This is a genomic window from Saccharothrix sp. NRRL B-16348, assembly GCF_001280085.1.
Lineage (GTDB): Bacteria > Actinomycetota > Actinomycetes > Mycobacteriales > Pseudonocardiaceae > Actinosynnema.
The window spans coordinates 1-115,066 of the sequence record NZ_LGED01000035.1; the positions used below are offsets into that span (position 1 = coordinate 1).

The window sequence follows — 115,066 nt, forward strand, 5'->3', positions numbered from 1 at the left end:
GGTCAGGCGGTGGCGCGGGGGCGGGTGGGGAGGGAGGTGGTGAGGTCGGTGCGTTGGGTTGTGCCGTTCACGGTCACCGCGACGGTCACGCGGCCGGGGCGCAGGGCGGTGAGCGCGCCGGTTGTCGGGTCCAGCCACGCGACGTGCCACGGGCGCAGGCCGGAGATCGGGCCCACGTGCAGGTTCGGGGAGCCCGACCAGTCCGCGGACACCGGGTAGGCCACCGGGACCTGCCGCGAGCCCTGCGTGACGGAAGCCGTGACGCGGACCGGCGCGCCCAGCCAGACCTCGGCGGGCGCGGTCAGCGTCAGGCCGTCCACGTGCGGTCGGATCTCGGCGGCCAGCCACGCGTCGCCGCGGCGCGGGTCCACGCCCAGCATGGTCCAGCCGGTGAACCCAGCGCGACCCGCCTCACCGGCGGGAGCCTTGCCCGAGTTGCCGTTGATCAGGTACGGCACGCCGTCGACCCGCGAAGCGTGGAACAGCCCCACGTGCGCCCCGATGAACGCCGCGCCCTTGCCGGTGTCGCGCCGGAACGCCGCCAGCCAGTCCTCGACCACGTCGGCCTCCTGCCGGTCGGTCAGCTGGCTGCCCTTGGTCGGCGTCGGGTCGCGCGGCGGGTGGTGCTCCATCACCACGACCGAGTTCACCGAACCGTGGTCGCGCAACGCGTCGCGCAGCATCACGGCCTGGTCGAACCCACCGCCGCGCAACGTCCCGGTGGACGAGTCCAGCAGCACGACCCTCGTGCCCTTGTGGTCGAAGACCCGGCTGGTGGTCCCGAACTCGCGCCGGAAGTTGTCGATCGTGCCCGGCCCCATGATCTCGTGGTTGCCCGGCACGTAGTACCAGGGCAGCTCGTCGCCGAGCTCCTCGGTCAGCAACCGCCGCGCCAGCGCCAGGTCCGCGGGCGACGCCTCGTCCACGAAATCGCCGTTGACGACCACGAAGTCCGGCCGCTGCGCCTTGATCTCGCGCAACGTCCGCCGCGCCGCGCGCACCAGCTCGCTGTCCGGGTTGCGCGCCACGAACTGCGCGTCGGACATCACCGCGAACCGCCACGGCCGGTCGGCGACCGTGCCGTCCTGCACCACGAACCGGTCGGCGGGCTCGTCCACCACCGGCAGGTCCACGGCGGGCGGCACCTTGGCCACGATGTCGTCCACGATCACCTCACCGGTGTACTGCCGGTCCGCCTTGGTCTCGATCGTGTAGAACCTGTTCACCCGCAAGGGGAACGCGAGCCCGGACGGCACCGGCACCTCCAGGTAACGCCACCCCGTCCAGGTGATGTAAGGCCCGTAGAGCGAACGGCTCAACCCGGACGAGTCGGTCACGGTGAACGCGGTCCACTCGCCGCGGCCGTGCCCGTAGACCCACGCGCCCAACGCCAACGGCTGCCCCTGCACCTCGATCGGCCGCGGCGGGATCGCGTAGGCCGTCCGCGTGCCGGTGGACTTCGAGAAGTCGTACGACATCCGCAGCCCCGCCCCGGTGCGCCCCTCGGACACCGGGGCCACCGAGCCGGAGCCCCGCGCCGAGCCGAACGTCCACGCCGCGCCGTCGTCGAACCCGGCGATCAGCCGTTCCTCCAGCCCCACGGTCACGGGCACGCGCACCACGTGCGACCCGACCCGCGCCACGACGGTCGTCGCGCCGGGCTTCACCGCCGTCACCCGCAAATCGCCGTTGGCGCCGGGGACGATGTCGATCACCGAGCGGTCGTAGTCCAGCTCCACGTCCGCGGGCTCGACCGGCGCGGTGAACCCGTCGCCGTCCCGCCCGACCACGCCGAACCCGCTCGTGCCGCCCACCTCGGGCAGGCTCAGCCTGCTCGTGGTCGCGGACAGCCCGGCCAGCGCGCCGAGCACGGTCAGCTCCACCTCTCCGGTCACGCCGCCGCGTTGCGCCACGGCCTTCGTCGTGCCGGGGCGCGACGCGTGGAACACACCGTCGGCGTCCACCCGTCCCACGTCGGCACGCGCCGTCCGCCACCGGTGCGCGTCGTCCCGCGCCGGGCCGTACGTCTCGTCGTGCCCGTCGGCCACCAGCCGCCGGGTCAGGCCGGGGAACACGCGTTCCGGGTGACCGCCCGGCACGGTGTCCGACCCGGGCGCGCCCCGCGGGTCGATCGCGGTGCGCACCCAGAAGCCGGTCAGCGCGCCGCTGCCGGTCGGCGCGTAGAGCGCGAGCCCGTTCGGCACGGGCCGCTCACCGCCGTCGGACGGCGTGTTCTCCAGCGCCGCGGTCTCCGCGCCGGGCGTGCGGGCGAGCAGGGTGGACGAGCCGCCGCCGTCGAGGTTGAGCGCGTTGTGGGCGCCCATCTCCTTCAGGATCGCGGCCACGTCCTGGAGGTTCAGCCCGAGCAGGTACGCGCCCTGCCGGCCGTCCACGGTGAGCAGGAACATCTTCTTGCCGTCGGCCGAGAAGCCGACCGCCGTGCGCGGGTGCAGCGGATCGGTGGGCGCGACGATCTCGCCGTCCTTGAGCAGCAGTTGGTTCCCGCCGATCGCGGCACGCAAGGCGCTGCCGTCGTCGGCCTTCGTCGTGTGCTCGACGGCGACCCGCTCCCCCACGGCCAACGCGGCGAGCGCGTCGGCGCCCGCCTCGCGGCCGACGAGCACCTGGCCGTCGGCGGGGATCGGGTCGTCGCCCGCCCGGTCACGCCGTTCGGCCACCACGCCCGCGCGCACCACGACCTCGGTCACGCGGGACGCGCCCTGCACGGCCCGCGCCCGGCTGTAGGAACCCCAGATCGGGTCGAACAGGCCGACGCCGCCGGACTCGATGGCGGCGCTGTTGAGCTGGTGGAGCCGGATGGACGTGCCGTCCTCGCGGGTGATCTTCCCGTCGAAGAACACCTCCATCACCCGGCCGACGCCCGCCGCGTCCAAGCCGACCGCGCGGCGGTGGCCGGCGACGGGCGACTTGACCGTGCGGCCGTCCTGGACGCCGACGCCGCGTGGCGCGTTCGAGTTGTTGATGTCGAAGAAGTCGCCGTTGACGGCGGCGACCGCGCGGGTCCGGTTCGCCTGCACGGACAGCGGCTCGGCGGCGGCCACCTGACCGGGGTGCAGGTACTCGACCTTCGTGCCCGCGGTGAGGTCGACGGTGAGCGCGTCGCCGCGGATCCACCCGCCCGCGCCGCCCGGCTCGTACCAGTCGAACGAGCTCAGCGACACGCCCGGCGCGACCGGGCGGGTGGTGCGGGCGGTCTCGATGCGGCGGGCGGGGTCGACGGCGGGCGCGACCGCGACACCCGGCAGGTCGACGACGGACGGCGACGTGGCGGGCGGCGGGTCGGCATGTGCCGGGGGCGTGGTCGCCGACAGGGCGAAGACCAGCGCCGCGGCCAGGGCGGCGGAACGAGGGCGTGGGAACACGGGCACTCCCGCAGGGATGGGTGAGGAACTTACGCGATGTAAGTCCACCGTGTTGACGATTCGCCGGACACGGCCGTTCGGCCGCAGTCGACGACGCGATCGGCCGTCCGGCGAGGTCAGCTAACCCCGCCGCCGCGGTAGGTGCCAGGACTGGTGCCCGTCCACCTCTTGAACGCCCGGTGAAATGCGCTCGCCTCGGAGAAACCCAGCCGCAGCGCCAGTTCCTCCACCGACTCGCCGCTGCGCACCAGGCTCGCCACGGCCTGGTCGCGCAGCAGCTGCTCGCGCACCTCGCGGAACGACGTGCCCTCGGCCGCCAGCTTCCGCCGCAACGTCGGCGCGCTCATCCCCAGCCGCGCGGCCACGTTCTCCAGGCCCACCACGCCGCCGCCGAGCATCCGCCGCACCTGGCTGGACGCGTCCGCGCCGTAATCGCGCCGGGACAGCAACTCGGCGGGCGAATTCCGCAGGAACCGCCGCAATGCGGCTTCGTCCTGCACCACGGGCATGCGCAAAAAGCGCGCGTCGAAAGTCAACGTCGTCGTGGGTGCGGAAAACCGCAGCGGAGCGCCGAAGATCAGGTGGTATTCCGCGCCGTGCGGCGGTTCGGGATAGGCGAGGTCGACCCCGCGCAACGGGATCCGCCTGCCGATCAACCACGACGAGAACCGGTGCCAGAGCACCAGCAGCGACTCGACCAGGAACCGGTCCGGGTCGTCCACGCCCGCCGTCGACAGGGTGAACGCCGCCACGCCGTCGCGCTCGCCCAACGCCATCGCCGGCCGCACGTCGAACAGCTCGTAGAACGCCAGACCGCGCCGCAGGGCGTCCCCCAGTGACGCGCAGTGCACGGCGAGCAGGCACATGGTCGGGAACGTGCCGCGCTTGCTCGGCTTCGGCCCCAGGCCCATGAACTCGTCGTCCAGCGCGTCCCACAGTGCCTGGATGAGCTTGGTGTACTGGGCGGGGGTGACGCGGGCGCGCTCGTCGGAGAGCAGCGCCTCGCCGATGCCCGCGGTCGCCAGGAGCCGCGCGACGTCGTGACCGCGCCGCACCGCGCCACGCAGCGCGGCGTTGACGTAGTGGATGGCGATGGTCCTGGTGAGCATCACTCACAGTGTGCATCACGGTCGCCCACAGGCCGTGAGCGGCGGCGCGGAACGGGGAGAGAAAGCGCCGCGCCGCCGCCAACGGTTGGCCCACCCCAGTGAGCCGGCTCCTCGTCGGTGGGGCATCCGCCCGCCCACCAACGAGGGACGTTGTGGTGCTACTACTGTATGTGGTCTAGACCAGATACGTCAATACGGCGAAAAGGCTATAAGTGGCACAAGCCACCGCGCATTTGTTTCGCCTATGTGTCAGCCCTGTTCCAACGGCGCTACCCCGAAGCCCGCGGAAAACCTCTTGCACCAGATCACGACGCTGCGAACGGCGCTCAGGTCGGTGCCGGCGGGCACCGCGTAGACCTGGTTGCCCCGATTCGCCTTCAGTTCACCCAGGTTCGTGAAACCGGAGCCGAATGCCGTCTCGGGCGAGTCCGATGCCTTGTCCGACAGGTACACGTAGAGGTCCGGTCCGTCGCTGGTGTCCAACGCCTCGAACTGCACCGCGTGACCACCTTCGGGCAAGCGGACCAACGTCGCGCTCCCGGTCGTGGCGTGCTCCAGCGAGCGGAACGGCCCGGAGGCCAGCGCGACCGGGCCCGCGGGCGGAGCCGGGGTCGTGGTGGTGGTCGGCGCCGTCGTCGTCGGCCCGGGCGCCGCCGAGGTCGTGCTCGTCGTCGTGGCCGGCAGCAGCAACGCCTCGTCGGCCGTCCGGTCGGTGAACAGCCGCCACGGCTGGAACAGGTACAGCCCCACCACCAGGGCGACCACCAGCACGCCGGCCACCCCGATCACCACTACCCGCTTGGACATCTCACGCCTTCCGAAGTCGACACCCGCTACCGGACAACTCTGGCGAACCGGACGCCCGTTCGTGGGCGAAACCCGCTTACGAAGTTCTGACGTCTGCCCGGCCGGCGTTGTTAGGGTCGCCGGGTGGGTGAACGGGCCGGGTTGGCGATCGTGTGCGCGCTCATGGTGGGCTGCGCCGCGTTCGGCCCGTTCCCGCACCCGGTGCCGCTGCTGTTCCTGATCGCCGCGGTCGGCGCCGCCAACGCCGCGTTCCCGTTGATGCGCACGTTCGGGTCCGCGCTGCTCGGCGGGGTCGCGGCGGCCAGCATCGGGCTGGCTTCCGTGCCGTACGTGACCTGCTCCTCGGACAAGTTCACGGACGTGTTCACCTGCACGGGTGACGCGCCGACCTGGCACATGACCGGCGCGGTGCTCGTGGCCGGGCTGTCCGGCGCCGGTCTCGTGCTGGCCCGCGTGCTGGGCACGGCGATGCTGGAGCGCAGGCTCGCGGCCGGGCGGGAGCGGGGTGACCGCCGGTGAGCGTGACGTGGCGGCAGGTCGCGGCCTGGCGGACCCGCAGGCACGGCCTCGACGCCCGGCGACCGGCCGGCGAGGCGTTGGACGTGGTGTCGCGGCTGTGCGGGCTGCACGCGCAGCTCATGTCGTCGGCCGAGGCGACGTTGGCCGCCCGCGTCGACGGGCTGCCGGACGACGCCGTCGAACGGGCGCTGTGGACCGACCGGACGCTGGTCAAGACGTGGTCGATGCGCGGCACGCTGCACCTGCTGCCTGCCGCCGAGTACCCGCTCTGGCAGGCCGGGTTCGCCACCTACCGGCACTACCTCAAGCCGGTGTGGCTGCGGAACTTCCACCTCACCGCCGACGAGCTGACCGCGCTGGTAGACGCGGTGGGCGAGGCGTTGGCGGACCGGGTGCTGACCCGCGCCGAGCTGGCCGACGAGGTCGCCGCGCGCACGTCCGCGCACCTCGGCGAGAAGCTGCGGGAGAGCTGGGGCGCGTACCTCAAGCCCGCGTCGTTCCAGGGCAGGCTGGTGTTCGGGCCCGGGGAGGGCCAGTTCGTCCGGTTCACGGCGCCGCGCACGTGGCTCGGGGTCGACCCGACGCCGTGGGAGGGCGCGGTCGAGGAGGTCGCGCTGCGGTTCCTGGCCCAGCAGGGGCCCGCGACCAGGGAGGACTTCGCGCGGTGGTGGGGCGTGAGCCCGGCGGACGGCGGACGGGTGTTCAAGGCGTTGGGTGACCGGATCGAGCCCGTGGACGTCGAGGGCGCGGCTCATTGGGCGCGGGCGGAGGACGTCGAGAGTTTGCGCACGGCGGAGCCGGTGAAGACCGTGCGGCTGCTGCCCGCGTTCGACCAGTACGTCGTCGCGGCGACACGGCACGCCACGCACCTCCTCGATGGTGGGTCGCCCGAAAAGGTGTACCGACCGCAGGGATGGCTGTCCCCGGTACTCATGGTGAACGGGATGCTGGCCGGCGTCTGGTCGCAGGAGCGCAAGGGCGGCCGGGTGGCCGTCACCGTGGAGCCGTTCCGCTCGTTGTCCGCTGCGGCACGGAAAGCCGTGCTCAACGAGGTGGACCGGCTGACGGGCCCGACCGAGGTGCACTGGGTCGGTTGAGACCGGTCCGGCGGACGGTACTGTTCAGCCGCTCACCGTTGCGCCACAAGTACGTTCTGTTAGGAGGCTTGCTGTGCGGGTGCTGTGGGCCACGTGCGGTTTGGCCGTGGCGGCGTCGGCGCTGGTCGGTGTCCTCATCGGGGTGTACCTCGACGGGGTGAACGACGAGCAGCAGGCCGACACCCCCGCCTCGACGTGGATCACCGGTCGACCGTCGACGAGCAGCTCCACCACGCCACCGAGCTCCGTCACCACGGACGCCATCTCGTCGCCGCCCACCTCGACCACCACGGTCCGGACCACCACGACGACGCCGCCACCGGCCGCGCCGCCACCACCGCCGGACACCTCGACCCAGGCACCGACGACGACCACCACGACCACGACGGTGAAGAACACCGAGTGGCCGTGCAGCCCGCTCAACCCGCTGCCGCCGCCGCACTGCCGGGACTGAGCGCGCGGGGCCATCCCTCACGTCGCCGAAACGCCCACGTCCCCCCACCGCAACGTGAGCCGAGCAGCCTGGTCGCATGGACACCACACCGAAGACCTGGCGGCTTCGCGTCGAGTTGGACGACAGTCCCGGCGCCCTGGCGCGGGTGACCGTCCGGCTGGCGCACCAGGACTGCAACGTGCTGGCCCTGTCCGTGATGCCGGTGCCGGGCGGCGTCCTCGACGAGCTCGTGGTCCAGGCCGGGCCGGGCGTGCTGCCCGCGGACCTGGTCGACGCGGTGCGCGCCGAGGGCGGGCGGTGCGTCGGCATCACCGCCGCCGACGTGCGCGACCTGGTCGACGCGCCGACCGCGGCCCTGCGCGCCGCCGCCCGTGCCCTGCGCGACCCGAGCACGACCGCCGAGGCGCTGCGCACCGTCCTGGGCGCCGACTCGGTCACCATCGAACCGGACGACGCCGAACCGGTCGCGTCGGCCGTTCTCCAGACGACCTCGTCCGCGATCGGCGGAGCAGCGGCAATCAAACGGGGCTGGGCTCCGTTCACGCAGGTGGAGTTGGCCCGCGGGGAGGCGCTGATCGACCTGCTGTCCGCCGCGGGCGTGGCGGCGCCCCGGCCGACCGCGCTGCTGACCGACGACGGCATGGCGCTCGTGCTGCGGCCCGGCCGTGCGGGCGACGAAGAAGCAGTCGCCGAGCTGCACTCCCGATGCTCGATGGGCACCCTGTTCAACCGCTACCACTCGGGTATGCGGACCGTGCCGAGGCGGTGGCTGCACCGGCTGCTCAGCCCGCCGCGCGGCAGCACCGTGGTGGCGCAGTGCGCGGACCGGGTGGTCGCCATGGGCCAGCTCATCCCGATGTCCACTCCGGACAGCGCCGAGGTGTCGTTGCTGGTCGAGGACGGGTGGCAGGGTCGCGGGGTGGGCACCGCGCTGCTCGGCTCGCTGGCCGGCGCGGCCCGGGCGGCGGGGTACCGGGAGCTGGTCGGCTGGTGCCTGCCCGCGGAGACCGGGCTGGTCCGCACCGCGGCCCGAGCCGGGCTGCCGACCTCGGTGCGCCGCGAGGACGGGTTGCTGCGGGTCTCGATCGCCGCCGACGGCCCGCGCGTCACCGCTCCGGGTCCCGTTGAGAGCGCTTCCCGGCAGGTCGCCTCCGGCTAAGCTGGGTTGGTAGGCGATCGTCGAGGAGTGGTGCTCGTGTCGGTTCAATCGCACTCAGGCGCGCGGCCCACGCTGGAGGACGTGGCGGCCAAGGCCGGCGTCTCGCGTGCGACGGCGTCGCGGGTGCTCAACGCGTCGCCCAGGGTGAGCCCGGAGGCGCACGAGGCGGTCACGGCGGCGGTGATGGAGTTGGGCTACCAGCCGAACCAGGCCGCGCGGGCGCTCGTGACCAGGCGTTCCGGCGCGGTGGCGGTGGTGTTCTCCGAGCCCGAGCCGAAGATCTTCGACGACCCCCACTTCGCGTGGCTGATCCGCTCGGCGGCGCGGTCGCTGGCCGACGCGGACGTGCAGATGGTGCTCATGCTGGTGCACTCGACGCAGGACCAGGCCCGCGCCGAGCGGTTCCTGGCCGGCGGGCACGTGGACGGCGCGTTGTTGTTCGCGCCGCACAAGGGCGACCAGCTGCCGACGGTGGCGCGCAAGCTGCCGCTGCCGGTGGTGTACGCGGGCCGGCCGTGGGGCTCGCTGCGCGGGCTGCACACCGTCGACCACGACAACGAGGGCGGCGGGCTCCTGGCCACCGAGCACCTGATCTCGTTGGGGCGCAAGAAGGTCGTCTCGGTGACGGGCCCGTTGGACGAGCACTCGGCGATGGACCGGCTGGCCGGCTGGCGCACGGCGGTCGGCGCGGACGACGAGACCACGGCGTCGATGACGGCGGACGGCGGCTTCTCCCGCGAGGGCGGCAAGAAGGCGATGGAGGCGTTGCTGGCCCGCGTGCCTGATCTGGACGCGGTGTTCGTGGCGTCGGACCACATGGCCGCCGGGGTGCTGGACGCGTTGCGCGAGGCGGGCAAGCGGGTGCCGGAGGACGTGGCCGTCGTCGGGTTCGACGACCACCCGATGATCGCGCCGCACACCACGCCGTCGTTGACCAGCGTTCGGCAGGACACCAGCGCGCAGGTCCGGCACATGGTGACCCACCTGCTGCGGCTGCTGCGCGGCGAGACGATCCGGGCGCGGCGCGAGGTCCTGCCCACGATGCTGGTCCGCCGCGAGTCCGCTTAGTCCGAGTTGTCCGCTTGGCCGGCGTCGGGAGAGCGCCGGTCGGGGGCCGCCGCGGCGACATGCGGCCCCCGACCGACTGGTCACGGCAGGTCGTAGCCGGTGGCCGGGACGGCGTTGGCGCCGATCACCTCGGCCAGCGTCCTGCCGCTCCGCTTCACCGTGCGCACCTGGGTGTCGTAGTCCACGTGCACGATGCCGAACCGCTGGCTGTACCCCGCCGCCCACTCGAAGTTGTCCAGCAGCGACCACGCGAAGTACCCGCGCACGTCGACGCCCGCCGCGATGGCCTCGTGCACCGCGCGCAGGTGGTCGACCAGGTACCGGGTGCGGTCCTCGTCCACCACCTCGCCGTCCCGGACCACGTCCGGGAACGCCGACCCGTTCTCCGTGATCACGAGCGGCAGGCCCACGTCGCGCTGGAGGCGGGCCAGCAGGTCGGTGAGGCCGCGCGCGTCGACCTCCCAGCCGAACCCGGTCACCTCGCCGCGCGGCGGCAGGAACTCCACGCCGCGCAGGCCCGGGAACGGCCCGCCGCTCACCGCGAGCGGGTCGGCCGCAGCGGCGACGCGGGTCGGGCTGTAGTAGTTCACGCCCATCCAGTCGATCGGCGCGGCGATCACGTCCAGGTCGCCGTCGCGCACCACGGCCGTCCAGTCACCCAGCCACGCGGTGTCCTCGACGACGTCCCGCGGGTAGCCGCGACCGCCCAACGGGTCGAGGAACAGCCGGTTCTGCAGGCCGTCGACCTTGCGGGCCGCGTCCAGCTGCGAGTCGTCGTCCACCGCCAGCGCGCAGAAGTTCAGCACGATGGAGAGCTCGTGGTCGTCCGGCGCCTGGTCCCGCATCAGCTGCACGGCCAGGCCGTGCCCGAGCATGAGGTGGTGCGCGGCCTCCAGCGACGCCTTCGGGTCGACCACGCCCGGCGCGTGGATGCCGCTGGCGTACCCGAGGAACGCCGAGCACCACGGCTCGTTCAACGTGGTCCACTGCCGCACCCGGTCGCCCAGGTGCTCGTGCGACAGCGCCGCGTACTCGGCGAACCGGTAGGCCGTGTCACGGTTGCGCCAACCTCCGTTGTCCTCCAACGCCTGCGGCAGGTCCCAGTGGTACAGCGTGACCACCGGCTGGATGCCCCGGCCGAGCAGCTCGTCCACCAGCCGGTCGTAGAACGCCAGCCCCCTCGGCTCGACGCGGCCCGCGCCGACCGGCTGGATGCGCGGCCACGCCAGCGAGAACCGGTAGGCGCCCAGGCCGAGCTCCGCCATCAGCTCCACGTCGGCCGGGTAGCGGTGGTAGTGGTCGCACGCCGGGTCGCCGGTGTGGCCCTCGTGCACCGCGCCCGGTGTGGCCGCGAACGTGTCCCAAATGGACGGACCGCGACCGTCAACGCCGGTCGCGCCCTCGATCTGGAAGGACGCCGTCGCCGCTCCCCACAGGAAATCCGGTGGGAAGCGCAGCAGGTCCCGCCCGACCTCGGTGTCCGGGTCGGTTGTCGTCATCTCCGAGTTCACCCCTTCACAGCGCCCTGCATGATCCCGCCGACGATCTGCCGCGCCAGCAGGATGAAGATCCCCACGACCGGCAGCACCGCGAGCGACGCGCCGGAGAGCATGAGCGAGTAGTCCGTGTAGTAGCCGCTGGCCAGCGTCGACAATGCCACCTGGACCGTGGGGCTGTCGTTCGGGTCCAGCACGATCAGCGGCCAGAAGAAGTCGTTCCACGCGGTCATGAACGTGAACATGCCCATCACCGCCGCCTGCGGGCGCACCGCCGGGAACGCCACGTGCCAGAACGTCTTGAGCACCGAGCAGCCGTCCACCCGTGCCGCCTCGATCAGCTCGTACGGCACGGACTCCTCGCACGCCTGCCGCATCCAGAACACCGAGAACGCGCCGATCAACGCGGGCACGATCACCGCCTGGAGCGTGCCGTACCAGTCGAGGTCCGACATCAGCATGTACAGCGGGATGACGCCGAGCTGCGTGGGCACCATCGACGTGCCGACCACGATGAGGAACAGCGAGTTGCCGCCCCGGAACCGCAGCCGGGCGAACGCGAACCCCGCCAACGTGCCGAGCACGACGTTGCTGATCGCCACCGTGCCCGCGACCACCATCGAGTTCTGCATCGCGAGCCAGAAGTCGACGGTGTCGAACACCCTGGTCAGGTTGTCGATCAGGTTCCCGCCCGGGATCAGCGATGGCACCGCGTCGCCCAACGCGGAGTTGTCCTTGCTGGCGATGAGGAACGAGTAGTACAGCGGGAACACCGACGCGAGCAGGATCACCACCAGCACGGCGTAGGCGAGCGGCCCGGCCTTCGTGAAGCGCATGGCCCTCACCCCTTCGACGCGATGCGCCGCGCCACCGTGAAGTTGACGACCGCGACCACCAGGATCACCAGGAACAGCACCCACGCGATGGCCGACGAGTACCCCGCGTCGAACAACCGGAAGCCCTTCTCGTACAGGTACATCACCAGGGTCTGGAACTGCCGGTCGTCACCGCCGGTGCCGGTCGCCGTGCCGCCCGGGTCGAACAGCTGCGGCTCCACGAACAGCTGCATGCCGCCGATGGTCGACACGATGACGGTGAACAGGATCGTCGGCCGGATGCTCGGCACGGTGATCGACCAGAACACCCGCCAGCGGGACGCTCCGTCCAGCATCGCCGACTCGTACATGTCCTTGGGCACGGACTGCATCGCGGCCAGGTAGATCAGCGCGTTGTAGCCGGTCCACCGCCACATCACCATCGAGCTGATCGCCAGGTGCGAGGCCCACGTCGAAGCGCGCCAGTCGACCGGGTCGACGCCGACGAAGCCGAGCAGGGCGTTGACGATGCCGAAGTCGCGGCCGTACAGCTGCGCGAACACGAGCGCCACCGCGGCCACCGAGATCACGTTCGGCAGCAGCACGCCCGCGCGCCAGAACGCCCGGCCGCGCAGGCCGCGGTCGAGCAGGGCGGCCAGCCCGAGCGCGGCGAACAGCTGCGGGATCGTGGAGAGCAGGAACAGGCTGACCGTGTTGCCCAGCGCGTTCCAGAAGTTCTTGTCCGACAGCAGTTCGGTGTAGTTGGCCAGGCCGGTGAAGCCCTGGTCGCCGTCGATGAGCTGCCACTCGTGCAGCGACACCCACGCGGTGTACAGCAGCGGGTAGAGGCCGAAGATCCCGAACACCACGAAGAACGGCGCGACGATGACGTACGGCGTGTACTTCGTGTCGAGCCGGCCGAGCTTGTCCCGCCACGACAGGCGCTGCGCCGGCGGCGGGAGGGGCGTCGTGCCCCGTCCCGCCGCCCGTTCCGGTGCGACCGTCACTTGGCGGCGTCCCGCGCTTCCTGGACGGCCTGGTCGAACGCGTCCGAAGTGGACTGCTTGCCCGTCTCCACGCGCGAGAGGGCGTTGTTGAAGACCGGCGTCACCTTGGAGTCCTTGGTGCCGCGGTACGTGGGCTTCAGGTTCTCCGCGGAGTTGCCGAAGATCTGGCCGACGGGCGCGGAGTTGAAGTACTCGTTCTTGGTCGAGGTGACCTCGGGGTCCTGGTACGCGGCGGGCTCGCTGGGCAGGTTGCCGGTCTCCTTGAAGATCCGCTTCTGCTGCTCGGGCGCGGTCAGCCACTTGGCCAGCTCGTAGGCTTCCTTGGGGTGCTTGCCCTGCTTGGGCACGGCCAGGAACGAGCCGCCCCAGTTGCCGCCGCCACCGGGCGCGGCGGCCACGTCCCACTTGCCCGCGGCCTCGTCGCCCGCGCCGGCCTTGATCAGGGCGAGCGCCCAGGCCGGGCAGGTGGTGGTGGCGAAGGACGCCTGCTTGAGCGCGACGTTCCAGTCCTGGCTGAACGGGGCCAGCGCGCCGGTCTGCTTCTTCTCGCCCAGGCTCGCGGCGAGCGTGAAGGCCTGCTTGACCTTGTCGTTGCGGTCGCCGATGAACGAGTCGTCGGCCTTGGCGAAGTAGCCCTCCTCGGTCTGGTCGAGGATCGCCTTGTAGACGTTCTGGGCGGTGTCGACGAACTTCACGTTCGGCGTCTTCCGGGTGAAGGTGTCCGCGACCTTCAGGTAGTCCTGCCAGGTCGGCCACAGCTTGCCGACGTCCTCGCGGTCGGTGGGCAGGCCGGCGGCCTCGAACAGGTCACGCCGGTAGCAGAGCGCGAGGCTGCCCATGTCGGTGCCGAGGCCGAGCACGAAGTTCCCGCCGTCGGTGGTGCCCTGGTTCCACTTCCAGGCCGCCCACTGGCCCTCAAGCTCCTTGGCGCCGTGGTCCGCGAGGTTGACGAACTTGTCCTTGGACTGGCGGAACTGCGTGATGTTGCCTTCCTCGATCGCCACGATGTCGGCGGCGCCCCGACCACCCGCGAGCTGCGTGGCGAGCTGCGTGTGGTGCTGCTCCATCTTGACCGTGCGCTGCTCGATCTCGATGTCCGGGTGCGCGGCCTGGTACTCCTTGATCAGGTTGGTGTAGCCGAAGTCGGAGAAGATCCCGATCGACAGCTTGATCTTGCCGTCGCCCGCGTCACCTCCCCCGCCACCACACCCGGCCACCAGGGCGGCGGCCAACGCCACCGCGGTGATCGACGTCGTCCGGCCGACCAGAGTCCTGCTCATCCGTCCTCCTCGACGCGCTCGCCGGGCTCGGACCCGACGTCATGAGAGCGCTCTCACAGTCGTGAGTCACGGTCCGCGCTGTCAACCCGGGAAGGACCGGTCGACACCGTTCCGCAACATTCTGAAGCGCTCTCGTGCGCCGACCGTGACAGTCGCGCGACGTTCCGTGAGCCCGGCGGCGGGTCGTTCGAAGCCGGGTGGCCCGGCCCTCGCCCGGGCCACCCCGCACCCTGTTAGAGGGGATTCGACGTCGGATGTGACGCGCTCTCGAAAGAATTCCTGTGACCCGCGTCGCACTGCTACGTTGCGTGAGTGGTCCACACGCATGAACTCGTGATGTCGGAATCCGAGCTGGTCAAGCGCTACTCGTCGTGGGACCGGCGCGAACACGAACGGGAGTGGGCGGTGCTGACGGCCTTGCACCAACGCGCGCCCGGCTCTTCGCCGGTTCCGCTGAGCGCCGACCTCGCCGCGACGCCGCCGTGGGTCCGGATGAGCCGCCTGCCGGGAACACCCCTGGGCGGCACGCTGACCGGCGACGAACTGGACGCCTTGGAGTCCGCGTTGCGCGCTCTGTGGGCCGTGCCGACCGACGGCCTGCCACCACGCCGCTTCCACCCCGACGAAGCCTGGCGGGTGACCGGGGAGAAGTTCGCCACCGCACGCCGGCCGCCCGGGATCATCGGCGACGCGTTCGACCGCGCGGTGGACCTGCTGTCCGGCCCTCCCCCGGCCGAGGCGTCCGATCCGGTGCTCGGGCACGGCGACCCGAACGTGGCCAACTACCTGTGGGACGGCCAACGGATCCGGCTCGCAACCGCCCGACCGATGCCTCACCCAACCGCCTCACATCGGACCCGGCGCACCCCCATCTAGGCCCGATTTGACATGGGTTCGGGTGCTTTAGGCTGGTCGAAGCCGGCAGGCCCGGCGGGACGCTTTACCCCGCCGGGCCTGCCGGCTTTGGCCTGCCTGGAGTGCCCGTAAGGGCCCCATGTCAAATCGAGCCGAACAGCACCACCGACCCGGTGGCCCGCTCCTCCCCCGAAGAAGAGCGGGCCACCGGGTCTTTCACGCCTCGGCCATCCCCGCGACGACCGAGGTCCGGGCGGCACGCCGGGCGGGCAGCGCGGCGGCCAGGATCGCCGCCACCACGGCGCCGGCGAGCATCACGCCGATCTGCCCGAACGGCACCACGAGATCCACCGAGATGGTGTCGTTCGACAACGCCTCGGTGAGCACCCAGCCGAAGCCGATGCCGAGCAGCAGCCCGATCGCCGCGCCCATCAACGCCATCAGCACCGACTCGACCACCAGCATCAGCCGCAGCTGGCCGCGCGTCAGCCCCAACGCCCGCAGCAACGCCGACTCCCGCGTCCGCTCCAGCACCGACAGCGTCAACGTGTTGGCGATGCCGAACAACGCGATCACCACGGCCAACCCGATCAGCGCCCAGATGAACGCGAGCACCTGGTTGAGCTGCTGGTTGAGCTGCTCCTTGGTCTCCGCCGCACTGTCCAGCAGCGCCAACGGCGACGGGTCGGTGACCTTCTCGACGGCCGCGCGACCGTTCACGGCGCCGTCCTTGAGCTTGACCAGGATGCTGTCGTAGCCTGCGGCGGCCTGCTCGAACCGCAACGACGTCTCCATCGTCATGATCCCGTCGGACAGCCGCTGGCCCTCGACCACCGCGACCACCTTGAGCTCCTGCGCCTCGCCCTTGCCCGGCTTGATCGACAGCACCGAGCCGACGGACACGTTGGCGCGCTTGGCGTAGTCGGCGTTCACCGCGATCGTGCCGTCACCGAGGTCGTCGAGCGACCCGCTGGTCACCGTCGGCCGGAACAGGTTGCCGATCGCGTCACGCGGCACACCGGTGAAGTACCCGCGCTCCCCGAAGACGACGGTGGTCGGCGCGACCTTCGCCACCTCCGGCACGGCGGCCAGCTGCTCGGCCAGCTCCTTGGGCAGTGGCCGGTCGTAGACCGCGGACGTCACCGTGTAGTCGGCGGGCATCCGCTCGTCGATCTCGGCGTTCGCGGTCTCCTTGGCGCTGTTGGCGACCACGGTCACCAGCGACACGATCGTCACGCCGATCATCAACGCCGCGGTGGTCGCGGCGGTGCGCTTCGGGTTGCGGCCGGCGTTGGCCGACGCGAGCTTGGCGGGCACGCCGAGCAGCGCCCGGGGCAGCGCGCCGAGGACCCGGTTGACCGGGCCGACCAGCAGCGGACCCAGCACGAGCACCGCGCCGAGCAACGCCATCGTGCCCGCGCCGCTGGTGAACATGGCCGCTTCCTCGTCGTCCATGCCCATGCCGAACACCACCGCGCCGACACCGATCACGCCCAGCAGCACGGCGGTCAGCACGCGGACCACGCCGGTGCGGGAGACCTCCTCGCCGCTGTCGGGCTGGCTGCGCAGCGCGGCCACCGGCGCGACCCGGGTCGCCTTGCGGGCGGGCAGCACCGCGGCGAGCACGGTCACCAGCGTGCCGACCGCGAACGCGGCGACCACGGTCGTGACCGTCAGGGGCAGCGTCACCGTGCCCTCGCCGTCGTTGAACGAGAACATCACCCGTTGCAGCAGGGCGGACACGCCGATCCCGCCGAGCAGGCCGATCACCGACGCGGTCAGGCCCATCACCAGCGCCTCGGCCAGCACGCTCCGGAACACCTGGCCGCGGCTCGCGCCGACGCAGCGCATCAGCGCCAGCTCACGGGTGCGCTGGGCCACCAGGATGGTGAACGTGTTGTAGATGACCATGGCCGCCACGACCAGCGCGATGATCGCGAACGCCAGCAGCAGCGTGGTGAACTCGCCCGACCGGGCCTCGACCCGTTCCAGCGTCTCCTTGGTCAGCTCCTCGCCGCTCTGGATCCGGAAACCGTTGTCGCCGATGGCCTTGCGGACGTTGTCCACCACCTGCTGCTGCGTGAAACCGGGCGCGGCGGTGGCGACCACCTGGTACGGCGGGCGTTCCGGCTCCAGCGCCTGGAACGCGTCGGGCGTCAGTCCGATGTGGTCGAAGCCCCCCAGCGACAGCTGGTTCGTGCCCTGCTGGTACGTGCCGACGAGCGTGTAGGTGTGCCGCTGGTCCTCCTTGCCCAGCAGCACGACCGGCTGCCCGATCGTCAGCTTGGCGGTGGCGGCGGTGCGCTTGTCGACGGCGATCTCGTCGGCCTTGGTCGGGTAGCGACCCTCGGCCAGGTCGAACTCGCGCAGCTTCTCGGTGCTCGCCAGCGGAACGGCAAACGCGGGCTTCGCCTTGCCGTTGGCGGCGACCAGCGGCACGGTCTGCGAGTCGCGCGGGTCGGCGCCCGCCACGCCCGGCGCCTGCCGGATCTTCGCCAGCGTCTCCGGGGTGATGCCGGGGATCTCGGTGGACTCTTCGGACGACCCGCCGTCCACGGTGACCGAGACGTCGACGTTGCGCGCGTCCTTGGCGAACTCGTCGCGCAGGCTCGCGTTCATGGCGTCGCCGAGGACGAGCGTGCCGGTCACGAAGGCGACGCCGAGGGCGATCGCCACCGAGGACAGCACGAGCCGCGCGGTGCGGGCTTTGAGGCCCGCGATGATCGTGCGCAGCATCAGGTCACGCCCCCAGGTGCTTGAGGGCGGACAGCACGGAGTCGGCGGTCGGGCTGTCGATCTCGCCGGCGAGCCGGCCGTCGGCCATCAGGACCACGCGGTCGGCGTAGGACGCGGCGACCGGGTCGTGCGTCACCATGATCACCGTCTGGCCGAGCTTGCGCACGGACATGCGCAGGAAGTCGAGCACCTCGGCGCCGGAGCGCGAGTCGAGGTTGCCGGTGGGCTCGTCGGCGAACACCACGTCGGGCCGGGCGACCAGGGCGCGGGCGCAGGCCACGCGCTGCTGCTGGCCGCCGGACAGCTCGGTCGGCTTGTGCTTGAGCCGGTCGCGCAGGCCCAGCACGTCCACGATGGTGTCGAACCACTCGCGGTCGGGCTTGCGGCCCGCAAGCTCCAGGCCGAGCAGGATGTTGGCCTCGGCGGTGAGCGTGGGCAGCAGGTTGAACGCCTGGAAGACGAACCCGACCCGGTCGCGGCGGAGCCTGGTCAGCTCCTTGTCGCCCAACGAGGTGATCTCCGTGCCGCCGATGTCCACGCTGCCGCCGTCGACGTTGTCCAGCCCGGCCAGGCAGTGCATGAGCGTGGACTTGCCGGACCCGGACGGCCCCATGATGGCGGTGAACCTGCCCGCCGCGAACGAGACGCTGACACCGTCGAGCGCCCGCACGGCGGTGTCGCCCTTGCCGTACACCTTCACCAGGTTCGCGGCGGCTACAGCGGTGCGGGTTCCGACGTCGGACACCAGTGCGGACATGCTCCCTCAATTCCTCGGGTCTCGCTGACGTCGAGAAAGCTATGGGGCACGCACGTCGGCAGGCGTCACCTCGACGGCGGAACCGTGGGTCAACCGGCGGGATGACCCCCAGTAGTCCCGAGGTCTGACTCCGAGAGTCCAACGCTCACGCCTCGAGAGTCCTACGTTCAGAGCACGTGAATTCAACGCTCACGAGAGGGCACGCTGTCCTGAGCGTTGAACTCAGGGTGCCTGAACGTAGGACTCTCGCGTTCTGGACGTAGGACTCACGCGACGCGAACGTAGGACTCTCGCGTTCTGGAGGTAGGACACGCGGGGTCAGGTGGGGTCGGGGAGGTCCAGCAGGCCGCGGTCGAAGGCGTTGGCGACGGCCTCGGCACGCCGGCTCGCGCCGAGCTTGGCCATGATCCGGCTCAGGTGCACGCTGACGGTTTTCTCCGAGATGTAGAGCTCCTCGCCGACCTGGCGGTTCGTGCGGCCCTGCGCGACCAGCTCCAGCACGGAACGCTCACGCGGCGTGAACGGGTCCACCCGGTCACGCGGCCCGACGTCGCGCAACGCCACCCGGGCCCGCCGGGCGACCAGGTCGAGCGCCTCGCGCAACGGCGCCGCGCCCAGCTCGTCGGCCACCGCGCTGGCCAGCCGCAACTCCGCCGCCGCCTCGTCACGCCGGTCCGCGCCCAGCAGCGCCTCGGCCAACCGCCACCGGCACACGGCCTGCTCGAACACCGACCCGAACCCGAAGGCGTCGACCACGCTCCGCCACCGCTCCGGGTCACCCGCTCCGGTCAACCGCGACTCCTCGGCCGCCACGCGCAGCAGCCACGCCTGGCCCTCAGGACCGAGCACGCCGGTGCGCGGCATGCCCATCTCGGCCGTCGTGCGCGCGTACTCCGCCAGCTCCCGGCCCTCCCGCACGGCCTGCTCCTCCGCCGCACGGTCCTTGCGCCGCCGGGCCCGCACGGCGATCTCCACGTGCCCCGCCACGCCGAGGGCGGCCAGCCGGATGCCGGCCAGCATCCACTCGCCGTCCTTGCGCGACCAGCTGATCGCGTCCGCGACCCGGTCCACGGCCAGCTCCGGCTGACCGCGCCACAACGCCAGCTCCGCGCCCGTGCCGCCGGTGATCAAAGCGATCTGGAGGTCGCGGTGCCAGTCCGCGCGCAGCTCCCGGATCATCCGCTCGGCCTGGTCGAACTCGCCCCGGCTGACCGCGACGTGCGTGCCCGCCGCGGCCAGCCGCGCCGACACCGTGCTGGAGACCCGCAGGCCGGGCGGTTCGGCGGCGGTCGCCGCGCCGTCCCACTCGCCGCGGTAGTACTTGGTCAGCACCTGGAGGATGCGCAGCTCCAAGCCGAACGAGCTCCACGTCAGGCCGGTCGCCTTGGCCCGCGCCACGCCCTCGTCGAACACCCGCCCGGCCTCGTCCAGCTCGCCGAGGTCGTAGTGGTGCAGGCCGAGGAAGTACCGGGCCCGCAGCTCGGTGCTGACCGCGTCGGCCTCCATCGCGCACGCCACCGCGTCCGTCAGGTGCTCGCGCGCCCGCGACACCTGCCCCTCGGGCTCGTCGAGCAGGCCCAACGTGGTCAACGCGTCCGCCACGGCCGACTCCGCGCGCACCGCACGGCCGTCCGCCACCGCCATCTCGGCGCGCTCCCGTGCCTCGACGTACTTGCGGTCGTGCCGCAGCGCCGCCGCCCACACCGCCAGCACCCACGCGCGGGCGGGGCTGGCGGGCCGGTCCCGGACGAGCCGCCACGCCTCCTCCACCGCGTGGTACTTCTCGTCCTCGGTGCCGTCGAGCACCTGCAACGCCTGCGCGAAGCGCCGCCACATCACGGCGGCCTCTTCGGGGTCGGACTCGTCCACGACGGTGGTGCCGGTGCGGGCGAACGCGATGGCCCGCTCGGGCTGGCCCGCCGTGCCCGCCGCCCAGGACGCGCTGCGCAGCAGCGACAGCTCGGTCAGGCCGGGTGGCCGCTGGTCGGCGGGCACCGCGTGCCACAGCTTCAGCGCCTGCTCCAGGTGCCGCAGCGACTCGGCGGGCGCGCCCGCGGCCTGCGCCTCCTGCCCCGCGTCGACCGACGCCCGCAGCGCACGGGCCAAGTCGTGGGACTCCAGGCTGTGGTGGGCCAGCGCGGCGGCGGCGCCCCGGTCGCCGGACGACGCGAGCCGGTCCGCGTACGCGGAGTGCAGCCGCACGCGTTCGCCGGGCAGCAGGTCGTTGTAGACGGCCTCGCGCAGCAACGCGTGCCGGAACGTGTACACCTCGGCGCCGTCGACCACCAGCACGTGGTGCTGCACGGCCTCCCGCAGCACGCCGTCGAGGCCGACGTCGTCCATCCCGGCCACGTCGCGCAGCAGGTCGTGGCGCACGGACCGGCCGCCGACCGACGCGACCCGCACCACGCGCTGCGCGTCCGGGGAGAGCCCTTCGATGCGGGCCAGCAGCACCTCGGCCAGCGTCCACGGCACCTCGCGGTCACCGCAGCAGGCGACCGCGATCAGCTCCTCGGCGAAGAACGGGTTGCCGTCCGAGCGCTCGGCGACCTCCAGCAGCACCTCGTCGGACAGGTCGTCGGACAGCGCCGCGACGAACGAGCGCGCGTCGATCGCGCTCAACGGGGTCAGGTCGAGCCGCTGCACGGCGGGCAGCCGCACCAGCTCGTTGAGCAGGGGGCGCAGCGGGTGGCTGCGGTGCAGGTCGTCGGACCGGTAGGTGCCGACCACGAGCAGCCGCTGCGCGCGCAGCCGGGAGAGCAGGAACGACAGCAGGTAGCGGGTGGAGGCGTCGGCCCAGTGCAGGTCCTCCAGCACCAGCAGCACGGGCCGTTCCGCGGCCAGCTCGCCGAGCAGGCCGTGCACCGCGTCGAACAGCTGGAGCTGGCCGACGTCCTGCTCGGGACGGCGGCCCACCAGGTGCGACGGCAGGCCGGAGACGGACGTGCTGCCGTCGTGGCCCGCGGGCAGCGCCAGTTCGGGCAGCAGCAGGCCCAGCGCGGGCCGGGCCGCGACGTCGAGCAGACCGGCCTGCCGCACCTGACCCAACGCCTCGGTGAAGGGCAGGTACGGCAGGCCGGTCTCGCCGACGTCCAGGCAGCGGCCGTTGAGCACGAGCGCGTCACCCGCCGTGGCGGACAGCTCGTCCACCAGCCGGGTCTTGCCGACGCCCGCGTCGCCGGCGAGCAGGATCGCGCCCGCCTGGCCGCGCGCGGCGTCGTCGAGGGCGGCGCGCAGCCTGGTCATCTCCCGGCTACGCGCCACCAAGGGGATTCCGGAACCGAGGCGTGCCACACCAGGCATGCTGTCACACCTCAGGCCGCGTCGCGGTGGCCATTCCCCGCACCGGGCACGTCCGGACCGGGACGGTGGCCGAGCCGCCGCCACCACGACCGCCGCGCCGGGTGCGCCTGCCGGCCGACGCGGTAGTGCGCCGCGTCCGCGCGCAGCGCGGCCTGCCGGTAGTCGATCTCCGCCTTCAAGGACTCGGGCGTCCACTCCATGACTTGCTCCTCGTGTCGTTTCGCTTCTCTCTGGTGACACGAAGAGTCGTCCTGAGGCGGAGGCGCGGGCATCCGTCGTTCACGTGGGTTGCGGCGTTGGTCCCCTTACCCGCCGCCGTAAGGGGTGGCAGACGGCGGGTAAGGGATGCCTCAGGCGCACGTCAGAGCACGTCAGGCGCCCCTCAGCAGGCGCCCAGGTCGCGCCAGACGCCCCACTCGCCGGTCGTGCCCGGCTCCTCGCCCTGCGTCCACCACTTGGCCTGCCAGCGCTTGCCCCGGTGGGAGACCTCGTTGCCGCCGTTGTAGACCTTCGCGCGGTCCCACGCGGGCACGGTGCAGCTCGGCTGGTCGGTCGTCGTGGTCGTCGTGGTGGTCGTGGTGGTGCTGGTGGTCGTGCCCGTGTCGCCGCCACCGCGCGGGTGGTCGGAGGCGATGGCGTAGGACTGGCCGCCGAACGTGAGCTTGACGTTGGACGGCGACGCGATCGGCAGCTGGTAGCTCAGCGCGACGTCCACCGACGCGCCGGGCGCGAGCGACTGCCAGGTCGGCAACGTCAGCTCGACGTGCTGGAAGTCGCCCTTGAGGCCGCCGACGTTGCTGCCGGAATGGCCCTTGGCGGTGACCCGGAGCCCGAAGCCGGACTGGTCGGCCATGCTGCCCGGCGCGCTGGTGCCGTAGTCGAACTCGATCTTCGTGCCGCCCGGCAGGGTGGTGGTCGAGTTGTTGGTCAGCTTCAGCTTGGGCGTAATCGGGTAGTTGCTGTCGCCGAGCGCGAACCCGGAGACGGTGGCGCTCACGTTCAGCACCTGGCTCGGCGTGGTGCCGGAGGCCTTGCGCGCACCGTACGGCGCGGCGCCGCGCAGCCCCTCGTTGATCTTGGTGAGCAGGGTGTCGCCGACGGTGTACTGGCCCTTGGCGCTGTCGAAGCGGTAGTCGCCCGCCAGCTCCCAGATCATGATGCCGCCGATGCCCTTGTCCGCCACGTACTTCGCCTTGGCGGCGATCGACTGCTCGTCCTCAGTGGACAGGAACACCTTCTTGTCGGCGTTCCACAGCCACGGCGAGGTGAGCGTGCTGTCGTAGAACCTGTTGTAGGAGCCGGAGATCCGGTCGGTCGGGTCGTTGGCCGGGTCGAGGCCGTGCTGAGCCAGGTAGTCCGGCGTGATCTCGTTCTCCAGGTTCTTGGCGTGCCACATCGGGTTCACGCCGGAAGGCACCTCGGCGCCACCGGCGGTGGAGTCGTGCCACAGGTTGTCGATGCCGACCGCGCCGTTGCCGCACGGGGTGGTCGAGCCGACGCTCGAACCCGTGCCGGGCGGGCACTTCGTCTGGTCCGGCAACGCGGCCCGGCCCCACAGCCCGTTCGTGCCGCCGGTGACGCCCTGCCAGCCGCGGCTGTAGAACGGGACGCCGAGGTTGATCCGGCCGGCCTGCATCGCGCCGCGGTAGTAGTGGTAGGCCCAGTCGGTGTTCAGGTAGCCCATGCCCTCGTACTGCGGCGCGGTGTAGACGCCGCCGGCTGCAAGTTCGCCGTCCTTGCCGTCGTCGTAGAGCGCGGCGTTCGGGCCGACGAAGTGGTTCCACGACCCGTGCAGGTCGTAGCTCATCACGTTCAGGTAGTCGACGTAGCGGGTGACCTGGTAGGCCTCCTGCCCGCGCAGCAGCCAGCCCGAGGCGGGCACGGCGGCGGTGAGCAGGTAGTGCCTGCCGTCCTGCGCCGAGGCGCGGTCCAGCTTCTCCCGCAACGTCTTCATGATCTTCTCGTAGCCGGCCCACAGCGTGCCGCGGTTGGCGTTGGCGATCCAGAAGTCGTCCGGGTTGCCCGCGTGGTTGTTCGACGTGGCGTACTCGTAGTCGATGTCGACGCCGTTGAAGCCGTACTTCCGGATGAAGTCCACGGCGGAGTCGGCGAAGGCGTCCACGGTGGCCTGCGGCTGCGCGCCGAGTTTGTAGAACCCGCCGGACGCGTTGCGCGTGCCGTCCGCGTTGAAGAAGCCCCCGGTCTCCGCCCAGCCGCCGACCGAGATCATCGTCTTCACGTTCGGGTGCTGCTTCTTGTACTTGTTCAGCAGGTTGAAGTGGCCCTTGTACGGCAGGGACGGGTCCGGTTCGACGCCCGGCCACGTCATGCCGGTGGAGGGGTTGTCCGGCCCGTCGGGGCCGACCGAGACCCGGTTCTGCGCGTCGATGTGCGCGAACGCGTAGTTGAGGTGCGTGACCTTGGTCCACGGGATGTCGGACGCCAGGTAGGCGGGCGCGCCGTCGCGGCCCGTGCGCCAACTGGTGAAGTAGCCGATGACCCGCCGGGAGTGGTTGTCGCCCAACGACTCCCGGCCTTCGGTGTCGTAGGTGGAGCAGTACGGCACGGCGACGCCGGGTGTCTGGTAGAGGCCGTCGGGACGGCACTCCTCCCCCGCGGCGGCGGCACTGGGTGGCGTCGGGGACACGACGGCGACGACGAGTCCGGCCACCGCGGCGAACAACGCCACGAGCGGCGACAACCTGGTTCTCTTGGGCACGACCGGCACACCTCCTGCACGAGGCGGCGGCCACGACGCAGCGCCCGAACCGTAAATAGGTCTAGACCTCTCTGTCAATAGGTCCAGACCATCTAGGGGTACGGCTCGCGGTCAGACGGTGGTCGTGGCGCGGGCGCGGGCCAGGCGTTCCCGCACCTGGTCCGACTCGGGGGTGCCCAGCTCGGTGAACAGCGCCAGCGCCCGCTGCCAGTGCGCCACCGCGCCGGGCAGCCCCTGCCGGTCGAACACCGTGGCCAGCCGGTCGTGCGCCACCGCCTGGTGGTACGGGCTCGCCGCGGCCGACGCGACCGACAGCGCCGTGCGCGCCGACGTGACGGCCTCCGCGCCCTCGCCCGACTCCAGCAGCACCATCGCGAGGTCCGTGTGGCAGGTCGACTCACCGCACTGCTCGCCGACCTCCCGGTACATCGTCACGGCCGCCCGCAGCCAGCCCTTCGCCTCGTCGTAGCGGCGCGACGCCAGGTGCAGCAGCCCGAGGTTGTGGTGCGCGTTCGCCTCGGCCCACCGCGAACCGGCCGCCCGGCTGACCTCCAGCGCCTCCCGGTACAGGGCCTCCGACTCGTCGACCCGGCCCCGGAACTGCAGCATGTCCGCGACCGTGGTCAGGGCTCTGGCCTGCGCGTTCACGTCGCCGGACGCCCGCGCCACCTCCAACGCCTCGCGATGCCGGGCCAGGGACTCGTCCGTCCGCTGGAACTGGGCCAGCGCGATGCCCAGGTTGAACAGCATCACGAACCTCGCCTCGGGGTCGCCGAGGGTGGTGGCCGCCTCCAGCGCGGCCTCCGTGGTGCGCAGCCACGTCGTCCGGTCCGCCCGCATCCAGAGGAACCGGGACAGCGTGTACGGCAGCTGCCAGGCGTGCACCAGCCACTTCGGGTCCGAACCGGGCGCGGCGGCCAGCTCGGCGGCGGCGATGATGTTGCCCTGCTCGGCGTCCAGCCAGGCGATCGCCTCCGGCGAGCCGGTCAGCTTCGGCACCTCCACCGGCACGTGCTCGGGCGCGACCCGCACGCTGCTGCCGCGCGTCACCGGCAGCCGGCCGTCGGCCAGGTCCGCGCAGTGCAGGTAGTAGTCGAGCATCCGGCTGGTCGCCTCGTGCCGCTCGGGCGCGGGCAGCTCGGCGGCCAGCGTCCGCATGTAGACGCGCACCAGGTCGTGCGCCCCGTACCGGCCGGGCTCGTTGACCGACAGCAGGTTCGCCGCCGTCAACGCGTCCAGCGCGCGCTGCGCGTCACCGACCCGCACCTGCGCCATGGCGGCCACCACGGACGCCGTCACGTCCGGGCCGGGGTGCAGGCCGAGCAGCGCCAGCAGGCGCGCGGGCAGCGGCGACAGGGCCCTCCGCGACGCGTCCAGCGCCGCGCGCACCGTCGAGTCCTCGTCCTCCAGGCCGAGGGCGGCCAGCCGGCCGTGCTCGTCGTCCAGCTCGGCGACGAGTTCGGCCACCCGCAACGTCGGCGCGACCGCCAGCCGGGCCGCCGCGATCCGCAGCGCCAAGGGCAGCCCGTCGCACAGCACGGCCAGCCTGCGCAGCGCGGCGGCCTCCGTGGCGTCCCGGCCGGCGACCCGGCTCACCACGGCCACCGAGGCGTCCGGGTCCAGCATGTCCAGCTCGACCAGCCGCGCCTCGGCGTGCGCGACCAGGCCGACCAACCGCCGGCGGGACGTCACCAGCACGCACGACGGCGGTCCGGGCAGCAGCGGCAGCAGCTCGGTCGAGCCGCGGGCGTTGTCCAGCATCACCACCATGCGGCGGTCCGCGATGAGCGTGCGGAACAGCGCCGACCGCTCCTCGACCGTGACCGGGATGTCCGGCGACGGCACGCCCAGCGTGCGCAGGAACCGGCTCAGCACCTCGCCCGCGCCCAGCGGCTCCTGGTTCGGGTCGTAGCCGTGCAGGTCGACGTACAGCTGGCCGTCCGGGAAGTCCTCGCGCACGCGTTGCGCCCAGTGCAGGGCCAGCGCGGTCTTGCCGACGCCGGCGGGGCCCGTGACGACGAGGACCAGCCCGCCCTCCGGGTAGGACGCCAGCAGGCCGTCCAGGCGCTTCAGCTCGTCGTCACGGCCGATCAGGGACGCCGAGACGCGCGGCAGCTGCGCGGGCGTGATGGCGGGCGAGGACTCGCCGACCGGGCGCACCGCCATCGGCCGGGTCGGGCGTTCGGGTTCCGGGTTCTCCCCCGCCAGCACGGCCTGCTGGAGCTTGCGCAGCTCCGGGCCCGGCTCGACGCCCAGCTCCTCCACCAGCACCCGGCGTGCCTCGCGGTAGACGGCCAGCGCCTCGGCCTGCCGTCCCGCCTGGCACAGCGCGCGCATCAGCAGGCCGTGCCCGCGTTCCCGGAGGGGGTGTTCGCCGACCAGGGTGGTCAGGGACGGCACCAGCTCCGCGCCGCGGCCGATCAGGAGCAGCAGCTCGGCCCGTTCCTCCAGCACCGCGAGCCTGCGTTCGACCAGCCGGCCGCGCTCCACCTCGGCGAACAGGCCCGCGACACCGCCGAGCGGCTCGCCGCGCCACAGGCCGAGCGCCTCGTCCAGCGCCGTGGCCGCCGCGATCAGGTCGCCGGACGCGCGCAGCCGGGCCGCCGACACCACGCCCCGCTCGAACTCGTCCAGGTCCACCTGCTGAGGGTCGACCCGGAGCAGGTAGCCGTCGCCGACCGAGGTCAGCAGCTCGGCCGGGGCGCGGCGGGCGCGGCTGGGCTCCAGCGCGCGGCGCAGCCCGGCCACGTAGGTCTGCACCAGGTTGACCGCGCTGGTCGGCGTGTTGTCGCCCCAGACGGCCTCGATGATCTGGTCGCGGCTGACCGGCGTGTTGCGGGCCAGCAGCAGCACCGCCAGCACGGCACGCTGCTTGGCGGCGCCGAGGTCGACCTCCCCGCCGCCGCGCACCGCCCGGAGCAGGCCGAGCACCTCGAACCGCAAGCGCTCCCCGCCGCCGTCTGCCACCGACCGATCCTTCACCGAACGTTGAGCCCCAGACGGAGCCTAGGAGATCACTTCAGTCCGGCTCCAGTCGTCCTGTAGCCGCATTCTTACGCTAAGCGTGTCCGATCAACCACACAGGGCGAACCCCGGTGGGACAGGTTGGACCAGACAGCGGAACATCCGCTGCTCTCCCTGAACGACGAGGGCAGGCCGGCGTGCAAGGGGCATCCAGCCCGCGGCGGCGGAACGCCGGCCCGCCCTCGTCCCCTTCTCCACCCGGAGACGGGTCATCCGGTAGGGGATGACCCACCTCCATTGCCCTCCCCCCAGTCGAAGGGGCCGCATCCGGGACCGAACCCCCGGACGCGGCCCCTTCGACTATGCGCGGGCCGAACGACGCGCGGACCAGGGATGTGCGGGCCGGTGGCAGGCGGCCGGCATCACGCCCAGCGGCCGGCCTCCGTCAAGCGACCGCACCAGGCCGAGCAACTGGTCTCGGCGCAGGCGGCCGGCGGGAGGCCGAGCAGCTGGTCTCGGCCCAGGCAGCCTGCGGGCGGCCGAGCGGTCAGTCCGCAGGCCGGTCCCGACCCCAGCGGCCAACCCGAGGCCAAGCGACCATTCCGCCGGCCGACCCCAGCGCCCAACGGCGATCAGAGGGCCGGTGACCGCGGCCGTCCCCAGTGCCTCCTGGCTAGGCGACCTCCTCCAGCTCACGCGGCTCGCCGGCCTTCGCCGCCTTGCGCCGCCGGCGCAGCACCACCACGACGCCGACCACGACCGCGATGCCCATCAAGCCCCACATCGCGCCGTTGAACACCGACTCGATGTACTTCGCCGACGCGCCCGCGGCCGAGCCGATGCCGATGTGCAGCGCCGACCAGCTCACCGCGCCCGCGATCGACGCGGGCAGGAACCGGCGGTACTCCAGCTTCGACGCGCCCGCCGACGCGGGCACCAGGGTCCGCACCACCGGCATGAACCGGGCGAAGAACACCGCCCACGCGCCACGCTTGCGCAGCAGCGCCCCCGCCTTGTCCCAGTGCTCCTGGCCGAGCTTGCGCACCACCTTGCTGTCCCGCAGCCGGTCGCCGTACCGGCGGCCGAGGAGGTAGCCGATGCTGTCGCCCGCCACCGCGCACACCGACACGACCAGCCACATGACCAGGAACCGGGGCACGCTGGTGACCGTCGTGGCGGCCAGCAGCAACGCGCTCTCGCCCGGCGCGATGAAGCCCACGCCCAGCGTGCACTCCGCCAACGTCAACCCGCCCGTCACCGCGAGCACTGCGGGCTGCGGCAGACCGGCGAGCCCCTCCAGGGCGTCGGTCAGCAAGGCCATGGTGTATCCCCCTGTGGATCATGACGAGCACTCGGAGTGCAGGCTAAGGGGAGTCCACCGCAAACACGCGGGCGGGCGCATCGGACCGGGGTCTGACCGGCCGCCAGACCATGGTCGTACGGGAAGGTGGTCGAAAGTCGGGGACGCGCCCTAAGGCACGTCCCCGAGGTGAACGGACCGGCGGTCAGAGGGCGTCGAATGCGCCGTTCTTCGCGGCGCCGACGAATCGGGACCACTGCGCGAAACCGAAGTCCAACCCGCCGCGCGCCCGGTCCTTCGAATCACGCACACCGGCCCCGTTCTGGTCGAGCGCGATTTCCACGCACTCCGGACCACCCGCGGACGACCGCGTGCTCTTGCGCCACTGGCGTTGCATGGCAGTTCACCTCGGATTCAGGCGAGCTCGCGCGCCACCCGCCCGATCAGCGCGGACGATGCATCCGGGTCGAGCGATTCGGCGCTGAGCCGTGCGAACATGTCGGCATACCTGGCGACGTCCGAAGGCTCTTCCCAATAGACGTCGCCCTTCGGACTTTCGATGTATACCACGGCCGGATCCGACTGATCGGGAAACGACAGGATGACGAACGGACCGTCCATCGCAGCGTGACCGCCCGCCTCGAAAGAGGCCACCTGGAGAGTGATATTCGGCAGTTTTCCGACCTCGTTGAGTCGCGCCAACTGCTCGGCCATCACCTCCGGGCCGCCTACCAACCTCCGCAAGGCTGCCTCGTCCACGACCACGTGCAGGCACAGCGGGTCGTCCGCCAGCAGCAGCGCCTGGCGCGCCTTGCGCAGCTCGACCCGGCGGTCCACCTCGGCCGGCGCGGCGTCCGGCAGCACGGCCCGGATCAACGCCCTGGTGTACGCCTCGGACTGGAGCAGCCCCGGCACCATGAGGCCCTGGTAGGTGCGCACCCACTCGGCGTCGGCCTCGAACCCGACGTAGCGGCCGGGCGCGATGTCGCCGAACTCGTCCCACCACGCCCGGCGCCGCGCGTCACGGGCCAGCTGCACGAGCCCTTCGGCCGTGGCCGGGTCGGCGCCGTAGGCCGACAGCATGTCGCGGACGTCGCGCGGTGTGACGCCGACGCGGCCGGTCTCGATGCGGCTGATCTTGGACGCCGAGCACTCCAGCCGCTCCGCGACGTCCTCGATGGTGAGGTCGGCCGCCTCGCGCAGCCTCCGCAGCTCGCTGACCAGCCGTCGCTTGCGCAGCGTCGGGCTGCTGCCCCGTGGCATCCGGACACCTTTCGTCGACGGCCCCGACCCGGGGGCCGCAGCCCAGTCTGTGGCCGGGCGCTGATGGAGCAAAGTGACGTCATCCATTCGTGTACTGCAACTTGCAGACGGCCGGACGCGGTAACAGGCTGCGTGGAGCACACCGCCCCAGGGAAGGAGCGCTGAAGGTGTCCACCACCGTCTTCAGCCAGCTCGACCGGTCCCTCCGAGAACACCTGGCCACGCTGGTCCGCCTCGCGTCGACCGGCGACGACGAGACGGCGGTCGAGCTGGCCCGCTGCGAACTGCCCAGGGTGGTGACCGCGGTCAAGGCGCTGCTGGACGAGCACACGCCCGACGAGCACGGCCGCTGCCCCACGTGCCGCACCCGCCGCTGGAGCCGCCGCCTGCCCTCGCCGTGCCGGGCGTACCTCGGCGCGCAGCTGGCGCTGACGGTGGGCGGCGACGAGCCGTCCGGCAACCACCGCAAGCACCTGCGCAGCGTCGGTTAGCCCCAGCCCGGTCGGGCGACGCGCCTCCCCCGCAATCGAGCCCCACCAGCGCCGCCCGACCCGATCCGAGCCGATGGAGAACCGGCCCCGCGCCCCCGACCGGGACCGGTTCGGCGTCGAGGCTCGGCACGGGGTGGTCGGTCCGGTGAGGGGGCCGACCACCCTGTGGTGAACTCAGACGCAGACGGGCTCGAGGCCGTCCCGCTCCGGGTCCACCAGGTACACGCGCGCCGCCGAGATGTCGAAGTACATGCCGACCAGGCGCAGCGACCGCGTGGCCACCGCCTCCCGCACGCTCGGGTACGCCATCAGGTTGTCCAACTGCTGCGCCACGTTCGCCACCGACAGCCGTTCCACCACCGGCAGGTCGGACTCGCCCGCGTGGAACCGGATCAGGCTCGGCTCGACCGCCTTGAGCCACGTGTGCAGCTGCGTGCCCGGCCGGGTCGAGCCGTGCACCACCGCCTTCATCGCGCCGCAGTCCGAGTGCCCGCACACCGCGATCGTCTCGACCGCCAGCACCTCCACCGCGTACTCGATCGCCGCGCCGATCGAGTCGTCGCCGTCCAGCGGCACCAGGTTGCCGATGTTGCGCACGCAGAACAGGTCGCCCGGACCGCTCGTGGTGATCAGGTTGGGCACCACGCGGGAGTCGGCACACGTGATGAACAGCTGGCGCGGGCGTTGGCCTCGCGCGGCCAGCTCCGCCAGGAACGGGCGGACCAACGGCGCGGTGCTGCGCTCGAACTCGCGCATGCCGCGGATCATCGGGTCGGCGTCCGCGCGCGGCCGGGGCACGGTGACGTGCCGGTGGCGCTGCCAGTGCGACCACGGCGCGAACCACCTCGGCAGCGGCGACAGCGGCGTCTTGCGCAGCGCGGGTATCCCCTTCATGGCCTTGCTGAACCAGGTGTCGTGCACCTCGTCCACCTCGACGTGGCCGCCCAGCCGCTCGTAGCCGACCCGCCAGTCGTCGATCACCTCGTACGCGGCGTGGTCGAGGAAGTCGATGTGCAGCTCCAGCACCACGCGCTGCCCCAACGGGATGGCGCGCAGCCCGCGCACCAGCCGCCCGGCGCCCAGGAACACCAGCGAGCCGCGGATCACCACGCGCACACCGTCCGGCTCCTGCTCGATCCGCACCGACGACCGGGTCAGCCGGTGCAGCGACCGCAGCGCCGCCGCCGCGACACCCAGCAGCACGCCTTCCACCAGCCCGAGCGCCACCACGCCCACCGCGGTGACCGCGTACGCGGAGAACTCGCCGTGCCGCCACAACGCCCTCATCCGACGCACGCTGACCAGCCGCGCGCCCACCACCAGCAGCACGCCGCCCAACGCCGCCAACGGGATCAGCTCGAGCACCCAGCCGAGCGCGAGCACGAACACCGCGATCCACAAGCCGTGCAGCACGGTCGACGCACGGGTGCGCGCGCCCGCGGTGACGTTGGTCGAGCTGCGCACGATCACGCCGGTCACCGGCAGCCCGCCGAGCGCGCCCGCGACCGCGTTGGCCGTGCCCTGGGCGACCAGCTCGCGGTCGAGGTCGGCGCGCGGCCCGTCGTGCAGCTTGTCGACCGCCACCGCGGACAGCATCGACTCGACGCTCGCCACCACGGCCACGGTCAGCACCGCGAACACGACCGCGCCGAAACCGCCGGACGGGAACTGCGGCAGCACGACCTGGCCGAGCGGGTCGTCGGGCAGGTCGACCCGCGGCACGTCGAACCCGACCGTGGCGAGCGTCGCCACCAGCACGGCCACCAGCGGCGCGGGCACGACCGACGCGCGCGGCACCCGCGGCCACAGCACGAGCGCCGCCACGGCGAGCGCGCCGACCAGCAGGGCGGGCCACCGGACCTCGGTGGTGACCAGCCGGGCGAGGTTGTCGAACACGGACGTGGCCGCCGTGCCGCCGAGGACGACGGCGAGCTGCCCGATCGCGATGCTCAAGCCGATGCCGGCGAGCATCCCGTGCACCACGGCGGGCGAGAGGGACAGCGCGACCCGGCCGAGCCGGCACAGGCCGAACGCGATCTGCACGGCGCCCGCGGCGAGCGTGATGGCCGCCGTCGCGGCCCAGCCGTACTCGGCGATGAGGCCCGCGGTGATCACCACCATGCCCGCCGCGGGCCCGCTGACCTGCAACGGCGCGCCGGACAACGCGCCCGCCACGACACCGCCCACGACGGCGGAGATCAGGCCGGCCATCAGCGGCGCGCCGGTCGCGGCGGCGATGCCGAGCGAGAGCGGCACGGCGATCAGGAACACCACGACGGAGGCGGGCAGGTCGTGCCGCAGCACGGCCGCGAGTCCGCCCGGAGGGCCTGCCGTGGTGTGCTCGCCCGCGTGGGACTTGTTGGGGCGCGGTCGGTTCATGTCGGGTCCTTTCGAGCGCGAGAGGTCGTCGCCCCGCGCGGCGCGCGGGGTGTCGTCGATCGCAGAGGGGTGCCTAGCGCCGTGCTAAGGGCGGCAGCAGGCGCGGCCAGAAGGCGTCGAGTCGGAACTCGGCCCCGGCGCGGTGGTGAGGGTTCGCCACGGTGGCACCTCCGTGTCGGCACAGGGGAACGTGTCGGCACAGCCCGCGTCGCACAGGTCGCGTCCACACCATGATGACTGAGGAAGTGTCAGGTCTGACAGCGGTTCCACCCGGTCGTGTTGATCACGAGCGCGGTGGTCACCCCTGGTGACGGACCTACCGGCCGACCGCCGCGTAGGCGCGCCGGACCGCGACCGTGCCGCCGCACAGTCCGAAGAGGACGGCCGCGACCTGGCCCACCGCGGCGAACTCGGGCGCCGCGCCGAACCACTCCGCGCTCGCCAACGGGTACGCCACGAGCAGCGCCGGCCACGGCACGCGCAGCACCACCGGCCCCAACACGGTGATGCCGCCCGCCGCGGCGAACGCCACGTAACCGGGACCGACGTCGACCACGTGGGTCAGGTCGGTCGGGTAGACACCCGAAGAGATGACGAACGCCGTCACGAGCGTCGCGCCGACGTGTCCGAGGAGGACGACCGCCACCGCGCGCCAGGGCCCGGCCTCGCGTTCCAGCACGCCGAGGCAGACCGCCACGCCGACGAGGGCCAGACCGGTGGCCACCAGGCCGTCGCCGGCGGGGTCGAGCACGAACGCGCTGCCCAGCAACGCGTTGACCGGGTGGTCGGCGAGGTTGGCCGCGTTCGTGCTCAGCGATTCCCGCACCTGCGCCGACATCCCGTCGGCGAACACGAACCGCGTCAACAGCGCGAGCACCGCCACGGCCGACAGGTAGCCGGCCGTGACGGGGTTGCGGCGGAAGCGTTCACGCACCCGGCCATGATCGGGCCGGTGGTCTCAGGCGTCCACTTGAGACCTGTCACCCGACCAGAGGGTGTGGAAGCTGCCCTCGCGGTCGGTGCGGCGGTAGGTGTGCGCGCCGAAGAAGTCGCGCAGGCCCTGGATCAGCGACGCGGGCAGCCGCTCGGAGCGCAGCCCGTCGTAGTACGCCAGCGCGGACACGAAGCCGGGCGCGGGCACGCCCGCGGTCACCGCCTTCACCGCGACCCGCCGCCACGCCGCCTCGGCCGACTTCACCGCGTCGCGGAAGTAGTCGTCCACGAGCAGCGACGCCAGCTCCGGCGCCTTGTCGTAGGCCTCGCGGATGCGGTCGAGGAACCGGGCCCGGATGATGCAGCCGCCGCGCCAGATCGTGGCCATCGCGCCCAGGTCGAGGTCCCAGCCGTACTCGGCGCTCGCCGCCCGCATCTGGTCGAAGCCCTGCGCGTACGCCACGACCTTGGACGCGTACAGCGCCTGCCGCACGTCCTCGACCAGCGAGTCGTCCGCGCCGCCCGCGACCTCGGCGGGCCCGAACGCCTCCCGCACCGCCTGCCGCTGGCCCGCCCGACCGGACAGCGACCGCGCGAACACCGCCTCGGCGATGCCGGTCACCGGCACGCCCAGCTCCAGCGCCTCCTGCACGGTCCAGCGGCCGGTGCCCTTCTGCTCGGCCTCGTCCGCGATCACGTCCACCAGGGCGGCGCCGGACTCGACGTCCACGTGGCCGAGCACCTCGGCGGTGATCTCCACCAGGTAGGACTCCAGGTCGCCGGTGTTCCAGCCGCGGAACACCTCGGCCACGTCGGCGGGCGCCAGGCCGCCGACCCGGTGCAGCAGGTCGTAGGCCTCGGCGATGAGCTGCATGTCGGCGTACTCGATGCCGTTGTGCACCATCTTCACGAAGTGCCCGGCGCCGTCCGGCCCGACGTGCACGCAGCACGGCACGCCGTCGACCTTGGCCGCGATGTCCTCCAGCACCGGCCCGAGGTGCTGGTAGGACTCCTTCGACCCGCCCGGCATGATCGACGGGCCGTTGAGCGCGCCCTCCTCGCCGCCGGAGATGCCCGCGCCGACGAAGTGCAGCCCGGCCTCCTTCAGCGCGGTCTCGCGGCGGCGCGTGTCGGCGTAGTGGGCGTTGCCGCCGTCGATCACCATGTCGCCGGGCTCCAGCAGGGGCACCAGCTCGTCGATGACGGCGTCGGTGGGGCCGCCCGCCTTGACCATGATGATGATCTGGCGTGGCGTCTGGAGGCTCGCGACGAGCTCTTCCAGCGTCTCGGCGGGCACGAAGTCGCCTTCGTGGCCGTGGTCGGCGATCAGCGCTTTGGTGCGGGCGTGGCTGCGGTTGTGCACGGCGACGCGGTAGCCGTGCCGGGCGAGGTTGCGCGCCAGGTTGCTGCCCATGACGGCGAGCCCGGTGACGGCGATCCGCGCGGGTGCCTCGGAGGTGGTCATCTGCACAGCCTGCCGAAATCCGCGCCCGCGCGCACCTGTCCGGCACCCCTGGGCGCCCGTTGCGCACTGCGGCGTCGATCACCCCTGTAACATCGTGAAACAGCAGTGGAACGGGGGGCGCGGATGGCCAGGGCGACGGTGCGGGACGTGGCGCGGGCGACCGGGCTTTCCATCGCCACGGTGTCGCGCGTGCTCAACGGCCAGGCCAACGTCGCCGAGCACACCCGCGAGCTGGTGCTGCGAGCCGTGGCCGGGTTGGGCGCGGAGGCGCCGCGGGCGCGGGGCGCGAAGCCCGCCGGCCCGATCTACGTGCGCTGCCCGTACCTGCTCACCGACTACTTCGGGCTGATCGTCTCCAGCGTCGCCGAGACGCTGGCGCTGCACCACCGCCAGGTCGTGCTGAGCGCGGGCGTGTCGGCGCGGCGGGAGACGGTGCTGCCGGGGCTCGCGGCCCGCTCGGACGTGGGCGGCGCGATCCTGATCCTGCCGCCGGAGCCGGCCGAGGAGCTGGTCCGGCTGCGGGACCGCCGGTTCCCGTTCGTGGTGGTCGACCCGCGCACCGAGCTGCCGCGCGACGTGGCGTCGGTGTCGGCGGCGCACTTCGCGGGCGCGCGGCGGCTCATGGCGCACCTGGTGGAGCTGGGCCACCGGCGGATCGGGATCATCGGCGGTCCCGGCGACTGGCTGGCGAGCGACGGCAGGCTCGCCGGGTACGCGGCGGCGTTGTCCGACGTCGGCGTGCTGCCGTCGGCGGAGCTGCTGCGGCACGTGGACGAGCCGACCGAGGAGAACGGCCACCTGGTCGCCCGTGACCTGCTCGGCCTCGCGGACCGGCCGACGGCGCTGGTCGCGTTCAACGACAAGATGGCGGTCGGCGCGTTGCGCGCGGCCCGCGAGCTGGGCCTCGACGTGCCGCGCGACGTGTCGGTCGCCGGTTTCGACGACCTCGACCTGAGCCGCGCGACGCGGCCGGAACTGACCACCGTGCGGCAGCCGTTGCAGGAAATGGGCCGGCTGGCCGTGACCCTGCTGATGCGCCTGCTCGACCGGCACGAGCTGGAGGCGCTGCACGTCGAGCTGGCCACGGAACTCGTGGTCAGGGCGTCCACCGGGCCCGCGCCGCGCGCCTGAGGCTCCCGCGTTTCACGGTATTTACCGGTATTCACCGGTCTGAATGCACGACCTTGACACGGGTTCGGCAGCATTGTTTCCTTTCACCTGCGGACAAGTTCCACAAATGTTCCAGTTTGTTTCAGACTGTCGACCCCTGCCCACAACGTCGTGAAAGGAGTCCGGGGTGCCCTCTTCCCACCGTCGGGCTTTCGTCAGCGCCGGCATAGCCGTGATCACCGTCGCAGCCGCCCTCGCCGCCTCGCAACCGGCCGCGGCCGCCGGCGAGACGGTCAACGTGTACCTGACCACCACCTCCGACAGCGGCGGGCGCACGGTCACCCGCGGCCTCCAGCAGCAGCCGTCGATCGCGTTCAACTCCAACGGCGGCAGCGCGAACCACACCATCACCGTCAACGAGGGCACGACCTACCAGCAGTTCGAGGGCGGCGGCGCGTCGATCACCGACACCACCGCCTACCTGCTGCGCGGCGGTCCCGTCTCGACCGCGACCCGGGACGCGGTGATGCGCAAGCTGTTCCACCCGGTCGACGGCATCGGCCTCTCGTTCGTGCGCAACCCGATCGGCGCGTCCGACCTGTCCCGCCCGGGCCACGTCTCGCTCGACGACACGTGCTGCGACCTCAACGACTGGGGCGCGAACGGCTACGACACCAACGTGCGGCTGCTGACGCAGCAGGCCAAGCAGCTCAACCCGCAACTGCGGGTGAAGGGCGTGCCGTGGAGCGCGCCGGGCTGGATGAAGGACAACGGCCGGATGGACCAGATGGGCTGGCTCAAGTGGGAGTACGCCCCCATGTACGCCCAGTACTTCGTGAAGTACGTCCAGGCTTATCAAGCGGCGGGCATCCCGGTCGACTACGTGTCCGTGCAGAACGAGCCGAACTGCTGCCAGGCCTCCAACCCGACCGCGATGAACTACCCCGGCATGAGCTGGAACCCGGCGGGCCTGGTCGAGTTCACCAAGAACAACCTCTACCCGGCGTTCCGCGCGGCGGGCATCAACACCAAGGTGCTGGTGCACGACTGGAACTACGGCGACTACGCCAACTTCGGCTCCGGCGTGCTCAACGACGCGGGCGTGCGCAACGACCCGCTGTTCGGCGGCATCGCGTGGCACGGCTACTTCGGCGACCCGGCGGTCGGCACGCAGGTGCGCAACCAGTACCCGAACGTGAAGCAGTTCAGCACCGAGCACTCCGGCGGCACGTGGATCTCGAACCAGCACAACGAGGACATGGCCGACATCGTCAACTACGCCCGCAACTGGAGCTCCAGCCTGGTGAAGTGGAGCCTCGCGCTGAACCAGGACATGGGGCCGCACAACGGCGGCTGCGGCACGTGCACCGGTCTGATCACCGTGCAGGAGGGTGGGTCGCGGGCCGGCCAGGTCGACTACACCGTCGAGTACTACACGACCGGTCACCTGACGAAGTTCGTCCGGCCGGGCGCTTACCGGATCGACTCGACCGCCAACGGCACCGTGCAGAACGTGGCCTACCGCAACCCGGACGGCTCCAAGGCCCTGATCGCGCACAACGGCGGCACGTCGTCCCAGTCCGTCCGGGTGAACTGGGGCAACCAGTCGTTCACCTACACCCTGCCCGCCCGCACCTCGGCGACGTTCACGTGGCAGGGCACGCCCGGCAACGGGGGCGGCACGGGCGGCGGCGCGATCACCGGCTTGGCGGGCAAGTGCGTCGACGTCGCCGGCGCGAGCAGCGCGGACGGCACGGCCGTGCAGCTGTACACGTGCAACGGCACCGCGGCGCAGCAGTGGTCGCGGCCCGGCGACGGCACGCTGCGTGCGCTCGGCAAGTGCCTCGACATCAAGGACCGCGGCACGGCCGACGGCGCGCAGTTGCAGCTGTGGAGCTGCGCGGGCGGCGCGAACCAGCAGTGGACCTACACCTCCGGCCGCGACCTGGTGAACCCGGCGACCGGCAAGTGCGTCGACGTCACGGGCAACACCAGCGCGGACGGCACCAGGCTCCAACTCTGGACCTGCACGGGCGCCGCCAACCAGAAGTGGACCCTCACCTAACCACCCGCGTGTCGAACGTTCAGAACGCGCGTGTCGAACCTTGCGGTCGCGCGTGTCCTACGTTCAGAACGCGCGTGTCCTACGTTCCGGTACCCCGAGTTCAACGCTCAGAACAGTCGCCCGTGTTCTGAGCGTTGAACACGGGTGTTCTGAACGTAGGACACGCGCGACGCGAACGTAGGACACGCGTGACCTGAGTGTTCGACACGCGCGACTTGAAGGTTCGACACGCGGGTGGGCGGGGCGGTTATGTGGCGAGTACGGAGGCGGCCATGCCGATCAGGGCGGTGCCGCACAGGCGCTCGAACACCGGCCGCACCTTCGGTCGGGACAGCAGCGCCGACAGCCGACCCGCCAACGGCACCACCACGGCCCAGAAGCACGCGAACACGCCCACCGCCACCGCCGAGAGCAGCGCGGCCTGCGGCAACGGCGGCGACGCCGGGTCCATGGCCTGCGGCACGAGGCTGAGGAACGTCAGCATCACCTTCGGGTTGAGCAGGTCGCACAGCACGCCGCGCAGGAACAGCGACCGGTCCGACTTGGGCGCCCGCCGGATCGGCCCACCGCGCCGCGCCGCCCGCAACGTGGCGATGCCCAGGTGCACCAGGTACAGCGCGCCCACCGCCTTGACCACGAACAACGCCGCCGGCGCCGCCGCGACCAGCGCGGACAGCCCCACCGTGGCCAGCAGGGCGTGCACCAGCAGCCCGGTGACCACGCCCGCCGCCGTCAACGCCCCGTACCGCACGCCGCGCACGGCGTTGCCGGTGACCAGCACGAAGTCCGGGCCGGGCACGACGGTGATCACGACGAGGGCGAGCAGGAACGAGGTCCAGGCGATGTGCACGGCCGCATCCTCGGCGATCCGTTCGGGTCCATTCCACCTGACGGTTACAGTGTTCGGTTGTGAGCGGAACAGCCGAACTGGATTCGGTCGACTGGCTGATCCTGGAGGCGTTGCAGAACGACGCGACGCTGCCGAACCGCAGCCTGGCCGAGGCGGTCGGCATCGCGCCGTCGACGTGCCTGCAGCGCGTGCGCCGGCTGCGCGACCTCGGCGTGATCACCGGGTTCCACGCCGTGGTCGACCCGCGGACCACCGGGCTGCCGCTGGAGGCCGTCGTCTCGGTCAACGTGCGGCCGCACACCAGGCCGGTGGTGGCGGCGTTCCGGCGGTTCGTGATGGCGCAGCCGGAGACGCGGTCGTTGTTCCACGTCAGCGGCCAGGCGGACTTCCTGGTGCACATCGCGGTCGCCGACAGCACGCACCTGCAGGCGTTCCTGATGGACAAGATCGCCTCGCGCACGGAGGTGCGGAACCTGACCAGCTCGGTGGTGCTGGAGCGGGTCGAGACGCGGGCCCTGACGCCGCCGGACGACCAGCGCCCGACCCACCGCAGGAGACGCGTCTAGTTGACGCGGATAGATTTCCCGCATGGACCCTGACGAGTTCCGCCGGATCGGCCACGAGGTGATCGACTGGATCGCCGACTACCGCTCGCGCGTCGAGGACTTCCCGGTCAGGTCGCCGGTCGAGCCCGGCTGGGTGCGGGGGCAGCTGGCCGGGCTGCCCGAGCGCGGCGAGGGGTTCGACGGCCTGCTCGCGGACCTGGACCGGGTCGTGCTGCCGGGCACGACGCACTGGCAGCACCCCGGCTTCTTCGCCTACTTCCCGTCGAACGCCTCCCTGCCGTCGGTGCTCGGCGACCTGCTGTCGTCCGGGCTGGGCGTGCAGGGCATGTTGTGGTCCACCTCGCCCGCCGCGACCGAGGTCGAGCAGCACCTGATGGACGAGCTGGTGGGCGCGCTGGGCCTGCCGTCGTCGTTCGTGGGTGGCGGTGTCATCCAGGACACCGCGTCGTCCGCCGCGCTGGTCGCGATGCTCGCCGCCCTGCACCGCTCGTCGGGCGGGAAGTGGCGGCAGTCCGGGGTCGACGGCGCCGAGACGGTGTACGTGTCGTCGCAGACGCACTCGTCGCTCGAACGGGCGGCGCGGATGGCGGGTCTCGGCGAGCAGGCCGTGCGGGCGATCGAGGTCGACTCACGGCTGGCGATGAGCGTCGACGCGCTGGCGTCACGCATCCGGTCCGACGTGGAGGCGGGTCGGCGGCCGGTGATGGTGTGCGCGACCGTCGGCACCACGGGCACGGGCGCGGTCGACCCGGTGCGCGAGATCGCCGCGTTGTGCGCCGAGCACGGGATCTGGCTGCACGTGGACGCGGCGTGGGCGGGCCCGGCGGCGCTGTGCCCGGAGTTCCGGGACCTGTTCGACGGCGTGGACCAGGCCGACTCGTTCACCGCGAACGCCCACAAGTGGATGCTGACGGCGTTCGACGTGTCCCTGTTCTGGACGTCCCACCCGGACGTGCTGGTCGACGCCCTGACGATCCTCCCGGAGTACCTGCGCAACACGGCGACCGAGTCGGGGGCCGTGGTGGACTACCGCGACTGGCAGATCCCGCTGGGCCGCCGGTTCCGGGCGCTGAAGCTGTGGTCGGTGCTGCGCTGGTACGGCCTGGAGGGCGTGCGCGAACACCTGCGCGGCCACGTGGAGCTGGCGGCACTGCTCGAATCGTGGGTCGAGGCGTCCGACGACTGGGAACTCGTCGTCCCCCGCTCGCTCTCCCTGCTGACCATCGCCCACCGCGCCGGCGACGAGGCCACCCGCGAGGCGATGGACCGCGTCAACGCGGCCGGCGACGCCTTCATCACCCACACCGTCGTCAACGGCCGGTTCGCCGTCCGCGTGGCGATCGGCGCGGAGTCGACGAAGGAACACCACGTCCGCGCGCTGTGGGACGCGCTGCGGCTCAAGGGTTGATCAGCGTGGAGAGGTCGACGGTGATCGGGAAGGGCTCGGGAATCTCGACCTTTCCGATCCCCTGCGCGATCTGCTTGTACCTGCCGGCGACCAGGCTGTAAGCGATGAGCGTGGCCGGCTCGTCGAGCTCGACCACCCAGTAATGCGGGATACCGACCTTGGCGTACTCGATCGGCTTGAAGACGCGGTCTGTTCGGCCCGTTCCCGGCGACACGATCTCCACCGCCAGTCGCAGGTCATCGGGGTTGAACCGGCTCGGGTGCTCCCAATAGCGCTCGGCCGGCACCACTACGACGTCGGGTGCACGGAGCGAGAGCGGCGGCCCGGGGTCGATCACGACATCGACATCCTGGACCGCCACCATTCCCGAGGGCAATTGCTCCTTGAGGCAGCTCCGGAGGTTCGCCATCGCCACTTGGTGCTTCGGTGCCGGCCTTGGGGCCACCAGCAAGACTCCTTCGACCAGCTCATACCGATGCGACTTGTCCTCGGGGAGCGCGTCCCAATCCTCAAGGGTGAGCAAGCGGTCGGGCCAAGGCGAAACGCTCATCAGACCCACCTCCCATGACCTCTGTTGACTGCGCAGCGTAGCTGGTCGATTACAGGACCCGGAGAAGGCCCTCCTGGACCACGGTAGCCACCAGTTGGCCGTCGTGGCTGTAGAAACGGCCCGTGGCCAGCCCGCGCGCGCCCGAGGCCGAAGGGGAGGCGCAGTCGTAGAGGAACCACTCGTCGGCGCGGAACCGGCGGTGGAACCACATGGCGTGGTCCAGGCTCGCGCCCAGCACCTTGTCCGTGCCCCAGTACACGCCGTGCCGCACCAGCACCGAGTCCAGCAACGTCATGTCCGACGCGTACGCCAGCACGCACACGTGCAGCAGGTCGTCGTCCGGCAGCTTGCCGTCCGCCCTCATCCACACCCGGCTGCGCGCCTCGCCCGGTCCGTCCTCCCGCGCACGCCACGGCGGCTCGGTCACGTACCGGATGTCGATCGGCCGCGGCAGGCGGGCCATGCCGATCTTCTCCAGGTACCCCTCCGCCGACTCGGCGTACGTGGGCAGCGAGGACGGCGCCGGCACGACCGGCATCGGCTCCTGGTGGTCCAGGCCCGGCTCGTCCAGCTGGAACGACGCCGACAGGGTGAAGATCGCCTTGCCGTGCTGCACGGCGACGACGCGGCGGGTCGTGAAGGACCGCCCGTCGCGGACGCGGTCCACCTCGTACACGATCGGCACGCTCGGGTCGCCGCCGCGGATGAAGTACGAGTGCAGCGAGTGCACCCGGCGCTCGGGTGGCACGGTCCGCCCGGCGGCTACCAGCGCCTGGCCGGCCACCTGCCCGCCGAACACCCGGACGGGCGACTCGGCGGGTGAGACCCCGCGGAAGATGTTCTCCTCGATGCGCTCCAGGTCGAGCAGCGCGACGAGTCGGTCGAGCACGGGCTGCCCGTGGGGCACGCCGTCGGCGTCCAGTGGAACGTCCGAGAACTCGGCGGTCGCCGCGGCACGGGCAGCCTCGGTCACGTCATCTCCTAAGCGTGGTCGTCCTCCCCCAGGCGGTGCACCCGGATGAGGTTCGTCGAGCCGATGGTGCCAGGCGGCGAGCCTGCCACGACCACGACGAGGTCGCCCGGCTGGTACCGGCCGATGTCGATCATCGACAGGTCCACCTGGCGGACCATCTCGTCCGTCGAGTCCACCTTAGGCACCAGGAACGTCTCGGTGCCCCAGGTGAGAGAAAGCTGACTGCGCACGCTGGGCTCCGGCGTGAACGCCAGCAGCGGCAGCGGGGTGTGCAGGCGGGCCAGCCGCCGCACGGTGTCGCCGGACTGGGTGAACGCGACCAGCGCCTTCGCGTTCAGCCGCTCGCCGATGTCACGCGCCGCGTACGAGATCACGCCGCGCTTGGTGCGCGGGACGTGCGTCAGCGGCGGGACCGCGGTGGACTCGGTCTCCACGTGCTCGATGATGCGGGCCATCGTCTTGACCGTCTCGATGGCGTAGCGGCCGACCGACGTCTCGCCGGACAGCATCAGCGCGTCGGCGCCGTCGAGCACCGCGTTGGCCACGTCGGAGGTCTCGGCGCGGGTCGGCCGGGAGTTGGTGATCATCGAGTCGAGCATCTGGGTGGCCACGATGACCGGCTTGGCGTTCTCCCGCGCGATCTGGATCGCGCGCTTCTGCACCAGCGGCACGTACTCCAGCGGCAGCTCGACGCCCAGGTCGCCGCGGGCGACCATGACGCCGTCGAAGGCGAGCACGATCGCTTCGAGGTTGTCGACCGCCTCGGGCTTCTCGATCTTGGCGATGACCGGCCGGCGGCCGTGGCCCACGCGGTCCATGACCTGGTGGACCAGGTCGATGTCCGCGGGCGAGCGCACGAACGACAGGGCGATGAAGTCCACGCCCAGGTTGAGGGCGAACTCCAGGTCCTCGATGTCCTTCTCGGACAGCGCGGGCACGGACACGTCCATGCCGGGCAGCGAGAGGCCCTTGTTGTTGCTGACGGGACCGCCTTCGGTGACCTCGCAGACCACGTCCGGCCCGTCGATCTCGGTGACGGTCAGGCCCACCTTGCCGTCGTCCACCAGCAGCCGGTCGCCCGCCTTGGCGTCCTGCGCCAGCTGCTTGTAGGTGGTGGAGACCCGGTCGTGGGTGCCCTCGACGTCCTCGACGGTCACCCGGACGATGTCACCGGTGCGCCACTCGACGGGGCCGTGGGCGAACCGGCCGAGCCGGATCTTCGGTCCCTGGAGGTCGGCCAGGATGCCGACCGCGCGGCCCGACGCATCGGCCGCGTTGCGGACGAGGTCGTAGACCTGCTTGTGGTCGGCATGGCTGCCGTGGCTGAAGTTCATCCGGGCAACGTCCATACCGGCCGCCACCAGCTCGTTGACCTTGTCCTCGGTCGCGGTGGCAGGACCCATCGTACAGACGATCTTCGCGCGTCGACTCACGTCTAGTCAGAGTAGTCCCTGTCACTGGACCGATCAGGATGTACCGGGAAGTAATCTCCGCGAAACAGGCAGAATCGGCCCCGTGGGCCCCAGAATCCTTCCGTTCGTGGTCGCGGTGTTGCTCAGCGTCATCGTGCTGTTCACCCCGGCGTCAGGTGTGCCCACGGCGCCGCCGGGCACCGACAAGGTGGTGCACTTCCTGCTGTTCGCCCTGCTCATGGGCACCGGGAGGTACGCGCGGCTGCCCGCCGGGCCGCTGGCCGCGACCCTGATCGGTTACGCCGCGGTCTCGGAAGTGTTGCAGTGGCTCATCACCGTCCTGAACCGCGGCGGGGACCTGCTCGACGCCCTCGTGGATGTCGCCGGCGTCACTGCCGGCTACCTCGTCACGCGGCGCCGGGCGGTCAGCGGCGGAAGCCGACCTCGGTGATGCCGATGTGGTCGGCGCACCAGTCGACGAGCGTCGAGGCCTGGCGCCAGGCCTCCCGGACCCGGTCCAGGCAGCCCGGCTCGTGCAGCACGTCGTCGGGCGGCCACACCTTCGCCACGTAGAGGCGCTTGTGCTTGAGCAGCTCGATCCGGGGGTGCTCGGGGTCGAGGCCGCGCGGCGCGCGCTTGAGCTTGTCTCCACGCAGCTCCCAGCCGGCCTTGGTGAGCTTCGCCAGCACCTTCTCCAGCGCACGACCGCGCACGTCGTCCGAGACGGACTCGCGGTAGCGCGCGAGCTGGTCGGACGCCATGGCGAACGACCCGCCGGCCACGAACACGCCCTCGGTCCCGATCTGCACGTAGTGCGCGCCGCCGCCGCGGCCGAGTTCGACCACTCCGCCGCAGTGGTCTTTGTAGGGCGTCTTGTCCTTGCTGAACCGCACGTCCCGATAGGGCCGAAAGACCTTTCCCTTCCCGAACTCGGGCTCCAGCGCGGCGAGCAACGCCTCCATGGGCGCGCGGACATCACGCTGGTAGACGTGCTTGTGGTCGTCCCAGTAGGCCTTGGAGTTGTCGGCGACGAGTCCGTCGTAGAAGTCGATGGCGTGTTCGCCGAACCCGGTGAATTCCACGGCACACAGCTTACGTTCGTCCATTCGTGGCTCATTCGAACGCTCTATGACAGTGCATCACCGAGTGGTCACGTCCTGTGCATAATCGGCCGGGTGGGTAGGAAAACGGCGCTCGCCGGCTGGCTGCGCGAGCTCGACGCGGCGGAGATCCGGGGCATCTTGGCGTTGCGCAAGGACGCCGCCGACCGCAGACCCCACTCGCTGCGGGCGCTGGCGGACGAGTTGACCTCGACGGCGTCGCTGCGCGCGGCGGTCGACGGGCTCGACCAGGCGTGCCGGGACGTGCTGGACACCGTGCTGCGCCTGGGCGACGAGGCCGGTGTGGAGGTGCTGGCGGAACGGTTGCGCTGCAACGGGAAGGCGTCGCGGGCGGAGCTGAAGCGGGTGTTGGGCCAGTTGCGCGCGAGGGCGCTGGTCTGGCCGGCGGAGGGGCGGCTGGTGAGTTCGCCGGGGTTGCGGCTGCTGGAGGACGAGCCGCCGCGCCGCATCACGCCCGCGCCGCGCACGCCGCGTCGTGCGCCGCAGCACCGGGGTTTCGCCGACCGGGCCGCGATCACGCCCGCCGCGTCCACTGTGGACGGCGTGACGCGGCTGGTCGACCTGTGCGACGTCGAGCAGGTGGCGTGCCGCGGGGTGATGGGGTTGCGCGAGCTGCGGCGGCTCGCGGGCGCGCTGCGGGCGGACGAGAGCCGGACGCGGCTGTGGATGGGGTTGGCCCTCGAGGCGCGGTTGCTCGCGGTGGACGACGGCAGGCTGGTGCCGACAGTGGGCTCGGACCCGTGGCGGGCCGCGTCGCCCGCGGAGCGGCTGACCGCGTTGGCGGAGGCGTGGCCGCGGCTGACGTGGACGCCGGGCAAGCAGCGGTCCGCGTCGGACTCGGGCGAGCGGACCAGGCGCGGCCTGTTGGAGCGGTACGCGCGGCTGGACGAGGACGAGGCGTTCGAGCACCGGCACGAGGTGGTGGCCGACCTGGTGTGGGCGCGGCCCGCCGTGCACGGTCGGGCGGCGACCGAGGCGGCGTTGGTGGAGGCCGAGTCGGTGGGGCTGGTGGCGTTGGGTGCGGCGACCGCGTTGGGCCGCGCGGTGCTGGCGGGCGGGGTGGCCGAGGTGGCTGGCCGGTTCGTGCCGCCCGCCGCGGCCACCGCCCACCTGCGGCCGGACCTGAGCGCCGTGGTGGCCGGGCTGCCGTCACGGGAGCTGAGCGCGGTGCTGGACCTGGCGGCCGACGGCACGGCGCGCGGGTGGCGGTTCACCGGCGCGAGCGTGCGGCGGGCGTTGGACGCGGGGCACGAGCCGGACGCGTTGCTGGCGCGGTTGGCGTCGGTGGCCGAGCACGGCGTGCCGCCGACGTTGGCGCACCTGGTGCGCGAGGTGGCCCGGCAGCACGGGCGGATCACGGTGACGCCGGTGGCGTGCTGCGTGCGGACGGAGGACCCGGTGCTGTTGAGCGAGATCGCCGCGCACCGGTCGTTGGCGCAGCTTTCGTTACAGCCCTTGGGTCCGACGGTGCTGGCGTCGGCGAAGCCCGCCACGGAGACGTTGGCGTTGCTGCGGGCGGCCGGTTACGCGCCGACGACGTCGGCGGTGGACGGCACGGCGGTGGTGGAGCGGGTGCCGAAGCGTCGCGTCGAGCTGCCGCCGCCGCGTGCGGCGACGGGCGGGTGGCGTGCGCCGCTGACCGGGCAGGAGCTGGCGAAGCTGGCGGCGGCGCTGGTGGAGCGGGAGCGGCCGAGACCGAAGTTCGTGCTGCCGCCGGTGGAGTCGCAGCGGATCGGCACGGTGCGGCTGCTGCGCGACCAGTCGCTGGTGCTGCGCGATTCGGAGGTCGTGCTGCTGGCGGACGCGCTGGTGAGCCGCACGTCGGTGGAGATCGCCGTGGCGAACGGCCCGCGGAGCACGGTGAAGCACGTGATCACGCCCGTCGACCACGCGGCGGGCAACCTCAAGGCCAACTGCGCGCCCCGCGGCGAGCACCGCGAGTTCCTGGTCAGCCGCATCCGCTCGGTGCGCGCGGTGACCGGCGTCTGACGGGGCGGCGCGGTCAGAGGTCGCAGGGGATCCGGACGAAGGCGGGGTTCGGCATCCCGTGTTGCGGGCCGGCCGGTCGGGGAGAAGCAAGAGGCCGCCCCGACGTCGTTGTCGGGGCGGCCGGGTATCCAGCTAACGGCGGTCTATGGGGGTCACACCACGGCGAGCGGGAGCATGTTGGGGATCACCGGGGACGGCAGGTCGGACGAGCCGGTCAGGTAGCGGTCCACCGCGTTGGCCACCGAACGGCCCTCCGCGATCGCCCACACGACCAGCGAAGCGCCCCGGTGCGCGTCGCCGCAGACGAACACGCCGGGCGACTGGGTCTGCCAGTCCGAGCCGCACGAGATCGTGCCGCGCGAGGTGAGCTGGATGCCGAGCCCGTCGAGCAGCGGCATGTGCTCGACGCCCTCGAAGCCGATGGCCAGCAGCACCAGGTCCGCCGGCAGCACCTCGACCTCCTCGGACGTGGGCACGACCTGGCGGCGGCCCGAGGCGTCCTTCTCCACCCGCACCTTGCGCAGCTGGATGTGGCGCACGTGCCCGTCCTCGTCGCCGACGAACTTCTCGACCGCGACGGCGAACTTCCGCTCACCCGCCTCCTCGTGCGCGGGGTAGGTGCGCAGGATCCACGGCCACACCGGCCACGGCGACCTGTCGTTGTCCCGAGTGGACGGTGGCATCGGGTACTGGTCGAGCTGCAGCACGGAAGCCGCGCCCTGCCGGGACGCCGTGCCGTAGCAGTCCGCGCCGGTGTCGCCGCCGCCGATGATCACGACGTGCTTGCCCGCCGCGTCGATCTCCGGCGGCCCGTCGCCCTCGCACGCGCGGTTGGCGGGCACCAGGTGCTCCATCGCCAAGTGGATGCCCCGCAGCGAACGGCCGGGCGTCGTCGTGTCGTCACGGCCGCGCAGCGCGCCGACCGCGAGCACCACCGCGTCGAACTTCGACCGCAGCTCCTCGACGGTCAGGTCGACGCCGACCTCGCAGCCGGTGACGAACTTGGTGCCCTCCTTGCGCAGCTGCGCGAGCCGCCGGTCGAGGACCTTCTTCTCCATCTTGAACTCGGGGATGCCGTAGCGGAGCAGCCCGCCGAGCCGGTCGTCCCGCTCGAACACGGTGACCTCGTGGCCCGCCCGCGTGAGCTGCTGCGCCGCCGCCAACCCGGCCGGGCCGGAGCCGACGACCGCCACCCGGCGGCCCGACGACACCTGCGACTGCGTCGGCCGCACGAGCCCCTGGTCCCACGACACGTCCGCGATGGCCTGCTCGACCCGCTTGATCGCGACCGCGCCGCCCGCGTCGTGGCTGATCGACAGCACGCACGCCGCCTCGCACGGCGCGGGGCACAGCCGGCCGGTGAACTCGGGGAAGTTGTTCGTCGCGTGCAGCCGGTCCGACGCCGACTCCCAGTCGCCCCGGCGCACCAGGTCGTTCCACTCGGGGATCAGGTTGCCGAGCGGGCACCCGGCCGACCCGGAGTGGCAGAACGGGATGCCGCAGTCCATGCACCGCGTCGCCTGCGTCCGCACCTCCGCGTCGCGCTGCTCGGCGGGGACGTCGAGGTACACCTCGTCCCAGTCGGACAGCCGGTCGGCGGCGGGCCGCTTCTTCGGCTCGGAGCGGGAGTGCTTGAGGAAACCGTACGGGTCAGCCACGGGAGGCCTCCATGATCGCCTGGTCGACGTCCCTGCCTTCCGCGCGGGCGAGCCTCATCGCTTCGAGCACGCGCTGGTAGTCACCGGGCATGACCTTGGTGAACGACGCGGAACGCCGGGGCCAGTCGCCGAGCAGCGACGCGGCCACCGCCGAACCGGTGAGCTGGTGGTGGCGTTCCACCACTTCGCGCAGCCAGCGCAGGTCTTCCGCACCGGGCCGCTGCAGCTCGACCTGGGCGGTGTTGACCGCCGCCGGGTCGAGTTCCAGCACGTACGCGATGCCGCCGGACATGCCCGCGGCGAGGTTGCGGCCGGTCGGCCCGAGCACCACGGCCCGGCCGCCGGTCATGTACTCGAACGCGTGGTCGCCGACGCCCTCGGCCACGGCCAGCGCGCCCGAGTTGCGCACGCAGAACCGCTCGCCGACCCGTCCGCGCAGGAAGATCTCGCCGGACGTGGCGCCGTAGCCGATCACGTTGCCCGCGATGACCTGCCGTTCCGCGGCGAACGGCGCGTCGGGGTGCGGTCGCACGACGATCCGGCCGCCGGACAGGCCCTTGCCGACGTAGTCGTTGGCGTCGCCGATCATCTCCAGCGTGATGCCGCGCGGGATGAACGCGCCCAGCGACTGGCCGGCCGAGCCGGTGAACGTCACGTGGATCGTGTCGTCGGGCAGGCCGTCGCCGCCGAACCGGCGCGTGACCTCCGCGCCGAGCAGCGTGCCGACGGTGCGGTTGACGTTGCGCAGCGGCAGTTCCAGCCGCACCGGGCGGGCGTCGTTCAGCGCCGCGTCGGCGAGCTGGAGCAGCGTGCGGTCCAACGCCTGCGCCAGGCCGTGGTCCTGCTCGCGGACCTTGCGCTTGGCCGTGCGGTACGGCGTCTCGGGCACCTCGAACACCGGCGACAGGTCGAGGCCCGCCGCCTTCCAGTGCTCGATCGCCTCGTCGGTCTTCAGCAGCTCGGCGTGGCCGACGGCCTCGTCGATCGTGCGGAAACCGAGCGACGCCAACAGCTCCCGGACCTCCTCGGCCACGAAGTGGAAGAAGTTCACCACGTGGTCGACCTGGCCGGTGAAGCGCTTGCGCAGCTCCGGGTTCTGGGTGGCGATGCCGACCGGACAGGTGTCCAGGTGGCAGACCCGCATCATCACGCAGCCCTCGACGATCAGCGGCGCGGTCGCGAAGCCGAACTCCTCCGCGCCGAGCAGCGCGGCCACCACCACGTCGCGGCCGGTGCGCATCGCGCCGTCGACCTGCACGGTGATCCGGTCGCGCAAACCGTTGAGCAGCAACGTCTGCTGGGTCTCGGCGAGGCCGATCTCCCACGGCGTGCCCGCGTGCTTGAGCGAGTTCAGCGGCGACGCGCCGGTGCCGCCGTCGTGCCCGGAGATCAGCACCACGTCCGCGTGCGCCTTCGCCACGCCCGCCGCGACCGTGCCGACGCCGACCTCGCTGACCAGCTTCACGTGCACGCGGGCCTGCTCGTTGGCGTTCTTCAGGTCGTGGATCAGCTGCGCCAGGTCCTCGATCGAGTAGATGTCGTGGTGCGGCGGCGGCGAGATCAGGCCGACGCCCGGCGTGGAGTGCCGGGTCCGCGCGATCCACGGGTACACCTTGTAGCCGGGCAGCTGGCCGCCCTCGCCCGGCTTCGCGCCCTGCGCCATCTTGATCTGGATGTCGCTGGCGTTGACCAGGTACTCGCTGGTGACGCCGAACCGGCCGGACGCGACCTGCTTGACCGCGCTGCGCCGCTCCGGGTCGTACAGGCGCTCCGGGTCCTCGCCGCCCTCGCCGCTGTTGGACCGGCCGCCGAGCCGGTTCATCGCGATGGCCAGCGTCTCGTGCGCCTCGGCCGAGATCGACCCGTACGACATGGCGCCGGTGTTGAACCGCTTGACGATCGAGGAGACCGGCTCGACCTCGTCGATCGGGATCGGCGCGCGGCCCTCGGCGGCGAACGAGAACAGGCCGCGCAGCGTGCCGCCCTGCCGGGACAGCCGCTCCACCTCGTCGGTGTAGCGCCGGTACACGTCCCGCTTGCCGGTCTTCGTGGCGTGCTGGAGCAGGAACACCGTCTCCGGCGTGAACAGGTGCAGCTCGCCCTCGCGGCGGTAGGCGTACTCGCCGCCCACCTCGAGCCTGCGGTGCACCCGGTCGGTCGGGTTGTCCGGGTGGGCGCGGCGGTGGCGCAGCGCCACCTCCTCCGCCAGCACGTCCAGGCCCGCGCCGCCGAGCTTCGACACCGTGCCGGTGAAGTACTCGCCCAGCAGCTCCTCGGACAGGCCGACGGCCTCGAACACCTGCGCGGCCGTGTACGCGCCGACGGTCGAGATGCCCATCTTCGACATGATCTTCAACGTGCCCTTGACCAGCGCGGTCACGTAGTTCCGCACGGCCTTGCGCGGCTCGATCCCGGTCACCGCGCCGGTGCTGATCATGTCTTCGATCGTCTCGAACGCCAGGTACGGGTTCACCGCGGCGGCGCCGTAGCTCAGCAGCGCGGCGATGTGGTGCACCTCGCGGGCGTCACCGGTCTCCACGACCAGCGCCACGCGCAGCCGCTCCTTGGTGCGCACCAGGTGGTGGTGCACCGCGGAGACCAGCAGCAGCGACGGGATCGGCGCCATCCGGTGGTCGGAGTCGCGGTCGGACAGCACGAGCGTGCGGGCGCCGTTCGCGATCGCCTCGGACGCCTCCCGGCGCACCCGCTCGATCGCCGCCGCCAGCGCCGCGCCGCCACCGTCCACCTCGTACAGTCCGGACAGGACGGTGCACGCGAAGCCCGGCAGGTCGCCGTCGTCGTTGATGTGGATGAGCTTGGCCAGCTCGTCGTTGTCGATCACCGGGTAGGTCAGCTTGATGTGCCGGCAGCTGACCGGGCCGGGCTCCAGCAGGTTCTGCTCCGGGCCCATCACCCGCGACATGCTGGTGACGATCTCCTCGCGGATCGAGTCCAGCGGCGGGTTCGTGACCTGGGCGAAGTTCTGCACGAAGTAGTCGTAGAGCAGCCGGGAGCGCTGCGACAGCGCCGCCACCGGGGTGTCGGTGCCCATCGAGCCGAGCGGCTCCGCGCCGTTGGTGGACATCGGGGCGAGCAGGACGCGCAGCTCTTCCTCGGTGTAGCCGAACGTGAGCTGCCGCCGCACCACGGACTCGTGGCTCTGCACCACGTGCTCGCGGTCGGACAGGTCGGCCAGCTCCAGCAGACCCGCGTGCAGCCACTCGTCGTAGGGCAGCTCCTCGGCCAGCTTCGCCTTGACCTCGTCGTCCTCGACCAGGCGGCCCTCGACCGTGTCGACCAGGAACATCTTGCCGGGCTGGAGGCGACCCTTGGCCACCACCTGCTCCGGCGGGACGTCCAGCACACCGGTCTCCGACGCCAGCACCACGCGGCCGTCGGCGGTCTGCCACCAGCGGGCCGGGCGCAGGCCGTTGCGGTCGAGCACCGCGCCGACCAGCGAGCCGTCGGTGAACGTCACGCACGCCGGACCGTCCCACGGCTCCATCAGGCTCGCGTGGAACTCGTAGAACGCGCGGCGCTTCGGGTCCATCGAGGTGTGGTTCTCCCACGCCTCGGGGATCATCATCAGCACCGCGTGCGGCAGGCTCCGGCCGCCCAGGTGCAGCAGCTCCAGCACCTCGTCGAAGCTCGCCGAGTCCGAGCCCTCCGGGTGGCAGATCGGGAACAGCCTGGTCAGGTCGCCCGGGATCAGGTCGGAGGCCAGCAGCGCCTCACGCGCCCGCATCCGGTTCCGGTTGCCCCGCACCGTGTTGATCTCACCGTTGTGGGCGACGTACCGGAACGGGTGCGCCAGCGGCCACGACGGGAACGTGTTGGTGGAGAAGCGCGAGTGGACCAGGGCGATCGCGCTGGCCAGCCGCTCGTCGCGCAGGTCGGGGAAGAACGCGGGCAGCTGGCCCGTGGTCAGCATGCCCTTGTAGACGATCGTCCGGGACGACAGCGACGGGAAGTACGTGCCGACGTCCGCCGCCGCGCTCTCGTGCTCGACCCTCTTGCGCAGGGCGAACGTGAGGCGGTCCAGGGCGACGTCGCGCCGGTCGGTCGCGCCCTTGACGAGCAGCATCGCGAAGTGCGGCATCACCGACCGGGCGGTCGGGCCCACGCCCGCGTGCTCGGGCGCCGTGGGCACGTCGCGCCAGCCCAGGACGACCAGGCCCTCCTCGGCGGCGATCCGCTCGGTCAGCTCGACGGCCTTCGCGCGCGGCTCCTCGTCGAAGGGCAGGAACGCGATGCCCGCCGCGTACGCGCCCGGCTCCGGCAGCTCGAAGTCCAGCACCTGCCGCAGGAACGCGTCCGGCAGCTGCAGCAGGATCCCGGCGCCGTCGCCGCTGGTCGGCTCCGCGCCGGCGGCGCCTCGGTGCTCCAGGTTGGCCAGCGCGGTGAGCGCGTCGACGACGATGTCGTGCGAGCGCCGGCCCTTGATGTCGGCGACCATCGCCACACCACAAGCGTCACGTTCCGCGGCGGGGTCGTAGAGCCCCTGCGGGGACGGGATGGCGGAGAAGATCACTGCGCAGACCTCCTTCGTCGTCCTTGGTGAAAGAACGAGTCCTCGTGTCCAGGTCCTGGAATCCGGGTGCTGGGCACGGGACGACGATGGCCCGCGTGTTGACGAGACTTTAACAGTCGCGAAACGGATCCACACCATCCTTCGGGTGATCTCGATCGTCGACCGGTAACGATTCGGCCGGTTCGAACGATACCCGGGCCGGTCTTGTTACGCGTTGGTAAGCATAACGGAGGAGCGGTCGCCGCGCGCGTTGGTGAGAGCCAGCCGACACCGCCGGCCGCGCGCCGACTTCGGACGTAACCGCAGGTGAGCCCCCGTGCCGCCGGTTGAAGGCCGACGACTCGGGGGCTCACGGGCCTGCTTCAGCGGGTGACCGCGCCTACGGGCTCACGCTCCGTGACGTCATCGTCACCGTGCTGCTCTTCGAGCAGGGCGTCCACGTCGACCTGACCCGGGTTGTCCAGCACCTCGCGCAGCCGGTCGCGGTCCAACTGGCCCTGCCACCGTGCCACCACGAGGGTGCCGACACCGTTGCCGATGACGTTCGTGATCGCCCGCGCCTCGGACATGAACCGGTCGATGCCCACGATCAGCGCGATGCCGACCGCCGGGATCGCGCTGTTGCCCTCGAACGCGCTCAGCGACGCCGCCAGCGTGACCAGGCCCGCGCCCGTCACGCCCGCCGCGCCCTTGCTGGCCAGCAGCATGAACAGCAGCAGCCCGATCTGCGTGCCCAGGCCAACGTCCGTGCCCGTCGCCTGGGCGATGAAGATCGCGCCCATGGTCAGGTAGATGCACGTGCCGTCCAGGTTGAACGAGTAGCCGGTCGGGATCGTCAGGCCCACCACCGACTTGTCCGCGCCCGCCGCCTCCAGCTTCACCAGCATGCGCGGCAGCACCGTCTCCGAAGAGGACGTGCCGAGCACGATCAGCAGCTCGTCCTTGATGTACCGGAGGAACTTGAAGATCGAGAACCCCGCGTACAGCGCCACACCGCCCAGCACCACGAGGATGAACAGCAGGCACGTCGCGTAGAACGAGCCCATCAGCCACGCCAGCTTGCCCAGGATCGAGCCGCCGAACTTGCCGATGGTGTAGGCGATGCCGCCGAACGCGCCGATCGGCGCCGCGTACATGACGATCTTGATGACGCCGAACATCACCTTGGCCGTGGTGTCCAACGCGGACACCACCTTCTCGCCGCGCTTGCCCATGCCCGCCACGGCCACCGCGACCAGGATCGCGATCACCAGCACCTGGATCAGCTGACCGTCGGTGAACGCGCCGAGGAACGACTTCGGCACCAGGCCCAGGATGAAGCCCGTGACGCCGGTCTCGGCGGTCTTCGCGTCGGCCAGCGTCTTCTCCGCCGCGCCGTCGTTGATCGGGATGGACGCGCCGTGGTGGCCCGGCTGGACCAGGTTGACCACGATGAGGCCGATCGCCAGCGCGACCGTCGTCATCGCGGTGAAGTACAGGATGGTCCGCAGGGCCAGGCCGCCCGCCTTGGCGAGGTTGCCGAGGCCCGCGATGCCCACCACGACGGTGCAGAAGATCGTCGGCGCGATGACCACCTTGACCAGCGCGATGAAGAAGTCGGCCATCCACTTCATGCCCGACGCCTGCGCCGGGAACGCGTACCCGACGACCACGCCGAGCACGATCGACACCAGCACCCAGAAGTAGAGGTGCTTGTAGATCGGTTTGCGCTCACGTGCTTGCGCGCTGACCACGTCTCCTCCAAGGGGGACCATTGCCTGCCGGCGGTAGGGGGTTGGTTGGTGATCCTGAGCACAGGCCGCGGACACGACAAGGAGCACGCCGGAAACTTCAGATCCCTCTGACGTAACACTCCGTTCACCCGGTGGCGTGGGGTTAGTCTGCTGTTCGTGCAGGTGTCCCGGCGTTCGGTGCTGCGAGCCGCCCTGGTGGCGGGCGTGCCGGCGTGGCTGTCGGCCTGCACGTCGACCGGCCCGCCCGCTCTCGGCGAACTGGTCCTCGCGACCGGGCCGGACGGTGCGGTGTTCCGCGAGATCGGCGGCGCGCTGGCGGCGGCGCTGGCCGATGAGCTGCCCGCGACCCGGGTCGTCGAGCGCCACACGGGCGCGTCGGTGGAGAACGTCCGCTTGCTGCGCGAGGGTCAGGTCCACCTGGGACTGTCCTCTTTGGACCCGTTGGTGGAGGGCGCTTTGCTCAGCGCCGAGGATCCGGGCGGGATCAGTGCTGTTGGCCGGCTCTACGACAGCTTCATGCAGATCGCCGTGCCCGCCGACTCGCCGCTGCGGACGTTGTCGGACCTGGCCGGGCGGACGGTGTCGTTCGGGCCGTCGGAGTCGGGCACCGAGTTCACCGCGACGCGCCTGCTGTCGTTGCTGGGGATCGAGGTGGACGCGCGCCGGATGGCACACGCCGACGCGGCCGAGGAGCTGACCACCGGTTCGCTGGACGCGGTCCTGGCGTTGACCGGCATCCCGACCCCGGCGATCGCCGACACGCTCGACGCGTTCCCGCTGCGCTTGCTGGACCTGCCCGCGGAGGCCGAGAAACTGGCCGAGGCCTACCCGGGCCCGTACGTGCCTGCCACCATCCCGGCCACCACCTACGGCAACCTGGGCCCGTGCCACACGTTCGCCGTGCCGAACCTGCTGCTGGCGCGGACGGCGTTGGACGAGGACGTGGTCGAGGTCGTGACGCGGACCGTGTTCACTCAGTCGGCCCGGATCGCCGCGGGCCACTCGGAGGCCAGCCGCATCAACGTGCGCACGGGCATCGCCACGGGCCAGGTCCCACTGCACAAGGGCGCCGAACGCTGGTTCCGAGCCACCAAGCGCTGACCAGCCCATCCTTCATCCCCCACCACCTCCACCACCTCCCGCCGATCACCCAATGGTGGGAACCAACCATCAATGGCGAAACTTTCCGCAGACCATTGACGTTGCCGGGATAGAAGGAGGCGGCACCGTCGGCGAGCGCTACGCGACCAGGCAGGCTGATGGCGCAGTCAGACGGTCAGACGGTCAGGAGGAGGGTCGGGTAGGGCGGTCAGGCCGAGGTCCAGCCACCAGGCGGCCACCGGACGCGGGCTCGGCCGCAGCCGGGCGCACCCAGCGACTCGGACGCGGCGGGCTCAGGCGACTCTGGCACCGCAGGCTCTGGCACCGCGGGTTCGGGCACGTGGTGCGTGCGGCGGTCGTGGGGCGCGGCGGGTGCGGAGGTGGCGGACTCGGGCGCGTGGTGGGCGCAGGCGGGCCGCGGGCTCGGGGCGTGGGGCTCGTGGGGCGTGGCGGCGTCGGGCGCGACAGGTGCTCGTGGTGGGCTGAGGCGCGAGGCTGACTGGGGACGGGCGGCGGGCAGGCGGCTTAGACGGGGTTCGCGCGCCTCAGACGGGGGTTCGCGTGCCGAGGCGGATGACGGCGTCCAGGCCGTGCGGTTCGGCCGGCAGCAAGGTCAGTTCGCCGCCGGCCGACGCGATCAGCTCGGCGCAGATGGCGAGGCCCAGGCCGGTGCCAGGGATGTTCTGGTGGCGTGGCGCGCGCCAGAAACGGCTCAGGGCGGCGGCTCGCTCCTCGTCCGACAGGCCCGTGCCGTCGTCGGTCACGTGCAGTTCCACGTGGTCGTCCGAGGTTCGCCCCCAGACCTTCACCCGGGTGCCGCCGGAGAGGCGGATCGCGTTGCCGACGAGTTCGTCCAGCACGCTGCCCAGGCCGCCGGGTGGTTCCAGGGCGCGCAAACCGGGCGGGACGGTCACCTCCAGGCGCATCCCGCCCGCCAGGGCGCGCCAGCCGGGGACGTGCGTGGCCAGCAGGTTGTCCACGTCGACCGGTTCGGCGGCGGAGGCGCTGTCGAGGCGCGTGGCGGCCAGGAGGGTGTCCAGGACGCGGCCCATTTCCTCGGCCTCGTCCACGGCGATGCGTTGCGCCTCGCGGCCCGCGTCGTCGGTGACGTGGGGTCCCAGGTTGTCCACGGCCAGGCGGAGGCTCGCCAGCGGGTTGCGGAGTTGGTGGGAGGCGTCCGCCACGAACGCGCGTTGCCTGCGCAGGGCCCGGCCGACCACGTCGACCATCGCGTTGAAGCTCGCGGCCAGTCTGCGCAGCTCAGGGGGCCCGCCGAGTTCGTCCGCACGGGCGTCCAGCCGGCCACCCGCGACGGCGGCGGTGGCCTCGTCCAGTCTGCGGACCGGGCGGAGGACCCAGCGCGACATCGGCCACGCGACCGCCACCACGCCCAGCATGGGCACCAGGCCGATCAAGGCCAGCACACCCCACTGGCGGAGGATCGCGGACCTGAGGCCGTCGGTCGGGGAGATCGTCACCACGGCGGCCACCACTTCGCTGTCCCGGCCCACCGGCTCGACCACGACGAGGTTCACGCGTTCCCACGGCCACACCGACTGGTCGGTTTCGCCGCGGTATCCGCCGAAGGCCGCCTGCAACCCCACCTCGACGTGCGGGTCGTCCAAGGCGAACGGGCGGCGTGACGATTCCAGCACCGTGCCGTCGGTGCCGACGAGGGCGGCCGAGATGCCGTAGAGCTGGTCGTAGCGGACGAGTTCCTCGCGCAACGCGGTCAGCCGGTCCGACGCCAGGGCGTTCTCCGCCAACGACGCGAACCGGCTCGCGTCACCCAGGCGGTCGAGGTAGGTCTCCTGGCTCTCGCGCTGCACGACGGCGAACGCGAGCGGCACGCCGAGGGCCGCGACCAGGGCGACCAGCAGCGGCACGATGAGGACCAGCAAGCGGCGCAGCACGCGGAGGCAACCTCCCGGGGGTGACGTGCGTCATGTTGTCCGCGGGCTGTTCCGGCCCGACGAAGGGGGAATGAGCATGCTACGCAAGGTTGCGTTGTTACTCGCGGCGATGACCGCGTTCGCGGTGGTGGCGCCGGTGACGGCGTCCGCGGCGCCGACCGCCTGCACGCCGGTCGACTGGGGGTCGGGGCCGAAGTACGCGTCCCAGACCACGACCGGGCTGCTGGCGAACATCCGGGCCGGTCAGCAGGAGTGCTACGACCGGCTGGTGTTCGACTTCACCGGCGGCGAGAACGACGGCTACACGGTGCAGTACGTGCCCGAGGTGACCCACGAGGGTTCGGGCAAGCCGGTGCCGCTGCGCGGTGCCGGCAAGCTCCAGATCACGGTGAACTCGCCGTCGTACGACCAGGACGGCAACCCGACCTACACGTACCCGAACGGGTCCGAGCTGGTGGACGTCACGGGTTACCAGACGTTCCGGCAGGTCGCGTGGGCCGGGTCGTTCGAGGGGCAGACGACGGTGGGCCTGGGTGTGCGCGCCCTGCTGCCGTTCCGGGTGTTCACGCTCCCCGGCCGGGTCGTGGTGGACGTCGCCCACGTGTGGTGATCAGCGGTCCGGGGTGTTGGCCGCCACCCGGTAGCCCACACCCCGGATTGTCTCGATGCGCAACGCGTCGCCGAGCTTGCCGCGCAGGGCGGCGATGTGGGTGTCCAGCGTGCGTGACGGCGCCTCCCAGTGCGCCTGCCACACCTGGTCCACGATCAGGTTGCGGCTGACGACGGTGCCCGCGCGGCCGACGAGCAGCGCGAGCAGGTCGAACTCCTTGCGGGTCAACGGCACCGGTTCGCCGTTGATCCTGGCTTCACGGCCGGCCGGGTCCAGGGTGAGCGGGCCGAGCGTGATCTCGTGCTCGCGGGCGGCGGCACGGGCCGCGCGGGTGCGGCGGAGCACGGCCTCGATGCGGGCCAGCAGCTCGGCGGTGCCGAACGGCTTCACCACGTAGTCGTCCGCGCCCAGGCGCAGGCCGAGCACCCGTTCCCGCTCCTCGCCGCGCGCGGTGACGGTGATGATCGCGGTGCCGGTGCGGTGGCGCAGTTCGCGCAGCACGTCGAGGCCGTCGCCGTCGGGCAGGCCGAGGTCGAGCAGCACGACGTCCGCCGGCGGTGCGGTCAGCGCCGCGGCGGCCGTGCCGACCCGGTGGACTTCGTAGCCCGCGTGCCGGAGCGCGGTGAGCAGCCCGCGTGCCACCCGGTCGTCATCTTCGACGACGAGGATGCGCACGGCGGCCTACTGCTCCGGCTTGTCGCCGGTGTCCGCGGGCTTCTCGGGCGCGGTCTTCGTGTCGGGGACGGTCGTCGTCTCCTCGGCGTCCGCCGGCTTGTCCTCGTCCGTGCTCGCGTAGCCGGACTCGGGCGGTTCGGTGGCGGCGGGCTCCTCGCGCACGATGACCTCGCGGTCGCCCTTCTTCCCGGCGAGCACGAAGTAGACGATCGCGCCGAGGAACACCACGGCGGAGGTGATGACGTTGATCCGCACGCCGAACACCTCGGTGGCGTGGTCGGTGCGCATCAGCTCGATCCAGAACCGGCCGGCCGTGTAGCCCGCGACGTACAGCGCGAACACGCGGCCGTGGCCCAGCCGGAACTTCCGGTCGGCCCACACGATGACCAGCGCGACGCCGAGGCACCACAGCAGTTCGTAGAGGAACGTCGGGTGCACGATCTCGATCGGCGTGTGGTCGACCGCCACGCCGCCGAGGTCGTCCTCGAAGCCGGTCTCCGGGTCTTCCCGCTTGTAGATCTCCAGGCCCCACGGCAGCGTGGTGGGACCGCCGTAGAGCTCCTGGTTGAAGTAGTTGCCGAGGCGGCCGACGGCTTGCGCGGCGACGATGCCGGGCGCGAGCGCGTCCGCCATCGCGGGCAGCGGGATGCCCTTGCGCCGGCACGCGATCCACGCGCCCACACCACCGAGGGCGATGGCGCCCCAGATGCCGAGGCCGCCGTTCCAGATGGCCAGGGCTGTGAGCGGGTTCTTACCCTCCCCGAAGTACTTGTCGTAGTCCGTCGCCACGTGGTAAAGCCGCCCGCCGACCAGGCCGAACGGGACCGCGAAGACGGCGATGTCGGTGACCTCGCCCTTCAGCCCGCCGCGGGCCACCCAGCGGCGTTCACCCCACCAGATGGCCAGGATGATGCCGAGGATGATGCACAGCGCATAGGCGCGGAGCGGGATCGGTCCCAGTTGCCACACGCCCTGGTCGGGGCTGGGGATCGTCGCGAGGTAAGTCGTCACCACGGCCACCACCGTAGTGGGTGCGCCCGTTCGTCCTACCGCGACAGCTCGATTGTTACCGGGAAGGGTCGTTCGAGCTTCAAAAACCCACCCTCGCTGCGCGCGGTCTCCACGTACTCGACACCGTCGAGCTCGAACAGGGTCGCGACCGGGTCACCACCCTTCGGGTCGACGACCAGGTAGAACGGCACCCCGGCCTCGGCGTAGAGCTGCTTCTTCAGGGTGAGGTCCTGCACGCGAGTGCTGGGTGAGAGCACCTCGACCGTGAGCAGTAGCTCCTCGACCGGCAGCAGCAGTCCTTTTCGCCCGCGCACGACGACTGCGACGTCCGGGATCAGCATCCGGCCGCCGGACAACCCGACGTTGAGACCGGGAAACACCTCGTGGTCGGCGGGGCAGGCCATCCGGAGACCGGCGTACACATCGCCGATGAAGCGCTGGTGGTCGAGGTTGCCGAGAGGGCTCACGAGCAGCGCCCCGTCGACGAGTTCGACCCGCTGCGACCGGTCTTCGGGCAGTGCGAGGACTTCGTCGAGTGTCCACGGCCCGTCGTGGTGCACCCACGAGGTGCGACGTTCGAAGTCTTGTTCGTGGTCCGCCGGCAGAGCCATGCGTCATCACCTCCGGGGGCAGCCCGACGCACGCCAGTGTCGCACGTCGGGTCGTGGATGAGCTTGATCACGAGCCCAGGATGCCGACGCGCACCGACGATTTCGAGCCCTCGAAGCCGCCGAACGGTCTAGTTCACTCGAACGTGCGTGCTAAACGGCCGCCGGCGCTTGGCGCACCCCGTTGGCCAAGTCCGTCGTCAACGCCGCCACGGTGTCGTCCCGCACGGCCGACACGAACGCCGAGCCCACGATGACCCCGTCCGCGAACGCCGCCAGCTCCGCCGCCTGAGCGCCGTTGCGCACGCCCAACCCGACGCCGATCGGCATGTCGGTGTGCTCACGCACCCGCTTGACCAGCGCCGGAGCCGCCGACGACACCACGTCGCGCGCACCCGTCACGCCCATCACCGACGTCGCGTACAGGAACCCCCGCGACGACCGCGCGGTCAGGTCGATGCGCTCCTCCGTCGACGACGGGGCGACCAGGAAGATCCGGTCCAGGTCGTGCGCGTCCGTCGCCTCGATCCACGCAGCGCCCTCGTCCGGCACGAGGTCGGGCGTGATGACACCCAGCCCGCCCGCCGCCGCCAGGTCGCGCGCGAACCGGTCCACCCCGTACGCCAGCACCGGGTTCCAGTACGTCATCACGACCGCGCGCCCACCGGCCTCCGCGACCGACTCCACCACGCCGAACAGGTCCCGCACCCGGAACCCGCCGCGCAACGCCTGCTCGGCCGCGCGCTGGATGGTGACGCCGTCCATCACCGGGTCGGAGAACGGCAGGCCGACCTCCACCAGGTCGCACCCGGCCGACACCATCGTCCGCAGCACGTCCTTCGAGCCCTCGAGCGTGGGGTACCCGGCGGGCAGGTACCCGATCAGGGCCGCCCGCGCCTCCGCCCGACAAGCCGAGAAAACCGGTTCAAGCCTGCTCACGACTCCACCCCCAGCCCGAACCACTTGATCGCGGTGTCCATGTCCTTGTCGCCGCGCCCGGACAGGTTGACCAGGATCAACCCCTCCGGCCCCAGCTCACGGCCCAGCACCAGGGCGCCGGCCAGGGCGTGCGCCGACTCGACCGCCGGGATGATGCCCTCCTCCCGCGACAGCAGCGCGAACGCCTCCATCGCCTGGGCGTCGGTCACCGGCCGGTACTCGGCCCGGCCGCTGTCCTTCAGGAACGCGTGCTCGGGCCCGACGCCGGGGTAGTCCAGGCCGGCCGAGATGGAGTGCGCCTCGGCGATCTGCCCGTCGGAGTCCTGCAGCACGTACGACATGGCGCCGTGCAGCGATCCGGGCGTGCCCGCGGTGAGCGTGGCGCCGTGCCGGGAGGTCTCGATGCCGTCGCCGCCGGGCTCCAGGCCGACCAGCCGCACGGACGGGTCGTCGATGAAGCCGTGGAAGATGCCGATGGCGTTCGACCCGCCGCCGACGCACGCGGCCACCACGTCGGGCAGCCGACCGGCCTTCGCCAGGATCTGCTCGCGCGCCTCGATGCCGATGATCCGGTGGAAGTCGCGCACGAGCACCGGGAACGGGTGCGGCCCGGCGGCGGTGCCGAGCAGGTAGTGCGTGTCGTCGACGTTGGCGACCCAGTCGCGCAGCGCCTCGTTGATGGCGTCCTTCAGCGTGCGCGAGCCGGTCTTCACCGGGATCACCTTCGCGCCGAGCAGCCGCATCCGGGCCACGTTGAGCGCCTGCCGCTCGGTGTCGACCTCGCCCATGTAGACGACGCAGTCCAGGCCCATCAGGGCGCAGGCGGTGGCCGTGGCCACGCCGTGCTGGCCCGCGCCGGTCTCGGCGATGACCCGCTTCTTGCCCATCCGCTTGGTGAGCAGCGCCTGGCCCAGCACGTTGTTGATCTTGTGCGAGCCGGTGTGGTTGAGGTCCTCGCGCTTGAGGAACACCCGCGCGCCGCCCGCGTGGGCGGCGAACTTGGGCGCCTCGGTGAGCAGCGACGGCCGCCCGGCGAAGTCGCGCAGCAGCCGGGCGAACTCGTCGAGGAACTCGGGGTCGACCCGCGCCTTCTCGTAGAACGCGGCGAGCTCGTCCACCGCGGCGATGAGCGCTTCCGGCATGAACCGGCCGCCCCACGGCCCGAAGTGGCCCCGCTCGTCCGGGTCGTGGGGTGTCGGAGCCAACTGGCCGCGCGCCATGCGCTCTCCTCCTACGGGGGTCTTACCGGCTGGGCCGGGGACACGCCGGGTGCGACCCCGCCGTCACCAGCTTGTTCACCGCGACCTTGGGGTCGCCGCTCGTCACCAGGCTCTCGCCGACCAGCACCGCGTCGGCGCCCGCGCCCGCGTACGCCATCAGGTCGCCCGGCCCGGACACACCGGACTCGGCGATCTTGATGACGTCGAAGGGCAGGCCGGGCGCGATCCGCCCGAACACGTCCTTGTCCACTTCCAGGGTGTGCAGGTTGCGCGCGTTCACGCCGATGACGCTCGCACCGGCCTCCAGCGCGCGGTCGGCCTCCTCGGCCGTGTGCACCTCGACCAGGGCCGTCATGCCCAGCGACTCCACCCGGTCGAGCAGGGACACCAGCGCGTTCTGCTCCAACGCCGCCACGATCAGCAGCACGAGGTCCGCGCCGTGCAGGCGTGCCTCGTGCACCTGGTACGGGCTGACGATGAAGTCCTTGCGCAACAGGGGCACGCCCACCGCCGCGCGCACCGCGTCGAAGTCCTCCAGCGACCCGCCGAACCGGCGCCGCTCGGTCAGCACGCTGATCGCCCGCGCGCCGCCCAGCTCGTACTGCACGGCGAGGTCCGCGGGCTCCGGGATGTCGGCCAGCTGCCCCTTGGACGGGCTGCGCCGCTTGACCTCGGCGATGACGCCGACGCCGGGTCCGCGCAGGATCGACATCACGTCCTGCGGCGGCGGCACCTTCGTCGCCTTCTCCCTGAGCACGTCGAAGGGCAGTGCCGCCTCGCGCTCGGCGAGGTCCTCGCGGACGCCTTCGATGATCGACTCGAGCACGGTCATCCGCGCACCTCGCTCGACTCCGTCAGACCTTCCGGTTCAGTCGCAAGCTCCCGCACGTCATGCTCCCCTTCCCGCCACGAGGATGCTAACCCCGCAGCGAACCCCGTCCGGCCACCGGGGTGGCACCGTTCGCGCAGTTGACCAGCACCCTTGCGAACCGACGTGCGCAAACGTGCGGAGCCGGCGCGTCAGCCGGTCGTCAGCGCGACGTCAGTCCCGGTCCGTGGGATCGTCGCCGCGCTCCAGCGCGTTCCACAGGTCCCGCTCGGGATCGGCGGTCCGCTTGGCCGCGCCGGGCGTCTGGTAACCGCCGCCCAAGCGGGGCATGGCCGAACCGCGCACGACGAGCAGCACACCCGCCGCGACCGCGAGCGCCGCGCCGAGGAGCACGAGGCCGCGACCGGTCACAGGCCCGTCGGCGTCCACTCCTTGGAACGCCGCCGCCGCGCCCGCGAGCAGCACCACGACGCCGAGCACCCGCCGCACCCAGCCGCTCAACGCCACCACGGCGGCGATGGCGGCCAGGCACAGCAACGCCAACGGGGTCAGCGCGGGCACGACGTCGCCGCCGCTTCGGTCCGCCGAAGCGTCCCAGGACATGGCGGACGCGCCCCACAACGCCACCGCGCCGAGCAGCAGCAGCGCCACCACGATCCACAGTGGACGCCTGCCGGGCCGGGCGCCGGACGTCTCAGACACGGGCCGGGTCCACCGCCGGGGCCATGGTCTGCGCGGTCGCGATCGCCGAGAGCACCGCGCCCGCCTTGTTCAGGCACTCGTTGTCCTCGGCGACGGGGTCGGAGTCGGCCACGATGCCGCCGCCGGCCTGCACGTACGCCACGCCGTCGCGCACCAGGGCGGTGCGGATGGCGATCGCGGTGTCCGCGTCGCCCGCGAAGTCCAGGTAGCCGACGACGCCGCCGTACAGGCCGCGCCGGGTGGGCTCCAGCTCCTCGATCAGCTCCATCGCGCGCGGCTTGGGCGCGCCGGAGAGGGTGCCCGCCGGGAAGCACGCCGCGACCGCGTCGAACGCCGTCCTGCCCTCGGCCAACTCGCCGCTGACGGTGGACACGATGTGCATGACGTGGCTGTACCGCTCGACCTTGAAGAAGTCGACCACGGTCACCGAGCCCGGCTTGCACACCCGGCCCAGGTCGTTGCGGCCCAGGTCGACGAGCATCAGGTGCTCGGCGCGTTCCTTGTGGTCGGCCAGCAGGTCCTTCTCCAGCAGGGCGTCTTCCTCCTCGTCGACGCCCCTCCACCGGGTGCCCGCGATCGGGTGAGTGGTGGCCTTGCCGTCGCGCACGGTCACCAACGACTCCGGGCTGCAGCCGACGATGTCGAAGTCGTCCAGCCGCAGCAGGTACATGTACGGGCTGGGGTTGGACGTGCGCAGCACGCGGTAGATGTCGAGCGGGTCGGCGGTGGTGCGCATCTCGAACCGCTGCGACAGCACGACCTGGAACGCCTCGCCCGCCCGGATGGCCTCCTTGGCCTGCTCCACGACGGCGTAGTGCTCCTGCTGCGAGCGGCGGCGCACGAACTCCGGCTTGGGCCGGGCGAACACCGCGACCGTCGGCGGCGCGGGGCTCTGCAGGTCCTGCGTCATCGCGTCGAGCCTGGTCACCGCGTCGTCGTACGCCGCGTCGACGCGTGCCGGCGAGTCGTCCCAGTTGATGGCGTTCGCGATGAGCGTGACGGTGCCCTCGTGGTGGTCGAGCGCGGCCAGGTCGGTGGCCAGCAGCATCACCAGCTCCGGCACCTTCAGGTCGTCCTCGGCCAACGACGGCAGCCGCTCCAGCCGCCGCACGGCGTCGTAGCCGATGTAGCCGACCATCCCGCCGGTCAACGGCGGCAGGCCGGGCAGCGGGTCCGTGCGCAGCACCTCGATGGTCTCGCGCAGCGCCACCAGCGGGTCGCCGCCCTCGGGCAGGCCCACCGGGTGGGGGCCGAGCCAGAACGCCTCGCCGCCGGTCGCGGTCAACGCGCCCGCGCTGCGCGCGCCGACGAACGACCAGCGCGACCAGGAGCGGCCGTTCTCGGCCGACTCGAACAGGAACGTGCCCGGACGGTCCGCCGCGAGCTTGCGGTACAGCCCGACGGGCGTCTCCGCGTCCGCCAGCAGCCGCCGCACCACCGGGATGACCCGCCGTTGGGCGGCGAGCTCGCGGAACTCCTCGCGCGTCGGGCTGACCTCGCCCAGACCCGCACCTGCACCGATGACGCTCACCATGGCCGACATTGTGCCGGTCGGGCATATACGGATGTTCGGCCGGGCTCTATTTCAACGCGTGTTGAAAAACTGGGCGGCTTGCCGCATGATGATGGCGTGAACCCCGGCTCGGACCAAACCGAACCCAAGCGCCGCGGCCGACGGGCGGGCGGCGAGGACACCAAGGCCGCGCTGCTGGACGCCGCGCGCGAGGTGTTCGTCGAACGCGGCTACGAGGGCGCCACCGTCCGGTCCATCGCCGCGCGGGCCGGCGTGGACGCCGCGATGGTGAACCACTGGTTCGGCAGCAAGGAAGCCCTGTTCGCGAAGGCCGTGCTCCAGGTGCCGGTCGACCTCAACGTGCTGATCGAACGCATCCTCGACGGTCCGGACGAGGAGACCGGCGAACGGATCGTGCGCAACTTCATCGGCATCTGGGACCCCATCGGCGGCGGCCAGTTCGCCGCGATGGTGCGCAGCGTGACGGCGCACAGCCAGGTCGCCGAGGTGCTGCGCGGCTTCTTCGTGCAGACCCTGATCAAGCGGGTCGTCATGCACCTGGACGTCTCGGACGCCGAGCTGCGCGCGACGCTGGTCGCCAGCCAGATCTTCGGCATGGGCATGGTGCGGTACGTGGTGAAGTTCGAGCCGTTCGCCTCGGCCGACGTGGAGACGATGGTCAAGGCCATCGCGCCCAACCTGCAGCGCTACCTGACCGGCGACCTGGGCTGAGCGGCCGGACCAACCCGACCGGACCGAGCCGGCCAGGCCAAGTCGGTCGGCCCTGAGCCGGTCAGTCGGCCGGGCCGAGCAGCACGGTCGCGTCGAAGCAGGTCGCGTCACCGGTGTGGCACGCGCCGCCGACCTGGTCCACGACCAGCAGCAACGTGTCGCCGTCGCAGTCCAGCCGCACCTCGTGCACGTACTGCGTGTGCCCGGACGTCTCGCCCTTCACCCACAGCTGCTGCCGGCTGCGCGAGTAGTACGTGGCGCGACGGGTGGTGAGCGTGCGGTGCAGGGCCTCGTCGTCCATCCACGCCACCATCAACACCTCCCCGGTGCCGCGCCGCTGCGCCACGGCGCACACCAGGCCGTCGGCGGTGCGCTTGAGCCGTGAGGCGATGGACGGGTCGAGCGCGCTGGTCAACGCTGTCCTCCGAGGAAGTGGATCCGGGCGGGCTTGGTGTTGAGCATCACCACGGCGAAGATGTGCGCGGCGGACAGCAGGCCGGACACCACGCGGATCCACACCGGCCCCTGGTTGAGCACCGCGAGCAGGTGGATCAACGCGACCAGGCCGAAGACGAACGCCGCCGTCAGCCGGGCCGGGCGCAGGCGCGCCAGCAGGCCGCCCACCGACAGCAGCCCCAGCACGGCGACGATCACCGGGAACTTGATCCAGCTCGAGTCGTTCTCGACCTGCCACTGAACCAGGCCCATGAGCACGAACGCCAGGGCGCCCGCCGTGCCGATCAGGGTCGCGAGGAACACCTCGGTCGGCGCGTTGCGCGGGTTCAGCATCAGCGCACCTCCACGCCCGCGTCGCGCAGGCCCTGCTTCACGTCGCCGATGCGCAGCGTGCCGAAGTGGAACACGCTGGCCGCGAGCACGGCGTCCGCGCCCTCCGCCACGGCGGGCGGGAAGTGCTCGACCGAGCCCGCGCCGCCGCTGGCGATCAACGGCACGTCGACGACCTCGCGGGTGAGCCGGATCAGCTCCAGGTCGAACCCGGCCTTGGTGCCGTCGGCGTCCATGGAGTTCAGCAGGATCTCGCCGACGCCCAGCTCCTGGCCGCGCGCCGCCCACTCGACCGCGTCGATGCCGGTGCCCTTGCGGCCGCCGTGCGTGGTGACCTCGAACCCCGACGGGGTGGGCCGCTCGCCCTCCGGCACGCGGCGCGCGTCCACCGACAGCACGATGCACTGGGCGCCGAACCGGCGGGACAGCTCGCCGAGCAGCTCGGGCCGGGCGATCGCGGCCGTGTTCACGCTCACCTTGTCCGCGCCCGCGCGCAGCAGCTTGTCCACGTCGTCCGCGCTGCGCACGCCGCCGCCCACGGTCAGCGGGATGAACACCTGCTCCGCCGTGCGCCTGACCACGTCGAACGTGGTCTCGCGGTCGCTGGACGACGCAGTCACGTCGAGGAACGTCAGCTCGTCCGCGCCCTCCGCGTCGTAGGCCCGCGCCAGCTCGACCGGGTCGCCCGCGTCGACGAGGTTGGTGAAGTTCACACCCTTCACGACCCTGCCCCGGTCGACGTCCAGGCAGGGGATCACGCGCACCGCGACTGACATGGCCAAAAGCCTACGTGGACGCCCTGAGCGGCCCGCTCCGGCGTGCCTGAGCGTTCAACTCAGGGCTCCTGAACGTAGGACACACGCGACCTGAACGTAGGACTCACGCGTGCTGAACTTGGGACGTGCGCGACCCGAACGTGGGATTCGCGGCGTCTGGTGGGCGACGTGGCGGCCAAAGTGTGGTTCACTTGTGGAGGTCGCAAGTTTTGTGTTCGTGTCACCACGCTCGCGAAACATTGTTTGAGCGTGTGATTCCTCAGGGTCAGCGTTTGGACCGGCCCCAGCGGGTGCGTTCGCCCCGTTGGTAGCTGTATGAGGAGTTAAAGATGGCGCAGGGCACCGTGAAGTGGTTCAACTCGGAGAAGGGCTTCGGCTTCATCTCCCCCGAGGATGGCGGCGCGGACGTGTTCGTCCACTACTCGGAGATCCAGAGCGGCGGCTACCGCAGCCTGGAAGAGAACCAGCGGGTGAGCTTCGATGTCGGCCAGGGCGCCAAGGGCCCCCAGGCGACGAACGTGACGGTCATCTGACCTAGCGTTGCTCGTGAAGAGCCCCGTTCCCCTCGTGGGAGCGGGGCTCTTCCGCGTGTTCTCCGGCTAACGTTGCCGCCATGGACCTCGCAGCCGTCAAGTACCTGTTGTTGACCACCTTCCGCAAGGACGGCACCGCCGTGCCCACACCCGTCTGGGTCGCGGGCGGCGACGGCACGCTGTACGCGTGGTCCGCCGCCCAAGCGGGCAAGGTGAAGCGCATCCGCCGCAGCGGCGACGTCCTCGTCGGGCCGTGCGACCTGCGCGGCAAGCCCACCGGCGAGCAGGTCCCGGCCACCGCGCGGCTGCTCGACGGGCCCGGCACCGACCGGGTGCAGGCCCTCATCGCGAAGAAGTACGGCGTGGTGGGCAAGCTCTCAGTGCTCGGCAGCCGACTCCGCCGCGGGCGCAACGGCACGATCGGCATCGAGATCAAGACCGCCTAGCGTCAACCCGAAGTTGACGCACCACGCTGCGTCAACCTACAGTTGACGGGTGGTAGCACCGCCGGTCCAGCTCACGGACCTCATCGTCACCGTCGCGGCGGAGCACACCGACGTGCTGGGCAGGCTGGCCGCCGCCGTGCGGCTGAGCGGCCGGCTCGACGAGCTGGGCGACCACCTCATCGGCCACTTCGTCGACGAGGCACGCCGGGCGGGCGCGAGCTGGACCGAGATCGGCGAGAGCCTCGGCGTCACCAAGCAGGCCGCGCAGAAGCGGTTCGTGCCCAAGGAGTCACCGGACCTGAAGCCGAGCTTCGACCGCTACACCGACCGGGCGCGGCGGGTCGTCGTGCTGGCCCGCCACCACGCCCGGTTCAGCGAGCACATCGGCACCGAACACCTCCTGCTCGGCCTGCTCGACGAGTCCGGCGGCCTGGCCGCCAAGACGATCGCCGAGCTGGAAGCGGCGGAGGGCACCACGCGGATGGCGGTGCTCAACGAGCTGGACGGCACGGTCCGGCAGCGGCCCGAGCCGCAGCCGTTCACCACGCACTGCAAGAAGGCGCTGGAACTGGCCGTGCGGGCGTCGCTGCGCCAGGGCCACAGGTTCGTCGGCACCGAGCACCTGCTGCTCGGCCTGCTCGCCGAAGGGGAGGGCACCGCGGCCAAGGCCCTCGAACGCACCGGCGTCACCGAGGCGGCCGCGGAGGCCTACATCGTCCGCGAGATCGAGGACGCGATCAACCGCGCACAGCGGCCAGCGCCTCCGGGAGCGTGAACGCGCCCGCGTAGAGCGCCTTGCCCACGATCGCGCCCTCGACGCCGTCCCGGGACAACGCCGCCAGCGCCACCAGGTCGGCCACGCTCGACACGCCGCCGGACGCGATCACCGGCGCGTCGGTGCGCGCGCACAGCTCGCGCAGCAGGTCCACGTTCGGTCCCTGGAGCGTGCCGTCCTTGCCCACGTCGGTGACCACGTAGCGGGCGCAGCCGTCCCGGTCCAGCCGGTCCAGCACCTCCCACAGGTCGCCGCCGTCCTTCGTCCAGCCGCGCGCGGCCACCCGGTGGCCCTGCTCGGTGATCCGCACGTCCAGGCCAACCGCGATCTTCTCGCCGTGCTCGGCGACGACCTTCGCGCACCACACCGGGTCCTCCAGCGCGGCCGTGCCCAGGTTCACCCGCGCGCAGCCCGTCGCGAGCGCGGCGGCCAGCGACGCGTCGTCGCGGATGCCGCCGGACAGCTCGACCTGCACGTCCAGCTCGCCGACCACGCGGGCCAGCAGCTCGCGGTTGCTGCCGCGGCCGAACGCGGCGTCGAGGTCGACCAGGTGCACCCACTCGGCGCCGTCGCGCTGCCACGCGAGCGCGGCGTCCAGCGGGTCGCCGTAGTTGGTCTCGGTGCCGGCCTCGCCCTGCACGAGCCGAACGGCCAGGCCATCGGCCACGTCAACAGCCGGGAGCAGCGTGAAAGTCACGCGTTCAGCCTAGTTGACGCTCTTGAGCCAGTTCTCCAGCAGGTGCGCGCCCGCGTCGCCGGACTTCTCCGGGTGGAACTGGGTCGCCCACAGCGGCCCGTTCTCCACCGCCGCGACGAACTCGTCGCCGCCGTGCTCGGCCCACGTCACCAGCGGCGCGCGGAGCGTGCCGGACTCCTCCAGCTCCCACTTGCGCACGCCGTAGGAGTGCACGAAGTAGTACCGGGTGTCCGGGTCGAGACCGGCGAACAGTTGGGTGTCCTCGGGCGCGCGAACGGTGTTCCAGCCCATGTGGGGCACGACGGGCGCGTCCAGCCGCTCCACCGTGCCCGGCCACTCGCCGCAGCCCTCGGTGAGCACGCCGTGCTCGATGCCGCGCTCGAACAGGACCTGCATGCCGACGCAGATGCCGAGCACGGGCCGTCCGCCGGCGAGCCGCTGGCCGATGAGCCGGCCGCCCTTGATCGCGTCCAGGCCGGCCATGCACGCGGCGAACGCGCCGACACCGGGCACCACCAGGCCGTCCGCGTCGAGCGCGGCCCGATGGTCGGCGGTCACCTCCACGTCGGCGCCGACGCGCTGGAGCGCGCGCTCGGCGGAGCGGATGTTGCCGAATCCGTAGTCCAGCACGACGACCTTGGGCACCTGACCAGCCTAGTCGCCGCGCCGCCGGTCGTGAGCGTGCGGTCCGCCACGACCCTCAGGCCAACCCGCCTTGGGTGACCGGGACCACCGGCAGGACCGTGTTGATCGGCAGGCCCACCCGGTCCGGCAGGGCGGTCACCCACGTGTCGGCGCGGCCCTCGTCGACCAGGGACCGCACCTCGGCGACGTCGGCGGGCAGTGCCGCGGGCCGCGGTCGGGCGTCCAGCCGCCACCAGCGCAGCAGGCCGACCAGCCGTCGTGCCGAGCCCGTCGAACCCGCCTGCTCGCCGTCGGTCCACACCTCGGCGGTGGGAGACCAGCGCAGCAGCAGCGCCGCCGCGCCGGTCTCCCGGACCTGCTCGGCCAGCCGGAGCGCCGCCGGGAACCCGATCTGCCTGCGCGGCAGCAGCACCGTCCCGGACGCCACCGGGACGAGTGCCGCGGGCCCCGCGGCGGCGCGGTGCAGGTTCAGCTGCAGCTCCGCGGTCGGCGCGGGTGTCCAGATCAGGGTTCTCGGCACGCTCACAGGCAGAGATCATGCCGCAGCGGCCGGGTGGCCGAACATCCGACGCACGGCCGCGGCGACGCCGAGCACGTCGAGGTCGTGCGCCGAATCGTGGTCCTCGGCCGTGCCGTAGGCCCGCAGCTCGGAGTCCCGCCGCACGCCGAGCGACCGCAGCCGGTGCGGCACGTCGGCCAGCGCCTCGGCCGCCAGGTGCGCCGACGTGCCCTCCAGGTACGGCTCGACCAGCAGCACGTCGGCCCGGTCCGCCCGGCGCACCGCCGCTTGCAGCCCGGCCGCGTCGAACGGCCGCACGGTGGTCGCGTAGAGCACCGTCACGTCCGCGTCCCGGGTGGCCTCCAGCACGGTGTCGAGCATCGGCCCGACGGCCACCACCACGCCCTGCCTGCCGCGCCGCACCTCGGTGAACCCCTCGACCACCGGGTGCGGCGCCGCGTTCTGCCGCAGCGAGAGCCGGATGTAGACCCGGTCGTCGCGCTCCAGCGCGTCCCGCACGATCGGACCCACCTCGTCCGGGTGGCCCGGCACGCGCACCGTCCAGCCGGGCAGCGTGTCGAACAGCGCCACGTCACCCGGCGCCTGGTGCGTGCGGCCCCACACCGGGTCGTCGTAGGAACCGCCGATGCTGACCAGCACCCCGCCCAGGTCCTGGTGGCCGAAGTCCAGCTTGACCTGCTCGAACGGGCGCTCGACCAGGAACGGCGCGTAGGTGTGCACCACCGGCCGCAGGCCGCTCAACGCCAGCCCCGCGCCCACGCCGACCATGGCCTGCTCGCGGATGCCGACGTTGACCACCCGCTCGTTCGGCGTGAACGCGTCCCGCGAGATCTCCGCCAGCACGACCGCGACCCGCGGGTCGTGCCGCATCACGTCCTCGACGGTGTCCACGAACACCTCTCGCATCGACGTCATCGCCGCTCCCCCTTGCCGATCTCGGCCACCACGACCAGCGGACGGCCGGGGTGGTCCTGCGTGAACGCCTCGTGCAGCGCCTCGTGGTCCCGTCCGTCCACTGTGGACGTCTGCCAGCCCTCGACCTCGAACCGCTTCGCCACCCCGCCGGGCCAGCCGTGCGTGCCGGAAGCGTTGTCCACCACCACGGTCACCAGGCGGTCCAGGCCGAGCCGACCGGCCAGCGCGATCGCCTCGTGGTTGCTGCCCTCGTCCAGCTCCGCGTCGCCGACCAGCACGAACGTCCGCGCTCCCCGGCCCTGCAGGCGCAGGCCGAGCGCGGTGCCGACGGCGATCGGCAGGCCGTGCCCGAGCGAGCCGCTGCTGATCTCGACACCGTTCACCAGCACGCGGTCCGGGTGCTGGCCCAACGGCGAGTCCCACGCGGTCCACGTGTCCAGAGTGGACGGGTCGATGTACCCCTTCGCGGCCAGCACGGCGTAATACGCCATCGGGCCGTGCCCCTTCGACAGCAGGAACCGGTCGCGGTCCGGGTCGTCCACCCGGTCCGGTGACACGTCCAGCACCCGGTCGTAGAGCACCCACAGCACGTCCAGCGTGGACGCCGCCGCCCACTCGTGCTTCTCGTCCCCTGTCATCCGCCGGAACAACGCGGGGATGTCCGCGTAGCCCGACTTGTCCTTGACTGCCATGACTCCACGAAACAACTTCGACTTAGGTCGAGGTCAAGCCATAGGATGGGCACGTGAGCAAGTTGCCGGAGATGTTGACCATCGGTCAGGTGGCCGAACGCAGCGGCGTGCCGCACACCGCGTTGAGGTTCTACGAGGAAAGAGGGCTGATCACCTCCGAGCGCACGGCGGGCAACCAGCGCAGGTACCCGCGGCACGTGCTGCGGCGGCTGGCGTTCATCCGCACCGCGCAGCGGGTCGGGCTGTCGCTGGAGGACGTGCACGACGCGTTGGCGACCCTGCCGGACAACCGCACGCCGACCAAGACCGACTGGAGCAGGCTGTCGGCGAGCTGGCAGGTGGAGCTGGACGCCCGGATCGACGCGCTGCGGCGGCTGCGCGACCGGCTGACGTCGTGCATCGGGTGCGGGTGCCTGTCGCTGCGCAGCTGCTCCCTGCACAACTTCGACGACGAGCAGGCCGCCGACGGGCCCGGCGCGCCCAAGCTCAAGCCCGCCCTCGAAGGCGGCACGTGAAACCCGGTTGTGCCCGCGTGCTGCACTGGAAGTCGTGCAAGAGAAGAAGCAGATGGTCCGCTTGTCGAAGCGGATGTCCAAGGTCCTGCGCCACGAGCCGGAGCGGGTCGGGCTGACGCTCGACGCGGCCGGATGGGTGGACCTGGACGATTTCGTGCGCGCCCTGGGCGTGAGTCGGGCGCAGGTGCTGGAGGTGGTGGCGGACAACGACAAGCAGCGGTTCGCGATCGAGGACGGGCGCATCCGGGCCAACCAGGGGCACACCGTGGAGGTGTCGTTGGACCTGCCCGTCACCGAGCCGCCCGCCGAGCTGTACCACGGGACGGTGGGCCGGTCCCTGCCCGACATCTTCCGGTACGGGCTGCAGCCGATGGCGCGGCACGACGTGCACCTGTCCGCGACCGTGGAGACGGCCGTCCGGGTCGGGTCACGCCGGGGCAAGCCGGTGGTGCTGGTCGTCGACGCCGCGGCCATGGCCGCCGACGGCCACGAGTTCCGGGTGAGCGCCAACGGCGTGTGGCTGGCGGCCGCCGTGCCGCCTAACTACCTGAGAGAACACGTCTCGTGAGCCAGTCGAGGCCCGCGACCACCTCGTCCGGGCCGAGGCCGCGCACCTGTCTTTGGTACTGGTAGACCTCGGGGGCCAACGGCGCCATCAAGGCGTCCACCACGGCCGCCGGTGCGCCGTCCACGAGCGAGGCCACGTGCCGCCGCCAGAAGCCGTAGGCGCCCGCCCGGAACCGCGCCCGGCCCGTCTCCGCGCCGAGCACCAGGTGCAGGTGCCGTTCCAGCAGGCCGACCATGGTCCGGTAGAACGCGGCCAGCCGTTCGTCGGGCGACGCGCCCGGGCCCAGCGGCGGAGGGCCGGTGAGGATGCGGTCCTGGATCTCGGACTCGTGCTCGTCCAGCAGCGCCTGCGCGATGGACGTCGTGTCCGGATAACGCCGGTAGAGCGTCGCCCGGCCCACGCCCGCGGCCCGCGCGATGTCCTCCATCGTCACGCCGACCGCCCCGCCGGCGGCGGCGAACACCTCTTCCGCCGCGGCGAGCACGCGGGCCCGGTTGCGGGCGGCGTCAGCCCGTTCCCGAGGGCGACCGACGGTGATGGCGGCCTCAGCCGGTGACGACATGTGACCAACCATACGCAGACAGCCAAACCACCCGCGCCCGCCGTCCCGAACGTTCAACTCACGCGTTCCGAACGTAGGACTCTCGCGTTCTGAACGTAGGACACGCGCGACCTGAGTGTTCGACACGCGCGACGTGAAGGTTCGACACGCGCGCGTGTCCTACGTTCGGAACGCGCGTGTCCTACGTTCGGAACAGGTGAGTTGAACGCTCAGGCTCACAGGAGCCAGGTGATGGCGGCGCCCACGGCGACGACGGTCAGGACCAGCAGGACGATCGCCAGGCCCCGGGCCGTCTTCCACGTGCTGTAGACGCCGCCGCCCAGGAAGCCGGCCAGGGCGATCAGGCCGATGACCACGTATTCCTTCGGCATCTAGAGGACGCCCTTGGTCGACGGCACGCCGCCCACCCGCGGGTCCGGCTCGACGGCCGCCCGCAGCGCCCGCGCGATCGCCTTGAACTGCGCCTCGGCGATGTGGTGCGGGTCGCGCCCGTACTCCACCCGCACGTGCAGCGCGATGCCCGCGTGGAACGCCAGCGAGTCGAACACGTGCCGGTTCAGCACGAACGGGTAGTTCCCGCCGATGGTGAAGGTGTTGAACTGCTCCGGCTCGCCCACGTGCACGCAGTACGGCCGCCCCGACACGTCCACCGCCGCGTGCGCCAGCGTCTCGTCCATCGGGATCCACGCGTCGCCGAACCGGCGGATGCCCGCCTTGTCCCCCAACGCCTCCCGCAACGCCTGCCCGAGCACGATCGCCACGTCCTCCACGGTGTGGTGCGCGTCGATCTCCACGTCGCCGGTCGCCCGGACGACCAGGTCCAACGACCCGTGCACGCCCAGCGCGGTCAGCATGTGGTCGTAGAACGGCACGCCCGTGCTGATCTCGACCTGCCCGGTCCCGTCGAGGTCCACCTCGACGTGCACCGACGATTCCCTGGTGGTCCGCTCCACCTTGCCGACCCGGCTCACCGGCCAACCTCCTTGCTCGCCGCGAGGAACGCGTCGTTCTCCTCCGGAGTACCGACCGTCACCCGCAGATGTCCGACGATGCCGACGTCCCTGATCAGCACACCGCGTTCCAAATACGACCGCCACGTGGCGTGCGCGTCCTCGAACCACCCGAACAGCACGAAGTTCGCGTCGCTCGGCACCACCGAGAAGCCCAGGCCCGACAGCGAGTCCATCACCCGGTCGCGCTCGGCCGCCAGCTTGGCCACCGAGCCGAGCGTCTCCGCCGCGTGCCGCAACGACGCCCGCGCCGCCGCCTGCGTCAACGCCGACAGGTGGTACGGCAGCCGCACCAGCTGCAACGCGTCCACGACGGCGGGCGCGGCGGCGAGGTAGCCCAGCCGGCCGCCGGCGAAGGCGAACGCCTTGCTCATGGTCCGGCTGACGATCAGCTTCGCGGGGTAGTCGTCCAGCAGCTCGACCGCGCTGCGCCGCGACGAGAACTCCGCGTACGCCTCGTCCACCACGACCATGCCGGGCGCGGACTCGATCAGCACGCGCAGGTCGTCCACCGGCAGGCTCTGCCCGGTCGGGTTGTTCGGGCTGGTCACGAACACCACGTCGGGCGCGCGTTCGGCGACGATCTCGGCCGCCCGCGCCACGTCCAACGAGAAGTCGGCGCGGCGGGGCGTCGGCGCCCACTCCGTGCGGGTGCCCGCGGCGATGATCGGGTGCATCGAGTACGACGGCTCGAAGCCCAGCGCCGACCGGCCCGGCCCGCCGAACGCCTGGAGGATCTGCTGCAGCACCTCGTTCGACCCGTTCGCGGCCCACAGGTTCGCCGAGGTCAGCGGCACGCCCGTGGACGACGCCAGGTAGGCGGCCAGGTCCTCGCGCAACGCCACCGCGTCCCGGTCCGGGTAGCGGTGCAGCTCGCCGGCGATGGCCGCGACCTCCCGCACCACGTCCTGCACCAGGGCGGGCGTGGGCGGGTACGGGTTCTCGTTCGTGTTCAGCCGCACGGGCACGTCCAGCTGAGGCGCGCCGTACGGCGTACGTCCGCGCAGGTCGTCGCGCAGAGGCAGGTCGGTGAGTTCGACCCGGGACCCGATCGGCTTCACCGGCTGAACCTCGCCGTGACGGCCTGGCCGTGCGCGGGCAGGTCCTCGGCGTTCGCCAGCGCCACGACGTGCGGCGCGACCTCGCGCAACGCGTCCTCGCTGTAGTCGACCACGTGGATGCCGCGCAGGAACGTCTGCACCGACAGCCCCGACGAGTGCCGCGCGCACCCGGCGGTGGGCAGCACGTGGTTGGAGCCCGCGCAGTAGTCGCCCAGCGACACCGGCGAGTGCGGCCCGACGAAGATCGCGCCGGCCGCGCGCACGCGTGCGGCGACCTCGCGGGCGTCGGCCGTCTGGATCTCCAGGTGCTCGGCGGCGTACACGTCCACCACCCGCAGCCCGTCGTCGAGCGTGGCCACCAGCACGGTGCCGGACTGCTTGCCCTGCAACGCCGTGCGCACGCGTTCGCGGTGCTTGGTCGCGCCGGTCTGGCGCTCCAGCTCCCCGTCCACGGCGTCCGCCAGCTCCGGCGACGTGGTAACCAGCACGCTCGCGGCCAGCGGGTCGTGCTCGGCCTGGCTGATCAGGTCGGCGGCCACGTGCACCGGGTCGGCCGTGTCGTCGGCCAGGATCAGGATCTCGGTCGGCCCGGCCTCGGAGTCGATGCCGATGAGGCCGCGCAGCAGCCGCTTGGCCGCGGTCAGGTAGATGTTGCCGGGACCGGTCACCAGGTCGACCGGCTCAAGTGCCTGCCCGTCGGTGTCCGTGCCGCCGTACGCGAGCAGCGCGACGGCGAGCGCGCCGCCCACGGCCCACACCTCGGTCACGCCGAGGAGCGCCGCGGCGGCCAGGATCGCCGGGTGCGGCAGGCCGCCGAACTCCGCCTGCGGCGGCGAGCACACCACCAGCGACTCGACGCCCGCGATCTGCGCCGGCACCACGTTCATGACCACGGTGGACGGGTAGACGGCCAGGCCGCCGGGCGCGTACAGGCCTACCCGGGACACCGGCACCCAGCGCTCGGTCACCGTGCCGCCGGGCACCACCTGGGTGGTCGTGTCGACGCGGCGCTGGTCGGCGTGCACCTTGCGGACCCGCGCGATGGACTCCTCCAACGCCGCGCGCACGGCCGGGTCCAGCTCGGACAGCGCGCGCTCCAGCTCGGACGCGGGCACGCGGATCGACGACGGGCGCACCTTGTCGAACTTCTCGCCGTGCTCCAGCACGGCCTCGACGCCGCGTTCGCGCACGTCGTCCACGAGCGGGCGGACCTGATGCAGCACCGCGTCCACGTCGACCTCGGCGCGCGGCAGCGCGGCACGCAGTTCGGCGGGTGACGGGACACGACCTCGCAGGTCGATGCGGCTGAGCATGCCCTCAAGAGTAAGGCGTCGCCAATTCCGTCAACTGTCAGCCTGGGTCCTGAGTGGTGAACCCGACAAACGGGGGCTACCTCTATCCGTGACCGGGGGGCCACGCTGCGTGTGCACCCCTGTGGGTGTTCCGCATCTCCGTCGCAAACCCTGCTGATGATGGAGGCTTGATGTTCACCAAGCGGCGCGGCCTTGTGGCCGCCGCGCTGGTCGCGAGCGTGACCCTGGTGCTCCCCGCGCACCCCGGGTCGGCGCAACCGGCGACCGCGCAAACCCCCGAGCGGACCGTGTTCGAGGTCACCGCGACCTCGCCCGAGGCGCGGACCAAGGTCGCCCGGACCGGGGTCGACGTCCTCGGGCAGAACGGCGACACGCTCACCGTGATCGCCGAACCCCGCCAGCAGTGGCTGCTGCGCGCCACCGGTCTGCCGATGAAGAACGCCGGTGACGCGGACGCCCAGCTCGCGGGCCTGGGCAAGGCGGAGTTCGCCGACCCCCAGCTCGGCGCGCAGGACTTCCCGTCCGGCTACACCGGCTACCACAACTACGCCGAGATGGTCGCCGAGCTGAACCAGACCGTCCGGGACCACCCGAACCTCGTCACGCTGCGCAGCATCGGCAAGTCGTACCAGAACCGCGACCTGTGGATGATCAAGATCAGCGACAACCCGGCGTCCGACGAGTCCGAGCCCGAGGTGCTGTTCACCTGCAACCAGCACGCCCGTGAGCACCTGACCGTGGAGATGTGCCTGCACATCATCAAGCGGTACACGGACAACTACGCGTCCAACGCGGCCGTCAAGGGCGCGGTCGACAGCCGGGAGATCTGGGTCATCCCCAGCGTCAACCCGGACGGCGCCGAGTACGACATCGCGACCGGCTCGTTCCGGGCGTGGCGCAAGAACCGGCAGCCGAACTCCACCTCCACCGGCACCGACCCGAACCGCAACTGGGGCCACCAGTGGGGCTGCTGCGGCGGTTCCAGCGGCAGCGGGTCGAGCGAGACCTACCGCGGCCCGTCGGCGTTCTCCGCGCCGGAGACCGCCCGGGTCCGCGACTTCGTCGGCACGCGCGTGGTCGGCGGTGTGCAGCAGATCAAGTCGCACATCGACTGGCACACGTTCTCGGAGCTGATCCTCTGGCCGTACGGCTACACCTACAACGACACCGCCGCCGGCCTGGACGCCACCCAGGCCAACGTGTTCCAGACCATGGGCAGGCGGATGGCCTCGTTGAACGGCTACACGCCGCAGCAGGCCAGCGACCTCTACATCACCGACGGCAGCGTCGACGACTGGATGTGGGCCGCCCACGGCATCTGGAGCTACACGTTCGAGATGTACCCCAGGTCCGCGAGCGGCACCAGCGGCTTCTACCCGCGTGACACGGTGATCGCCGCGCAGACCTCGCGCAACGACACCGCGGTGCAGCTGTTCCTCGACTACTCCGACTGCGTCCCGCGCATCACCGGGCGCACCTGCTGACGGCCTCCACGGCCTGATCGACCTGCGCGGGCTCGACGAAGTAGTGGGGTGACGCCCTCACCACCTCGGCGAGCCCGCGCCGGGTCATGTCCAGCAGCGTCGACGACGCCCAGCTGACGGTGACCGTGACGCCCTCGCGGGCCAGCCGGTCGCGCACGTCGACCGCCGACACGCCGTCCACGGTGAACGTGACGATGCCCGCCTTGCGCACGCCCGGGTCGCGGACCGTCACGCCCGGCAGCGCGCCCAGCCCGTCCCGCAGCCGCCGCGCGCGTTCGCCGACCTCGCGTTCGATCACGTCCACGCCCTTGGCCAGCGCGTACCGCGCCGCCGCGATGAACCCGAGCCGGGCGGCGACGCTCGTCTCCCAGATCTCGTGGACCCGCGCGTCGTCCCGCAGCCGGATGTCGTCCGGCCCGACCCACTCGGCGCTGTGCAGGTCGACCAGCCGGGGGTGCAGGCGCTCGGCGGCCTCGCGGCGCACGACCAGCACACCGGTGCCGCGCGGGCCGCGCAGCCACTTGCGGCCGGTGCCCGCGATCAGGTCCACGCCCAGGTCGTCGGCGCGCACCGGCAGCTGACCGATCGACTGGCACGCGTCCAGCAGCACCAGCGCGCCCACCTCGTGCGCCGCGTCGGCGACCTCGCGCGCCGGGTTGACCAGCCCGCTGTTGGTCGGCACGTGCACCAGCGAGACCAGCTTCACCCGCTCGTCCAGCATGTCCTTCAACGCGTCCACGTCGATCTGCCCGAACGAGTCCGACGGCACCGCCTCCGCGACCGCGCCGACCTCCCGCGCCCGGCGCAGGATCGGGATCGCCGTGCCCGCGTACTCGGCCTCGCTGAACAGCACCCGGTCGCCGGCGGCCAGCGGCACGGCGTCGAACGCGGTCAGCCACGACCGGGTCGCGCTCTCGGTGAACGCGACCTCGTCCGGCGACGCGCCGAGCAGCTCGGCGAACACCCCGTACCCGGCCTCCAGGTCGTCCGCGCGCTCCTGCGCGGCGACGTACCCGCCGACCTCCACCTCGCGCCGCAGGTGGCCGATCACCTCGTCCAGCACCTCACGCGGTGGGAGGGAGGAACCGGCCGAGTCGAGGAAGATCGTCACTGCGTCCCCTTGGGTTCGTGGAATCCGCCACTATCGCCACCAGGATGCAACAGACGAAGGCCTAGCGGGGCGTCCATTTCTCCAGGTTCCACCACGGGCCCCACGACAGGGCGCCGTGCGCGTGCGGGTCCACGACCTCCTGGTAGCCGTTCCAGTTCTCCCGCACCACGTACGTGTGGCGCACCGACGCCAGCACCACCATGCCCGGCGAGGCCACGTACGCGCGCTGGAACTGCTTGTACGCCGCCGCGCGCTGCGCCGGGTCCAGCAGCGACCGCCCGGCGTCCAGCGCGGCGTCGACCTGCGGGTTCGAGTAGCCCCACGGGTTGGGGGTGTGCAGCGGCTGGTAGGTCATCAGGTCAGGGTCGAACGGGGTGCCACCGCCGTGCAGCAGCGCGTCCACGCCCAGCCTCGGCGTGAGGGCCTCCCAGCTCAGCCCGGCCAGCTGCACGTCGAGGCCGACCGCCTTGGCGTCCGCGGCGAACGCGGTGGCCAGGTCGGCGCGCACCACGTCGCCGATCGGGTACATCAGGGTGAACCGGGCGGCCACGCCGTCGCGCGCCCGCACGCCGTCCGCGCCGCGCACCCAGCCCGCCTGGTCCAGCAGCAGCTCGGCCAGCGCCTTGTCGTAGGCGAACCGGGCGCCGGTCTCCACGAACTCCGGCAGCGTGTCCGGCACCGGCGTGCTCACCACCGCGCCGTGGCCGCCGAGCAGGTTGTCCACCATGCCCTTGCGGTTGACCGCGTGGTTCAACGCCATCCGGATGGCGCTGTCACCCGTCACGGCGCCACCCGGCAGCGTGACGGCACGCAGGTCGGCGCTGCGGTGCGTGATCAGCCTCATGCCGTTGGCGTTGCTGAACGACGCGGCCAGCCGGGGCGGCAGCGCCGTGCCGTCGAACTCGCCCGCCTGCATCCGCTGGGCACGCGTGTTGTCGTCCGGCACGAACACCACGGTCAGCTTGCGGACCTTGGGCTCGCCGCCGAAGTAGGACGCGTTGGCCTCCAGCACCATCCGGTCGCCCTTGCGCCACTCCACCAGCTTGTACGGGCCCGTGCCGACGGGTCGCACGTCGCGCAGCGGCCCGCCGAGCGCCTCGCTGGGCAGGATGCCGAGCACCAGCGTGTGCGGGAACGCCGCCCACGGCCTGGCCAGCGTGAACCGGACCGTTCGGGGGTCCAGCTGCTCCACCCCGGCCAGCTCCGCGAACGCGGCCCGCTCGGTCGAGCCGGACGCCGGGTCGAGCAGCGCCCGGTAGGTCGCCACCACGTCCTCGGGCCCGAACGACGTGCCGTCGGTGAACTTCACGTCCTCGCGCAGCGCCACGGTCCAGCTCAGCCCGTCCGCGGCGGGTGTCGGGGCGTCCACCGCGAGCTGGGGCCGCACCGAGCCGTCCGCGCGGTGCTCCACCAGCCCGTCGTACAGCTTGGACACGCCCTCGCGGCCGTAGCCGAGCAGCGGGTTCAGCGTGGTCGGCTCCATCGGGTCGGCGAGCACGAGAGCGCTGTTGTCCGACGTGCCCTCGGCGCTCGGTGTCGTCGTGCCCGTGCACCCCGCAGCGGCGAGGAGGGCTGCGACGACGAGCACGGGGAGGAGGGAGCGCACGAGACCCGACACTACCTAGAGTGGGCCGCATGCGTGTCGCCCTCTGCCAGATCACCTCGTCCAGCGACCCGGCGGCCAACCTCGACCTGGTGCGCGCGGAAACCGCGCGCGCGGCGGCGGGCGGGGCGCGCGTGGTGGTGTTCCCGGAGGCCACGATGTGCCGGTTCGGCGTGCCCCTCGGCCCGGTGGCCGAGCCGTTGGACGGCCCGTGGGCGGGCGCCGTGCGGGACATCGCCGACGAGCACGGCGTGGTCGTCGTGGCGGGCATGTTCACGCCCTCGCCCGACGGTCGGGTGACGAACACCCTGCTGGTCACGGGCGGTGGCCACCACGTCGGCTACGACAAGATCCACCTGTTCGACGCGTTCGGGTTCACCGAGTCGCGCACGGTCGCGCCCGGCTCCGCGCCGGTGGCCGTCGAGGTCGACGGGGTCACGTTCGGCCTGGCCACCTGCTACGACGTGCGGTTCCCGGAGCTGTTCCGGGCCTTGGCCGACCGGGGCGCGACGGCCGTGCTGGTGTGCGCGTCGTGGGGCTCGGGGCCGGGCAAGCGCGAGCAGTGGGAGCTGCTGGTGCGCGCGCGTGCGCTGGACTGCACGTCGTGGGTGCTGGCGTGCGGCCAGGCCGATCCCCGGGTCGACCACGGCGGCGCGCCGACGGGTGTCGGCTACAGCACGGTCGCGTCGCCGCTGGGCGAGGTGGTCGAGCAGCTGGCCGGCGAGCCGGGGCTGATCCTGACCGAAGTGGACACCGAGAGTGTCACGCGGGCGAGGGATGCGTTGCCAGTCCTGGCGAATCGCCGACTCTGAATCTCTTTCGGGCGACCTTCCCTAACACGAACGGGTGGCAGCCGAATAGGTGGCCCTTCGAGCCGGGAAGCCCTTTGCGGGACGTAACACGACACGCGAAGGGGACCCGGCCATGATCAACCAGGCCGAAGTGGACCGCCTGTACGACTGCGAAGTGATCGACGAGCACGGTGAGCGCATCGGCACGGTCAAACAGGTGTGGCTCGATGATCGGGACGGGCGGCCGATGTGGGCCTCGGTGCACACCGGCCTGTTCGGTCTCAAGGAGTCGTTCGTGCCGATCCAGGACGCGACCATGGGCAAGGGCGTCGTCACGGTGCCCGTGGAGAAGCAGCAGGTCAAGGACGCGCCGCGGATCGACGTGTCCGACCAGCACATGTCCGACCGGCAGCAGGACGAGCTGTACGAGTACTACGGCATGATCCCGACGCACCGCACCGGCGACCACGACCGGCTGCCGAACCGCGGGCGCACCGAGACCAAGCCCATGCCCGCCGCCGGCCACACGTCCGGGCTGACCCGCGGCGAGATGCGCGGCGGCGGGATGCCCGGTGAGACGCGGCCCGAAGGACGCGGCACCATGCGCGGCCAGACCACCGCCGGTCAGGCCGCCGCGGGACAGCCCGCCACCGGGAAGCGCGGCCGCCACGAGGCGAGCACGGGCGACTCGGTCACCCGCTACGAGGAAGAGCTCGACGTCGGCACCCGCGAGGTCGAGGCCGGGCGGGTGCGCCTGGTCAAGCACACCGTGACCGAGCAGAAGGACATGACGGTGCCGGTGACGCACGAAGAGGTCCGCGTGGTGCGCGAGCCCGCCGAGGGCGCGCCGACCAGCCACGCGTTCACCGACGAGGAGGCCGAGGCCGAGGTCACCCTCCGCCGGCAGGAGCCCGTGGTGGAGAAGAAGACCCGGCCGGTGGAGAAGGTCCGGCTGGACAAGCAGACCGTCACCGAGCAGGAGCGCGTCCACGGTGAGGTCCGCAAGGAACGGGTGGACGTGGAGCGCGACGACCAGATCAAGCGGCGCGACTCCTGAACAGGGCGTGCCCGCGCCTGTGCCCCGGGTGCGGGCGCGTTCCCTCTTCCGTTCGACGACTACCGCAGGTCCAGCCCCAGGTCCAGCGCCGGGGCGGAGTGCGTGAGCCCGCCGACGGCCAGGTAGTCCACGCCCGTCTCGGCGTAGGCCCTGGCCACGTCCAGCGTGAGCCCGCCGGACGCCTCCAGCGCGACACCGCCCGCCCGCCGCACCGCCTCCGCGCACTCGGCGGCGGTGAAGTTGTCCAGCAGCACGAGTTCCGCGCCCTCGGCGACGGCCTCGTCCAACTGGTCGAGCGAGTCGACCTCGACCTCGCACGGCAGGTGCGGCGCGTGGGCGCGCACGGCGGCCAACGCCGCCCGCACCGAGCCCGCGGCCCGCACGTGGTTGTCCTTGATCAGCACCGCGTCGCCGAGGCCGAGCCGGTGGTTGACGCCGCCGCCGCAGCGCACCGCGTACTTCTCCAGCAGCCGCAGCCCCGGCAGGGTCTTGCGGGAGTCGCGCACGCGCGCCTTGGTGCCGGCGACCTCGTCCACCCAGGCGGCGGTCAGCGTGGCCACGCCGGACAGGTGGCACAGCAGGTTCAACGCGGTGCGCTCGGCGGTGAGCAGGCCGCGCACCGGGCCCCGCAGCACCAGCGCGGGCTCGCCCGGCACGGCCTTGTCGCCGTCCCGCCGCTCCTCCAGCACTTCCACGTCCGTGACCTGTCGGAACACCTCCAGCGCCACCGGGATGCCCGCGAGCACCCCGGCCGCGCGCGGCGTCAGCTCCGCCACGGCCACCGCGTCCGCGGGCACGGTCGCCTCGGTCGTCGCGTCCGCGCCGTACCGCAGGTCCTCCTCCAACGCCGTCGCGATCACGCGCCGCACGTCGTCCGGATCGAGCCCGATGCTCGACCCCGCAAGCAGGTCTTCGGTGCTCATGCCACTCCCCTCGCCACCACCGGATCGGCCAGCACCGGCTGACCGGACGGGTTGAGCCGGACCACCTGGCTCCGCTGCCACCGCGCGTCGTCCCGCTCGGTGAAGTCGGTCCGCACGTGGCAGCCGCGCGACTCCTCGCGCTCCGCCGCCGCCGCGATCAACGCCCGCGCCGCCACGGTGAGCGCCGCGTCCTCGACCAGTTGCCTGCCGTCCAACTTGCGGTCCACAGTGGACAGGTCGAGCACCGACCCGACCACGGCCAGGCCCTCGGCGTCACGGCCGATCGCCGCGTACCGGGACATGACGCGCTGCAACGAGTCCCGGTCGGCCACCGGCGCCGTCGGCAGCTCCACCGCGGCCGACGCCGACGGCTTGGCCAGCACGCCGAGCGCCAGGTCCGCCGCGACCGCCTCGGCCGCCCGCGTGCCGACGACCAGGCCTTCGAGCAGGCTGTTGGACGCCAGCCGGTTCGCGCCGTGCAGGCCCGTGCGGGCCACCTCGCCCGCCGCGTACAGGCCGGTCACGCCCGTTCGTCCGTCCACAGCGGACACCACGCCGCCGCACGCGAAGTGCGCCGCGGGCGCCACCGGGATGGGCTCGCCCGCCGGGTCGACCCCCGCCGCGAGGCAGGCCGCGTGCACGGTCGGGAACCGGCGCGCGAAGTCGGAGATGCCCGTGGCGTCGAGGAACACGTGGTCGTCCACGCCGCCGGGAGCGCCCGCCATGTGCCGGGTGATCGCCGCGGCCACCACGTCACGCGGTGCCAGGTCCTCCAGCGGGTGCACGCCGCGCATGACCCGCGCGCCGGTCGCGTCGACCAGCACCGCGCCCTCGCCGCGCACCGCCTCCGTGACCAGCGGGCAGCGGCCACGCGCGCCACGCCCGGTGTAGAGCACGGTCGGGTGGAACTGGACGAACTCGACGTCCGCCGCGAGCGCGCCCGCACGCAGCGCCAGCGCCAGGCCGTCGCCGGTGGCCACCTCCGGGTTGGACGTGGCCTGGTAGAGCTGGCCGAGGCCGCCGCTGGCCAGCAGCACGGCGGGCGCGCTGAGCACGCCGGGCACCCCGTTGCCGTCCAGCACCAGCAGGCCGCACACCTGGCCGAGCGGCGTGCGCACCGCGTCCACCGCGACGTGCTGCTCCAGCACCGGCACCCGCCCGTCGGACGCCGCCGCCAGCAACGCGCGCTCCACCTCCGCGCCGGTCGCGTCACCGCCCGCGTGCACCACCCGGAACGCGCTGTGCCCGCCCTCCCGCGTGCGGGCCAGCCCACCGGTCGGCGCGGCGTCGAACACCGCGCCCCGCTCGCGCAACCGCGCCACCGCGGCCGGGCCACCGGCGATGATCGCCTCGACCGCGGCCTCGTCGCACAGCCCGGCGCCGGCGACCAGCGTGTCGCGCACGTGCGCGTCGACCGTGTCGCCCTCGTCGTGCTCGCCGGGCAGCACGACGGCCACGCCGCCCTGCGCCCACCGGGTGTTGCCGTCCTCGCCTGCCGCCTTCGTCACGACCAGGACCCGGAGCCCCAGCTCACGCGCGCGCAGCGCCGCCGTCAGACCGGCCACCCCCGTGCCGACGACCAGCAGGTCGGCGCGGGCCTCCCACCGAGGTGTAGTCACTCGCCGCCGCCGGGCTGCCCGATCTCGATCATGCGCTGCACCGCGCCCTGGGCGCGGCGGGCCGTCTCCAGGTCCACGTGCACCTCGTCCTTGTTCTCCCGCAGGCCCCGCAGCAGGGCGGCCGGGGTGATCATCTTCATGTACCGGCACGACGCCCGGTCGTTCACCGCCCGGAAGTCGATCTCCGGCGCGGCCTTGCGCAGCTGGTGCAGCATGCCGATCTCGGTCGCCACCAGCACCGACTTCGCGCTGGTCCGCCGCGCGGCGGTGATCATGTCGCCGGTCGAGAGGATCTTCACCTTCTCCGCCGGGACGGTGCCCTCGCCCGCGAGGTAGAGCGCCGACGTGGCGCAGCCGCACTCCGGGTGGATGAACAGGTCGGCGTCCGGGTTCGCCGCCGCGCGCTCGGCCAGCTCCGGGCCGTTGATGCCCGCGTGGACGTGGCACTCGCCCGCCCAGATGTGCAGGTTCTCCCGGCCCGTCTCGCGCTTGACGTGCGCGCCGAGGAACTGGTCCGGCAGGAACAGCACCTCCCGGTCGGCCGGGATCGACTTCACCACGTCCACCGCGTTCGACGACGTGCAGCAGATGTCGGTCTCCGCCTTCACCTCGGCGGTGGTGTTGACGTAGGAGACGACGACCGCGCCGGGGTGCTCGGCCTTCCACTCGCGCAGCTGCTCGCCGGTGATCGAGTCGGCCAGCGAGCAGCCCGCCCGCTCGTCCGGGATCAGCACGGTCTTGTGCGGCGCGAGGATCTTGGCCGTCTCGGCCATGAAGTGCACGCCGCAGAACACGATGGTGGACGCGTCGCTCGCGGCCGCGATGCGGCTGAGCGCCAGCGAGTCACCGGTGTGGTGGGCGATGTCCTGGATCTCGGGCAGCTGGTAGTTGTGCGCCAGGATGACCGCGTCCCGCTCGCGCGCCAGCTCCAGCACCTCGTCCCGCCATGCGGCGTCCGGCGCGATCCCGTCGTAGGCGCCGTCCGAGGTTCGCTCCACGTAGGCGGTAGCGACCATGGGTTCCTCCCTTGAGCCAGGTTTTCGCCTAACGGTCGAAAACGTGGCCGATAGTATCAGCCGAGTGGGTCTAGCGGGACATGAGGTGCTGGCCGCGGTGCTCCAGGTGAGAGCCGGATCACTCCAGGTCATGCTGTGGGAGCGCGCTCGGGAACCGCACGCTCACCGCTGGTCACTGCCCGGTGGCGGACTCGGCGACGACGAGGACGTCGAGGCCTCGATCCGCCGTCAGCTGGCCGAAAAAGTCGACGTGCGACAGTTGTCACACGTCGAGCAGCTGGCCGTGTTCAGCAACCCCGCGCGGGTGCCCGGGCCGCGGGTGGTGGCGACCGCGTTCCTCGGCCTGGTGCCGTCGCACATCGACCCGCTGGTGCCGTCGGACACGGCCTGGCACCCGGTGGACGCGCTGCCCGCGACCGCGTTCGACCACGAGGCGATCTGCCGCCGTGCCCGCAGCCGGCTCGCGTCGAAGCTGTCGTACACGAACCTGGGCTTCGCGCTGGCGCCACCGGAGTTCACCATCTCCGCGTTGCGCTCGCTGTACTCGGCGGCCCTCGGGTACAAGGTGTCGGCGACCAACCTGCAACGCGTGCTGTCACGGCGGGGCCTGCTGGAGCCGACCGGAGGGACCGTGCAGCCGGGGCCGTCCGGTGGCAGGCCGGCGGCGCTGTTCCGGTTCGTGTCGGGGGAAATGCGGATCACGGACCCGTTCGCCGTGCTGAGGCCGCCGTCCGCCCGTAGCTTGGGTCCGTGACGACGACGCTCCCGCTGTTCCCGCTGGGCACCGTGCTGCTGCCCGGGGCGTCGCTGCCGTTGCACGTCTTCGAGCCGCGGTACCGGCAGCTGACCGTGGACCTGGTGACGGGCGCGGTGCCGGAGCGGACGTTCGGCGTGGTGTCGATCAAGCAGGGGTGGGAGGTCGGCGCGGAGAACGTCGAGGCGTTGTCCGACATCGGGTGCACGGCGGTGCTGGGCGAGGCGCGGCGGCTGCCGGACGGCCGGTACGACCTGACCACGAAGGGCGGTCGGCGGTTCCGGCTGCTGGACGTGGACGAGGACAGCGCGCCGTACCTGGTCGCGTCGGTGCAGTGGGTGCCGGACACCGCGGCGCCGCCGGAGGTCGAGGCCGTGCTGCCGCTGCTGGCGGAGAGCGCGCGGGCGGCGCACGGGCGGTACCGGCAGGCCGCGTACCAGAGCGTGGGCCGGCGGCCACCCGGTCCGGACACCGCGTTGGCCGACCTGGCGTACGCGTTGGCGGGCGACTGCCTGCTGACGCTGGAGGACCGGCAGCGGCTGCTGGAGGAGACGTCACCCGCCCGGCGGCTGCGGATGGTGCGGAAAGTGCTGCACCGCGAGGCGGGCATTCTCGACGCGTTGAGCGCCGTGCCCGCGCCGTTGTCGGAATTGGGCCACCTGCCTCATCGCAACTGACCGGCCACGCGGGCGGTGTAACATACCGCGAATGAACGCCATGCGTGCGCTGCTCGGGCTCGACCTCCCGTTGATCGCGGTGAGCTTCGCAGACGACGACAGTGCGCAGGCGGCGGCGGAAGCGCGTTCCCTCGGGGTCGACGTGGCCGAATTGCGCATCGACCGGTTCTCGCGAACCGATGTCGGGCACGTTCTCGAGCAGGTGCGCGCGTTCGAGGGGCTGCCCGTTCTGGCGACCGTGCGCTCGGCGGCGGAGGGCGGCGGGTGGAACGGCGGCGAGGCGGCGCGACTGGAGCTGTTCCGCGAGGTCGCACCCCTGGTGGACGCCGTGGACGTCGAGCTGTCGTCGAGTGAGGTCGTGGCGGACGTGATCGCCGCCGCGCACGCTCACGACGCGCTGGCGATCGTCTCGTTCCACGATTTCGACCGCACTCCCGACATCGGCGAACTCGACGCTGTCGTCCGTGCGGCGAAAGAGGCCGGTGCGGATATCGTGAAGATTTCCACGATGGCGAGGACCGGCGCCGACGTGAAGACTCTTGCGTCATTGTTGGTGAATTCCGGGGACGACCAGGAAATGGTCGTGATCGCCATGGGCGAGATCGGCACCGCGTCCCGGATCTTCTTCCCCGCGCTCGGTTCGCGGTTGACTTACACGTTCATCGGCCACCAGCCCACGTCGGGCCAACTCGATTACGCCGAGACGTCCCGGCTCATCCGGCAGTTCTACCCGGGGTACGACCGGAGGAGCGCGGTCGACGCGTGACCTCCCGCTCCACACCCCCGAGCTGACCGCTCGCCGACCGGGACGCGAGACCGACCTCCACCGAGCGCCCTGATCGGCCCGTGCGCATCTCCCGCCAGCGGGACACCCGCGGGAACAGCCGGTCACGGAGCGTGCGCGGCGGCACGCGTGGAATCGCCTCCCGCACCCGGTCGACCATGCGGGACATAGACGTCCTCGGGCACTTTCGGGCAGGCTTCGAGTCGCGGGCCGCGCGCCACGAAAAGAGCGCGCGACAGTTTCCGCTCGGCTCGACCTCGTCCCGTCGATTCCGGTGGACGAGGCTGCCCTGAATGCCACGCCGGCACACCGCGGTGGCTGTCACGGCGGTTCCGGCGGGCCGGGATCCTGCTGGGGGAATGCATGGCAGATTTCGACACGTTCTTCACCGAGTACCGCCGATGGCTGGTGCGGCAGGCGTACGCGCTCTGCGGCGATCCGCACGAGGCGGAAGACCTGGCGCAGTCGGTGTTCGTCAGGATGTACCGGAGGTGGCACACCGTCGAAAGACCCGAGGAGCTGCGCGGATACCTCAAGCGAGTGCTGAACAGCGTGTTCGTGGACACCCGCAGAAAGGCCGCGGTCAAGCGGGAGGTGTTGGGCCCCGAGCTGCCGGAGGAACCCGCGGGCGACGGGGCCGCCCTGGGCTCCGCGGCGCTGGACGGCCCGGTGTTCCACTCGCTCTGCCGATTGCCGGAACGACAGCGGCAGATCATCTTCCTGCGGTTCTGCGCCGACCTGGACATCGAGGAGACGTCACGGGTGCTCGGCTGCACGCGGGGCACCGTCACCAGTCAGACCAGTCGCGGTTTGTGCAGGCTCCGCCAACTGCTCGGTGACGAGGCGATCGACAACGCCTACTACACCGGTCACCCCTGCTGATCGCACCACCCGTTCGACCGATGATCGGAGCGGTCCCCACGTCATTCAGGCGTGGGGACCTTTCCGCGTTTCGCCGGAATTGCGGTCAGATGATTCTCAAGGAAGTGGCGAGCAACTCGTGCGACAACGCCGGAGCCTGCCGCCGGAACAAAAAATGACAGTTACGCTGAGTAGTCGAAGACGGCTCACGTGGACCGACCCCGAGGCCGGGCGCGCGGGACGACGGCGAGAACCGACCATGGGCGCGCGGCCCACCAGTTGGCGGACGTGTTGATTCGTCCTATTGCTCTCTAGTGGGATTGTTCAACAATCCCCTACCGTGTGGGCCACGGCACACCCTCACGGCTGCGAGGTGACCCACATGAGCACCACGGACATCGACACCACCAAGGAAGGCCAAGGGCCGTTCGCCTGGTTCCACACCCTGGGCCGCAACGGCAAGCGGGCGTTCGTCGGCGCGTTCGGCGGCTTCGGCCTGGACGCCTACGACTTCCAGGTCCTCCCCTTGAGCCTGTTCGCCATCACCGCCTCCTTCGGCCTCACCACGGGCGAAGCGGGCCTGCTCAACACCGTCACCCTGGTCGTCTCCGCCCTCGGCGGCGCGATCGCGGGCATCCTCGCGGACCGCATCGGCCGCGTGCGCACCCTGATGATCACGGTCATCACCTACGCCGTCTTCACCGTCCTGTGCGGCTTCGCCACCAGCTACGAGATGCTGATGGTGTTCCGCGCCCTCCAAGGCCTGGGCTTCGGCGGCGAGTGGGCGGCGGGCGCGATCCTCGTCGCCGAGTACTGCAAGCCGCAGTACCGGGGCCGGACGGTCGCGTTCATCCAGAGCTCGTGGGCCGTCGGCTGGGGCCTGAGCGTCATCGTCTACACCGCCGTGTTCAGCTTCCTGCCGCAGGACGCGGCCTGGCGGGTGCTGTTCTGGACCGGCGCGATCCCCGCGCTCCTGGTCTTCTACGTCCGCCGCAACGTCAAGGACGCGCCGAGGGCCGAGCGAGCGCTCGGGACCAGCCCGGTCAAGGGCAGCTTCAGGGCCGTCTTCCGGGGCAAGCTGGGCCGCACCACGATGTTCGCCGCACTCCTCGCCACCGGCGTCCAGGGCGGCTACTACACGCTGGCCAGCTGGGTGCCGACGTTCCTCAAGACCGAACGCGGCCTCAGCGTGGTCGGCACCGGCGGATACATGGCGCTGCTCATCAGCGGCGCGTTCGCGGGCTACGTCACCGGCGGCTACCTGACCGACCTGCTCGGCCGCAAGCGCACGTTCACCCTGTTCGCCGTGCTCAGCGCGATCCTCATCGTGCTGTTCACCACCATCCCGCCGGGCGCGAACGGCCTGATCCTGCTGGTCACGTTCCCGCTCGGGTTCACCACGTCGGCGATCTTCAGCGGCTTCGGCTCGTTCCTCGCCGAGCTGTACCCGACGGAGCTGCGCGGCACCGGCCAGGGCTTCACCTACAACTTCGGCCGCGCGGTCGGCGCGTTCTTCCCCGCCGTGGTGGGCTTCCTGGCGCAGGGCATGGGCGTCGGCGGCGCGATGATCTTCGGCGCGGTCGCCTACGGCATCGCCGTCGTCGCCCTGCTCGGCCTCCCCGAGACGAAAGGGGTCGAGCTGCGATGACGACGATGACACCGGCACAGGTGCGCCGGGGGCACCAAGGGCCGACGGCCGGGCTCGCGGACGGCTACGCGCAGGCCAACCTCATCGCGGTGCCCGAGGACTGGGCCTACGACGTGCTGCTGTTCACCCAGCGCAACCCCAAGCCGTGCCCGGTCCTCGACGTCACCGACAAGGGCGGCACCACGACGTTCCTCGCGGGCAACGCCGACCTGATGCGCGACGTGCCCCGCTACCGGATCTGGGAGCACGGCGAGCTGGTCGACGAGCCCACCGACGCCTCCGGGCACTGGCGCGACGACCTGGTCGCGTTCCTCATCGGGTGCAGCTTCACGTTCGAGTCCGCGCTCAAGCGGGCGAACGTCCCGCTGCGGCACGTCGAGCAAGGGCGCAACGTGCCGATGTACGTCACCGACCGGGAGTGCCGCCCGGCGGGGCGCCTGCACGGCCCGATGGTGGTGTCGCTGCGCTACATCCCGGCCGACCTGATCGCCGTCGCCACGGAGGTCACCGCCCGGATGCCCGCCGTCCACGGCGCGCCCGTCCACGTCGGCGACCCGGGCGCGCTCGGCATCCACGACCTGGACCGGCCGGACTTCGGCGACCGCACCGAGCCGCACGAGGGCGACGTGCCGGTGTTCTGGGCGTGCGGCGTGACGCCGCAGGCGGCCGTGATGGCGTCGAAACCGCCGTTCGCGATCACCCACGCGCCGGGGCACATGTTCGTCACCGACGTCCCGGACCTGGCCTACCGGCTCTGACCGGGTGCTAGCCGAGCCGGCGACCGAGGTCGTCCAGACCGTTCCACGCGGCCAGGCAGCCGTACGCCAGCGCCGTGCCCAAGGGCCACGCCAGCAAGCCCCACCACGTCTCCAGCACCGGGGCCAAGGCGATCACGTCACCCACCGCGGGCGCGGCGTCGACGGCGTACCGGCTGCCCGCCGAGCCGATGCCGGTCAGCTGCGCCAGGTAGGCCGCCACGACCGCGCCGAGCGTGGCCGCGAGCATCACCACAGGGCCGCGGCGCTCCCGCAGCAGCCACACCGCGATGCCCGTGATCAGCCCGGCGGCCAGCCCGATCAGCACGAACAGCATCAGCCCGTCGAGCCGATGGTAGCTCTCGCCGGTCACCGGGATCAGCGAGCCGTCCTGCTGCGCCACCACGTTCTGCGGCGGCGCGAGCCTCGCCCACAGCCACCCCGCGGGCAGCCCGAACAGCGAGATCACCGACAGCACGGAGAACGCGGGCAGCAGGTCGCGCTTCACCACGACTTGCGGCCGTCGCACCACGTAGTAGTACTCGAACGCCGGCGCGGGTGGCACCCGAACGGGCGTCGCCCGCTCGTCCACCGGTTGCTCCGCCACCCGACGACCTCCCTGCACCCGTGACCAGATGCAGGGCAGGTTACCGCGCGGAGGTGATCTCGCCGTGACGGCTGCACGTGGCCGTCCACCCGGCGGGTGTCACCTGCACGACCATCCGGCGCGCGCACTCCGCGCAGAACCGCGGCGGGTCGATCACGCCCAGCCGCGACGCGCACGCGGAGTGGTCGGCCTCCGCGCTCGCCTTGCCGCAAAAACCGCAGTACGCCACAGCACCCAGCCCACTCGTCACAGGGTCTTGCTCAGTTCCTTGATCGGCATGGACAGCTCGGTCAGCATGTCGAGGTCCTGCTGGGCCGGCCTGCCGAGGTTGGTCAGGTAGTTGCCGACGATGATCGCGTTGACGCCGCCGAGCATGCCCTGCTTGGCGCCGAGGTCGCCGAAGGTCAGCTCACGGCCGCCGGCGAAGCGCAGGATCGTGCGCGGCAGGGCGAGCCGGAACGCGCCGACGGTCCGCAGCGCCTCGGGGCCCTCGACCACCGGGTAGTTCTCGTACGGGGTGCCCGGGTTGGGGATCAGGAAGTTCAGCGGCACCTCGTCGGGCTCCAGCTCCGCGAGCTGCACGGCGAACTCCGCGCGCTGCTCCAGCGTCTCCCCCATGCCGATGATGCCGCCGCAGCAGACCTCCATGCCCGCCGTGCGGATCATCTTCAGCGTGTCCCACCGCTCTTCCCACGAGTGCGTGGTGACCACGTTCGGGAAGTGCGAGCGGGCCGTCTCCAGGTTGTGGTTGTAGCGGTGGACGCCCATGTCCACCAGCTCGTCCACCTGCTCCTGGGTGAGCATGCCGAGCGAGCACGCGATCTGGATGTCGTTGCCGTCCTCGCGGATGGCCTTGATGCCGTCGCGCACCTGCGACAGCAGCCGCTTGTCCGGCCCGCGCACGGCGGCGACGATGCAGAACTCGGACGCGCCGGTCTCGGCCGTCTGCCGGGCCGCCCGCACCAGGCCGGGGATGTCGAGCCACGCCGAGCGCACCGGTGACGGGAACTGGCCGGACTGCGAGCAGAAGTGGCAGTCCTCGGGGCAGCCACCGGTCTTGAGCGACACGATGCCCTCGACCTCGACCTCCGGGCCGCACCAGCGCATCCGCACCGCGTGCGCCAGCTCCAGCAGCTCGGGGATGCGCTCGTCGGGCAGCCGCAGTACTTCGAGCACCTGCTCCTCGGACAGCCCGACGCCCTGCTCCAGCACCTGCTCGCGGGCTACGCCGAGGACATCGACCTGTTCGGGGGCTGCGGTCACAACGACTCCTCGTCAACTCCGGCGGTGGTCCGCCGTGCAGTCTGCCGCACCGGCCGTCGGCCTACCCAGCGATGTGCGTCACTGGTTCGGTGCAGCCGGGGTCAGCAGGTGTGCGGCGCGGCGAACTTCTCCGGGTCGAACGTGCCGCCGAACCACGGCGACAGGCCTTCCCTGGCCCGCTCCACGAACTCGGACCGCCCGAGCGCCGCCATGCCGTCCGGCAGCACGCCGAGCAGCGGCGCGCCCGCGGCCTCCGGCAGGTCGACCAGGTTGGTGCGGGTGGCCAGGTCGGGTGTGGCGGGCCAGCGGCCCACCACCACGCCGACGGACTCCAGGCCGCGGCGCAGCAGGGCTTCGGCGGTCAGCGCGGTCATGTTCAACGTGCCCAGGCCCGGGTGCGAGACGATGAGCACCGGCGCGTTGAGCGCCCACGCCGCGTCGGCGATGGTCGAGCCCGCGTCGTCGAACCGGACCAGCAGCCCGCCCGCGCCCTCCACCAGCACCAGGTCGTGCGTCTCGTCCAGCGCCACGGCCGCCGAGGCGACCTCGCTGGGGTGCAACGTGGGCCGCCCGGACCGGCGCGCGGCCGTGGCCGGTGCCAGCGGTTCCGGGTATCGGCGCAGCTCACGGGTGGTGACGGAGCCGGCGAGGCGCGCCACCTCGGCCAGGTCGCCCGGCTCGCCGTCGGCGACGCCGGTCTGCGCGGGCTTGAGCACGGCGACCCGCCGACCGTCGGCCGCGGCCAGGGCCGCCAGGGCGGCGACGACCACGGTCTTGCCGACCTCGGTGCCCGTGCCGGTGATCACGAGGACGCTCACGGCCACTCACCCTAGGCCTATACGGAGCGTTGCGGTCCTCCGCGTTCTACAGTCACCGCTATGAGTGAGATCGTTCTCTACGGGGCGAACTGGTGCGGCGACTGCCGGCGGGCCAAGGCATGGCTGCGGGAGCACGAAGTGCCGTTCACCGACATCGACGTCGAGCAGGACGACGCGGCCCGCGACAAGGCCGTCGAGTTCGCCGGCGGGCGCAAGAACATCCCCGTGATCGTGCTGCCCGACGGCCGGGTCCTGGTGGAGCCGACCAACACCGAGCTGGCCGCCGCGGTCGAAGGCTGACGTGGGCAAGAACGGTAGGCGCAAGCAGCGCCAGCGGGATTCTCAGCGTGAGCGGGACGACTCGTCGGTCCGCACCACCACCAAGCCGGCGAAGCAGGCGCGGGAGAAGAACTGGTTCCAGCGGCAGCACGGCGGCGTGCAGACCCTCATCGTCCTGGGTGTCACCGCATCGGTGGTCGGCTTCCACTTCCTGCTGTGGGGTTCGATCTTCCCGGCGCTGGGCGAGGCGGTCGGCCGGATGCCGGTCGTGTCGACCGTGGTCGGCTGGCTGTTCGGCGGCGGCGCGTTCATGGCGTGGGGCGTGGTCGCCATCAACCACGACACCGCGAAGCCGGCGACGAAGAAGCGCCTCCAGGCCGTGGCGTGGGTGTGGTCGGCGGTCGCGGTGGTGCTGTTCCCGAGCGGCTACGCCAACGGCATCCGGCTGCCGGTGGACTTCTGGGCGGGCGTGTACGCGGGCGCGTACGGCACCATCCTCACGCCGGTGGCCCTCGGCGTGGTCGCGCTGGGCTGGTGGCTGCTGGTCAACAAGCTGTTCGGGCACAAGAAGGAGCCGAGCAACCAGGCCGTCGGCTGGATCTGCGTCGCCTACGCGACGCTCCTGCTGATCTGGGGCTCAACCCTCCTGCGCCAGTGACGCCTCGGCCGCCGCCACGACGGCGGCGGCGATCGTCGCCACGTCGTCGTCGGTGCTGATGAACGGCGGCATGGTGTAGATCAGGTCCCGGAACGGCCGCAGCCACACGCCGTGGTCGACGGCCGCGGCGGTGGCGGCGGCCATGTCCACGGGGCGGTCCAGCTGCACCACGCCGATGGCGCCGAGCACCCGGACGTCGCCGGGCGCGTCCGCCAGGCCCGACCGCAGCCCGGCCTCGATCCGCCGCACCGACGACCGCCAGTCCTGCGCCAGCAGCAGGTCGGTCGACGCCAGCGCCACCGCCGAGGCCAGCGGGTTGCCCATGAACGTGGGTCCGTGCGCCAGCACGGGCACCTCGCCCCGCGAGATGCCGTCCGCCACCCGTGACGTGCACAGCGTGGCGGCCATCGACAGGTAACCGCCGGTCAACGCCTTGCCGAGGCACATGATGTCCGGGCTGATCCCGGCGTGGTCGGCGGCGAACAGCTCGCCCGTGCGGCCGAAGCCGGTGGCGATCTCGTCGAAGATCAGCAGCACGTCGTTGGCCAGCGTCAGCTCGCGCAGCACGTGCAGGTAGCGCGGGTCGTGGAAGCGCATCCCGCCCGCGCCCTGCACCACCGGCTCCACGATGACCGCGGCCAGCTCACCGGCGTGCGCCTCGATCAGGTCCGCCAGCTCCTGCACGTACGCGGTCTCCAGGTCGCGCGGCGGCGCGGACGCGAACACCTGGTCCGGCAGCACGCCGCGCCACAGCGCGTGCATCCCGCCCTCCGGGTCGCACACCGCCATCGGCTGGAACGTGTCGCCGTGGTACCCGCGGCGCCACGTGAGCAGCCGCCGCTTCTCCGGCCGCCCCTGCGAGCGCCAGTGCTGCAACGCCATCTTGATGGCGACCTCGACCGACACCGACCCCGAGTCGCACAGGAACACGTGCTGCAACGGCTCGGGCGTGATCTCCACCAGCCGCGCGGACAGCGCCACCGCGGGCTCGTGGGTCAGGCCGCCGAACATGACGTGGCTCATCCGGCCGAGCTGGTCGCGCAGCGCCTCGTCGAGCACGGGGTGCCGGTAGCCGTGGATCGCGGCCCACCACGACGACATGCCGTCGACCAGCTCGCGCCCGTCGTCCAGCCGGAGCCGGACACCCTCGGCCGAGGAGACCACCAGCGGCTCGTGGGTGCCCGGCATCGGGCCGTACGGGTGCCAGACGTGCGCCTGGTCCAGCTTCAGCAGCTCATCGCGCTCCACGAGGCGTCAGGCTAACCGGCAGCGTCTGCAGCCCGCGGATGAGCGTGCCCGCCCGCCACTCCAGCGTGTCCAGCTCGGCCGCCGGGGCGACGTCGAACCGGTCCAGCAGCGTCCCGATCGCGATCTCCCCCTCCATCCGGGCCAGCGGCGCGCCCAGGCAGTAGTGGATGCCGTGCCCGAACGCCAGGTGCCCGGCGGACTGCCGGGTGATGTCGAGCCGGTCCGGGTCCGGGAACCGGGAGGCGTCGCGGTTGCCGCCGGACAGCGACACCACCACCACGCTGTCCTTCGGGATGACGACGTCGCCCAGCGGCACGTCCTCGTTGGTGTAGCGGAACGTGGCTTGGTTGACCGGGCTCTCGAAGCGCAGGAACTCCTCGACCGCGCCGGGCAGCAACGACCGGTCGGCGCGCAGCTTGTCCAACTGCTCCGGGTTGCGCAGCAGGTGGTACACGCCGTTGGTGATCAGGTTCACCGTCGTCTCGTGCCCGGCGACCAGCAGCAGGAACGCCATGGCGATCAGCTCCATGGGGTCGAGCCGGTCGCCGTCCTCGTCGGCCTGCACCAGCGCCGAGAAGAAATCGTCACCGGGCGCGGTCCGCTTGTGCTCGACCAGCTTCGCGAGGTAGCCGGCCATCTGGGCGCCCGCCTGCTGGAGCTGCTCCGGTTCGCCGTTGCCGGCGACCAGGATGTTGGACCACACGCGGAACTCGTCCCGCTCGTCCATCGGCACGTCGAGCATCTCGCAGATCACCGTGATGGGCAGCGGGAACGCCAGCGCGTCCACCAGGTCGACGTCGCCCTTCTCCCCCGCCTCGTCCAGCAGCCGGTCGGTGATCTCCTGGATGCGCGGCCGGAGCTGCTCGACCCGCCGGGCGGTGAACGCCTTGGTGACGAGCTTGCGCAGCCGGGTGTGGTGCGGCGGGTCCATGTTCAGCATGTGCTGCACCAGGGACTCGTCGAACTTGGGAGCGTCGCCCCCTTCGACCCGGTTGAGCTCCATCACCTCCGGGAACCGTTCCCAGTGCTTGCTGAACCTCGGGTCGGCCAGCGCCGACCGAGCCTCCTCGTACCGGGTGACCAGCCACGCCTTCGTGCCGCGCGGCAGCACGATCTGCGTCGCCGCCGCCTGCTCGCGCAGCACGGCGTGGTAGGCGTGCGGATCGGCGAAGTACTCCTCGCCGAGCACGTCGAGACCGGCGATCTTCTCCCCCACAGGGATCCCCTCCTCGTTTGAGTTAACCCTGTTCACTCAAACGATCCGAGGCTTCCTCTTGTCCCCGATTGCGGAGTTTGTCACCCGATCAGCCCAAGCACCCCGGTCCGAGCAGAGCCTTCAAATCGCCCATAAGGGACGGCGTGGGCGTAACCCGGAGCGCGTCGTCCAGTTTCAGCAACGTGTTGCGGCTGCTGTTGATGACCAGGTTCAGGTGCACCTCGGTGGTGCCGGGGTGCGCGGAGAGGACTTCCTTCAGCGACGTCACCAGCTTCGGATCGCAGCGCGAGGCGGCCACCTTCAGCCGCAACGCCTGCGCGCCCAGCTCCGACAGGTCCGGCACGACCAGGTCGTTGGCGATCAGCGAGATCCGGTCCTCCCGCTTGGCCACGCGTGCCTTGACCAGCACGATGGCGTCCTCGGCGACGGACATGCCGTGCACCATGTAGCTCTTGGGGAAGAACAGCACCTCGATGCCGCCGGCGAGGTCCTCGAGCATCGCCGACGCCCACGGCTCGCCGTTCTTGTTCACCCGTCGGGTGACCGTCGCGAGGATGCCGCCCAGCGTGACCTGCGTGCCGTCCGGCACGTCGCCTTCCAGGATGCGCGGGATCGTGGTGTCCGAGTAGGAGCTCAGCACCTGCTCCACGCCGTTGAGCGGGTGGCCGGACACGTACAGGCCCAGCATCTCCCGCTCCAGCGTGAGCTGGTGCTTGGACTCCCAGTGCTCGTCCGGGATCTTGACGTCGAACACGCTCGCGCCGTCGTCACCGGCGCCGTCGCCGAACAGGTCGAACTGGCCCCGCGCCTCTTCCTTCTTGGTCAGCATGATCGCGTCGACCGCCTCGACGTGCACCATGTGCAGGCCCTTGCGCGGGTGGCCGAGCGAGTCGAACGCGCCCGCCTTGATCAGCGATTCGACGACCTTCTTGTTGCACGCCTGGACGTCGACCTTGCGCAGGAAGTCGGAGAAGTCGGCGAACTTCCCCTTCTCCTTGCGGGTCTTGATGATGGCGTCGACCACGTTCGCGCCGACGTTGCGGATCGCGCCGAGGCCGAACCGGATGTCGTTGCCGACCGCGACGAACTCGCGTTCGGACTCGTTGACGTCCGGCGGCAGCACGGTGATGCCCATCCGACGGCACTCGGCCAGGTAGATGGCCGACTTGTCCTTGTTGTCCGAGTTCGTGGTGAGCAGCGCGGCCATGTACTCGCCGGGGTAGTTGGCCTTGAGGTACGCCGTCCAGTACGCGATCAGGCCGTACGCGGCGGAGTGCGCCTTGTTGAACGCGTAGTCCGCGAACGGGACGAGGATGTCCCACAGCGTCTTGATCGCCTCGGGCGAGTAGCCGTTGGCGACCATGCCCGCCTCGAAGCCCTCGTACTCCTTGTCGAGGATCTCCTTCTTCTTCTTGCCCATCGCGCGGCGGAGCAGGTCCGCTTGGGCCAGCGAGTAGCCCGCCACCTTCCGCGCGATCGCCATGACCTGCTCCTGGTACACGATCAGGCCGTACGTCGTGTCCAGGATCTCGGCCAGCGGCTCGCGCAGCTCCTCGTGGATCGGCACGATCTCCTGCTGCTTGTTCTTGCGCAGCGCGTAGTTCGTGTGCGAGTTCGCGCCCATCGGACCCGGCCGGTACAGCGCGATGACGGCCGAGACGTCCTCGAAGTTGTCGGGGCGCATCAGGCGCAGCAGGTCGCGCAGGGCGCCGCCGTCGAGCTGGAACACGCCCAGGGTGTCGCCGCGGCCCAGCAGCTCGTAGGTCTTGCGGTCGTCCAGGGAGACCGTGGTGATGTCCACGTCGCCCTTGCCGTTGAGCGCGATGTTCTTCAGCGCGTCGTCGATCGTGGTCAGGTTGCTCAGGCCGAGGAAGTCCATCTTCAGCAGGCCGAGCGTCTCGCACGTCGGGTAGTCGAACTGGGTGATGATCGACCCGTCCTGCGGGCGCTTCCAGACCGGGATGTGGTCGGTCAGCGGCTCCGCGGACATGATCACCGCGCAGGCGTGCACGCCCGCGTTGCGGATCAGGCCCTCCAGCCCGCGGCCGGTGTCGATGATCTCCTTGACCTGCGGGTCCGTCTCGTACAGCGCGCGCACCTCGGCGGCCTCGGAGTACCGCTTGTGCGCCGGGTCGAACACGCCCGCCAGCGGGATGTCCTTGCCCATCACGGCGGGCGGCATGGCCTTGGAGATGCGGTCGGCCACCGCGTAGCCCGGCTGCCCGTACAGCACGCGGGCGGAGTCCTTGATCGCCGCCTTCGCCTTGATCGTGCCGAACGTGATCACCTGGGCGACCTTGTCGACGCCCCACTTCTCGGTGACGTACCGGATCACGTCGCCGCGCCGGCGCTCGTCGAAGTCGATGTCGATGTCGGGCGGGCTGACGCGGTCGGGGTTCAGGAACCGCTCGAAGATCAGGCCGTGCGCCAGCGGGTCGAGGTCGGTGATGCCCATCGCGTACGCGATCAGCGCGCCCGCGGCCGAACCGCGGCCGGGGCCGACGCGGATGCCGTTCGCCTTGGCCCAGTTGATGAAGTCGGCGACCACCAGGAAGTACGACGGGAAGCCCATCTGCAGGATCACGTCGATCTCGAACTCGACCTGCTTGCGGTGGACCTCGTCGATGCCCTCCGGGAACCGGCGGCGCATGCCCTCCCAGACCTCGTCGCGGAAGTAGTCCGCCTCGGTCTTGCCCTCCGGCGTCGGGTAGCGCGGCATCAGGTTCTGGAAGGCGAACATGCCGGTGGTGTCGACCTTCTCGGCCACCAGCAGGGTGTTGCGGCACCCCTCCTGCCAGGCGTCGGACGAGTCGATCGCGCGCATCTCGTCCGGCGACTTCAGGTAGTAGCCCGTGCCGTCGAACTTGAACCGGCTGGGGTCCTGGAGCGTCTTGCCGGTCTGCACGCAGAGCAGCGCCTCGTGCGCCTCGCGGTCCTCGGCGTAGGTGTAGTGCGAGTCGTTGGTCACCACGAACGGGATGGCGAGCTTCTTGGCGATGTCCATCAGGCCGCCGCGGACCCGGCTCTCGATCTCGATGCCGTGATCCATCAGCTCGACGAAGAAGTTCTCCGCGCCGTAGATGTCGCGCCACTTCGCGGCGGACTCCAGGGCTTCCTTCTCGTGGCCGAGCCGCAGCCTGGTCTGCACCTCGCCGGACGGGCAGCCGGTGGTCGCCATCAGCCCCGCCGAGTGCTCGGCGATCAGCTCGGAGTCCATCCGCGGCCACTTGCCGAGCTGGCCCTCGGTGGAGGCCCGGCTGGCGAGCTTCATCAGGTTGTGCAGGCCCTCGTTCGTCCGGGCCCAGATCGTCTGGTGGGTGTACGCGCCGCTGGCGGAGACGTCGTCGGACTTCTGCCCCGGGTCGCCCCACAGCACGCGCTTCTTGTTGAAGCGGGACTCCGGCGCCAGGTACGCCTCGATGCCGATCACCGGCTTGACGCCCGCGGCGGTCGCCTGCCGGTAGAAGTCGTACGCGCCGTACATGTTGCCGTGGTCGGTGATCGCGGCGGCGGGCATGCCCATCCGCTCGCACTCGGCGAACATGTCCTTCAGCTTCGCCGCGCCGTCGAGCATCGAGTACTCGGTGTGCACGTGGAGGTGCACAAACGAGTCGGACACCCAAACCCCCCTGAAGATCGCAGCGGGCCCGGGACAAAGCGCTCGGGCAGAGACTCGCCCGACCCTATAACGCCGTGCGCGGAACACGAATGGCGGCACGCCGACGTCACCGCGAGCGACGCGCGCCTCCCTCCGCGTGCACCGAGGTGAACGCCACACGCCGTCTGCGGGCCGATGACGCGAAGATCCGCCCAGGCGGGTAGCGTTCGAGGTGTGGTAGCGCCGGACCCCGTCGACGCCCGTCTCCTGGCCATGATCGCCGAGATGGGCCGTGCCGCCGTGCACGAGGTGGCCGCACGGCTGGGCATGGACCCGCGGGAGGCCGCCACCCGGCTGATCACGTTGTCCGGCAGCGGGTTGCCGCTGCTCGTCGGCGTGGAGTGCGACCCGAACGGCATCCGCAAGGCGCTGGCCAACAGCGTGGCGTGGGGCAGCTACTCGGGGCCCGGCGGCCAGGCCGCCCGCGGCACCCCGAGCGGGCCGTACCCACCCGTCCCGGGCACGGTGCACGGCACGCCGTCCGGCTCCTACCCCGGCTACCCCGGCCCGCAGGGTCCGCCGAGCACGCCGTTCCCGGCGCAGCCGCAGACCGGGCCGCAGCCCGCGGCGTCCGGTCCGGTGCGCGTGCCCGAGCCGGTCAGCACCTGGGGCGTGCCCGGCACGTCCGGCTGGGCGCGCGGCGACCAGGCGCCCGCGCCGCGCTCGCGCACCGGCAAGATCGGCAGCACGTTGGAGACCGAGGGCCTGGAGGGCGCCCGGTTCACCATCCAGCTCGTCGAGGTGGTCGACCCGGCGGACTTCCTGTTCACCGCGGCCGGGTACAAGCTGGCCGAGGGCGAACGCGCCGTGGTCGTGCACACGGAGCTGGCGAACATCGGCCAGGTCCCGTACAACGCCCTGCCCGACATGTACCTCGTGCTGATGACCAACAAGGGCGAGACGGTGAGCAAGGCGCCGGTGTCGCTGTCGTCCCGGCCGCCGCACAAGATCGGCGTGCAGCCGGGCGAGACGGCCGGCGGCCACACCGTCTACGTGCTGCCCGAGGACACGGTCATCTTCTCGGTGCGCTGGAGCTCGCGGCCGGAGACGGACCTCAACACCCTGGTCTGGACGATCGACGACTGAGGGTCGTCGCGGTCAGTCCCGGAGGATCGCGGCCACCGCCTCGACCACGACCTGGCGGCGGCGTTCCCGGCTGATGCCGGTGGCGTGCCCGGCCAGCTCCGGGGTCGTCGAGCCCCACAGCGCGGACAGGTGCACGACCACCGCCAGCAGCTCCACCGGCGTGAAGCGGGTCGTGAGCCGGCCCTCGTCCTGCGCCTTCGCGATCGCCGCGAGCTTGTCGTTCGTGCTCGCCACCACCGCCTCGACCGCCGCGTAGCCGGCGCCCTCCAGGCGGTACCACTTCGCGAGCCGTTCCCTGACCGGGTCCTCGGCGAAGCGGTCGAACAGCCTGCCCGCGTACTCCGGCAGGTTCGCCGGGTCGATCGGCGCCTCCCTCAGCGTGTCGCGCGCCAGCTCGCTCAGCACCGCGTCGAACAGGCCGTCCTTGTTGGTGAAGTAGTGGTAGATCTGCGCTTTGTTGCTCTTCGCCGCCGCCGCGATCCGGTCGACGCGGGCGCCCGCGATCCCGTGTTCGGCGAACTCCGCGGTCGCCGCGTCCAGCAGTCGTCGCCGGGTCGCCTCCGCGTCACCAACCATGCCGGCCACGGTACCCGACTAACCGTCTAGTTGACAGCTCGAAGCCGGAGTGCTTACCTGGTGGAGCAGCTAACCAACTAGTCAGTTAGGAACGGGACATGAGCAAGGTCTTCCTCGTCACGGGCAGTTCACGCGGGCTCGGCCGCCGGATCGCCGAGAAGGTGCTGACCGCCGGCCACTCCTTGGTCGCGACCGCGCGCCGGCCCGAGCAGCTGGCCGACCTGGTCGAACGGCACGGCGACCGGGTCCGCGCGGTGGCGCTGGACGTCACCGATCCCCGGGCCGCGCAGGCGGCCGTGGACGCCGCGGTCACGGCGTTCGGCCGGCTCGATGTGGTGGTCAACAACGCCGGCTACGCCAACTCGGGCTCGGTCGAGGACACGCCCGACGACGACTTCCGCGCGCAGGTGGACGCCAACCTGTTCGGCGTCGTCAACGTCACCGCGGCGGCGCTGCCCGTGCTGCGCGAGCAGCGCTCGGGCCACGTCATCCAGGTCTCGTCGGTCGGCGGCCGGGTGGCCACGCCGGGCCTGTCCGCCTACCAGGCGGCCAAGTTCGCGGTCGGCGGCTTCTCGGAGGTGCTCGCGAAGGAGGTCGCGCCGCTGGGCATCAAGGTGACCGTGCTGGAGCCGGGCGGCATGCGGACCGACTGGGCGGGCTCGTCCATGACCGTGCACCCCGTCTCGCCGGCGTACGAGCCGACGGTCGGCGCCGTGAACGCGTTGCGGACCACGCTCATGGAGCGAGCCGCGAGCGACCCGGCGAAGGTGGCGGACGTCGTGCTCCGGGTCGCCGACCTCGACGAGCCGCCGGTCCGCCTGCTGCTGGGCAGCGACGCGGTCCGGTTCGCCGCGCAGGCGGAGCGGACCCGGGCCGAGTCGGACGCGAAGTGGCGGGAGCTGTCGCTGTCCACGGACTACGCCGACCTCACCGACGACAACACCGACCCGCTCGCCACGCTGCGCGGCTGAGGGCCGTGGCCCTGCCCCCGCGCGCTCAGGCCGGGGCGGCAGCGGGTTCGGTGTCCCTGGTGATGCCGATGTCGCCCCTGGTCAGGGTGGCGAACAGGATCACCGCCAGCACCGTCGCGCCCGCCATCACGGTGACCATCGGCAGCACGCTCGCCGACCCGCCCGCGCCGACCAGCGGCGCCATCAGGCCACCCACCATGAACGTGGTCACGCCCAGCACGGCCGACGCGCTGCCCGCCGCCTCCGGGTGCCGCGCCATCGCCAGCGAACCGGCGTTCGGCATGAGCAGGCCAACGCTCATCGTCAGCACGAACAGCGGCGGCAGGAACGTCGCCAGGCCGCCGCCGACGAGCCCGCCGACCAGCAGCCCGACCCCACCGGTGGCCGCGCCCGCCAGCCCGATCTTGAGCAGCGGGCGCGGCATGATCCGGCCGGTCAGCCGGGTGTTGAGCAGGCCGGCCAGGACGATCGCCACCGAGTTCGCGCCGAACACCAGGCTGAACTCCTGCGGGCTCAGCCCGAACACGCCCTGCAGCACGAACGACGCGCCCGCGACGTAGCCGAACAGCGAGCCCAGCGCCAGCGCCGAGGCGAGCGCGTAGCCGACGAACTTGCGGTCGGCCAGCAGCCCGCCGAACACCTTGATCGTGAGCAGCAGGTTCGCCGGACGGCGCTTGTCGCGCGGCAGCGTCTCCGGCAGGCCGACGGCCAGGGCGACCAGCAGCGCCAACCCGATCAGCGCGAGCGCGACGAACGTGCCGCGCCAGCTGGTGAACCGCAGCAACTGGCCGCCCAGCACCGGGGCCACCACCGGCCCCAGGCTGTTGACCAACATCATCAGCGACATGAACCGCGCCATCGCCAGGCCCTCGAACCGGTCGCGCGCCACCGCCATCGCCACCACGAACCCGGCCGCCACGCCGAGCCCTTGCAGCAGCCGCAGGCCGGAGAGCGCCAACGCGCTGGGCGCCAACGCGCAGAACAGCGACATCACGACGTAGCTGCCGATGCCGAACAGCAGCGGCCGACGCCTGCCCCACGAGTCGGAGAGCGGACCCACCAGCAGCTGCCCGACCGACAGGCCGATGATGAACGTGGTCAGCGACAGCTGGATCTGCGACTCGGTCGAGCCGAACTCCTGGGCGATGCCCGGGAACGCGGGCAGGTACGTGTCGATCGACAGCGGACCGAGCAGGCACAGGGTGCCCAGCAGCACGACCAGTCGGGACCTGTTGTCCATCGCCAACCCCCAGAGGCTCGTCTGGCAAAAGCTTCGCAAGCCAAACGATCCGAGGAAAGCGATATGTCCGAGGTCACGCGCGGGGCGCAAGTGTTGCGCCCCGGATGGCTCAATAACCCTCTGCGCGCAGCAGTTCCAGCGCGGCGGACAGGTCGTCGGGGTACTCGCTCGTGAACGAGACCCACTGGCCGTCAGCCGGGTGGTGGAAGCCGAGCGCGCGGGCGTGCAGCCACTGCCGCGTGACGCCGAGCCGCTTGGCCAGCACCGGGTCGGCGCCGTAGGTGATGTCGCCGACGCACGGGTGCCGCAGCGCGGAGAAGTGCACCCGGATCTGGTGCGTGCGGCCGGTTTCCAGGTGCACGTCGAGCAGTGATGCGGCGCGGAACGCCTCCACCACCTCGTAGTGCGTGATGCTGGGCTTGCCGTTGGCCATCACGGCGAACTTGTAGTCGTGCTTGGGGTGCCGGTCGATCGGCGCGTCGATGGTGCCCTTGATCGGGTCCGGGTGGCCCTGCACGAGCGCGTGGTAGAGCTTGTCGACCGTGCGCTCCTTGAACGCGTGCTTCAACGCCGAGTAGGCGTGCTCGCTCTTGGCCACCACCATGACGCCGGTCGTGCCGACGTCCAGCCGGTGCACGACGCCCTGCCGCTCGGCGGCGCCCGACGTGGCGATCCGGATGCCGGCCGCGGCCAGGCCGCCCACCACGGTGGGACCGGTCCAGCCGGGGCTGGGGTGCACGGCCACGCCGACCGGCTTGTCGACCACGATCACGTCGTCGTCCTCGTGCAGGACGACCAGGCCCTCCACGGGCACGGCCTGCACCTGCACCGGGCGTTCGGGCTCGGGGAGGGTGACCTCCAGCACGGAGCCCGCGACCAGGCGGTCCGACTTGCCGGCGGGCTGCCCGTCGAGCACGACGTCACCCGACTCGGTCAACGCGGCGACCACGGTGCGCGACAGCCCGAGGAGCTTGGCCAGACCGGCGTCGACCCGCATCCCGTCCAAACCGTCCGGAACCGGAAGAGACCGATAATCGCCGCTCATGCGCACACCTCGCTGACGCTCGGCGTGGCAAGAGCGGGGCCGACTGTGTTGAATGATTCGCTCGCAAGCTCGCTCATGCGCCCGCCTTCTTCTCGCTGGACTTCTCCACGCGGGTGCCGTCGTAGTCGCGCTGGAGCAACGCCATCAGCACGATCACGCCACCGCCCACGCAGATGGCGGAGTCCGCCAGGTTGAACACGGGGAAGAAGTTGCCCCACGGGTCGAGCACCGAGATGAAGTCGACCACGCCGCCGCGCAGCGGGCCGGGGCCGCGGAAGATCCGGTCGACCAGGTTGCCCATCGCGCCGCCCAGGACCAGGCCGAGGCCGACGGCCCAGCCGACCGACCGCAGCCGGCGCGCGATCCACAGGATGAACACGACCACGCCGGACGCGATCAGGGCGAGGATCACCGTCCAGCCCTCGGCCAGGCCGAACGCGGCGCCGGTGTTGCGGATCAGCGGCAGGTAGAGCAGGCCGCCGAACAGCTCGATCGGCTCACGCCCCTCCAGGTTCTCCACCGCGATGATCTTGGTGACCAGGTCGAGGGCCAACACCAGCGGCGCGATGACGGCCAGCAGCAGGACCCGTCGCTTCGGCAGCGGTGCGTCCGGCTGGTCCGGCGTGTCCGGCTCGGTGTTGGGATCGGTGCTCACCGGGCCATTGTCCAGTATCGGAGTCAGCGCAGGAACGGCGGGAGCGCGCGCTGGTCGTCCAGCGGCGTCCAGCGGCCGTCCCGGACCTCGTACTCCCACCGCGAGCCCTCGACCACGAGCGCGCGCAACGCGGCCACGAACCGGTCCACGTGCTCCTCGGTGGTGCCCAGCCCGATCGACGCGCGCAACGCCCGTTCGCCGTGGGTGAGCCGGTGCACGGCCACGTGGGCGCAGAACGCGCCGTCACGCACGCCGATGCCGTGCTCGGCGGACAGCGCGGCGGCCAGGTAGCCGGCGTCCTGACCGCCGACGGTGAAGCTCACCACGCCCACCCGGTCCTGGTCCGCGCCGAACAGCGTCAGCTCGTGCACGCCGGGCACGGTCCGCAGACCTTCCCGCAACCTGGCCAGCAGCACGCGCTCGTGCTCGGTGGTCTGCTCCCAGTGCCTGCCCAGCACGTCGCACGCCACGGCCAGCGCGTGCACGCCCACCACGTTCGGCGTGCCAGCCTCGTGCCGCTCGGGCACCGCCGACCAGGCCACGCCCAGCCGGTCGCCGTGATCGGTGACGCGGGCCGTCGCACCGCCGCCCACCAGGTACGGCTCGGCGGCCTGCAGCCAGTCGGACCGGCCGACCAGCACACCCGCGCCGAACGGCGCGTAGATCTTGTGCCCGGACAGCACGGTGTAGTCGACGTCGAGGGCGCGCACGTCCACCGGCCGGTGCGGCGCGAGCTGCGCGGCGTCCAAGGCGATCCGGGCGCCGTGCCTGCGGGCCACCCGGGACAGCTCGGCCACCGGCCAGACCTCGCCGGTCACGTTGGACGCGCCGGTCACCACGACCAGCCGCGGGCCGACCGGCGCCTCGCGCAGCGCGCGGTCCAGCTCCAGCACGGCCTGGGCGGGCGAGGCGGGCGTGCGGAGGCGGCGCACGTTCGGGCCGCGCCACGGCAGCAGCGCGGCGTGGTGCTCGGTGTCGAACAGGATCACGGCGGTGTGCTTGGGCAGGCTCCTGGCCAGCAGGTTCAGCGCGTCGGTGGTGTTGCGGGCGAACACGACGGCGTCGCTGTCGCGGGCGTTGAGGAACCGGCGGACCGACCCGCGGGCCTGCTCGTAGACCTTGGTGCTGACCTGCGAGGCGAAGCCCGCGCCCCGGTGCACGCTGGCGTACCAGGGCAGCACCTCGTCCACGGCGTCACGCACCTGTTCCAGACAGGGCGCGCTGGCCGCGTGGTCGAGGTTGGCGTACTCGACGCGCTCACCGGTGACCAGCGGCACGCGCAGCGACGCGCCGACCACGCGGGGCAGCGCGGCGACGGTGGTGGTGTTGAGGGGAACTGCGATCGTCATGACGCCCTCCGGGGGTCCCGGGACACCCCACCGGAGAGGGAGCCCGCGCTTGCCGGACGCCCTGCGCGCCAGGCCAGGTCCTCACCAGGGGCACCCCACCGCGGTAGGAGGGTTGCCGGCCAGCAAGCCTGGGCTTAGCGCTGGCACTCATGACCTTCGCCACGAAGTTAACCCAGCCCGCGCGCCCCGTCGAGGGGCGTTCACATCTTGAGAGCGTTACGGCAGGCCGACGTCGCCCTTCCAGCGCGCGAACCGGCCTGCCCGGTCGACGGCCCGGATCCGGTGCTCAGTCGCCGTGCGCATGGCCTCGGTGCACACCACCAGCAACTGGTCGTGCTCCTGCAACCGGGTCGTCGGCTGCGGCGTGAAGCCGTTCTCGTCGCGCACCACGAGGCTCACCGACGAGCCCGGCGGCAGCCGCAGCTCGGACAGGTACACGCCGTGCAGCTTGGAGCCGGGCTGGATGCGGACCTGGAGCAACTCCGCGCCGAGGTCGTCCAACGCCGACGAGTCGACCTGCACCTCGTGCGCCTCGCCGGACTTGACCAGCCCCAACCACTTGGCCAGCCACGGCAGGGTCGTGCCCTGCACCACGGTCAGCACCACGACCAGCACGAACACCGCGTCGACCAGCCGCTGCGCGCCCGGCACGCCCTGGATCAGCGGGATCAGGGCGAACACGATCGGCACCGCCCCGCGCAGCCCCGACCACGAGATGAACACCTGCTCCCGCCACGGCACCCGGAACGGCAGCGCGGCGAACAGGACCGACAGCGGCCGGGCGAACAGCACCAGCACCGCCCCGGCCACCAGCGCGGGCACCAGCGCGTCGAGCAGCCGTCCTGGTGACGCGTACAGGCCGAGCAGCACGAACAGGCCGATCTGCGCGATCCAACCCAGGCCCTCGGCGAACGACAGGGTGTCCGCCCGGTGCGGCAGGCGGGCGTTGCCGAGCACGAGGGCGGCGATGTAGACGGCGAGGAAGCCGGACGCGTGCGCGAGGTCGCCGACGGTGTAGGCCAGCAGGCACACCGCGACGGTGGCCAGCGGGTACAGGCCGGTGGCGGGCAGCGCGGCCCGCCGCAGGCCGACACCGCCGAGCCAGCCGAGCACGATCCCGATCACACCGCCCGCGATCAGCTCGTAGAGCATGAGCAGCGGCGCGGTCCACGTGATCGGGTCCGGCGCGGCGAGCAGCACGACGGCGATGTAGACCGGGGCGTCGTTGATGCCGGACTCCAGCTCCAGCGCGCCGATGAGCCGCTTGCCGACGCCGACCCCGCGCAACACGCTGAACACGGCTGCGGCGTCGGTGGACGACAGCACCGCGCCCCACAGCAGGGCCGTGCGCCAGTCCATGTCGAGCAGGAAGTGCAGCGCGACGCCGGTGACCGCGATGCTCACGCCGACGGCGACCGTCGACAGCGCGATGCCCAGGCCCAGCGCGGGTTTCACCGCGCTCCACCGGGTGGTCAGACCGCCCTCGGTGAGGATCAGCACGAGCGCGACCGTGCCGAGCGAGCGGGTCAGGTCGGCGTCCTCGAACTGGATGCCGACGACGGCCTCGCCGAGCAGCACGCCGATGCCGAGGTAGAGCAGGAGCGACGGCAGACCGAGCCGGATCGACACCCTGACCGCGATGACCGACAGCAGGAGGACCGCGGCGGCGATGCCCAGGTAGCCCGTCACATCGCCCACTCGACCTCCACGCCGTCGATCCCGTCACCCGACGGGGTCATTCTCCCTGGTGACACCGAAATGGACGAATCCGGCACCGACGCAGCGTCACCAGCCGAACGTCGCTAGCGCGAACCATGCGGAACCGTGCATGTTGACGACAGGGTCCCGCCGCCCCGGTCACCTCATCGTCCCTTCCGAGAGTCACCACCCCTGCGGGAGACACCGTGAAGTTGCGCACGATCCCCATCGCGCTGGTCACCACCGGCGTGCTCCTCGGCTCCGGCCTCGGCCCGGCCACCGCCGCGCCGCCCACCACCCTGGCCGGGCCGAACATCCCGGTTTCCGCCGTGCAGGCCGACCTCGCCCAGTTGCAGAGCATCGCCACCTCGAACGGCGGCAACCGGGCGCACGGCCGTCCCGGCTACCTGGCCTCCGTGAACTGGGTGAAGTCCAAGTTGGACGCCGCCGGGTTCACCACCAGGGTGCAGTCGTTCACCAGCAACGGCGCCACCGGCTACAACCTGATCGCCGACTGGCCCGGCGGCGACCTGAACAACGTGGTCATGCTCGGCGGGCACCTCGACAGCGTGTCGGCGGGCCCCGGCATCAACGACAACGGCACCGGCTCGGCCGGGCTGCTCGAAGTCGCGCTGGCCGTGCGGTCCAGCGGCTTCCAGCCCACCAAGCACCTGCGCTTCGCCTGGTGGGGCGCGGAGGAGCTGGGGCTGATCGGCTCGACCTACTACGTGAACTCACTGTCCACAACGGACCGTTCACGGATCGACGCCTACCTCAACTTCGACATGATCGGCTCGCCGAACCCCGGCTACTTCGTCTACAGCGCGTCCGGCCAGCCGTCGGGCTCCCTCCAGCTCCAGCAGACGCTCCAGGGCTACTTCGGCTCGATCGGCGTGCCGACCGAGCTGACCAGCGTGGGCGGGCGGTCCGACCACGCGGCGTTCGCGCGGGCCGGCATCCCGGTCGGCGGCACGTTCACCGGCGCCGAGGGCATCAAGACCTCGGCGCAGGCGCAGAAGTGGGGCGGCTCGGCCGGCGTGGCATTCGACCGCTGCTACCACCGCTCGTGCGACACCTCGTCGAACGTGAACGCGACCGCGCTGGACCGCAACACCGACGCCATCGCGCACACCCTGTGGACGCTGGCGGCCTAGCCGTCCAGCAGCCGCGCCAGCACCTCGGCGGCACCGGCCGGGGCGGGGTCGACCCGCACTACCTTGTCCCGGCCGCGCTCGCCCGCGACCACCTCCACGTCCTGCTTGCGCACGCCGAACGCCTTGGCCAACGCCTTGCGGACGGCCTCGTTCGCCTTGCCCTCCACGGCGGGCGCGGCGACCGCGACGACCAGCGCGCCGTCACCCCACCGGCCGCCGACGGCCTCGCGCTTCGCGCCCGGCTTGACCCTGATCCCGAACCGGAACGCGTCAGCCACGGCACGTCACCATGGTCAGCGTCTCCTCCAGCAACGCCCGCCGCGCCGCGACCACGTCCGGGCTGGCCGCCAGCAGCTGGGCCTGCCCCAGGTAGACCGAGTAGGCGAGCACGGCCCGGCGACGCGCGACGTCGGCGGCGAAGCCCAACCCGACGAACAGCTCCTCCAGGTAGCCGATGCGGCGTTCCGTGACGCGGCCGAGCACCGGCGCCACCGCCGGGTCGTCCTTGGCGGCGAGCATGGCCAGCTCGACCGCGCTGTGCTCGACGTCGTCCAGCACGGTGGCGAACAGCAGCCGCAGCCGCTCCCCCGGCTCCGACACCGAGTCCACGAGGTCGATCACCGCCTCGGTGTGCTCGCGCTCCCAGCGTTCGAGGGTGGCCTTGAGCAGGGCTTCCCGGTTGGGGAAGTGCCAGTAGGCGCTGCCCTTGGTGGCCCCGATGCGCGCCGCGAGCGGTTCCACGGCGACCGCCGCGACCCCGCCCTCCACGAGCGCTCGCAGCGCCACCCCGGTCCAGTCGTCGCGCGTCCGCCGTGCCATGACGCCATACGCTACCGTACGGTAACGGACCATACGGTCCCGTACGGAGGTGTCGTCATGATCGAGAACGTGCACACCCGACTGTTCGCCGACAGCCCGGACCTGGTCGACCGGATCGTGGAGCTGTGGCCGTCCGACCGCTGGCCGCCGCTGGTGCTGGACCGGCCGCTGGGCGTCGGCGCGGACGGCGGGCACGCTTTCGTGCGCTACCGCTGCACCGCCCACGTGCCCGGCCGAAGGGTCGAGTTCGCCTTCGACCCCCGCATCGGCCTGATCGGTTCGCACGTCCTGGAAGCGATCCCGGGCGGGTTGCGGCACACTCTCACCGGTCGGCCGCGCGGCCTGATGCGGCTGTGGTGGCCGCTGGCCGTGCGGTGGTTGCACGACGCCCTGCTCGAAGACCTGCTCGACAACGCGGCCCGCGCCGCCGGCCACCCGCCCGTTCGCCCAGCCCGGTGGTCGACGTGGGTCCGGTTGCTGCGCGTGGCGGCCGAAAAGGGCGCTCGACGACCCGCTTGACCGGATTTCCTCCACAACCCCCGGTCTCGTCCGTCTACCCGGTACCGGGACCAGAGGGGGGAGGGTCAGTGACGCCGGAGGATCCCGACGACCACGCGGCCACCTTCAGCGACTTCTACCACCGTGAGCGAA

General features: G+C 71.8%; 106 protein-coding genes and 1 riboswitch (1 of these 107 cut by a window edge). Of the genes, 36 read left to right on the forward strand and 70 right to left on the reverse strand.

Features of this window, described 5'->3' with window-relative positions:
- Window positions 1-2: 2 nt before the first annotated feature.
- The 3 genes from ADK67_RS06355 to ADK67_RS06365 all read right to left on the reverse strand — a co-directional run bounded on the left by ADK67_RS06355 (window position 3) and on the right by ADK67_RS06365 (window position 5,299).
- On the reverse strand, window positions 3-3,383 hold the full coding sequence (locus ADK67_RS06355; protein WP_197289313.1) for a phosphodiester glycosidase family protein: 3,381 nt from the start codon (window positions 3,381-3,383) through the stop codon (window positions 3-5).
- 116 nt (window positions 3,384-3,499) lie between these two features.
- Window positions 3,500-4,492 carry an AraC family transcriptional regulator gene (locus ADK67_RS06360; protein ID WP_053715548.1) on the reverse strand — a complete coding sequence of 331 codons (993 nt, stop codon included), beginning with the start codon at window positions 4,490-4,492 and terminating at the stop codon, window positions 3,500-3,502.
- A 249-nt stretch (window positions 4,493-4,741) separates the two neighbouring features.
- On the reverse strand, window positions 4,742-5,299 hold the full coding sequence (locus tag ADK67_RS06365; RefSeq protein ID WP_063797517.1) for a DM13 domain-containing protein: 558 nt from the start codon (window positions 5,297-5,299) through the stop codon (window positions 4,742-4,744).
- 123 nt (window positions 5,300-5,422) lie between these two features.
- Between ADK67_RS06365 and ADK67_RS06370 the strand changes: the two genes are divergently transcribed.
- Window positions 5,423-5,818 (forward strand): hypothetical protein, encoded by a 396-nt coding sequence (locus ADK67_RS06370; RefSeq protein WP_053715450.1) that lies wholly within the window; start codon window positions 5,423-5,425, stop codon window positions 5,816-5,818.
- Window positions 5,815-6,915 carry a winged helix DNA-binding domain-containing protein gene (locus tag ADK67_RS06375; protein ID WP_053715451.1) on the forward strand — a complete coding sequence of 367 codons (1,101 nt, stop codon included), beginning with the start codon at window positions 5,815-5,817 and terminating at the stop codon, window positions 6,913-6,915. Before ADK67_RS06370 ends, ADK67_RS06375 begins: the two co-directional genes overlap by 4 nt.
- A 24-nt stretch (window positions 6,916-6,939) precedes the next feature.
- Here the strand turns inward: ADK67_RS06375 and ADK67_RS50520 are convergent, their stop codons facing one another.
- Window positions 6,940-7,383, reverse strand: a complete 444-nt coding sequence (locus ADK67_RS50520) for a hypothetical protein (protein WP_157619970.1) — start codon at window positions 7,381-7,383, stop codon at window positions 6,940-6,942.
- Window positions 7,384-7,445: 62 nt separating this feature from the next.
- Between ADK67_RS50520 and ADK67_RS06385 the strand changes: the two genes are divergently transcribed.
- Window positions 7,446-8,528, forward strand: a complete 1,083-nt coding sequence (locus ADK67_RS06385; protein ID WP_053715453.1) for a GNAT family N-acetyltransferase — start codon at window positions 7,446-7,448, stop codon at window positions 8,526-8,528.
- Between the two features lie 36 nt (window positions 8,529-8,564).
- Complete coding sequence (locus ADK67_RS06390; RefSeq protein WP_082403270.1) at window positions 8,565-9,596, forward strand: LacI family DNA-binding transcriptional regulator; 1,032 nt, start codon at window positions 8,565-8,567, stop codon at window positions 9,594-9,596.
- A gap of 80 nt (window positions 9,597-9,676) precedes the next feature.
- On the opposite strand, the gene ADK67_RS06395 is transcribed toward ADK67_RS06390, so the two are convergent.
- The 4 genes from ADK67_RS06395 to ADK67_RS06410 all read right to left on the reverse strand — a co-directional run bounded on the left by ADK67_RS06395 (window position 9,677) and on the right by ADK67_RS06410 (window position 14,194).
- Window positions 9,677-11,095 (reverse strand): GH1 family beta-glucosidase, encoded by a 1,419-nt coding sequence (locus tag ADK67_RS06395; protein ID WP_053715550.1) that lies wholly within the window; start codon window positions 11,093-11,095, stop codon window positions 9,677-9,679.
- 8 nt (window positions 11,096-11,103) lie between these two features.
- Window positions 11,104-11,928: a carbohydrate ABC transporter permease gene (locus tag ADK67_RS06400; protein ID WP_053715454.1), complete on the reverse strand. Its 825-nt coding sequence runs from the start codon at window positions 11,926-11,928 to the stop codon at window positions 11,104-11,106.
- A 5-nt stretch (window positions 11,929-11,933) separates the two neighbouring features.
- Complete coding sequence (locus ADK67_RS06405) at window positions 11,934-12,848, reverse strand: carbohydrate ABC transporter permease (protein ID WP_053715551.1); 915 nt, start codon at window positions 12,846-12,848, stop codon at window positions 11,934-11,936.
- Window positions 12,849-12,910: 62 nt separating this feature from the next.
- On the reverse strand, window positions 12,911-14,194 hold the full coding sequence (locus ADK67_RS06410) for an extracellular solute-binding protein (RefSeq protein ID WP_053715455.1): 1,284 nt from the start codon (window positions 14,192-14,194) through the stop codon (window positions 12,911-12,913).
- 312 nt (window positions 14,195-14,506) lie between these two features.
- On the opposite strand from ADK67_RS06410, the gene ADK67_RS06415 reads away from it, so the two are divergent.
- Window positions 14,507-15,070, forward strand: coding sequence for a phosphotransferase family protein (locus ADK67_RS06415; protein ID WP_157619971.1), 564 nt, complete (start codon window positions 14,507-14,509; stop codon window positions 15,068-15,070).
- 195 nt (window positions 15,071-15,265) lie between these two features.
- Here ADK67_RS06415 and ADK67_RS06420 read toward each other — a convergent pair whose 3' ends face one another.
- From ADK67_RS06420 to ADK67_RS06460, 9 genes are all read right to left on the reverse strand, one after another.
- Entirely contained in the window at window positions 15,266-17,785 is a 2,520-nt protein-coding gene (locus ADK67_RS06420) for an ABC transporter permease (protein WP_053715457.1), read from the reverse strand.
- A gap of 4 nt (window positions 17,786-17,789) precedes the next feature.
- Window positions 17,790-18,542 carry an ABC transporter ATP-binding protein gene (locus tag ADK67_RS06425; protein WP_053715458.1) on the reverse strand — a complete coding sequence of 251 codons (753 nt, stop codon included), beginning with the start codon at window positions 18,540-18,542 and terminating at the stop codon, window positions 17,790-17,792.
- Window positions 18,543-18,860: 318 nt separating this feature from the next.
- Window positions 18,861-21,845 (reverse strand): helix-turn-helix transcriptional regulator, encoded by a 2,985-nt coding sequence (locus ADK67_RS06430; RefSeq protein ID WP_053715459.1) that lies wholly within the window; start codon window positions 21,843-21,845, stop codon window positions 18,861-18,863.
- An 11-nt stretch (window positions 21,846-21,856) separates the two neighbouring features.
- On the reverse strand, window positions 21,857-22,045 hold the full coding sequence (locus ADK67_RS06435; protein ID WP_053715460.1) for a hypothetical protein: 189 nt from the start codon (window positions 22,043-22,045) through the stop codon (window positions 21,857-21,859).
- A gap of 182 nt (window positions 22,046-22,227) precedes the next feature.
- The gene (locus ADK67_RS06440; protein ID WP_053715552.1) at window positions 22,228-24,564 is read right to left on the reverse strand and encodes a chitinase C-terminal domain-containing protein; all 2,337 of its coding nucleotides are present in this window, start codon (window positions 24,562-24,564) and stop codon (window positions 22,228-22,230) included.
- Window positions 24,565-24,675: 111 nt separating this feature from the next.
- A complete protein-coding gene (locus ADK67_RS06445; RefSeq protein ID WP_231648045.1) occupies window positions 24,676-27,531 on the reverse strand; it encodes an AfsR/SARP family transcriptional regulator in 2,856 nt (951 codons plus the stop codon).
- Window positions 27,532-28,201: 670 nt separating this feature from the next.
- Complete coding sequence (locus ADK67_RS06450) at window positions 28,202-28,849, reverse strand: DedA family protein (protein WP_053715462.1); 648 nt, start codon at window positions 28,847-28,849, stop codon at window positions 28,202-28,204.
- Window positions 28,850-29,033: 184 nt separating this feature from the next.
- Window positions 29,034-29,225 carry a DUF397 domain-containing protein gene (locus tag ADK67_RS06455; protein WP_053715463.1) on the reverse strand — a complete coding sequence of 64 codons (192 nt, stop codon included), beginning with the start codon at window positions 29,223-29,225 and terminating at the stop codon, window positions 29,034-29,036.
- 17 nt (window positions 29,226-29,242) lie between these two features.
- Window positions 29,243-30,091: a helix-turn-helix domain-containing protein gene (locus ADK67_RS06460; protein ID WP_053715464.1), complete on the reverse strand. Its 849-nt coding sequence runs from the start codon at window positions 30,089-30,091 to the stop codon at window positions 29,243-29,245.
- A gap of 167 nt (window positions 30,092-30,258) precedes the next feature.
- Here ADK67_RS06460 and ADK67_RS06465 point away from each other — a divergent pair, with 167 nt between their 5' ends.
- On the forward strand, window positions 30,259-30,582 hold the full coding sequence (locus ADK67_RS06465) for a hypothetical protein (RefSeq protein ID WP_053715465.1): 324 nt from the start codon (window positions 30,259-30,261) through the stop codon (window positions 30,580-30,582).
- A gap of 174 nt (window positions 30,583-30,756) precedes the next feature.
- On the opposite strand, the gene ADK67_RS06470 is transcribed toward ADK67_RS06465, so the two are convergent.
- From ADK67_RS06470 to gndA, 3 genes are all read right to left on the reverse strand, one after another.
- Window positions 30,757-32,961 (reverse strand): SulP family inorganic anion transporter, encoded by a 2,205-nt coding sequence (locus ADK67_RS06470; RefSeq protein WP_053715466.1) that lies wholly within the window; start codon window positions 32,959-32,961, stop codon window positions 30,757-30,759.
- A gap of 316 nt (window positions 32,962-33,277) precedes the next feature.
- The gene (locus tag ADK67_RS06475; RefSeq protein WP_053715467.1) at window positions 33,278-33,895 is read right to left on the reverse strand and encodes a rhomboid-like protein; all 618 of its coding nucleotides are present in this window, start codon (window positions 33,893-33,895) and stop codon (window positions 33,278-33,280) included.
- Window positions 33,896-33,919: 24 nt separating this feature from the next.
- On the reverse strand, window positions 33,920-35,359 hold the full coding sequence (gndA, locus tag ADK67_RS06480; RefSeq protein WP_053715553.1) for an NADP-dependent phosphogluconate dehydrogenase: 1,440 nt from the start codon (window positions 35,357-35,359) through the stop codon (window positions 33,920-33,922).
- 123 nt (window positions 35,360-35,482) lie between these two features.
- On the opposite strand from gndA, the gene ADK67_RS06485 reads away from it, so the two are divergent.
- A complete protein-coding gene (locus tag ADK67_RS06485; RefSeq protein ID WP_053715468.1) occupies window positions 35,483-36,490 on the forward strand; it encodes a LacI family DNA-binding transcriptional regulator in 1,008 nt (335 codons plus the stop codon).
- A gap of 166 nt (window positions 36,491-36,656) precedes the next feature.
- Complete coding sequence (locus ADK67_RS06490) at window positions 36,657-38,534, forward strand: ricin-type beta-trefoil lectin domain protein (RefSeq protein WP_053715469.1); 1,878 nt, start codon at window positions 36,657-36,659, stop codon at window positions 38,532-38,534.
- 247 nt (window positions 38,535-38,781) lie between these two features.
- Here the strand turns inward: ADK67_RS06490 and ADK67_RS06495 are convergent, their stop codons facing one another.
- The gene (locus ADK67_RS06495) at window positions 38,782-39,384 is read right to left on the reverse strand and encodes a LysE family translocator (RefSeq protein WP_053715470.1); all 603 of its coding nucleotides are present in this window, start codon (window positions 39,382-39,384) and stop codon (window positions 38,782-38,784) included.
- A 59-nt stretch (window positions 39,385-39,443) separates the two neighbouring features.
- Between ADK67_RS06495 and ADK67_RS06500 the strand changes: the two genes are divergently transcribed.
- Window positions 39,444-39,950, forward strand: a complete 507-nt coding sequence (locus ADK67_RS06500; RefSeq protein WP_053715471.1) for an Lrp/AsnC family transcriptional regulator — start codon at window positions 39,444-39,446, stop codon at window positions 39,948-39,950.
- Between the two features lie 22 nt (window positions 39,951-39,972).
- Window positions 39,973-41,358 (forward strand): pyridoxal phosphate-dependent decarboxylase family protein, encoded by a 1,386-nt coding sequence (locus tag ADK67_RS06505; RefSeq protein ID WP_053715472.1) that lies wholly within the window; start codon window positions 39,973-39,975, stop codon window positions 41,356-41,358.
- Here the strand turns inward: ADK67_RS06505 and ADK67_RS06510 are convergent.
- From ADK67_RS06510 to pyk, 3 genes are read right to left on the reverse strand one after another with little or no spacing between them, the layout of a single operon-like run.
- A complete protein-coding gene (locus ADK67_RS06510) occupies window positions 41,348-41,908 on the reverse strand; it encodes a Uma2 family endonuclease (RefSeq protein ID WP_063797522.1) in 561 nt (186 codons plus the stop codon). The genes ADK67_RS06505 and ADK67_RS06510 overlap by 11 nt on opposite strands.
- A gap of 49 nt (window positions 41,909-41,957) precedes the next feature.
- A complete protein-coding gene (tesB, locus tag ADK67_RS06515) occupies window positions 41,958-42,881 on the reverse strand; it encodes an acyl-CoA thioesterase II (RefSeq protein ID WP_053715474.1) in 924 nt (307 codons plus the stop codon).
- Between the two features lie 8 nt (window positions 42,882-42,889).
- Window positions 42,890-44,314, reverse strand: coding sequence for a pyruvate kinase (pyk, locus tag ADK67_RS06520; protein ID WP_053715475.1), 1,425 nt, complete (start codon window positions 44,312-44,314; stop codon window positions 42,890-42,892).
- Between the two features lie 82 nt (window positions 44,315-44,396).
- Here pyk and ADK67_RS06525 point away from each other — a divergent pair, with 82 nt between their 5' ends.
- Entirely contained in the window at window positions 44,397-44,744 is a 348-nt protein-coding gene (locus ADK67_RS06525) for a VanZ family protein (protein WP_157619972.1), read from the forward strand.
- Here the strand turns inward: ADK67_RS06525 and ADK67_RS06530 are convergent.
- Window positions 44,719-45,375 carry a DUF2461 domain-containing protein gene (locus ADK67_RS06530; protein ID WP_053715555.1) on the reverse strand — a complete coding sequence of 219 codons (657 nt, stop codon included), beginning with the start codon at window positions 45,373-45,375 and terminating at the stop codon, window positions 44,719-44,721. The two genes, ADK67_RS06525 and ADK67_RS06530, sit on opposite strands and share 26 nt — an antisense overlap.
- Window positions 45,376-45,468: 93 nt before the next feature.
- On the opposite strand from ADK67_RS06530, the gene ADK67_RS06535 reads away from it, so the two are divergent.
- The gene (locus ADK67_RS06535) at window positions 45,469-47,403 is read left to right on the forward strand and encodes a helicase-associated domain-containing protein (RefSeq protein WP_053715476.1); all 1,935 of its coding nucleotides are present in this window, start codon (window positions 45,469-45,471) and stop codon (window positions 47,401-47,403) included.
- Between the two features lie 152 nt (window positions 47,404-47,555).
- Here the strand turns inward: ADK67_RS06535 and ADK67_RS06540 are convergent, their stop codons facing one another.
- The 3 genes from ADK67_RS06540 to dctA all read right to left on the reverse strand — a co-directional run bounded on the left by ADK67_RS06540 (window position 47,556) and on the right by dctA (window position 55,325).
- Entirely contained in the window at window positions 47,556-49,061 is a 1,506-nt protein-coding gene (locus tag ADK67_RS06540) for a glutamate synthase subunit beta (protein ID WP_053715477.1), read from the reverse strand.
- Window positions 49,054-53,592, reverse strand: coding sequence for a glutamate synthase large subunit (gene gltB, locus ADK67_RS06545; protein WP_053715478.1), 4,539 nt, complete (start codon window positions 53,590-53,592; stop codon window positions 49,054-49,056). The genes ADK67_RS06540 and gltB overlap by 8 nt, the downstream gene beginning before the upstream one ends.
- Before the next feature lie 362 nt (window positions 53,593-53,954).
- Window positions 53,955-55,325 carry a C4-dicarboxylate transporter DctA gene (gene dctA / locus ADK67_RS06550; RefSeq protein WP_231648047.1) on the reverse strand — a complete coding sequence of 457 codons (1,371 nt, stop codon included), beginning with the start codon at window positions 55,323-55,325 and terminating at the stop codon, window positions 53,955-53,957.
- A gap of 156 nt (window positions 55,326-55,481) precedes the next feature.
- Here dctA and ADK67_RS06555 point away from each other — a divergent pair, with 156 nt between their 5' ends.
- Window positions 55,482-56,426: a TAXI family TRAP transporter solute-binding subunit gene (locus tag ADK67_RS06555; RefSeq protein WP_231648048.1), complete on the forward strand. Its 945-nt coding sequence runs from the start codon at window positions 55,482-55,484 to the stop codon at window positions 56,424-56,426.
- Between the two features lie 545 nt (window positions 56,427-56,971).
- Here ADK67_RS06555 and ADK67_RS06560 read toward each other — a convergent pair.
- Entirely contained in the window at window positions 56,972-58,339 is a 1,368-nt protein-coding gene (locus ADK67_RS06560; RefSeq protein WP_053715480.1) for a sensor histidine kinase, read from the reverse strand.
- A 76-nt stretch (window positions 58,340-58,415) separates the two neighbouring features.
- Between ADK67_RS06560 and ADK67_RS06565 the strand changes: the two genes are divergently transcribed.
- A complete protein-coding gene (locus ADK67_RS06565) occupies window positions 58,416-58,949 on the forward strand; it encodes an AMIN-like domain-containing (lipo)protein (protein WP_053715557.1) in 534 nt (177 codons plus the stop codon).
- Here ADK67_RS06565 and ADK67_RS06570 read toward each other — a convergent pair whose 3' ends face one another.
- From ADK67_RS06570 to ADK67_RS06605, 8 genes are all read right to left on the reverse strand, one after another.
- Window positions 58,950-59,624: a response regulator transcription factor gene (locus tag ADK67_RS06570; protein WP_053715481.1), complete on the reverse strand. Its 675-nt coding sequence runs from the start codon at window positions 59,622-59,624 to the stop codon at window positions 58,950-58,952.
- Between the two features lie 6 nt (window positions 59,625-59,630).
- Window positions 59,631-60,635, reverse strand: coding sequence for a prolipoprotein diacylglyceryl transferase (gene lgt, locus ADK67_RS06575; RefSeq protein WP_082403272.1), 1,005 nt, complete (start codon window positions 60,633-60,635; stop codon window positions 59,631-59,633).
- Window positions 60,636-60,670: 35 nt separating this feature from the next.
- Window positions 60,671-61,246 carry a Uma2 family endonuclease gene (locus ADK67_RS06580; RefSeq protein ID WP_063797518.1) on the reverse strand — a complete coding sequence of 192 codons (576 nt, stop codon included), beginning with the start codon at window positions 61,244-61,246 and terminating at the stop codon, window positions 60,671-60,673.
- A gap of 150 nt (window positions 61,247-61,396) precedes the next feature.
- Window positions 61,397-62,182, reverse strand: a complete 786-nt coding sequence (trpA, locus tag ADK67_RS06585; protein WP_053715482.1) for a tryptophan synthase subunit alpha — start codon at window positions 62,180-62,182, stop codon at window positions 61,397-61,399.
- Window positions 62,179-63,402 (reverse strand): tryptophan synthase subunit beta, encoded by a 1,224-nt coding sequence (gene trpB / locus ADK67_RS06590; protein ID WP_053715483.1) that lies wholly within the window; start codon window positions 63,400-63,402, stop codon window positions 62,179-62,181. Before trpB ends, trpA begins: the two co-directional genes overlap by 4 nt.
- Before the next feature lie 22 nt (window positions 63,403-63,424).
- The gene (gene trpC, locus ADK67_RS06595; RefSeq protein ID WP_053715484.1) at window positions 63,425-64,234 is read right to left on the reverse strand and encodes an indole-3-glycerol phosphate synthase TrpC; all 810 of its coding nucleotides are present in this window, start codon (window positions 64,232-64,234) and stop codon (window positions 63,425-63,427) included.
- 210 nt (window positions 64,235-64,444) lie between these two features.
- Window positions 64,445-64,933, reverse strand: a complete 489-nt coding sequence (locus tag ADK67_RS06600) for a Trp biosynthesis-associated membrane protein (protein ID WP_231648049.1) — start codon at window positions 64,931-64,933, stop codon at window positions 64,445-64,447.
- Window positions 64,926-66,467, reverse strand: coding sequence for an anthranilate synthase component I (locus ADK67_RS06605; RefSeq protein WP_053715485.1), 1,542 nt, complete (start codon window positions 66,465-66,467; stop codon window positions 64,926-64,928). Before ADK67_RS06605 ends, ADK67_RS06600 begins: the two co-directional genes overlap by 8 nt.
- Before the next feature lie 96 nt (window positions 66,468-66,563).
- Here ADK67_RS06605 and ADK67_RS06610 point away from each other — a divergent pair, with 96 nt between their 5' ends.
- On the forward strand, window positions 66,564-67,178 hold the full coding sequence (locus tag ADK67_RS06610; protein WP_053715486.1) for a TetR/AcrR family transcriptional regulator: 615 nt from the start codon (window positions 66,564-66,566) through the stop codon (window positions 67,176-67,178).
- Between the two features lie 61 nt (window positions 67,179-67,239).
- Here the strand turns inward: ADK67_RS06610 and hisI are convergent, their stop codons facing one another.
- Genes hisI through hisF form a run of 3 tightly spaced genes read right to left on the reverse strand, consistent with a single transcriptional unit; the run spans window position 67,240 to window position 68,740 of the window.
- Entirely contained in the window at window positions 67,240-67,593 is a 354-nt protein-coding gene (hisI, locus tag ADK67_RS06615; protein WP_053715487.1) for a phosphoribosyl-AMP cyclohydrolase, read from the reverse strand.
- Window positions 67,590-67,967, reverse strand: a complete 378-nt coding sequence (locus ADK67_RS06620; RefSeq protein WP_053715488.1) for a hypothetical protein — start codon at window positions 67,965-67,967, stop codon at window positions 67,590-67,592. The genes hisI and ADK67_RS06620 overlap by 4 nt, the downstream gene beginning before the upstream one ends.
- A complete protein-coding gene (gene hisF, locus ADK67_RS06625; RefSeq protein WP_053715489.1) occupies window positions 67,967-68,740 on the reverse strand; it encodes an imidazole glycerol phosphate synthase subunit HisF in 774 nt (257 codons plus the stop codon). The genes ADK67_RS06620 and hisF overlap by 1 nt, the downstream gene beginning before the upstream one ends.
- Before the next feature lie 329 nt (window positions 68,741-69,069).
- Here hisF and ADK67_RS06630 point away from each other — a divergent pair, with 329 nt between their 5' ends.
- The 3 genes from ADK67_RS06630 (at window position 69,070) to ADK67_RS06640 (ending at window position 70,494) form a co-directional block, all read left to right on the forward strand.
- Entirely contained in the window at window positions 69,070-69,273 is a 204-nt protein-coding gene (locus ADK67_RS06630) for a cold-shock protein (RefSeq protein ID WP_033437808.1), read from the forward strand.
- Window positions 69,274-69,353: 80 nt separating this feature from the next.
- The gene (locus tag ADK67_RS06635; RefSeq protein ID WP_053715490.1) at window positions 69,354-69,719 is read left to right on the forward strand and encodes a PPOX class F420-dependent oxidoreductase; all 366 of its coding nucleotides are present in this window, start codon (window positions 69,354-69,356) and stop codon (window positions 69,717-69,719) included.
- 49 nt (window positions 69,720-69,768) lie between these two features.
- Window positions 69,769-70,494: a Clp protease N-terminal domain-containing protein gene (locus tag ADK67_RS06640; RefSeq protein ID WP_053715491.1), complete on the forward strand. Its 726-nt coding sequence runs from the start codon at window positions 69,769-69,771 to the stop codon at window positions 70,492-70,494.
- Here ADK67_RS06640 and priA read toward each other — a convergent pair.
- Genes priA through ADK67_RS06665 form a run of 5 tightly spaced genes read right to left on the reverse strand, consistent with a single transcriptional unit; the run spans window position 70,457 to window position 73,963 of the window.
- The gene (gene priA, locus ADK67_RS06645) at window positions 70,457-71,191 is read right to left on the reverse strand and encodes a bifunctional 1-(5-phosphoribosyl)-5-((5-phosphoribosylamino)methylideneamino)imidazole-4-carboxamide isomerase/phosphoribosylanthranilate isomerase PriA (RefSeq protein ID WP_053715492.1); all 735 of its coding nucleotides are present in this window, start codon (window positions 71,189-71,191) and stop codon (window positions 70,457-70,459) included. The genes ADK67_RS06640 and priA overlap by 38 nt on opposite strands.
- 9 nt (window positions 71,192-71,200) lie before the next feature.
- A complete protein-coding gene (gene hisH / locus ADK67_RS06650) occupies window positions 71,201-71,836 on the reverse strand; it encodes an imidazole glycerol phosphate synthase subunit HisH (RefSeq protein ID WP_053715493.1) in 636 nt (211 codons plus the stop codon).
- 55 nt (window positions 71,837-71,891) lie between these two features.
- On the reverse strand, window positions 71,892-72,362 hold the full coding sequence (locus ADK67_RS06655; protein ID WP_053715494.1) for a hypothetical protein: 471 nt from the start codon (window positions 72,360-72,362) through the stop codon (window positions 71,892-71,894).
- A 9-nt stretch (window positions 72,363-72,371) separates the two neighbouring features.
- Entirely contained in the window at window positions 72,372-73,271 is a 900-nt protein-coding gene (locus ADK67_RS06660; protein ID WP_053715495.1) for a transketolase family protein, read from the reverse strand.
- Window positions 73,268-73,963, reverse strand: a complete 696-nt coding sequence (locus ADK67_RS06665) for a transketolase (RefSeq protein WP_053715496.1) — start codon at window positions 73,961-73,963, stop codon at window positions 73,268-73,270. The genes ADK67_RS06660 and ADK67_RS06665 overlap by 4 nt, the downstream gene beginning before the upstream one ends.
- 71 nt (window positions 73,964-74,034) lie before the next feature.
- Between ADK67_RS06665 and soxR the strand changes: the two genes are divergently transcribed.
- Both soxR and ADK67_RS06675 read left to right on the forward strand, forming a co-directional pair.
- Window positions 74,035-74,478, forward strand: a complete 444-nt coding sequence (gene soxR / locus ADK67_RS06670; protein ID WP_442974112.1) for a redox-sensitive transcriptional activator SoxR — start codon at window positions 74,035-74,037, stop codon at window positions 74,476-74,478.
- Between the two features lie 52 nt (window positions 74,479-74,530).
- A complete protein-coding gene (locus ADK67_RS06675; protein ID WP_053715560.1) occupies window positions 74,531-75,046 on the forward strand; it encodes an RNA 2'-phosphotransferase in 516 nt (171 codons plus the stop codon).
- Here ADK67_RS06675 and ADK67_RS06680 read toward each other — a convergent pair.
- The 5 genes from ADK67_RS06680 to hisD all read right to left on the reverse strand — a co-directional run bounded on the left by ADK67_RS06680 (window position 75,018) and on the right by hisD (window position 78,992).
- Complete coding sequence (locus ADK67_RS06680) at window positions 75,018-75,608, reverse strand: TetR/AcrR family transcriptional regulator (protein WP_053715498.1); 591 nt, start codon at window positions 75,606-75,608, stop codon at window positions 75,018-75,020. The two genes, ADK67_RS06675 and ADK67_RS06680, sit on opposite strands and share 29 nt — an antisense overlap.
- Window positions 75,609-75,823: 215 nt before the next feature.
- Window positions 75,824-75,979, reverse strand: a complete 156-nt coding sequence (locus tag ADK67_RS52250; RefSeq protein WP_197289314.1) for a hypothetical protein — start codon at window positions 75,977-75,979, stop codon at window positions 75,824-75,826.
- The gene (gene hisB, locus ADK67_RS06685; protein ID WP_053715499.1) at window positions 75,980-76,579 is read right to left on the reverse strand and encodes an imidazoleglycerol-phosphate dehydratase HisB; all 600 of its coding nucleotides are present in this window, start codon (window positions 76,577-76,579) and stop codon (window positions 75,980-75,982) included. It abuts the gene before it with no gap.
- Window positions 76,576-77,679, reverse strand: a complete 1,104-nt coding sequence (locus ADK67_RS06690) for a histidinol-phosphate transaminase (protein ID WP_082403263.1) — start codon at window positions 77,677-77,679, stop codon at window positions 76,576-76,578. The genes hisB and ADK67_RS06690 overlap by 4 nt, the downstream gene beginning before the upstream one ends.
- Window positions 77,676-78,992 carry a histidinol dehydrogenase gene (gene hisD, locus ADK67_RS06695; protein WP_053715500.1) on the reverse strand — a complete coding sequence of 439 codons (1,317 nt, stop codon included), beginning with the start codon at window positions 78,990-78,992 and terminating at the stop codon, window positions 77,676-77,678. Before hisD ends, ADK67_RS06690 begins: the two co-directional genes overlap by 4 nt.
- Window positions 78,993-79,162: 170 nt before the next feature.
- Between hisD and ADK67_RS06700 the strand changes: the two genes are divergently transcribed.
- Complete coding sequence (locus ADK67_RS06700) at window positions 79,163-80,476, forward strand: M14 family metallopeptidase (protein ID WP_082403264.1); 1,314 nt, start codon at window positions 79,163-79,165, stop codon at window positions 80,474-80,476.
- On the opposite strand, the gene ADK67_RS06705 is transcribed toward ADK67_RS06700, so the two are convergent.
- Together ADK67_RS06705 and ADK67_RS06710 are read right to left on the reverse strand one after the other, a co-directional pair.
- Entirely contained in the window at window positions 80,457-81,587 is a 1,131-nt protein-coding gene (locus ADK67_RS06705; protein WP_231648050.1) for an aminotransferase class V-fold PLP-dependent enzyme, read from the reverse strand. The genes ADK67_RS06700 and ADK67_RS06705 overlap by 20 nt on opposite strands.
- 61 nt (window positions 81,588-81,648) lie before the next feature.
- A complete protein-coding gene (locus tag ADK67_RS06710; protein ID WP_231648051.1) occupies window positions 81,649-83,193 on the reverse strand; it encodes an ABC transporter substrate-binding protein in 1,545 nt (514 codons plus the stop codon).
- 29 nt (window positions 83,194-83,222) lie between these two features.
- On the opposite strand from ADK67_RS06710, the gene ADK67_RS06715 reads away from it, so the two are divergent.
- Entirely contained in the window at window positions 83,223-84,002 is a 780-nt protein-coding gene (locus tag ADK67_RS06715) for a carbon-nitrogen hydrolase family protein (RefSeq protein ID WP_053715563.1), read from the forward strand.
- A 112-nt stretch (window positions 84,003-84,114) separates the two neighbouring features.
- Window positions 84,115-85,038, forward strand: a complete 924-nt coding sequence (locus tag ADK67_RS06720; RefSeq protein WP_053715503.1) for a DUF2382 domain-containing protein — start codon at window positions 84,115-84,117, stop codon at window positions 85,036-85,038.
- Between the two features lie 59 nt (window positions 85,039-85,097).
- Here the strand turns inward: ADK67_RS06720 and nadC are convergent, their stop codons facing one another.
- The 3 genes from nadC to nadA are packed head-to-tail and all read right to left on the reverse strand — an operon-like array spanning window position 85,098 to window position 88,596.
- Window positions 85,098-85,961, reverse strand: a complete 864-nt coding sequence (nadC, locus tag ADK67_RS06725) for a carboxylating nicotinate-nucleotide diphosphorylase (protein WP_053715504.1) — start codon at window positions 85,959-85,961, stop codon at window positions 85,098-85,100.
- Window positions 85,958-87,580 carry an L-aspartate oxidase gene (locus ADK67_RS06730; RefSeq protein WP_053715505.1) on the reverse strand — a complete coding sequence of 541 codons (1,623 nt, stop codon included), beginning with the start codon at window positions 87,578-87,580 and terminating at the stop codon, window positions 85,958-85,960. Before ADK67_RS06730 ends, nadC begins: the two co-directional genes overlap by 4 nt.
- The gene (nadA, locus tag ADK67_RS06735) at window positions 87,577-88,596 is read right to left on the reverse strand and encodes a quinolinate synthase NadA (RefSeq protein ID WP_053715506.1); all 1,020 of its coding nucleotides are present in this window, start codon (window positions 88,594-88,596) and stop codon (window positions 87,577-87,579) included. Before nadA ends, ADK67_RS06730 begins: the two co-directional genes overlap by 4 nt.
- A 64-nt stretch (window positions 88,597-88,660) precedes the next feature.
- Between nadA and ADK67_RS06740 the strand changes: the two genes are divergently transcribed.
- From ADK67_RS06740 to ADK67_RS06765, 6 genes are all read left to right on the forward strand, one after another.
- Window positions 88,661-89,350 carry an NUDIX hydrolase gene (locus ADK67_RS06740; protein WP_269435982.1) on the forward strand — a complete coding sequence of 230 codons (690 nt, stop codon included), beginning with the start codon at window positions 88,661-88,663 and terminating at the stop codon, window positions 89,348-89,350.
- Window positions 89,347-90,027 (forward strand): LON peptidase substrate-binding domain-containing protein, encoded by a 681-nt coding sequence (locus tag ADK67_RS06745; RefSeq protein WP_053715507.1) that lies wholly within the window; start codon window positions 89,347-89,349, stop codon window positions 90,025-90,027. The genes ADK67_RS06740 and ADK67_RS06745 overlap by 4 nt, the downstream gene beginning before the upstream one ends.
- A gap of 40 nt (window positions 90,028-90,067) precedes the next feature.
- Window positions 90,068-90,793: a type I 3-dehydroquinate dehydratase gene (aroD, locus tag ADK67_RS06750; protein ID WP_197289315.1), complete on the forward strand. Its 726-nt coding sequence runs from the start codon at window positions 90,068-90,070 to the stop codon at window positions 90,791-90,793.
- 381 nt (window positions 90,794-91,174) lie between these two features.
- Window positions 91,175-91,693: a SigE family RNA polymerase sigma factor gene (locus ADK67_RS06755; protein WP_053715509.1), complete on the forward strand. Its 519-nt coding sequence runs from the start codon at window positions 91,175-91,177 to the stop codon at window positions 91,691-91,693.
- A 361-nt stretch (window positions 91,694-92,054) separates the two neighbouring features.
- Window positions 92,055-93,320: an MFS transporter gene (locus tag ADK67_RS06760; RefSeq protein WP_053715510.1), complete on the forward strand. Its 1,266-nt coding sequence runs from the start codon at window positions 92,055-92,057 to the stop codon at window positions 93,318-93,320.
- 5 nt (window positions 93,321-93,325) lie between these two features.
- On the forward strand, window positions 93,326-94,078 hold the full coding sequence (locus ADK67_RS06765; protein ID WP_053715565.1) for a putative hydro-lyase: 753 nt from the start codon (window positions 93,326-93,328) through the stop codon (window positions 94,076-94,078).
- A gap of 7 nt (window positions 94,079-94,085) precedes the next feature.
- Here the strand turns inward: ADK67_RS06765 and ADK67_RS06770 are convergent, their stop codons facing one another.
- The 4 genes from ADK67_RS06770 to bioD all read right to left on the reverse strand — a co-directional run bounded on the left by ADK67_RS06770 (window position 94,086) and on the right by bioD (window position 96,763).
- Window positions 94,086-94,682 (reverse strand): DUF2567 domain-containing protein, encoded by a 597-nt coding sequence (locus tag ADK67_RS06770; protein ID WP_063797519.1) that lies wholly within the window; start codon window positions 94,680-94,682, stop codon window positions 94,086-94,088.
- A gap of 40 nt (window positions 94,683-94,722) precedes the next feature.
- Window positions 94,723-94,932 carry a biotin synthase auxiliary protein BsaP gene (gene bsaP, locus ADK67_RS06775; RefSeq protein ID WP_230570186.1) on the reverse strand — a complete coding sequence of 70 codons (210 nt, stop codon included), beginning with the start codon at window positions 94,930-94,932 and terminating at the stop codon, window positions 94,723-94,725.
- Window positions 94,929-95,945, reverse strand: coding sequence for a biotin synthase BioB (gene bioB, locus ADK67_RS06780; protein ID WP_053715511.1), 1,017 nt, complete (start codon window positions 95,943-95,945; stop codon window positions 94,929-94,931). Before bioB ends, bsaP begins: the two co-directional genes overlap by 4 nt.
- A gap of 101 nt (window positions 95,946-96,046) precedes the next feature.
- Window positions 96,047-96,763 (reverse strand): dethiobiotin synthase, encoded by a 717-nt coding sequence (gene bioD / locus ADK67_RS06785; protein ID WP_053715568.1) that lies wholly within the window; start codon window positions 96,761-96,763, stop codon window positions 96,047-96,049.
- 60 nt (window positions 96,764-96,823) lie between these two features.
- Here bioD and ADK67_RS06790 point away from each other — a divergent pair, with 60 nt between their 5' ends.
- Complete coding sequence (locus ADK67_RS06790; protein ID WP_053715512.1) at window positions 96,824-97,063, forward strand: glutaredoxin family protein; 240 nt, start codon at window positions 96,824-96,826, stop codon at window positions 97,061-97,063.
- A 1-nt stretch (window position 97,064) separates the two neighbouring features.
- Window positions 97,065-97,700, forward strand: a complete 636-nt coding sequence (locus ADK67_RS06795) for a hypothetical protein (RefSeq protein WP_053715513.1) — start codon at window positions 97,065-97,067, stop codon at window positions 97,698-97,700.
- Here the strand turns inward: ADK67_RS06795 and ADK67_RS06800 are convergent.
- The 3 genes from ADK67_RS06800 to dnaE all read right to left on the reverse strand — a co-directional run bounded on the left by ADK67_RS06800 (window position 97,680) and on the right by dnaE (window position 103,783).
- Complete coding sequence (locus ADK67_RS06800; RefSeq protein WP_053715514.1) at window positions 97,680-98,948, reverse strand: adenosylmethionine--8-amino-7-oxononanoate transaminase; 1,269 nt, start codon at window positions 98,946-98,948, stop codon at window positions 97,680-97,682. The two genes, ADK67_RS06795 and ADK67_RS06800, sit on opposite strands and share 21 nt — an antisense overlap.
- Entirely contained in the window at window positions 98,935-100,170 is a 1,236-nt protein-coding gene (locus ADK67_RS06805) for a cytochrome P450 (protein ID WP_053715569.1), read from the reverse strand. Before ADK67_RS06805 ends, ADK67_RS06800 begins: the two co-directional genes overlap by 14 nt.
- Before the next feature lie 82 nt (window positions 100,171-100,252).
- Window positions 100,253-103,783 (reverse strand): DNA polymerase III subunit alpha, encoded by a 3,531-nt coding sequence (gene dnaE / locus ADK67_RS06810; protein ID WP_053715515.1) that lies wholly within the window; start codon window positions 103,781-103,783, stop codon window positions 100,253-100,255.
- 213 nt (window positions 103,784-103,996) lie between these two features.
- Here dnaE and ADK67_RS06815 point away from each other — a divergent pair, with 213 nt between their 5' ends.
- Window positions 103,997-104,908 carry an AsnC family protein gene (locus ADK67_RS06815; protein ID WP_197289316.1) on the forward strand — a complete coding sequence of 304 codons (912 nt, stop codon included), beginning with the start codon at window positions 103,997-103,999 and terminating at the stop codon, window positions 104,906-104,908.
- A 12-nt stretch (window positions 104,909-104,920) separates the two neighbouring features.
- Here ADK67_RS06815 and ADK67_RS06820 read toward each other — a convergent pair whose 3' ends face one another.
- Complete coding sequence (locus ADK67_RS06820; RefSeq protein WP_053715570.1) at window positions 104,921-105,484, reverse strand: TetR family transcriptional regulator; 564 nt, start codon at window positions 105,482-105,484, stop codon at window positions 104,921-104,923.
- A gap of 98 nt (window positions 105,485-105,582) precedes the next feature.
- Between ADK67_RS06820 and ADK67_RS06825 the strand changes: the two genes are divergently transcribed.
- On the forward strand, window positions 105,583-106,455 hold the full coding sequence (locus ADK67_RS06825) for an oxidoreductase (protein ID WP_053715517.1): 873 nt from the start codon (window positions 105,583-105,585) through the stop codon (window positions 106,453-106,455).
- Between the two features lie 25 nt (window positions 106,456-106,480).
- Here ADK67_RS06825 and ADK67_RS06830 read toward each other — a convergent pair whose 3' ends face one another.
- The 5 genes from ADK67_RS06830 to ADK67_RS06850 all read right to left on the reverse strand — a co-directional run bounded on the left by ADK67_RS06830 (window position 106,481) and on the right by ADK67_RS06850 (window position 112,442).
- Window positions 106,481-107,695, reverse strand: a complete 1,215-nt coding sequence (locus ADK67_RS06830; RefSeq protein ID WP_053715518.1) for a multidrug effflux MFS transporter — start codon at window positions 107,693-107,695, stop codon at window positions 106,481-106,483.
- A gap of 109 nt (window positions 107,696-107,804) precedes the next feature.
- A complete protein-coding gene (locus ADK67_RS06835; protein ID WP_053715519.1) occupies window positions 107,805-108,740 on the reverse strand; it encodes an RluA family pseudouridine synthase in 936 nt (311 codons plus the stop codon).
- A 73-nt stretch (window positions 108,741-108,813) separates the two neighbouring features.
- Window positions 108,814-109,395, reverse strand: coding sequence for a signal peptidase II (gene lspA, locus ADK67_RS06840; protein ID WP_053715520.1), 582 nt, complete (start codon window positions 109,393-109,395; stop codon window positions 108,814-108,816).
- A 23-nt stretch (window positions 109,396-109,418) separates the two neighbouring features.
- Window positions 109,419-110,744: an aminotransferase class V-fold PLP-dependent enzyme gene (locus ADK67_RS06845; protein ID WP_053715521.1), complete on the reverse strand. Its 1,326-nt coding sequence runs from the start codon at window positions 110,742-110,744 to the stop codon at window positions 109,419-109,421.
- Window positions 110,745-110,784: 40 nt separating this feature from the next.
- Window positions 110,785-110,899, reverse strand: a riboswitch (SAM riboswitch).
- A gap of 61 nt (window positions 110,900-110,960) precedes the next feature.
- Entirely contained in the window at window positions 110,961-112,442 is a 1,482-nt protein-coding gene (locus ADK67_RS06850) for a potassium/proton antiporter (RefSeq protein ID WP_053715522.1), read from the reverse strand.
- 206 nt (window positions 112,443-112,648) lie between these two features.
- Here ADK67_RS06850 and ADK67_RS06855 point away from each other — a divergent pair, with 206 nt between their 5' ends.
- Window positions 112,649-113,596, forward strand: a complete 948-nt coding sequence (locus tag ADK67_RS06855; RefSeq protein ID WP_053715523.1) for a M28 family metallopeptidase — start codon at window positions 112,649-112,651, stop codon at window positions 113,594-113,596.
- Here ADK67_RS06855 and ADK67_RS06860 read toward each other — a convergent pair.
- Window positions 113,593-113,874 carry a DUF167 domain-containing protein gene (locus ADK67_RS06860; protein WP_053715524.1) on the reverse strand — a complete coding sequence of 94 codons (282 nt, stop codon included), beginning with the start codon at window positions 113,872-113,874 and terminating at the stop codon, window positions 113,593-113,595. The genes ADK67_RS06855 and ADK67_RS06860 overlap by 4 nt on opposite strands.
- Window positions 113,867-114,415 (reverse strand): TetR/AcrR family transcriptional regulator, encoded by a 549-nt coding sequence (locus tag ADK67_RS06865; RefSeq protein WP_053715525.1) that lies wholly within the window; start codon window positions 114,413-114,415, stop codon window positions 113,867-113,869. The genes ADK67_RS06860 and ADK67_RS06865 overlap by 8 nt, the downstream gene beginning before the upstream one ends.
- A 57-nt stretch (window positions 114,416-114,472) precedes the next feature.
- Here ADK67_RS06865 and ADK67_RS06870 point away from each other — a divergent pair, with 57 nt between their 5' ends.
- On the forward strand, window positions 114,473-114,934 hold the full coding sequence (locus tag ADK67_RS06870; RefSeq protein WP_053715526.1) for a hypothetical protein: 462 nt from the start codon (window positions 114,473-114,475) through the stop codon (window positions 114,932-114,934).
- A gap of 68 nt (window positions 114,935-115,002) precedes the next feature.
- Window positions 115,003-115,066, forward strand: partial view of an RNA polymerase sigma factor gene (locus tag ADK67_RS06875; RefSeq protein ID WP_053715527.1) — the start only. Its footprint extends 497 nt past the window's final position; the window shows 64 of its 561 coding nt (coding positions 1-64); its start codon is at window positions 115,003-115,005; the stop codon falls past the right edge of the window.

Coding starts and splice junctions, on each gene's coding strand:
- ADK67_RS06360 (WP_053715548.1), bottom strand. CDS start 4,492: ATGCTCACCAGGACCATCGCCATCCACTACGTCAACGCCGCGCTGCGT.
- ADK67_RS06365 (WP_063797517.1), bottom strand. CDS start 5,299: ATGTCCAAGCGGGTAGTGGTGATCGGGGTGGCCGGCGTGCTGGTGGTC.
- ADK67_RS50520 (WP_157619970.1), bottom strand. CDS start 7,383: ATGGCCCCGCGCGCTCAGTCCCGGCAGTGCGGCGGCGGCAGCGGGTTG.
- ADK67_RS06385 (WP_053715453.1), top strand. CDS start 7,446: ATGGACACCACACCGAAGACCTGGCGGCTTCGCGTCGAGTTGGACGAC.
- ADK67_RS06395 (WP_053715550.1), bottom strand. CDS start 11,095: ATGACGACAACCGACCCGGACACCGAGGTCGGGCGGGACCTGCTGCGC.
- ADK67_RS06400 (WP_053715454.1), bottom strand. CDS start 11,928: ATGCGCTTCACGAAGGCCGGGCCGCTCGCCTACGCCGTGCTGGTGGTG.
- ADK67_RS06410 (WP_053715455.1), bottom strand. CDS start 14,194: ATGAGCAGGACTCTGGTCGGCCGGACGACGTCGATCACCGCGGTGGCG.
- ADK67_RS06420 (WP_053715457.1), bottom strand. CDS start 17,785: ATGCTGCGCACGATCATCGCGGGCCTCAAAGCCCGCACCGCGCGGCTC.
- ADK67_RS06425 (WP_053715458.1), bottom strand. CDS start 18,542: ATGTCCGCACTGGTGTCCGACGTCGGAACCCGCACCGCTGTAGCCGCC.
- ADK67_RS06430 (WP_053715459.1), bottom strand. CDS start 21,845: ATGCCTGGTGTGGCACGCCTCGGTTCCGGAATCCCCTTGGTGGCGCGT.
- ADK67_RS06435 (WP_053715460.1), bottom strand. CDS start 22,045: ATGGAGTGGACGCCCGAGTCCTTGAAGGCGGAGATCGACTACCGGCAG.
- ADK67_RS06450 (WP_053715462.1), bottom strand. CDS start 28,849: ATGGCCTTGCTGACCGACGCCCTGGAGGGGCTCGCCGGTCTGCCGCAG.
- ADK67_RS06455 (WP_053715463.1), bottom strand. CDS start 29,225: ATGCAACGCCAGTGGCGCAAGAGCACGCGGTCGTCCGCGGGTGGTCCG.
- ADK67_RS06460 (WP_053715464.1), bottom strand. CDS start 30,091: ATGCCACGGGGCAGCAGCCCGACGCTGCGCAAGCGACGGCTGGTCAGC.
- ADK67_RS06470 (WP_053715466.1), bottom strand. CDS start 32,961: ATGAACCGACCGCGCCCCAACAAGTCCCACGCGGGCGAGCACACCACG.
- gndA (WP_053715553.1), bottom strand. CDS start 35,359: ATGACCACCTCCGAGGCACCCGCGCGGATCGCCGTCACCGGGCTCGCC.
- ADK67_RS06485 (WP_053715468.1), top strand. CDS start 35,483: ATGGCCAGGGCGACGGTGCGGGACGTGGCGCGGGCGACCGGGCTTTCC.
- ADK67_RS06505 (WP_053715472.1), top strand. CDS start 39,973: ATGGACCCTGACGAGTTCCGCCGGATCGGCCACGAGGTGATCGACTGG.
- ADK67_RS06510 (WP_063797522.1), bottom strand. CDS start 41,908: ATGAGCGTTTCGCCTTGGCCCGACCGCTTGCTCACCCTTGAGGATTGG.
- ADK67_RS06565 (WP_053715557.1), top strand. CDS start 58,416: ATGCTACGCAAGGTTGCGTTGTTACTCGCGGCGATGACCGCGTTCGCG.
- ADK67_RS06580 (WP_063797518.1), bottom strand. CDS start 61,246: ATGGCTCTGCCGGCGGACCACGAACAAGACTTCGAACGTCGCACCTCG.
- trpB (WP_053715483.1), bottom strand. CDS start 63,402: ATGGCGCGCGGCCAGTTGGCTCCGACACCCCACGACCCGGACGAGCGG.
- trpC (WP_053715484.1), bottom strand. CDS start 64,234: ATGACCGTGCTCGAGTCGATCATCGAAGGCGTCCGCGAGGACCTCGCC.
- ADK67_RS06605 (WP_053715485.1), bottom strand. CDS start 66,467: ATGGTGAGCGTCATCGGTGCAGGTGCGGGTCTGGGCGAGGTCAGCCCG.
- ADK67_RS06620 (WP_053715488.1), bottom strand. CDS start 67,967: ATGCTGAACCCGCGCAACGCGCCGACCGAGGTGTTCCTCGCGACCCTG.
- hisF (WP_053715489.1), bottom strand. CDS start 68,740: ATGTCAGTCGCGGTGCGCGTGATCCCCTGCCTGGACGTCGACCGGGGC.
- ADK67_RS06630 (WP_033437808.1), top strand. CDS start 69,070: ATGGCGCAGGGCACCGTGAAGTGGTTCAACTCGGAGAAGGGCTTCGGC.
- ADK67_RS06635 (WP_053715490.1), top strand. CDS start 69,354: ATGGACCTCGCAGCCGTCAAGTACCTGTTGTTGACCACCTTCCGCAAG.
- ADK67_RS06660 (WP_053715495.1), bottom strand. CDS start 73,271: ATGACGTCGATGCGAGAGGTGTTCGTGGACACCGTCGAGGACGTGATG.
- ADK67_RS06665 (WP_053715496.1), bottom strand. CDS start 73,963: ATGGCAGTCAAGGACAAGTCGGGCTACGCGGACATCCCCGCGTTGTTC.
- soxR (WP_442974112.1), top strand. CDS start 74,035: ATGTTGACCATCGGTCAGGTGGCCGAACGCAGCGGCGTGCCGCACACC.
- ADK67_RS06675 (WP_053715560.1), top strand. CDS start 74,531: ATGGTCCGCTTGTCGAAGCGGATGTCCAAGGTCCTGCGCCACGAGCCG.
- ADK67_RS06680 (WP_053715498.1), bottom strand. CDS start 75,608: ATGTCGTCACCGGCTGAGGCCGCCATCACCGTCGGTCGCCCTCGGGAA.
- ADK67_RS52250 (WP_197289314.1), bottom strand. CDS start 75,979: ATGCCGAAGGAATACGTGGTCATCGGCCTGATCGCCCTGGCCGGCTTC.
- hisD (WP_053715500.1), bottom strand. CDS start 78,992: ATGCTCAGCCGCATCGACCTGCGAGGTCGTGTCCCGTCACCCGCCGAA.
- ADK67_RS06700 (WP_082403264.1), top strand. CDS start 79,163: ATGTTCACCAAGCGGCGCGGCCTTGTGGCCGCCGCGCTGGTCGCGAGC.
- ADK67_RS06715 (WP_053715563.1), top strand. CDS start 83,223: ATGCGTGTCGCCCTCTGCCAGATCACCTCGTCCAGCGACCCGGCGGCC.
- ADK67_RS06720 (WP_053715503.1), top strand. CDS start 84,115: ATGATCAACCAGGCCGAAGTGGACCGCCTGTACGACTGCGAAGTGATC.
- nadC (WP_053715504.1), bottom strand. CDS start 85,961: ATGAGCACCGAAGACCTGCTTGCGGGGTCGAGCATCGGGCTCGATCCG.
- nadA (WP_053715506.1), bottom strand. CDS start 88,596: ATGGTCGCTACCGCCTACGTGGAGCGAACCTCGGACGGCGCCTACGAC.
- aroD (WP_197289315.1), top strand. CDS start 90,068: ATGCGTGCGCTGCTCGGGCTCGACCTCCCGTTGATCGCGGTGAGCTTC.
- ADK67_RS06755 (WP_053715509.1), top strand. CDS start 91,175: ATGGCAGATTTCGACACGTTCTTCACCGAGTACCGCCGATGGCTGGTG.
- ADK67_RS06760 (WP_053715510.1), top strand. CDS start 92,055: ATGAGCACCACGGACATCGACACCACCAAGGAAGGCCAAGGGCCGTTC.
- ADK67_RS06765 (WP_053715565.1), top strand. CDS start 93,326: ATGACACCGGCACAGGTGCGCCGGGGGCACCAAGGGCCGACGGCCGGG.
- ADK67_RS06790 (WP_053715512.1), top strand. CDS start 96,824: ATGAGTGAGATCGTTCTCTACGGGGCGAACTGGTGCGGCGACTGCCGG.
- ADK67_RS06820 (WP_053715570.1), bottom strand. CDS start 105,484: ATGGTTGGTGACGCGGAGGCGACCCGGCGACGACTGCTGGACGCGGCG.
- ADK67_RS06825 (WP_053715517.1), top strand. CDS start 105,583: ATGAGCAAGGTCTTCCTCGTCACGGGCAGTTCACGCGGGCTCGGCCGC.
- ADK67_RS06830 (WP_053715518.1), bottom strand. CDS start 107,695: ATGGACAACAGGTCCCGACTGGTCGTGCTGCTGGGCACCCTGTGCCTG.
- ADK67_RS06835 (WP_053715519.1), bottom strand. CDS start 108,740: ATGAGCGGCGATTATCGGTCTCTTCCGGTTCCGGACGGTTTGGACGGG.
- ADK67_RS06845 (WP_053715521.1), bottom strand. CDS start 110,744: ATGACGATCGCAGTTCCCCTCAACACCACCACCGTCGCCGCGCTGCCC.
- ADK67_RS06865 (WP_053715525.1), bottom strand. CDS start 114,415: ATGGCACGGCGGACGCGCGACGACTGGACCGGGGTGGCGCTGCGAGCG.
- ADK67_RS06870 (WP_053715526.1), top strand. CDS start 114,473: ATGATCGAGAACGTGCACACCCGACTGTTCGCCGACAGCCCGGACCTG.